The sequence below is a fragment of the Variovorax nitratireducens genome (assembly GCF_051216545.1).
Lineage (GTDB): Bacteria > Pseudomonadota > Gammaproteobacteria > Burkholderiales > Burkholderiaceae_C > Variovorax.
Genome location: NZ_JBPJZO010000006.1, coordinates 1 through 111,203, shown reverse-complemented (window position 1 = coordinate 111,203; position 111,203 = coordinate 1). Strand labels below are relative to the sequence as shown.

General features: G+C 66.9%; 106 protein-coding genes, 4 tRNA genes and 1 pseudogene (1 of these 111 running past the window's edge). 64 read left to right on the top strand and 47 right to left on the bottom strand.

Annotation, left to right across the window (positions count from 1 at the left end):
* Nucleotides 1-118, top strand: partial view of an A/G-specific adenine glycosylase gene (gene mutY / locus ACSFA8_RS16500; RefSeq protein WP_435480581.1) — the 3' end only. 950 nt of this gene lie to the left of the window's left edge; 118 of the gene's 1,068 nt are visible here — the last part of the coding sequence; its start codon lies beyond the left edge, outside the window; its stop codon occupies nt 116-118.
* A gap of 2 nt (nt 119-120) precedes the next feature.
* Here mutY and rapZ read toward each other — a convergent pair whose 3' ends face one another.
* Genes rapZ through ACSFA8_RS16485 form a run of 3 tightly spaced genes read right to left on the bottom strand, consistent with a single transcriptional unit; the run spans nt 121 to nt 3,555 of the window.
* Entirely contained in the window at nt 121-996 is an 876-nt protein-coding gene (gene rapZ / locus ACSFA8_RS16495; protein ID WP_435480580.1) for an RNase adapter RapZ, read from the bottom strand.
* Complete coding sequence (gene recN, locus ACSFA8_RS16490) at nt 993-2,657, bottom strand: DNA repair protein RecN (protein ID WP_435480579.1); 1,665 nt, start codon at nt 2,655-2,657, stop codon at nt 993-995. Before recN ends, rapZ begins: the two co-directional genes overlap by 4 nt.
* Before the next feature lies 1 nt (nt 2,658).
* Nucleotides 2,659-3,555, bottom strand: a complete 897-nt coding sequence (locus ACSFA8_RS16485; RefSeq protein WP_435480578.1) for an NAD kinase — start codon at nt 3,553-3,555, stop codon at nt 2,659-2,661.
* Between the two features lie 28 nt (nt 3,556-3,583).
* On the opposite strand from ACSFA8_RS16485, the gene hrcA reads away from it, so the two are divergent.
* The 4 genes from hrcA (at nt 3,584) to greB (ending at nt 5,450) form a co-directional block, all read left to right on the top strand.
* Complete coding sequence (hrcA, locus tag ACSFA8_RS16480; protein ID WP_286539212.1) at nt 3,584-4,588, top strand: heat-inducible transcriptional repressor HrcA; 1,005 nt, start codon at nt 3,584-3,586, stop codon at nt 4,586-4,588.
* 31 nt (nt 4,589-4,619) lie between these two features.
* Nucleotides 4,620-4,696 (top strand) — tRNA-Ile (locus ACSFA8_RS16475).
* 36 nt (nt 4,697-4,732) lie between these two features.
* A tRNA-Arg gene (locus ACSFA8_RS16470) sits at nt 4,733-4,809 on the top strand.
* 59 nt (nt 4,810-4,868) lie between these two features.
* Entirely contained in the window at nt 4,869-5,450 is a 582-nt protein-coding gene (gene greB, locus ACSFA8_RS16465) for a transcription elongation factor GreB (RefSeq protein ID WP_435480577.1), read from the top strand.
* On the opposite strand, the gene ACSFA8_RS16460 is transcribed toward greB, so the two are convergent.
* The 4 genes from ACSFA8_RS16460 to ACSFA8_RS16445 form a co-directional block, all read right to left on the bottom strand.
* Nucleotides 5,417-7,702 carry a RelA/SpoT family protein gene (locus tag ACSFA8_RS16460; protein WP_435480576.1) on the bottom strand — a complete coding sequence of 762 codons (2,286 nt, stop codon included), beginning with the start codon at nt 7,700-7,702 and terminating at the stop codon, nt 5,417-5,419. The genes greB and ACSFA8_RS16460 overlap by 34 nt on opposite strands.
* Before the next feature lie 95 nt (nt 7,703-7,797).
* The gene (gene rpoZ, locus ACSFA8_RS16455) at nt 7,798-8,001 is read right to left on the bottom strand and encodes a DNA-directed RNA polymerase subunit omega (RefSeq protein WP_015867100.1); all 204 of its coding nucleotides are present in this window, start codon (nt 7,999-8,001) and stop codon (nt 7,798-7,800) included.
* A 23-nt stretch (nt 8,002-8,024) separates the two neighbouring features.
* Nucleotides 8,025-8,645, bottom strand: a complete 621-nt coding sequence (gene gmk / locus ACSFA8_RS16450; RefSeq protein ID WP_286539208.1) for a guanylate kinase — start codon at nt 8,643-8,645, stop codon at nt 8,025-8,027.
* Between the two features lie 14 nt (nt 8,646-8,659).
* Nucleotides 8,660-9,574: a YicC/YloC family endoribonuclease gene (locus ACSFA8_RS16445; protein ID WP_435480575.1), complete on the bottom strand. Its 915-nt coding sequence runs from the start codon at nt 9,572-9,574 to the stop codon at nt 8,660-8,662.
* A gap of 91 nt (nt 9,575-9,665) precedes the next feature.
* On the opposite strand from ACSFA8_RS16445, the gene ACSFA8_RS16440 reads away from it, so the two are divergent.
* From ACSFA8_RS16440 to ACSFA8_RS16410, 7 genes are all read left to right on the top strand, one after another.
* Nucleotides 9,666-10,673, top strand: coding sequence for a serine/threonine protein kinase (locus tag ACSFA8_RS16440; protein ID WP_286539205.1), 1,008 nt, complete (start codon nt 9,666-9,668; stop codon nt 10,671-10,673).
* On the top strand, nt 10,670-11,572 hold the full coding sequence (locus ACSFA8_RS16435; RefSeq protein ID WP_435480574.1) for a PP2C family protein-serine/threonine phosphatase: 903 nt from the start codon (nt 10,670-10,672) through the stop codon (nt 11,570-11,572). Before ACSFA8_RS16440 ends, ACSFA8_RS16435 begins: the two co-directional genes overlap by 4 nt.
* Nucleotides 11,573-11,720: 148 nt before the next feature.
* Nucleotides 11,721-12,449 carry a ribonuclease PH gene (rph, locus tag ACSFA8_RS16430; protein ID WP_435480573.1) on the top strand — a complete coding sequence of 243 codons (729 nt, stop codon included), beginning with the start codon at nt 11,721-11,723 and terminating at the stop codon, nt 12,447-12,449.
* Between the two features lie 46 nt (nt 12,450-12,495).
* Nucleotides 12,496-13,098 (top strand): RdgB/HAM1 family non-canonical purine NTP pyrophosphatase, encoded by a 603-nt coding sequence (gene rdgB / locus ACSFA8_RS16425; protein WP_435480572.1) that lies wholly within the window; start codon nt 12,496-12,498, stop codon nt 13,096-13,098.
* Nucleotides 13,095-14,342, top strand: a complete 1,248-nt coding sequence (gene hemW / locus ACSFA8_RS16420) for a radical SAM family heme chaperone HemW (protein WP_435480571.1) — start codon at nt 13,095-13,097, stop codon at nt 14,340-14,342. Before rdgB ends, hemW begins: the two co-directional genes overlap by 4 nt.
* Nucleotides 14,339-15,085 (top strand): TetR/AcrR family transcriptional regulator, encoded by a 747-nt coding sequence (locus ACSFA8_RS16415; RefSeq protein ID WP_435480570.1) that lies wholly within the window; start codon nt 14,339-14,341, stop codon nt 15,083-15,085. The genes hemW and ACSFA8_RS16415 overlap by 4 nt, the downstream gene beginning before the upstream one ends.
* Nucleotides 15,086-15,097: 12 nt before the next feature.
* Nucleotides 15,098-15,185: transfer RNA gene (locus ACSFA8_RS16410), tRNA-Ser, on the top strand.
* A 131-nt stretch (nt 15,186-15,316) separates the two neighbouring features.
* Here the strand turns inward: ACSFA8_RS16410 and ureG are convergent.
* The 7 genes from ureG to ACSFA8_RS16375 form a co-directional block, all read right to left on the bottom strand.
* Nucleotides 15,317-15,967, bottom strand: a complete 651-nt coding sequence (gene ureG / locus ACSFA8_RS16405) for an urease accessory protein UreG (protein ID WP_435480569.1) — start codon at nt 15,965-15,967, stop codon at nt 15,317-15,319.
* Nucleotides 15,968-15,974: 7 nt separating this feature from the next.
* A complete protein-coding gene (locus tag ACSFA8_RS16400; RefSeq protein WP_435480568.1) occupies nt 15,975-16,664 on the bottom strand; it encodes an urease accessory protein UreF in 690 nt (229 codons plus the stop codon).
* Between the two features lie 6 nt (nt 16,665-16,670).
* Entirely contained in the window at nt 16,671-17,273 is a 603-nt protein-coding gene (gene ureE / locus ACSFA8_RS16395; RefSeq protein ID WP_435480567.1) for an urease accessory protein UreE, read from the bottom strand.
* A gap of 91 nt (nt 17,274-17,364) precedes the next feature.
* Complete coding sequence (gene ureC, locus ACSFA8_RS16390) at nt 17,365-19,083, bottom strand: urease subunit alpha (protein ID WP_435480566.1); 1,719 nt, start codon at nt 19,081-19,083, stop codon at nt 17,365-17,367.
* Nucleotides 19,084-19,205: 122 nt separating this feature from the next.
* On the bottom strand, nt 19,206-19,511 hold the full coding sequence (locus ACSFA8_RS16385; protein ID WP_435480565.1) for an urease subunit beta: 306 nt from the start codon (nt 19,509-19,511) through the stop codon (nt 19,206-19,208).
* Between the two features lie 2 nt (nt 19,512-19,513).
* Complete coding sequence (locus ACSFA8_RS16380) at nt 19,514-20,122, bottom strand: HupE/UreJ family protein (RefSeq protein WP_435480564.1); 609 nt, start codon at nt 20,120-20,122, stop codon at nt 19,514-19,516.
* Nucleotides 20,123-20,265: 143 nt separating this feature from the next.
* A complete protein-coding gene (locus tag ACSFA8_RS16375; RefSeq protein ID WP_435480563.1) occupies nt 20,266-20,568 on the bottom strand; it encodes an urease subunit gamma in 303 nt (100 codons plus the stop codon).
* Nucleotides 20,569-20,663: 95 nt separating this feature from the next.
* Here ACSFA8_RS16375 and ACSFA8_RS16370 point away from each other — a divergent pair, with 95 nt between their 5' ends.
* From ACSFA8_RS16370 to ACSFA8_RS16360, 3 genes are all read left to right on the top strand, one after another.
* On the top strand, nt 20,664-24,278 hold the full coding sequence (locus tag ACSFA8_RS16370) for a hybrid sensor histidine kinase/response regulator (RefSeq protein ID WP_435480562.1): 3,615 nt from the start codon (nt 20,664-20,666) through the stop codon (nt 24,276-24,278).
* Nucleotides 24,275-25,261, top strand: a complete 987-nt coding sequence (locus tag ACSFA8_RS16365) for a response regulator (protein ID WP_435480561.1) — start codon at nt 24,275-24,277, stop codon at nt 25,259-25,261. The genes ACSFA8_RS16370 and ACSFA8_RS16365 overlap by 4 nt, the downstream gene beginning before the upstream one ends.
* A gap of 97 nt (nt 25,262-25,358) precedes the next feature.
* Entirely contained in the window at nt 25,359-26,021 is a 663-nt protein-coding gene (locus ACSFA8_RS16360) for a hypothetical protein (protein WP_435480560.1), read from the top strand.
* An 80-nt stretch (nt 26,022-26,101) separates the two neighbouring features.
* On the opposite strand, the gene recJ is transcribed toward ACSFA8_RS16360, so the two are convergent.
* Both recJ and ACSFA8_RS16350 read right to left on the bottom strand, forming a co-directional pair.
* Nucleotides 26,102-27,901 (bottom strand): single-stranded-DNA-specific exonuclease RecJ, encoded by a 1,800-nt coding sequence (gene recJ, locus ACSFA8_RS16355; protein ID WP_435480559.1) that lies wholly within the window; start codon nt 27,899-27,901, stop codon nt 26,102-26,104.
* Nucleotides 27,898-28,866, bottom strand: coding sequence for a hypothetical protein (locus ACSFA8_RS16350; RefSeq protein ID WP_435480558.1), 969 nt, complete (start codon nt 28,864-28,866; stop codon nt 27,898-27,900). The genes recJ and ACSFA8_RS16350 overlap by 4 nt, the downstream gene beginning before the upstream one ends.
* Nucleotides 28,867-28,919: 53 nt before the next feature.
* Here ACSFA8_RS16350 and ACSFA8_RS16345 point away from each other — a divergent pair, with 53 nt between their 5' ends.
* Nucleotides 28,920-30,176, top strand: a complete 1,257-nt coding sequence (locus ACSFA8_RS16345) for a lipoprotein-releasing ABC transporter permease subunit (RefSeq protein ID WP_435480557.1) — start codon at nt 28,920-28,922, stop codon at nt 30,174-30,176.
* On the top strand, nt 30,169-30,927 hold the full coding sequence (gene lolD / locus ACSFA8_RS16340) for a lipoprotein-releasing ABC transporter ATP-binding protein LolD (RefSeq protein ID WP_435480556.1): 759 nt from the start codon (nt 30,169-30,171) through the stop codon (nt 30,925-30,927). The genes ACSFA8_RS16345 and lolD overlap by 8 nt, the downstream gene beginning before the upstream one ends.
* Here the strand turns inward: lolD and ACSFA8_RS16335 are convergent.
* Both ACSFA8_RS16335 and ACSFA8_RS16330 read right to left on the bottom strand, forming a co-directional pair.
* Nucleotides 30,908-31,459: a methyltransferase family protein gene (locus tag ACSFA8_RS16335; RefSeq protein ID WP_435480555.1), complete on the bottom strand. Its 552-nt coding sequence runs from the start codon at nt 31,457-31,459 to the stop codon at nt 30,908-30,910. The two genes, lolD and ACSFA8_RS16335, sit on opposite strands and share 20 nt — an antisense overlap.
* A gap of 52 nt (nt 31,460-31,511) precedes the next feature.
* Nucleotides 31,512-31,901 carry a RidA family protein gene (locus tag ACSFA8_RS16330; RefSeq protein ID WP_435480554.1) on the bottom strand — a complete coding sequence of 130 codons (390 nt, stop codon included), beginning with the start codon at nt 31,899-31,901 and terminating at the stop codon, nt 31,512-31,514.
* 151 nt (nt 31,902-32,052) lie between these two features.
* On the opposite strand from ACSFA8_RS16330, the gene ACSFA8_RS16325 reads away from it, so the two are divergent.
* From ACSFA8_RS16325 to ACSFA8_RS16290, 8 genes are all read left to right on the top strand, one after another.
* A complete protein-coding gene (locus ACSFA8_RS16325) occupies nt 32,053-33,594 on the top strand; it encodes an ABC transporter substrate-binding protein (RefSeq protein ID WP_435480553.1) in 1,542 nt (513 codons plus the stop codon).
* A 122-nt stretch (nt 33,595-33,716) separates the two neighbouring features.
* The gene (locus ACSFA8_RS16320) at nt 33,717-34,658 is read left to right on the top strand and encodes an ABC transporter permease (RefSeq protein ID WP_435480552.1); all 942 of its coding nucleotides are present in this window, start codon (nt 33,717-33,719) and stop codon (nt 34,656-34,658) included.
* A 2-nt stretch (nt 34,659-34,660) separates the two neighbouring features.
* A complete protein-coding gene (locus tag ACSFA8_RS16315; RefSeq protein WP_435480551.1) occupies nt 34,661-35,500 on the top strand; it encodes an ABC transporter permease in 840 nt (279 codons plus the stop codon).
* A gap of 350 nt (nt 35,501-35,850) precedes the next feature.
* Nucleotides 35,851-36,888: an ABC transporter ATP-binding protein gene (locus ACSFA8_RS16310; RefSeq protein WP_435480550.1), complete on the top strand. Its 1,038-nt coding sequence runs from the start codon at nt 35,851-35,853 to the stop codon at nt 36,886-36,888.
* Entirely contained in the window at nt 36,885-37,868 is a 984-nt protein-coding gene (locus tag ACSFA8_RS16305) for an ABC transporter ATP-binding protein (protein WP_435480549.1), read from the top strand. The genes ACSFA8_RS16310 and ACSFA8_RS16305 overlap by 4 nt, the downstream gene beginning before the upstream one ends.
* A 5-nt stretch (nt 37,869-37,873) precedes the next feature.
* Nucleotides 37,874-39,175 carry an amino acid deaminase gene (locus ACSFA8_RS16300; RefSeq protein WP_435480548.1) on the top strand — a complete coding sequence of 434 codons (1,302 nt, stop codon included), beginning with the start codon at nt 37,874-37,876 and terminating at the stop codon, nt 39,173-39,175.
* 8 nt (nt 39,176-39,183) lie between these two features.
* Entirely contained in the window at nt 39,184-40,089 is a 906-nt protein-coding gene (locus ACSFA8_RS16295) for a MurR/RpiR family transcriptional regulator (RefSeq protein WP_435480547.1), read from the top strand.
* On the top strand, nt 40,086-41,549 hold the full coding sequence (locus tag ACSFA8_RS16290) for an N-acyl-D-amino-acid deacylase family protein (RefSeq protein WP_435480546.1): 1,464 nt from the start codon (nt 40,086-40,088) through the stop codon (nt 41,547-41,549). Before ACSFA8_RS16295 ends, ACSFA8_RS16290 begins: the two co-directional genes overlap by 4 nt.
* On the opposite strand, the gene ACSFA8_RS16285 is transcribed toward ACSFA8_RS16290, so the two are convergent.
* The 5 genes from ACSFA8_RS16285 to ACSFA8_RS16265 are packed head-to-tail and all read right to left on the bottom strand — an operon-like array spanning nt 41,550 to nt 46,355.
* The gene (locus ACSFA8_RS16285; RefSeq protein WP_435480545.1) at nt 41,550-42,308 is read right to left on the bottom strand and encodes an SDR family NAD(P)-dependent oxidoreductase; all 759 of its coding nucleotides are present in this window, start codon (nt 42,306-42,308) and stop codon (nt 41,550-41,552) included.
* 24 nt (nt 42,309-42,332) lie between these two features.
* On the bottom strand, nt 42,333-43,373 hold the full coding sequence (locus ACSFA8_RS16280; RefSeq protein ID WP_435480544.1) for a VWA domain-containing protein: 1,041 nt from the start codon (nt 43,371-43,373) through the stop codon (nt 42,333-42,335).
* Nucleotides 43,370-44,359 (bottom strand): DUF58 domain-containing protein, encoded by a 990-nt coding sequence (locus ACSFA8_RS16275; protein ID WP_435480543.1) that lies wholly within the window; start codon nt 44,357-44,359, stop codon nt 43,370-43,372. The genes ACSFA8_RS16280 and ACSFA8_RS16275 overlap by 4 nt, the downstream gene beginning before the upstream one ends.
* Nucleotides 44,340-45,347: an AAA family ATPase gene (locus tag ACSFA8_RS16270; RefSeq protein WP_435480542.1), complete on the bottom strand. Its 1,008-nt coding sequence runs from the start codon at nt 45,345-45,347 to the stop codon at nt 44,340-44,342. Before ACSFA8_RS16270 ends, ACSFA8_RS16275 begins: the two co-directional genes overlap by 20 nt.
* A 33-nt stretch (nt 45,348-45,380) precedes the next feature.
* Complete coding sequence (locus ACSFA8_RS16265; RefSeq protein ID WP_435480541.1) at nt 45,381-46,355, bottom strand: S1C family serine protease; 975 nt, start codon at nt 46,353-46,355, stop codon at nt 45,381-45,383.
* An 89-nt stretch (nt 46,356-46,444) separates the two neighbouring features.
* On the opposite strand from ACSFA8_RS16265, the gene ACSFA8_RS16260 reads away from it, so the two are divergent.
* The 7 genes from ACSFA8_RS16260 to ACSFA8_RS16230 all read left to right on the top strand — a co-directional run bounded on the left by ACSFA8_RS16260 (nt 46,445) and on the right by ACSFA8_RS16230 (nt 53,184).
* Complete coding sequence (locus tag ACSFA8_RS16260; protein ID WP_435480540.1) at nt 46,445-47,305, top strand: TatD family hydrolase; 861 nt, start codon at nt 46,445-46,447, stop codon at nt 47,303-47,305.
* A 125-nt stretch (nt 47,306-47,430) separates the two neighbouring features.
* Nucleotides 47,431-47,850 (top strand): hypothetical protein, encoded by a 420-nt coding sequence (locus ACSFA8_RS16255; RefSeq protein ID WP_435480539.1) that lies wholly within the window; start codon nt 47,431-47,433, stop codon nt 47,848-47,850.
* Nucleotides 47,851-47,976: 126 nt separating this feature from the next.
* Nucleotides 47,977-48,522, top strand: coding sequence for a DNA-deoxyinosine glycosylase (locus tag ACSFA8_RS16250; protein WP_435480538.1), 546 nt, complete (start codon nt 47,977-47,979; stop codon nt 48,520-48,522).
* Nucleotides 48,522-49,277, top strand: coding sequence for a class I SAM-dependent methyltransferase (locus ACSFA8_RS16245; protein WP_435480537.1), 756 nt, complete (start codon nt 48,522-48,524; stop codon nt 49,275-49,277). The genes ACSFA8_RS16250 and ACSFA8_RS16245 overlap by 1 nt, the downstream gene beginning before the upstream one ends.
* A complete protein-coding gene (gene tfpB, locus ACSFA8_RS16240) occupies nt 49,274-51,061 on the top strand; it encodes a type IV pilus assembly ATPase TfpB (protein WP_435480536.1) in 1,788 nt (595 codons plus the stop codon). The genes ACSFA8_RS16245 and tfpB overlap by 4 nt, the downstream gene beginning before the upstream one ends.
* A 103-nt stretch (nt 51,062-51,164) precedes the next feature.
* Nucleotides 51,165-51,653 carry a tripartite tricarboxylate transporter TctB family protein gene (locus ACSFA8_RS16235; protein WP_435480535.1) on the top strand — a complete coding sequence of 163 codons (489 nt, stop codon included), beginning with the start codon at nt 51,165-51,167 and terminating at the stop codon, nt 51,651-51,653.
* A 13-nt stretch (nt 51,654-51,666) separates the two neighbouring features.
* Nucleotides 51,667-53,184, top strand: coding sequence for a tripartite tricarboxylate transporter permease (locus ACSFA8_RS16230; protein ID WP_435480534.1), 1,518 nt, complete (start codon nt 51,667-51,669; stop codon nt 53,182-53,184).
* A 44-nt stretch (nt 53,185-53,228) separates the two neighbouring features.
* Here ACSFA8_RS16230 and ACSFA8_RS16225 read toward each other — a convergent pair whose 3' ends face one another.
* Complete coding sequence (locus ACSFA8_RS16225; RefSeq protein WP_435480533.1) at nt 53,229-54,131, bottom strand: LysR family transcriptional regulator; 903 nt, start codon at nt 54,129-54,131, stop codon at nt 53,229-53,231.
* A gap of 133 nt (nt 54,132-54,264) precedes the next feature.
* Between ACSFA8_RS16225 and ACSFA8_RS16220 the strand changes: the two genes are divergently transcribed.
* The 4 genes from ACSFA8_RS16220 (at nt 54,265) to ACSFA8_RS16205 (ending at nt 58,807) form a co-directional block, all read left to right on the top strand.
* Entirely contained in the window at nt 54,265-55,224 is a 960-nt protein-coding gene (locus ACSFA8_RS16220; RefSeq protein WP_435480532.1) for a Bug family tripartite tricarboxylate transporter substrate binding protein, read from the top strand.
* A 138-nt stretch (nt 55,225-55,362) separates the two neighbouring features.
* Complete coding sequence (locus ACSFA8_RS16215) at nt 55,363-56,976, top strand: gamma-glutamyltransferase family protein (protein WP_435480531.1); 1,614 nt, start codon at nt 55,363-55,365, stop codon at nt 56,974-56,976.
* Nucleotides 56,977-57,094: 118 nt separating this feature from the next.
* Nucleotides 57,095-57,985, top strand: a complete 891-nt coding sequence (locus ACSFA8_RS16210) for a DMT family transporter (protein ID WP_435480706.1) — start codon at nt 57,095-57,097, stop codon at nt 57,983-57,985.
* A gap of 18 nt (nt 57,986-58,003) precedes the next feature.
* Nucleotides 58,004-58,807 (top strand): SDR family oxidoreductase, encoded by an 804-nt coding sequence (locus tag ACSFA8_RS16205; protein ID WP_435480530.1) that lies wholly within the window; start codon nt 58,004-58,006, stop codon nt 58,805-58,807.
* Nucleotides 58,808-58,831: 24 nt separating this feature from the next.
* Here ACSFA8_RS16205 and ACSFA8_RS16200 read toward each other — a convergent pair.
* Nucleotides 58,832-58,924, bottom strand: a pseudogene (locus tag ACSFA8_RS16200) (EamA family transporter); the annotation flags it as partial.
* A gap of 94 nt (nt 58,925-59,018) precedes the next feature.
* Here ACSFA8_RS16200 and ACSFA8_RS16195 point away from each other — a divergent pair.
* The 3 genes from ACSFA8_RS16195 to ACSFA8_RS16185 all read left to right on the top strand — a co-directional run bounded on the left by ACSFA8_RS16195 (nt 59,019) and on the right by ACSFA8_RS16185 (nt 61,578).
* On the top strand, nt 59,019-60,005 hold the full coding sequence (locus ACSFA8_RS16195; protein WP_435480529.1) for a quinone oxidoreductase family protein: 987 nt from the start codon (nt 59,019-59,021) through the stop codon (nt 60,003-60,005).
* Nucleotides 60,006-60,100: 95 nt separating this feature from the next.
* Entirely contained in the window at nt 60,101-60,493 is a 393-nt protein-coding gene (locus ACSFA8_RS16190) for a response regulator (protein ID WP_435480528.1), read from the top strand.
* A gap of 71 nt (nt 60,494-60,564) precedes the next feature.
* Nucleotides 60,565-61,578 carry a bile acid:sodium symporter family protein gene (locus tag ACSFA8_RS16185; protein WP_435480527.1) on the top strand — a complete coding sequence of 338 codons (1,014 nt, stop codon included), beginning with the start codon at nt 60,565-60,567 and terminating at the stop codon, nt 61,576-61,578.
* 19 nt (nt 61,579-61,597) lie between these two features.
* Here ACSFA8_RS16185 and ACSFA8_RS16180 read toward each other — a convergent pair whose 3' ends face one another.
* The 10 genes from ACSFA8_RS16180 to ACSFA8_RS16135 all read right to left on the bottom strand — a co-directional run bounded on the left by ACSFA8_RS16180 (nt 61,598) and on the right by ACSFA8_RS16135 (nt 73,608).
* Nucleotides 61,598-63,262 carry a Na/Pi cotransporter family protein gene (locus ACSFA8_RS16180; RefSeq protein ID WP_435480526.1) on the bottom strand — a complete coding sequence of 555 codons (1,665 nt, stop codon included), beginning with the start codon at nt 63,260-63,262 and terminating at the stop codon, nt 61,598-61,600.
* An 87-nt stretch (nt 63,263-63,349) separates the two neighbouring features.
* On the bottom strand, nt 63,350-64,174 hold the full coding sequence (locus ACSFA8_RS16175) for a phosphodiesterase (protein WP_435480525.1): 825 nt from the start codon (nt 64,172-64,174) through the stop codon (nt 63,350-63,352).
* Nucleotides 64,171-65,235, bottom strand: coding sequence for an ABC transporter ATP-binding protein (locus ACSFA8_RS16170; RefSeq protein ID WP_435480524.1), 1,065 nt, complete (start codon nt 65,233-65,235; stop codon nt 64,171-64,173). Before ACSFA8_RS16170 ends, ACSFA8_RS16175 begins: the two co-directional genes overlap by 4 nt.
* Nucleotides 65,225-66,025 (bottom strand): ABC transporter permease, encoded by an 801-nt coding sequence (locus tag ACSFA8_RS16165; protein WP_435480523.1) that lies wholly within the window; start codon nt 66,023-66,025, stop codon nt 65,225-65,227. Before ACSFA8_RS16165 ends, ACSFA8_RS16170 begins: the two co-directional genes overlap by 11 nt.
* Nucleotides 66,026-66,036: 11 nt before the next feature.
* A complete protein-coding gene (locus ACSFA8_RS16160) occupies nt 66,037-66,846 on the bottom strand; it encodes an ABC transporter permease (protein WP_435480522.1) in 810 nt (269 codons plus the stop codon).
* Complete coding sequence (locus ACSFA8_RS16155; RefSeq protein WP_435480521.1) at nt 66,843-67,853, bottom strand: ABC transporter substrate-binding protein; 1,011 nt, start codon at nt 67,851-67,853, stop codon at nt 66,843-66,845. The genes ACSFA8_RS16160 and ACSFA8_RS16155 overlap by 4 nt, the downstream gene beginning before the upstream one ends.
* A 58-nt stretch (nt 67,854-67,911) precedes the next feature.
* Nucleotides 67,912-68,919 (bottom strand): LacI family DNA-binding transcriptional regulator, encoded by a 1,008-nt coding sequence (locus ACSFA8_RS16150; protein WP_435480520.1) that lies wholly within the window; start codon nt 68,917-68,919, stop codon nt 67,912-67,914.
* Between the two features lie 133 nt (nt 68,920-69,052).
* Nucleotides 69,053-69,562, bottom strand: coding sequence for a signal peptidase II (gene lspA, locus ACSFA8_RS16145; protein ID WP_435480519.1), 510 nt, complete (start codon nt 69,560-69,562; stop codon nt 69,053-69,055).
* Nucleotides 69,562-72,414: an isoleucine--tRNA ligase gene (gene ileS, locus ACSFA8_RS16140; RefSeq protein WP_435480518.1), complete on the bottom strand. Its 2,853-nt coding sequence runs from the start codon at nt 72,412-72,414 to the stop codon at nt 69,562-69,564. The genes lspA and ileS overlap by 1 nt, the downstream gene beginning before the upstream one ends.
* Nucleotides 72,415-72,582: 168 nt before the next feature.
* On the bottom strand, nt 72,583-73,608 hold the full coding sequence (locus ACSFA8_RS16135) for a bifunctional riboflavin kinase/FAD synthetase (RefSeq protein WP_435480517.1): 1,026 nt from the start codon (nt 73,606-73,608) through the stop codon (nt 72,583-72,585).
* Between the two features lie 168 nt (nt 73,609-73,776).
* Between ACSFA8_RS16135 and ACSFA8_RS16130 the strand changes: the two genes are divergently transcribed.
* A complete protein-coding gene (locus tag ACSFA8_RS16130; RefSeq protein ID WP_286539086.1) occupies nt 73,777-74,334 on the top strand; it encodes an HNH endonuclease in 558 nt (185 codons plus the stop codon).
* Nucleotides 74,335-74,343: 9 nt separating this feature from the next.
* Here the strand turns inward: ACSFA8_RS16130 and ACSFA8_RS16125 are convergent, their stop codons facing one another.
* From ACSFA8_RS16125 to ACSFA8_RS16115, 3 genes are all read right to left on the bottom strand, one after another.
* On the bottom strand, nt 74,344-75,723 hold the full coding sequence (locus ACSFA8_RS16125) for an alpha/beta fold hydrolase (RefSeq protein ID WP_435480516.1): 1,380 nt from the start codon (nt 75,721-75,723) through the stop codon (nt 74,344-74,346).
* 82 nt (nt 75,724-75,805) lie between these two features.
* Nucleotides 75,806-76,921: an acyl-CoA dehydrogenase family protein gene (locus tag ACSFA8_RS16120; RefSeq protein WP_435480515.1), complete on the bottom strand. Its 1,116-nt coding sequence runs from the start codon at nt 76,919-76,921 to the stop codon at nt 75,806-75,808.
* Nucleotides 76,922-77,015: 94 nt separating this feature from the next.
* On the bottom strand, nt 77,016-78,197 hold the full coding sequence (locus tag ACSFA8_RS16115; protein ID WP_435480514.1) for an acyl-CoA dehydrogenase family protein: 1,182 nt from the start codon (nt 78,195-78,197) through the stop codon (nt 77,016-77,018).
* 130 nt (nt 78,198-78,327) lie between these two features.
* Here ACSFA8_RS16115 and purN point away from each other — a divergent pair, with 130 nt between their 5' ends.
* Entirely contained in the window at nt 78,328-78,912 is a 585-nt protein-coding gene (purN, locus tag ACSFA8_RS16110) for a phosphoribosylglycinamide formyltransferase (RefSeq protein WP_435480513.1), read from the top strand.
* Between the two features lie 115 nt (nt 78,913-79,027).
* Here purN and ACSFA8_RS16105 read toward each other — a convergent pair whose 3' ends face one another.
* Complete coding sequence (locus ACSFA8_RS16105; RefSeq protein ID WP_435480512.1) at nt 79,028-79,264, bottom strand: DUF1653 domain-containing protein; 237 nt, start codon at nt 79,262-79,264, stop codon at nt 79,028-79,030.
* 36 nt (nt 79,265-79,300) lie between these two features.
* Here ACSFA8_RS16105 and ACSFA8_RS16100 point away from each other — a divergent pair, with 36 nt between their 5' ends.
* From ACSFA8_RS16100 to ACSFA8_RS16090, 3 genes are all read left to right on the top strand, one after another.
* Nucleotides 79,301-81,157: a M48 family metalloprotease gene (locus ACSFA8_RS16100; protein ID WP_435480511.1), complete on the top strand. Its 1,857-nt coding sequence runs from the start codon at nt 79,301-79,303 to the stop codon at nt 81,155-81,157.
* Nucleotides 81,158-81,195: 38 nt separating this feature from the next.
* Complete coding sequence (locus tag ACSFA8_RS16095; RefSeq protein WP_435480510.1) at nt 81,196-82,467, top strand: RsmB/NOP family class I SAM-dependent RNA methyltransferase; 1,272 nt, start codon at nt 81,196-81,198, stop codon at nt 82,465-82,467.
* Between the two features lie 130 nt (nt 82,468-82,597).
* Complete coding sequence (locus tag ACSFA8_RS16090) at nt 82,598-83,812, top strand: DesA family fatty acid desaturase (RefSeq protein ID WP_435480509.1); 1,215 nt, start codon at nt 82,598-82,600, stop codon at nt 83,810-83,812.
* A 177-nt stretch (nt 83,813-83,989) separates the two neighbouring features.
* Here ACSFA8_RS16090 and rpmG read toward each other — a convergent pair whose 3' ends face one another.
* The 3 genes from rpmG to trxB form a co-directional block, all read right to left on the bottom strand.
* Nucleotides 83,990-84,163: a 50S ribosomal protein L33 gene (gene rpmG, locus ACSFA8_RS16085; protein ID WP_007830291.1), complete on the bottom strand. Its 174-nt coding sequence runs from the start codon at nt 84,161-84,163 to the stop codon at nt 83,990-83,992.
* A gap of 11 nt (nt 84,164-84,174) precedes the next feature.
* Entirely contained in the window at nt 84,175-84,408 is a 234-nt protein-coding gene (gene rpmB / locus ACSFA8_RS16080) for a 50S ribosomal protein L28 (RefSeq protein ID WP_028251282.1), read from the bottom strand.
* Between the two features lie 166 nt (nt 84,409-84,574).
* Nucleotides 84,575-85,525, bottom strand: a complete 951-nt coding sequence (trxB, locus tag ACSFA8_RS16075; RefSeq protein ID WP_435480508.1) for a thioredoxin-disulfide reductase — start codon at nt 85,523-85,525, stop codon at nt 84,575-84,577.
* Nucleotides 85,526-85,686: 161 nt separating this feature from the next.
* Between trxB and ACSFA8_RS16070 the strand changes: the two genes are divergently transcribed.
* From ACSFA8_RS16070 to ACSFA8_RS16035, 8 genes are all read left to right on the top strand, one after another.
* Entirely contained in the window at nt 85,687-86,361 is a 675-nt protein-coding gene (locus ACSFA8_RS16070) for a Crp/Fnr family transcriptional regulator (RefSeq protein WP_435480507.1), read from the top strand.
* Between the two features lie 130 nt (nt 86,362-86,491).
* Nucleotides 86,492-88,882 (top strand): DNA translocase FtsK, encoded by a 2,391-nt coding sequence (locus tag ACSFA8_RS16065; RefSeq protein ID WP_435480506.1) that lies wholly within the window; start codon nt 86,492-86,494, stop codon nt 88,880-88,882.
* Between the two features lie 17 nt (nt 88,883-88,899).
* Complete coding sequence (gene lolA, locus ACSFA8_RS16060) at nt 88,900-89,535, top strand: outer membrane lipoprotein periplasmic chaperone LolA (protein ID WP_435480505.1); 636 nt, start codon at nt 88,900-88,902, stop codon at nt 89,533-89,535.
* An 86-nt stretch (nt 89,536-89,621) separates the two neighbouring features.
* The gene (locus ACSFA8_RS16055; protein WP_435480504.1) at nt 89,622-90,914 is read left to right on the top strand and encodes a replication-associated recombination protein A; all 1,293 of its coding nucleotides are present in this window, start codon (nt 89,622-89,624) and stop codon (nt 90,912-90,914) included.
* A gap of 242 nt (nt 90,915-91,156) precedes the next feature.
* Nucleotides 91,157-92,086, top strand: coding sequence for a branched-chain amino acid ABC transporter permease (locus ACSFA8_RS16050; protein WP_286539070.1), 930 nt, complete (start codon nt 91,157-91,159; stop codon nt 92,084-92,086).
* Nucleotides 92,087-92,099: 13 nt separating this feature from the next.
* Nucleotides 92,100-93,257, top strand: a complete 1,158-nt coding sequence (locus ACSFA8_RS16045; RefSeq protein ID WP_435480503.1) for a branched-chain amino acid ABC transporter permease — start codon at nt 92,100-92,102, stop codon at nt 93,255-93,257.
* 21 nt (nt 93,258-93,278) lie between these two features.
* A complete protein-coding gene (locus ACSFA8_RS16040) occupies nt 93,279-94,049 on the top strand; it encodes an ABC transporter ATP-binding protein (RefSeq protein WP_435480502.1) in 771 nt (256 codons plus the stop codon).
* A gap of 1 nt (nt 94,050) precedes the next feature.
* Nucleotides 94,051-94,815 (top strand): ABC transporter ATP-binding protein, encoded by a 765-nt coding sequence (locus ACSFA8_RS16035; RefSeq protein WP_435480501.1) that lies wholly within the window; start codon nt 94,051-94,053, stop codon nt 94,813-94,815.
* A gap of 140 nt (nt 94,816-94,955) precedes the next feature.
* On the opposite strand, the gene ACSFA8_RS16030 is transcribed toward ACSFA8_RS16035, so the two are convergent.
* On the bottom strand, nt 94,956-95,930 hold the full coding sequence (locus ACSFA8_RS16030; protein ID WP_435480500.1) for a Bug family tripartite tricarboxylate transporter substrate binding protein: 975 nt from the start codon (nt 95,928-95,930) through the stop codon (nt 94,956-94,958).
* Between the two features lie 10 nt (nt 95,931-95,940).
* Nucleotides 95,941-97,005, bottom strand: a complete 1,065-nt coding sequence (locus ACSFA8_RS16025) for a CDP-6-deoxy-delta-3,4-glucoseen reductase (RefSeq protein ID WP_435480499.1) — start codon at nt 97,003-97,005, stop codon at nt 95,941-95,943.
* A gap of 34 nt (nt 97,006-97,039) precedes the next feature.
* Between ACSFA8_RS16025 and ACSFA8_RS16020 the strand changes: the two genes are divergently transcribed.
* Nucleotides 97,040-97,969 (top strand): NAD-dependent epimerase/dehydratase family protein, encoded by a 930-nt coding sequence (locus ACSFA8_RS16020; protein WP_435480498.1) that lies wholly within the window; start codon nt 97,040-97,042, stop codon nt 97,967-97,969.
* A gap of 136 nt (nt 97,970-98,105) precedes the next feature.
* On the opposite strand, the gene ACSFA8_RS16015 is transcribed toward ACSFA8_RS16020, so the two are convergent.
* Nucleotides 98,106-98,190: transfer RNA gene (locus ACSFA8_RS16015), tRNA-Leu, on the bottom strand.
* Between the two features lie 42 nt (nt 98,191-98,232).
* Here ACSFA8_RS16015 and cysM point away from each other — a divergent pair.
* The 4 genes from cysM (at nt 98,233) to ACSFA8_RS15995 (ending at nt 101,064) form a co-directional block, all read left to right on the top strand.
* The gene (cysM, locus tag ACSFA8_RS16010) at nt 98,233-99,135 is read left to right on the top strand and encodes a cysteine synthase CysM (protein WP_435480497.1); all 903 of its coding nucleotides are present in this window, start codon (nt 98,233-98,235) and stop codon (nt 99,133-99,135) included.
* A gap of 22 nt (nt 99,136-99,157) precedes the next feature.
* Entirely contained in the window at nt 99,158-99,700 is a 543-nt protein-coding gene (locus ACSFA8_RS16005) for an NUDIX domain-containing protein (protein ID WP_435480496.1), read from the top strand.
* Nucleotides 99,701-99,726: 26 nt separating this feature from the next.
* Entirely contained in the window at nt 99,727-99,954 is a 228-nt protein-coding gene (locus ACSFA8_RS16000; RefSeq protein ID WP_435480495.1) for a sulfurtransferase TusA family protein, read from the top strand.
* A 93-nt stretch (nt 99,955-100,047) separates the two neighbouring features.
* Nucleotides 100,048-101,064 (top strand): SGNH/GDSL hydrolase family protein, encoded by a 1,017-nt coding sequence (locus ACSFA8_RS15995; RefSeq protein WP_435480494.1) that lies wholly within the window; start codon nt 100,048-100,050, stop codon nt 101,062-101,064.
* On the opposite strand, the gene galU is transcribed toward ACSFA8_RS15995, so the two are convergent.
* Nucleotides 101,045-101,932, bottom strand: a complete 888-nt coding sequence (galU, locus tag ACSFA8_RS15990) for a UTP--glucose-1-phosphate uridylyltransferase GalU (RefSeq protein WP_435480493.1) — start codon at nt 101,930-101,932, stop codon at nt 101,045-101,047. The genes ACSFA8_RS15995 and galU overlap by 20 nt on opposite strands.
* Nucleotides 101,933-101,995: 63 nt before the next feature.
* On the bottom strand, nt 101,996-104,878 hold the full coding sequence (locus ACSFA8_RS15985; RefSeq protein ID WP_435480492.1) for a valine--tRNA ligase: 2,883 nt from the start codon (nt 104,876-104,878) through the stop codon (nt 101,996-101,998).
* Nucleotides 104,879-105,004: 126 nt separating this feature from the next.
* On the opposite strand from ACSFA8_RS15985, the gene yaaA reads away from it, so the two are divergent.
* The 7 genes from yaaA (at nt 105,005) to ACSFA8_RS15950 (ending at nt 110,970) form a co-directional block, all read left to right on the top strand.
* Nucleotides 105,005-105,787, top strand: a complete 783-nt coding sequence (yaaA, locus tag ACSFA8_RS15980; RefSeq protein ID WP_435480491.1) for a peroxide stress protein YaaA — start codon at nt 105,005-105,007, stop codon at nt 105,785-105,787.
* Nucleotides 105,784-106,626: a 2OG-Fe(II) oxygenase gene (locus ACSFA8_RS15975; protein ID WP_435480490.1), complete on the top strand. Its 843-nt coding sequence runs from the start codon at nt 105,784-105,786 to the stop codon at nt 106,624-106,626. The genes yaaA and ACSFA8_RS15975 overlap by 4 nt, the downstream gene beginning before the upstream one ends.
* 7 nt (nt 106,627-106,633) lie before the next feature.
* Nucleotides 106,634-107,539: an alpha/beta fold hydrolase gene (locus ACSFA8_RS15970; protein ID WP_435480489.1), complete on the top strand. Its 906-nt coding sequence runs from the start codon at nt 106,634-106,636 to the stop codon at nt 107,537-107,539.
* An 11-nt stretch (nt 107,540-107,550) separates the two neighbouring features.
* Nucleotides 107,551-108,399 (top strand): NADPH-dependent 7-cyano-7-deazaguanine reductase QueF, encoded by an 849-nt coding sequence (queF, locus tag ACSFA8_RS15965; RefSeq protein WP_435480705.1) that lies wholly within the window; start codon nt 107,551-107,553, stop codon nt 108,397-108,399.
* Nucleotides 108,400-108,481: 82 nt separating this feature from the next.
* Entirely contained in the window at nt 108,482-108,847 is a 366-nt protein-coding gene (locus tag ACSFA8_RS15960) for a response regulator (protein ID WP_435480704.1), read from the top strand.
* On the top strand, nt 108,844-109,524 hold the full coding sequence (locus tag ACSFA8_RS15955) for a hypothetical protein (RefSeq protein WP_435480488.1): 681 nt from the start codon (nt 108,844-108,846) through the stop codon (nt 109,522-109,524). The genes ACSFA8_RS15960 and ACSFA8_RS15955 overlap by 4 nt, the downstream gene beginning before the upstream one ends.
* A gap of 153 nt (nt 109,525-109,677) precedes the next feature.
* A complete protein-coding gene (locus ACSFA8_RS15950; RefSeq protein ID WP_435480487.1) occupies nt 109,678-110,970 on the top strand; it encodes an aspartate carbamoyltransferase in 1,293 nt (430 codons plus the stop codon).
* Nucleotides 110,971-111,203 lie beyond the last annotated feature (233 nt).

Sequence of the window (111,203 nt, the reverse complement as noted above, 5' to 3'; positions counted from 1 at the left end):
GGTGCTTGCGAGCGGTGACACCAAATCGGTGATGCCCGGAGCGGGGCAGTGGTTTGCACCGGATACATGGGAAGGCCTGGGCCTGCCGGCGCCGGTGCGCAAGCTGCTTTCAGCCTGAGATCAGGCGCCGTCCAGCTCGCGATGCCGCTTGAGCGCGGCCCAGCGCGTGCCGAAGCCGCGCGCCAGCTGCTCCACCAGGAACACCGAGCGATGTTGCCCGCCGGTGCAGCCGATCGCCACGGTCACGTAGCTGCGGTGATCCTGCGCCAGCGCGTCGAGCCAGCGGCCCAGGAACTGTTCGATGTCGCCATACATGCGCGCCACGTCGTCGTGCTGTCGCAGCCAGTCGATCACCGGCGCGTCGCGCCCGGTCAACGCACGCAGGGCCGGCACGTAGTGCGGATTGGGCAGCATGCGCACGTCGAACACGTAGTCGGCATCGAGTGGCACGCCGCGCTTGAAGGCGAAGGATTCGAACACCAGCGTGAGCGCGCTTTGCGGCGCCGAGATCAGCGCCTTGACGTAGCTCTGGAGTTGCGCCGGCCGGATGATGCTGGTGTCGATTACGTCGGCACCGTCGCGCAGGTCGGCCAGCAATTCGCGTTCGAGCTCGATCGCCTGCACCAGCACGCGCTGTGTTTCGGGCGCGTCGGTGTGGCTCTCTTGGCGCGACAGCGGGTGGCGCCGACGGGTTTCGGAGTAGCGGCGCACCAAGGCGTCGGTGGTCGAGTCGAGGAACAGCGAACGCAATGCCACGCCACCGCGCCGCAGCGCCTCGAGCTCCTGCGGCACCATCGGCAGCGAGACGCCGCTGCGCACATCCATCGCAATCGCCACGCGCTCGCTGCGCTGCTCGTGCTGCAGCGCGATGAAAGGCATCAGCAGTTCGGGCGGCAGGTTGTCGACGCAGTAGTAGCCGGCGTCTTCCAGCGCATGCAATGCGACCGACTTGCCCGAGCCGGACATGCCGGTGATCAGCACCAGCTCAAGACTCATGCGCCAACCTCCGAGGTTGGCTTGCCGAGCATTTCGCGCGCATGTGCGAGCGATGTCTGCGACACCTTTTCGCCACCGAGCATGCGGGCAATTTCCTTTTCGCGCGCCGCGCCGTCGAGCGGCGTGACGCCGCTTTCGGTGCGGCCCCCGGTCTGGCGCTTGGCCACCACGAGGTGATGGTCGGCGCAGGCGGCGACCTGCGGCAGGTGCGTGACGGCCAGCACCTGCCGGTCGCGGCCCAGTTGCTTCATGAGGCGACCGACGGTTTCGGCCACGGCGCCGCCGACGCCCGCATCGACCTCGTCGAAGATCAACGTCTGCGCCGTGCCGAGTTCGCTGGTCGTGACCGCGATCGCCAGCGCGATGCGGGACAGCTCACCCCCCGAGGCGACCTTTCCGATCGGGCGCGGCGTGCTGCCCGGATGGCCGCTCACCAGGAAGCTGATGTCTTCGAGGCCCGCGCGGCCCGGCTGCGCGAGCGCCTGCAGCTTCACTTCGAAGCTGCCGCCCTGCATGCCGAGCCCCTGCATCGCGAGCGTGACCGCCTGGGCGAGCCTAGGTGCGGCTTGCTTGCGTGCCTTGCCGAGGGCCTTGGCTTCCTTCATGTAGTTCTGCTGCGCTGCCTGTTCGGCGCGCTCCAATGCTTCGAGGTCGCTCGCGGCGTCGAGCGCCTTCAGGTCGGTTTGCCAGCCGGCCAGCAGGCCGGGCAAATCGGCCGGGCCGCGCTTGTAGCGGCGCGCGAGCGACATCCAGAGCCCCATGCGTTCGTCGAGTTCGGCCAAGCGTTGCGGATCGGTGTCGGCATGGCGCAGATAGCCATGAAGGGTGTGCGCCGCGTCTGACGCCTGCGCTACGCTGGAGGCCAGCACCTCGCCGAGCACCCTGAATTTGGGCTCGATGTGCTCGCTGCTTTGCAACAGCGCGGCCGCTCTGGAGAGGGCGGCCAGCGCACCGCCGTCATCGCCCTCCAATGCCTCGCGTGCGCCCTCGGCGGCTTCGATCAGCGCCTGCGCGTTGGAGATGCGCGTGTGGTTGGTCGAGAGTTCTTCCCATTCGTCGACGCCCGGTGCGAGCTTCATCACTTCGGCAATCTGCCACTGCAGGCGCTCGCGTTCGCGCTGCAATGAGTCCTGCGCCGAGCGGGCGGTATCGAGCGCGGACTGTGCTTGCCGCCAGGCGTGCCAACATGCATCGAGCGCATCGGTGCGCACGCCGGCGTAGGCATCGAGCAGACCCCGCACCGCATCGGGACGGGTCAGGCTTTGCCAGGCGTGCTGGCCGTGAATGTCGAGCAGGCGGTCGCCGAGTTCACGCAGTTGCGTGGCGGTGGCAGGGCTGCCGTTGATCCAGCCGCGACTCCGGCCCTGCAGGTCGACCGTGCGCCGCAACAGCAGCGCGTCGCCAGCCTCGAAGCCGCCTTCGTCGAGCCAGCCGGCCAGGGCTGCGTCTGCATCGAATTCGGCCGACACGTCGAGCCGTTCGGCCCCTTCGCGCACCGCGCCCGCGTCGGCCCGGTTGCCAAGCGCGAGTTGCAGCGCATCGACAAGGATCGACTTGCCGGCGCCGGTCTCGCCGGTCAGCACGGTGAAGCCGCCCGACAAATCGAGTTCGAGTTCGCGCACGATCACGAAGTCGCGCAGGACAATGCGTCGAAGAGCCACTTCAGGAACCTCCTTCGTTCCAGTGCAGTTTCTTTCGCAGCGTGTCGAAATAGCTCCAGCCCTTGGGGTGCAGGAAGCGCACGCGGTAGTCGGAGCGACGCACCACGATGCGGTCGCCATGCACCAGCGAGGCGAGCGACTGCATGTCAAAATTGGCGCTGGCGTCGCGGCCGGCCACGAGTTCGATCGTGATCTCGTCGGCATCGGGCAAAAGGATTGGCCGGTTCGACAAGGTGTGCGGCGCAATCGGCACCAGCACCCAGCCGGGAATAGCGGGATGCAGCAGCGGCCCGCCGGCCGAGAGTGCATAGGCGGTGGAGCCTGTCGGCGAGGCGATGATCAATCCGTCGGCACGCTGGTTGGCGACGAAATGCCGGCCGACCGACACCCGCAGTTCCACCATGCCCGATGTGGCGCCGCGGTTCACCACCACGTCGTTCATCGCGAAGGCGTCGAACACCACCTCGTCTTCGCGCACCACCTGGGCATGCATCAGGCTGCGATGGTCTTCCTCGTACTCGCCCGCGAGCATCGGGATCAGGGTGGCCTGGTAGTTGTCGAGCGGAATGTCGGTGACGAAGCCGAGCCGGCCGCGGTTGATGCCGATCAGCGGCAAACCGTAGCGGGCCAGCTGCCGGCCGATGCCGAGCATGGTGCCGTCGCCGCCGACCACGAGGCCGAGATCGCATTGCTCCCCGATCTGCTCGACCGTGAGCGCGCGGTAGCGGCTGCTTTCGGGTTCATCGCCGGTGGATTGCTCGACCGCCACCTCGCAGCCCTGGCTTTCGAGAAAGGCGCCGATCTCGCACATCACGCCGTCGAGCGCGCCGGCCTGGGCTCGCGCGCCGGACGCCTGGTATTTGCCGATCAGGGCGACGTGCCGGAAGCAGGAGGTCATGTACAAATTACAACATTAAAATCACTCGATGTTGGACGACCGCGCCAAGCTGCTGCTCAAGACTCTGGTCGAACGCTATATCGCGGACGGGCAGCCGGTCGGCTCGCGCACGCTCTCGCGCACGGCGGGCCTCGAGCTTTCACCGGCCACCATCCGCAACGTGATGTCCGACCTCGAAGAGGCCGGCCTGATCGCCAGCCCGCACACCTCGGCCGGGCGCATCCCCACCTCCCGCGGCTACCGTCTGTTCGTCGACACGATGTTGACGAGCCGGCGTGAAGCTTTTGCGACACCGCCGTTGTCGCCCGACCAGCCGCAGAAGGTGATCGCCAACGCGGCGCAGCTGTTGTCGAACCTTTCGCATTTCGTCGGCGTCGTGATGGCGCCGCGCCGGCCCTCGGTGTTCCGGCACCTGGAGTTCATGCGGCTGTCGGACCGGCGGCTGCTGGTGATCATCGTCTCCCCCGACGGCGACGTGCAGAACCGCGTGATCTTTCCCGAAGCCGACTACACCCAGTCGCAGCTGGTCGAGGCATCGAACTACATCAACGCCCACTATGCGGGCCTGTCGATCGAGCAGGTGCGCGATCGGCTGCAGTCCGAGGTGGAAAAGCTGCGCGGCGAGATTGCGGCGCTGATGCAGGCCGCGGTGGCCGTCAGCAGCGAGGTGCTGACCGAGGCACGCGAGGAGGTCGTGGTGTCGGGTGAGCGCAACCTGCTCGCCGTGAGCGATTTCTCCAGCGACATGGGCCAGTTGCGCCGCGCGTTCGACCTGTTCGAGCAGAAGGCGCAACTGATGCGTCTGCTCGACGTGTCGAGCCAGGCCGAGGGCGTGCGCATCTTCATCGGCGGCGAAAGCAAGGTGGTGCCGATCGACGAACTGTCGGTCGTCAGCGCCAACTACGAGGTCGACGGGCAGGTGGTGGGCACGCTCGGCGTGATCGGCCCGACGCGCATGCCCTACGAACGCATGATCCAGATCGTCGACATCACCTCGCGGCTGGTGAGCAATGCGCTCAGCGGCCGCAAGTAGCGAACAACGCGACGACTAGAATCCGCCGGCCGGGCCGTTAGCTCAGTTGGTTAGAGCAGAGGACTCATAATCCTTTGGTCGTTGGTTCAAGTCCAACACGGCCTACCAGCGTCCCCGAAAGTGGATGCTATAATCGCAAGCTGTGCGGCTGTAGCTCAGTTGGATAGAGTACTTGGCTACGAACCAAGGGGTCGTGGGTTCAATTCCTGCCAGCCGCACCACTCTTTAAAAGCCCGCAACGCGAGTTGCGGGCTTTTTCTTTTTGGAGCAGCGTTGCGCAATGAGCAAAGCATTCACCAAAGAATCCGACGCGGACGAAGACGGTGACGACGGCGCGGGCGGGTCGCTCCCGCCGTTGCCCGCGGGCGGCAAGAACTACATCACGCCGCAGGGCTACGCGCGCCTGCGCACCGAATTGCTCGAACTGATGGACGTCGAGCGGCCGAAGGTGGTCGAGGCCGTGCACTGGGCCGCAAAGAACGGCGACCGCTCGGAAAACGGCGACTACCTCTACGGCAAGAAGCGGCTGCGCGAGATCGACCGGCGCATTCGCTTTCTGACCAAGCGGCTCGAGATCGCCGAGGTCACCGACCCTTCGGTGCACCATGGCAGCGACCAGATCTTTTTCGGCGCCACCGTGCGCTATGCCGACGAGGCGGGCGAGGAGCGCAGCGTGACGATCCTCGGCATCGACGAGGCCGAGAGCCAGAACGCGCAGGTCAGCTGGATCTCGCCGATCGCCCGTGCGCTGCTGAAGGCTCGCGAAGGCGACGTGGTCAAGCTCGTCACGCCGGGCGGCGCACACGAGGTCGAGGTGCTCTCGGTGCGCTACCCCGAGCCGGGCGCCGGGTCGGCCGAGTAGGGCGCCGGCACCACGCGGGCAGCGGCCAACACCGAGGCCGTACGTCGGGCGGCGCGCAGTACCGCGTCGAGATGGGTGCGGTCGCGCACGGCGATCACGAAGCGCAGGTCGGTCGAGTCCTGCGGGCTTTCGTCGGCCATTTCGACGTGCGTGATGTCGGCTTCGGCATCGGCCAGCGTCGCGGCCACGCGGGCCAGCACGCCCTTGTCGTTGCGCACCGTGACGACCACGCCGGTTTCGAAGGCTCGCACCGCGTCTTCGGCCCACTCGACCGCAAAGAAGCGTTCGCTGTCGCGGTGCCGCAGCCGTTGCCCGACGCCGCAATCGTTGGTGTGAACGACAAGGCCCTCGCCGTGGCCGAGGTAGCCGACGATCGGGTCGCCCGGGATCGGGCGGCAACAAAGCGCGAACCGTACCGCCGAGTTCTCGCTGCCGTCGAGCGTGACTCCGCCCTGTGAAACCGTTTCGTGCGCCGTGAAGCGCTCGCGCGTGAGCAGCAAGGCATCGGGCTTTTCACCGCGCTCAGCGAGCAGGAACATCAGGCGTTTGGCGACGATGCTCGCGATGCGGCGGCCAAGGCCGATGTCGGTCAGCAGCTCGGAGCGCGATCGGTTGGCCGTGAAGCGCAACAACTTCTCCCAGATGAGCTGGTTCTCGGCATCGTCGGGCGGCAACTTGCTGCGGCCTTCGGCGCGCAACGCCTGGGCGAGCAGCTTTTCACCCAGCCCTTCGGACTCGGCGTGCGCCAGTGTCTTGAGATAGTGGCGGATCTTGGAGCGCGCGCGCCCGGTGCGAACGAAGCCGAGCCAGGCCGGATTCGGGGTCGAAACCGGTGCGGTGATGACCTCGACCACGTCGCCGTTCTTGAGTTCGGTGCGCAGCGGCACCTGGTCGCCGTTGATGCGGGCGGCCGAGGTGTGGTCACCGATGTTGCTGTGGATGGCATAGGCGAAGTCGACCACCGTGGCGCCGCGCGGCAGCGCCATGATCTGGCTCTTGGGCGTGAACACGTAGACCGCGTCGGGAAACAGGTCGACCTTGACGTGATCCCAGAACTCGGCCGCGTCGCGTGTTTCGTCCTGGATGTCGAGCAGCGACTGCAGCCACTTGGCGCCGAGCCGCTCGCGCGAGGCGGCGTTGTTGTCGGAGGCCTTGTAGAGCCAATGCGCCGCCACACCCGATTCGGCTACCACGTGCATGGCTTCGGTGCGCAACTGGAACTCGACGTTGACGCCCGAGGGGCCGACCAGCGTGGTGTGCAGCGACTGGTAGCCGTTGAGCTTGGCGATCGCGATGTGATCCTTGAACTTGCCCGGCAGCGGCTTGTACATCTGGTGCAGGATGCCAAGGCTGGTGTAGCAGGCGATCACGCTCGGCACGATCAGGCGAAAGCCGTAGATGTCGGTCACCTGGGCAAAGCTCAGGTGCTTCTCGTCCATCTTGCGGTAGATCGAAAAGAGTGTTTTCTCGCGCCCGGCGATGCGAACGTTGATGCCGGCGGCCGCAAAGGCGGTTTCGAGCTCGCGCTGCACCTTCTGGATCAGGTCGCGCCGCCGGCTGCGCGCCTTGGACACGGCCTTGGCCAGGATCGCGTAGCGCCACGGGCGCAGGTGCCGGAACGAGAGTTCCTGCAGTTCGCGGTAGGTCTGGTTCAGACCCAGGCGGTGCGCGATCGGCGCGTAGATCTCGAGCGTTTCGCCCGCGATGCGGCCCCATTTTTCGCGCGGCGCATCGTCCAGCGTGCGCATGTTGTGGGTGCGGTCGGCCAGCTTGATCAGGATCACGCGCACGTCGCGCGCCATCGCGAGCAGCATCTTGCGGAAAGACTCGGCCTGGTTTTCCTCGCGCGTGTTGAACTGCAGCTTGTCGAGCTTGGTGAGGCCGTCGACCAGTTCGGCCACCGGCGCGCCGAAGCGTTCGATCAGCTCCGGCTTGGTGACGCCGCAGTCCTCGATCGCGTCGTGCAGCAGCGCGGCCATCAGGGCCTGTGCGTCAAGCTTCCACTCGGCGCACTGGGCCGCGACCGCGATCGGGTGCGTGATGTAGGGCTCGCCGCTGTTTCGCAACTGGCCGAGGTGCGCCTCGTCGGCGAAGCGGTAGGCACGGCGCACCAGTTCGGTGTCTTCGGCGTTCAGGTAGTCGAGCCGGGCGGTCAGGGCCGCGAAACTTGCGGCAGCCGCGTTCAGCGCGGCCGGGCTCGGTCGTGCTGCACCCCGCGGGGTGTTGGGCTCAGGTTTGACGACCGCACTCATGGATGCCACTTTAGCGTGCGCGCCGCCGCGAGGCGGTTGCCCACAAAAAAGGCACCGCAAGCGGTGCCCTATTCAGGATGCGGGGGGCCAACGGGTCAGCCGGGCACCTTCTTCAGCATTTCGAGGCCGATCTTGCCTTCGGCGATTTCGCGCAGCGCGGTCACGGCCGGCTTGTTCTTGCTCTCGATCTTGGGCGCGTGGCCCTGGCTCAGCATGCGGGCGCGGTAGGTAGCGGCCAGAACGAGCTGAAAGCGGTTCGGGATCTGAAGCAGGCAGTCTTCGACGGTGATGCGGGCCATGAGGAGCTTTCGGTGGTCGGGTGTCAGGGAATGTTCAGTGCGGCGAAGGTATCGGCCCGCGCGCGTCGCTGGGCGGAATAACGCAGCCGCTGGGCGTGAACAATGGCTTTCAGGTCGAAAAGCGCACGCTCGAACAACTCATTGATTATAACGAAGTCGAATTCATTGGCCCGGGCCATCTCCTCGGCGGCATTGCGCAGGCGTAGCGCGATCACCTCGGCGCTGTCTTCGCCACGCCGCTCCAGCCGCGAGCGCAGCTCTTCCCAGCTCGGCGGCAGGATGAAGATCAGCACCGCGTTGGCGAAGGTCTTGCGGATCTGGATCGCACCCTGAAAGTCGATCTCGAGGATCACGTCGGCGCCCTGCGCCACCCGTTCCTCGATCGCCCGCTTCGACGTGCCATAGCGCTGCTCGTGCACGTGCGCCCATTCGACAAACGCGTCAGCCGCCACCATCGCGTCGAACTCCGGGTTGGACGCGAAGAAGTATTCGCGGCCGTGCTTCTCCTGGCCGCGCGGCGGCCGCGTGGTGTGCGACACCGACGGCTGCACGGCCGAATCCAGTTCCATCAGCGCCTTGACCAGGCTCGACTTGCCGGCGCCGCTCGGCGCCGCCACCACAAAAATATTGCCGGGGTAATCCATCGGGCGTTCGCTTCTTATTCGATGTTCTGCACCTGCTCGCGCATCTGCTCGATCAGCACTTTCATGTCGACCCCGATGCGGGTGAGCTCCAGCGCCGCCGACTTGGAGCCGAGCGTGTTGGCCTCGCGGTGCAGCTCCTGGATCAGGAAATCGAGCCGCTTGCCGATCTCGCCGCCCTTGGCCACGAGGCGTTCGATCTCCTCGAGGTGCGAACTGAGGCGCGTGAGCTCTTCGGCCACGTCGATGCGGATCGCAAACGCCGTGGCTTCGGTCAGCGCACGGTCTTGCGCCGCTTCGGGCAGGGTGCCGCCGACCAGGCCCATCGCCTCCTGCCAGCGTTCCAGAAAGCGGGTGCGCTGCTGTTCCACCAGCTTCGGCACCAGCGGGCCGGCCTGGGCGGCCAGCTTGCGCAGTTCGCCGAGGTGCTCGTTCAGCATCGACGCCAGCCGGGCGCCTTCGCGGGCCCGGGCTTCCATCATCGCGGCAAGCGTCTTGCCGGTGACTTCGACCAGGTCGGGGCCCCAGTCGCCGCGTGCGCTGCCATCGCCGCTGGCCAGGCGCAGCACGTCGGCCACGCTGAGTTCGCGCGCGCTCGGCAGCCAGGCCTTGATGCCGTCCTGCACGCCGTTGAGCCGCTGCAGCAGCTTGACCGAAGGCTCGACCACCCCCGAAGCAGCGTTGTTCTCGAAGTTGGCGCGCACCTCGACCTTGCCGCGCTTGAGGCTGCGCGTGAGCAGCTCGCGCAGGGCCGGTTCGTGCTGGCGCAGTTCTTCGGGGAGCTTGAAGGTCAGGTCGAGAAACCGGCTGTTGACCGAGCGGATTTCGACGCCGAGACGGCCTGCCACAGCAGGGCGCGCGTCGGCTTCGGCGTGGCTACCCCCGGGGGTGTTTTGGCCACTGGCATAGCCGGTCATGCTGTAAACTGGCATTGCGCCTCACTGTGTATTTGTTTGCTCGCACCGAGGCAACGGCACAGCGTTCGCTTGCTGCCCCATCGCCTTCGGGCGAAACTCCCGGATTATGTCAAAGGTCAAACCTTCGCCTCTGTTGCCCGATACGGTAATCGGTGGATACCGTGTGATACGGCGGCTCTCGGCCGGTGGTTTCGGCGTGGTCTATCTGGCGGTCGACCATTCCGGCCAGCAGGTCGCGATCAAGGAATACCTGCCGTCTTCGCTTGCCACCCGCGGTGTCGGCGAACTGGCGCCGCAGGTCGCACCCGAAAAGCTGTCGCTCTACCGGCTTGGACTCAAGAGCTTCTTTGAAGAAGGCCGCTCGCTCGCCCAGATCTCGCATGCCTCGGTGGTCAGCGTGCTCAACTTCTTCCGCGAGAACGAAACCGTCTACATGGTGATGAACCACCTGGAGGGCGCGACCCTGCAGGATTTCATCGTCACCGCGCGCGACCTGAAGAAGCAGAAAGTCTTCCGCGAGTCGACCATCCGCTCGCTGTTCGACGAGATCCTGCGCGGCCTGCGCATCGTGCACCAGCACAAGATGCTGCACCTGGACATCAAGCCCGCCAACATCTTCGTGACCGACGACGACCGCGCCGTGATGATCGACTTCGGCGCCGCGCGCGAAGTGCTTTCCAAGGAAGGCAACTTCATCCGCCCGATGTACACGCCCGGCTTTGCTGCCCCCGAGATGTACCGTCGCGACTCGTCGATGGGCCCTTGGACCGACATCTACGCGATCGGCGCCTGCATCTACGCCTGCATGCAGGGCTATCCGCCCAGCGACGCGCCGCAGCGCATCGAGAAAGACCGGCTGGGCCTGTCGCTTTCGCGGCTGCGCGGCATCTACTCCGACAACATGATCGAGGTGGTCGAGTGGTGCATGTCGCTCGATCCGCTCTCGCGCCCGCAGTCGGTGTTTGCATTGCAAAAAGAGTTGAGCCGTGAGGGCGAGCGCCACTACACCAAGCTCACCGTAGGGGAGAAGGTGCGTCTGTCGATCGATAACATGCGCTCATTCGAAAAGAAGGGGCTGCCCAAGGCGGCCGCACCCACCACACGACCCGCATGAAGTTCTCAGTTTTCCAGGTCAGCCGCAAGGGCGGGCGTCTCAAGAACGAAGACCGCATGGGCTACTGCTACACGCGGGAGTCCGGCCTGTTCGTTCTGGCCGACGGCATGGGCGGCCATCCCGAGGGCGAGGTGGCGGCGCAGATGGCGCTGCAGACCATTGCCGCGCTCTACCAGCGCGAAGCCCGGCCGGTGGTGAAGGACGTGCGCGCCTTCCTCACCTCGTCGGCACTCTCGGCGCACCAGCAGATCATGCGCTACGCCGGCAACAAGGCAATGCTCGACACGCCGCGCACCACGCTCGTGGCCGCGGTGCTGCAGGGCACGACGGCCACCTGGCTCCATTGCGGCGACTCGCGGCTCTACGTGGTGCGCGACGGGCAGTTGCTGACCCGCACGCGCGACCACTCGCATGCCGAGCGCCCGCGGCTCGACCAGGGTGCCGAGCCGGTCAACCGCAACCTGCTGCTGACCTGCCTCGGCTCGCCGACCACGCCCACGCTCGATGTCTCGGCCCCGCTCAACTTGCAGCAGGGCGACCGCATCATGCTGTGCTCCGACGGCGTCTGGGGCGTGCTCGACGACGACCACATTGTGCGGACGCTGAGCAACCGCCCGGTGTCGGACGCCGCACCCGAGCTGGCCGAATCCGCGCTGCGCAGCGGCGGCTCGCACAGCGACAACGTGACCTTGATCGCGCTCGAATGGGAAACCCCGGACGCGCCGGGCAAGGATCGCGGCGTTTCCACCGAGACCATCAGCGAAGGCGTTTTCGCCTCGACCATCCAGGCCGGCATGCCCTCCGACAACGAAGGCGACGACCTTGACGAGGACGCCATCGAGCGCTCGATCGCCGAGATCAACGAAGCCATCCGCCGCTCGGCCGCAAGGAAGAGCTAACCCCCAGTCTTCGCGCACTTCGTGTCGCTGCGCCAACCCCCTTTCAGGGGGCAACACCGGCGGCCCGGCGGAGCCGGTTCCGCGGTGTTCCACGAATGGGGGCGACGGCCGAGGCTCTTTGTTTTCTTGTTTACCTGCTCTGGACCAAATGACTGCTTTCACACGAAGCGGCGGCCGTGCCGCCGACCAGCTGCGCCCCGTTTGCATCACGCGCGGCTTCACCATCCATGCCGAGGGCTCGGTGCTGATCGAGTTCGGCCAGACCCGCGTGCTCTGCACCGCCTCGGTCGAAGAGAAGGTGCCGCCGCACAAGCGCGGCAGCGGCGAGGGCTGGGTCACGGCCGAATACGGCATGCTGCCGCGCGCCACCCACACCCGCAGCGACCGCGAGGCCGCGCGCGGCAAGCAGAGCGGCCGCACCCAGGAAATCCAGCGCCTGATCGGCCGCTCGATGCGCGCCGTGTTCGATCTGAAGGCGCTCGGCGAGCGCACCATCCACCTCGACTGCGACGTGCTGCAGGCCGACGGCGGCACCCGCACGGCCGCCATCACCGGCGCTTTCGTGGCGGCGCAGGATGCGGTCAACAAGTTGCTGGCAGCCGGCAAGATCGCGGCCACGCCGATCCGCGGGCCGGTGGCGGCCATTTCTGTCGGCATCGTGCAGGGCACGCCGCTGCTCGACCTGGAATACACCGAAGACTCGGCCTGCGACACCGACATGAACGTCGTGATGACCGGGGCGGGCCACTTCGTCGAAGTGCAGGGCACGGCCGAAGGCGCCGCTTTCACCCGCGCCGAGATGGACGCGCTGCTCGGGCTGGCCGACAAGGGCATTCAGGAACTCGTCCTGCTGCAACAGCAATCGCTATCAAAATAAGAGCTTCCGGTGTCCACCCAAAGGGCGCCGAAGCTCTTTTCCGGACATGAAACTGGTTCTCGCTTCCAACAATGCCGGCAAACTGGCGGAACTCCAGCAGCTGCTGGCGCCGCTCGACGTGAGGCTGGTGCGCCAGGCCGAGTTCGGCGTGGGCGAGGCCGAGGAGCCGTTTCGCACCTTTGTCGAGAACGCGCTGGCCAAGGCGCGGCATGCCGCGGCCGCCACCGGGCTGCCCGCCATCGCCGACGACGCCGGGCTCTGCGTGGAGGCGTTTGGCGGCCTGCCGGGCGTGGACACGGCCTTCTATGCCACGCAGTTCGGCTACGCCAAGGGCGACGACAACAACGTGCGTGCCCTGCTCGAGCAGATGGCCGAAGTGCAAGACCGGCGCGCCGCGCTGGTCAGCACGCTGGTGGCCTTGCGCAGTGCCGAAGATCCCGAGCCGCTGATTGCGGTCGGCCGCGTTGCCGGCGAGATCACGCGTGTGCCGGTCGGCGACAACGGCTTCGGCTTCGACCCCGTGATGTTCCTGCCCGCCTTCGGCCAGACCTTTGCGCAGCTGCCTCCCGAGGTCAAGAATGCCAACAGCCACCGCGGCCAGGCGGCCCGCGCCATGCTGGCGCTGATGCGCGAGCGCTGGTCGCGATGAGCACGGTCGTCCCGATCGCGGCTGCCCTGCAAGGCGGCGCCCCGGACGCCAACAACGTGCTGCACCTGATGCGGCCCGGCCCGCTGCAACTGGCCGCGCTGCCGCCCCTGTCGCTCTATGTGCACCTGCCCTGGTGCCTGCGCAAATGCCCCTACTGCGATTTCAATTCGCACGAGTGGTCGACCGGGCAGGGCGGGGTGCCGGAGCAGCGCTACCTCGACGCTCTTGTGGCCGACCTAGACGCGGCGCTGCCCCTCATCTGGGGCCGTACGGTGCACACCGTGTTCATCGGTGGCGGCACGCCCAGCCTGTTTTCGCCCGAGGCGATCGATCGCCTCATCGGCGACCTGCGCGCCCGCCTCAAGCTCGCACCCGATTGCGAGATCTCCCTCGAAGCCAATCCCGGCACCTTCGAGCGCGACCGCTTCCGTGCCTACCGCGCTGCCGGCGTCACGCGGCTGTCGGTCGGGGTGCAGAGCTTCAACGACGAGCACCTCCAGGCGCTCGGCCGGGTGCACGACCGGGCCCAGGCCATTGCCGCCGTGGAAGAGGCGGCCAGCGCGTTCGACACCTTCAACCTCGACCTGATGTATGCGCTGCCGGGCCAGACCGCCGAGCAGTTCGAGGCCGACCTCGACCAGGCGCTGGCCCTGGCGCCACCGCATCTCTCGGTCTACCACCTCACGATCGAACCCAATACCTACTTCGCCAAATTCCCGCCGAAGGTCCCCGAGGACGACGACGCCTATGCAATGCTCGACCGCATCGTCGAGCGTGCGAACGCTGCTGGGTTGAATCGATACGAGGTCTCGGCCTACGCGCGAGAAGGCCACACCTGTGCTCACAATCTCAACTACTGGCAGTTTGGCGATTACCTCGGTATTGGCGCTGGCGCCCACAGCAAATTGAGCTTCGCGCACCGCATCGTGCGACAGGTTCGCTTTCGGGAACCCCAGCGCTACATGGATCAGGCGCTGGCCGGGACCGCAGTGGCGCAAAGCGAAGACGTGGCCGTGGCCGAGCTGCCGTTCGAATTCATGCTCAACGCCTTGAGACTGAAGGACGGTTTTTCCCTGCAGCAGTTCTGCGAACGCACCGGGCTGGCAATAACCGCCATTCAACGCGGGCTCAGTCAAGCCGAGAAAGATGGCTTGCTGGCGCGCGATCTCCGTCATGTTTGGCCGACGGAGCGGGGTCTCGATTTCTTGAGTGACTTACAGACCTTGTTCTTGCCCGACGCATGACCACCAGCCCGCCTACTACGCCCCCGACGGAAGAACTGCTTCAACAAGGCCAAGCCGAAGCCCAGCCCCAGCGCAGATCACGTGGGCGGCCCAGCGTGGTGCAGGCGAACGAGTTGCGCGAGGCATTTCTGGAAGCAGCGACGCAATCCTTTCTGGACAAGGGTTACGCCTCCACCAGTATCGAAGCAGTCGCGCGCGACGCCGGCGTCGCCAAGATCACCATCTACCGCCAATTCGAAAACAAGCATGCCTTGTTTCGCGAGGTCATCCATCGGTCGCTCGACCATGCGCGCGCCAGCATGCACGCGGCGCTGAAGGGCGACAAGACCGACACCGAGGAGCGCCTGCTCGAATTGATCGAGGGCATCTACCTGGGCGCCAGCGAGCCCCGCACGATGGGGCTGCTGCGGCTGGCGATCGCCGAGGCGACACGCTTCCCCGAATTGGCCAGGATGGTCTACACCGAGAACAGCCAGCTACTGGATCCGCTGGTTCACTACCTGGCCGAAGCCCATCGTGCCGGCAAGCTGCACGTGCCGGAGCCCGAACTCACGGCGGTGCAGTTGTCGACGCTGGCGTACGGCGGCATCCGCTTTTTCATCGCCAACCCGCTCGCCGGGCCGACCGAACGCCGCACATGGGCCCGAGGCGTTCTGGATCTGGTGCTGCACGGCCTGCAGCCGCGCCATTCATCCGCGGCTGAAAAACAGGAAGCGTCACGCCAGCAAGGCAGCACCGTCTAAAATCGCCGGCTCGGAGAGTTGGGTGAGTGGTTTAAACCAGCAGTCTTGAAAACTGCCGACGGGCAACCGTCCGTGAGTTCGAATCTCACACTCTCCGCCAGAAGGCCACGCGAAAACCAGCCGGTGACGGCTTCGATGCCACTCGTTCAGATGGCGTCTGAACTGTGCAGTTGAGCAGATCCTCGTTGACGCAAGCGGTCGACCATCATGAGCTTGCGCCGTCGGCGTCCCTTACGCCTCCAGCAGCATCCCGCGCTCTTCGATGAACGCGACCACTTCGGCCAGGCCGGTGTTGGTCTTGAGGTTGGTCATCACGTAGGGGCGCTGCTTGCGCATGCGCTTCGTGTCGGCTTCCATCACGTTCAGGTCGGCGCCGACGTAGGGCGCCAGGTCGGTCTTGTTGATGACAAACAGGTCGCTCTTGGTGATGCCGGGGCCGCCCTTGCGCGGGATCTTCTCGCCGGCCGCCACGTCGATCACGTAGATCGTGAGGTCGCTCAGTTCGGGGCTGAAGGTGGCGGCCAGGTTGTCGCCTCCGGATTCGACGAACACCACGTCCGCGTCCGGAAAGTCGGCCAGCATGCGGTCGATCGCCTCGAGGTTGATCGATGCGTCTTCGCGGATCGCGGTGTGCGGGCAGCCGCCGGTTTCCACGCCCATGATGCGTTCGGCCGGCAGCGCGCCGGCGACCGTCAGCAGGCGCTGGTCTTCCTTGGTGTAGATGTCGTTGGTGATGGCGATCAGGTCGTACTTGTCGCGCATCGCCTTGCAAAGCATCTCGAGCAGCGTGGTCTTGCCGGAGCCGACCGGCCCGCCGATGCCCACGCGCAGCGGCGGCAGTTTCTTGGTGCGGTTGGCGATGTGGTGCAGGGCGGAGGACATGGTGTGGTCAGCTTCGGAACAGGCGGGAATATTGGGTTTCGTGTCGGGCCGAGTACACGGCGAGCATCGGTGAAAAAGCCTGGCGCTCGTCATCGGACAGTGTGACCGCCCGATCGACTGCTGCGGGAATTTCTTCGGCCAGCCGGCCCAGCATGCGCTGGCCCGCACTCTGGCCCAGCGGCACGGATTTGACAGCCGCGCCGACCATGTTCTCGGCCCAGCCGAAAGCGAAGGCGAGGCAGCCGTCGCGCAGACTCGCCTGCGTGCGACTCGCGGCGAAAGCGAATGCCACGGGGTAGGTGACGGGCAGGCCCTCGAAAGACGACGCCACGTCGTCATGGTGCAGCTTGAGCCATTCGACGAAGGAGCGGCCCATCTGCTCGGTCTGCAGCAGGAATTCGGCCGATTCGCGCGTCTGCAGCACCCAGGCGTTGAGCGTGCGGATGCGGTCCGCGTCGCCGTCACGCCAGGCCGCGATCGACTGCGCGACCACCGGCAGGTCGCCGCGCGCCAGGCTCAGGTGCAACTGATCGGCGATCCAGTTGGCGGCCTGCGCCTCGGTGGCGAGGCCGGCCCACTCGACGCCGGCCTCGAGCCCTTCGGAATACGAGAAACCGCCGATCGGCAGCGCCGGCGAGGCGAGCCAGATCAACTGCAGCAGGCTGGCCGCGGGCAGGGCACCGGCAGGGTCAGGCATCGTCAGTCAGTGCGAATGGCTGTGGCCGTGATGGTCATGGCCGTGATCATGATCATGATCGTGCGGTTGGGCGTATGCGTCGGGGTGCAGCACCGGACCGACCGGCGCCTTTGCGCCGCCGCCGTGCGAATGCCCGTGGTCGTGTCCGGCGCCATGTGCGCCATAGGCGCCGCCCTCGGGCTCGAAGGCTTCCTCGGCCTCGCGCACGATCAGGTGCATCGAGCGCAGCATCGCGGCCAGCACATGGTCGGGCTCGATCTTCAGGTGGTCGGGCTTCAGTTCGATCGGCACATGCCGGTTGCCCAGGTGATAGGCGGCACGCGTCAGGTCGAACGGCGTGCCGTGCGCAGTGCAGTGCGTGATCACCAGCACCGGCTGCGGCGCGGCAATGACGCGCACCAGCGAGCCGTCTTCGGCCACCAGCACATCGCCGCCGCGCACGGCAGTGCCGCGCGCCAGGAACACGCCAATCTGGCGGCCCTGGGAATCGGTCGCGTCAAAGCGGCTTTTCTGGCGAACGTCCCAATCGAGTTCGAGGGTGGCGGCTCGCTTGAGCAGCACGGGCGCAAGGCCGCGGCCCTGGGGCATGAGTTTGTTGGCGGTGAGCATGGCAGGCTGACGCGGAACGCATCCGGCAAAGAAAGAAGTCCTTGGAGAATACCCAGCCTGTCAAGACATCGGTGCCCGCACGTCTTGCGCCTTAGAACAAAAAGTACCGCTGCGTCAACGGCTGCGAGGTCGCCGGCTCGCAGGTCAGCAGGATGCCGTCGGCGCGCACCGCATAGGTTTGCGCATCGATCTCCATCTTCGGCACATAGCCGTTGTGGATCATGTGCTGCTTGCGCAGGCCGCGGATGTTCTTCACCGCGCTCAGGGTCTTGGCCAGGCCGTAGCGCTGGCCCACGCCTGCGGCCAGGCCGGCCTGCGAGACGAAGGTGAGCGAGCTGCGCGCCAGCGAGCCGCCGTAGGCGCCGAACATCGGCCGGTAGTGCACCGGCTGCGGCGTCGGAATCGACGCATTCGGATCGCCCATGGCCGCCATCGCGATGGTGCCGCCCTTGAGGATGGTGAAGGGCTTCACGCCGAAGAAGGCCGGCTTCCACACCACCAGGTCGGCCCACTTGCCGACCTCGATGCTGCCGACCTCGTGCGCGATGCCGTGCGAGAGGGCAGGGTTGATCGTGTATTTGGCGATGTAGCGCTTGGCGCGGAAGTTGTCGTGGCGCGGGCCGTCTTCCGGCAGCTTGCCGCGCTGCGCCTTCATCTTGTGCGCCGTCTGCCAGGTGCGGATGATGACCTCGCCGACACGGCCCATGGCCTGGCTGTCGCTGCTCATCATGCTGATGGCGCCCAGGTCGTGCAGGATGTCTTCGGCCGCGATGGTTTCCTTGCGGATGCGCGACTCGGCGAAGGCCAGGTCTTCGGCAATGCCGGCATCGAGGTGGTGGCACACCATCAGCATGTCGACATGTTCGTCGAGCGTGTTCACGGTGTAGGGCATGGTCGGGTTGGTGGAGGACGGCAGGAAGTTGTCCTCGCCCACCACGCGCAGGATGTCGGGCGCATGGCCGCCGCCCGCGCCTTCGGTGTGGAACGCGCAGATCGCACGGCCCTTTACGGCGGCGATGGTGTTCTCGACAAAGCCCGATTCGTTCAGCGTGTCGGAGTGGATCGCGACCTGCGTGTCGGTCAGGTCGGCCACGTCGAGGCAGTTGCTGATTGCCGAGGGCGTGGTGCCCCAGTCTTCGTGCAGCTTGAGGCCGATCACGCCCGCATCGATCTGCTCGTGCAGCGCGGCCGGCAGGCTGGCGTTGCCCTTGCCCAGAAAGCCGAGGTTCATCGGGAACGCATCGGCCGCCTGCAACATGCGCTCGATGTGCCAGGGGCCCGGCGTGGCGGTGGTCGCAAAGGTGCCGGTGGCCGGGCCGGTGCCGCCGCCGAGCATGGTGGTGACGCCGGAAGACAGCGCCTCCTCGATCTGCTGCGGGCAGATGAAATGGATGTGGCTGTCGATGCCGCCGGCAGTGACGATGTTGCCTTCGCAGCTGATGATCTCGGTGCCCGGGCCGATCACGATGTCGACGCCCGGCTGCACGTCGGGGTTGCCGGCCTTGCCGATCGCGACGATGCGCCCGCCCTTCAGGCCGATGTCGGCCTTGACGATGCCCCAGTGGTCGAGGATCAGCGCGTTGGTCATGACCGTGTCGACCGCGCCGTCGGCGCGCGTGCGCTGGCTTTGCGCCATGCCGTCGCGGATCGTCTTGCCGCCGCCGAACTTCACTTCCTCGCCATAGCCGCCGGCGCGCAGGGTGTAGTCGGCCTCGACCTCGATCACGAGGTCGGTGTCGGCCAGCCGCACGCGGTCGCCCACCGTGGGCCCGAAGATTTCAGCGTAGGCACGCCGTCCGATGGTGGCCATCTCAGCTTTCCTCTTGTCGTGGGATGCCGCGGAACCGGCTTTGCCGGGCCGCTGGCGTCGCCCCCTTGCAGGGGGTTGGCGAAGCGACACGAAGTGCGCGAAGACTGGGGGTGGGCCTCATTTCAGAGCTTCCCCTGGATAAGGCCGCGAAAGCCGTAAACGATGCGGTCGCCCGCGAAATCGCACAGTTCCACGGTGCGCTGCTGGCCCGGCTCGAAGCGCACGGCCGTGCCGGATGCGATGTTCAGGCGCATGCCGCGCGCCGCGTCGCGGTCGAAGCCGAGCGCTCCGTTGGTCTCGGCAAAGTGGTAGTGCGAGCCGACCTGGATCGGTCGGTCGGCCGTGTTCTGCACCACCAGCGTGATGGTGCGGCGGCCGGGGTTGAGCGTGTGCTCGCCCTCGTCGGTGATCAGTTCGCCCGGGATCATCGTCAGACCACCTGCGTGAGCAATGCAACGCCGAACAGTGCGACGGCACCGCCGGCCACGCGCGGCAGCAGCGTGCCGCGTTGGCGCAGCGTCCAGCCGATCGCGATGCCGGCCAGGTGCAGCAGCGCGGTGGCGAGCACCATGCCGGCCACCGCCGCGGCGGCACCGCTGTCGCCCGAGATCTCGTAGCCGTGCGCCACGCCGTGGAAAACCGCAAAGGCGCCGACCACCGCGGCTGCGACCGGCCCCGGCAGCCGCAGCCGCGTGGCCACGAGCAGGCCGACCACCAGCAGCGACGCCGCGATCATCGGCTCCACCGCCGGCACCTGCGCCCCCGCGAGGCCGAGCAGCGCGCCGGCCAGCAGCATCGCGGCAAAGCCGAGCGGCGCCCAGAACAGGTCGCGCGCGCCGCGGGCCGCCAGCGCACTCCACAAGCCCACGCCAACCATCGCGGCCAAGTGGTCGAGGCCGGTGAACGGATGCAGAAAACCCTGCATGAAACCGGCCGAATGATGGGCCGCTCCGTCGACCCCCACGTGGGCCGATGCCGCCAGCGGCAAGGCGGCAGTAGCCGCCATCAGGGTCGCATAGGCAATTCGTCGAGCGCGCATCTTGAAACTCTCCGGAGTGTGATGGTGTGGGGTCAAGTTCATTCCAGGAACACCGCGGAACCGGCTCTGCCGGGCCGCCGGTGTTGCCCCCGGCGAGGGGGTTGGCGAAGCGACACGAAGTGCGCGCAGCCTGGGGGTGGTACTCATACTATCGGCTGGTGCACGGTGACCAGCTTGGTGCCGTCCGGGAAGGTGGCCTCGATCTGGATGTCCGGAAGCATCTCGGCAATGCCGTCCATCACGTCGGCCCGGGTCAGCACGCTGCGCCCGGCGCTCATGAGTTCGGCCACGCTCTTGCCATCGCGCGCCCCTTCCATCACGGCGGCGGAGATCAGTGCCACCGCTTCGGGGTAGTTGAGCTTGAGGCCGCGGGCCTGGCGGCGCTCGGCCAGCAGCGCCGCGGTGAAGATCAGCAGCTTGTCTTTTTCGCGCGGAGTCAGTTCCATGTGGCGGATCGGTTGGCGTTGGGAGGGGCCATTATGGGCAGCCTGAAGCCTTTGCAACAGTCGTGCCGGTGGCATGAAAGCTGCACCAAAGCGGTGTGAGTTCCGTCCTGCCCCCTCCCGCCTCCGACGACGACGCGCCCCAGCGCATCGTCAAGGTTCGGCGCGACTACAACAGCTGGGTGGCGAGCGAGACGCTGGAAGACTACGCGTTGCGCTACACGCCGCAACGCTTTCGCAAGTGGTCGGAATGGCGCGTGGCCAACACCGCCTTCGGCGCGGCCTCGTTCCTGATCCTCGAAGCAGTCGGCGCCACCCTGCTCGTGCAGTACGGCTTCGCCAACGCGTTCTGGGCCATCCTCACCACCGGCCTCATCATCTTCCTGGCCGGCCTGCCGATCAGCGTCTACGCGGCCCGCTACGGCGTCGACATGGATCTGCTCACGCGCGGCGCCGGCTTCGGCTACATCGGCTCGACCATCACCTCGCTGATCTACGCCAGCTTCACCTTCATCTTCTTCGCGCTCGAAGCGGCCGTGATGGCCTATGCGCTCGAGCTGGCGCTGGGCATTCCGCCGGTGTGGGGCTACCTGGTGTGTGCGCTGGTCGTGATTCCGCTGGTGACGCACGGCGTGTCTGCCATCAGCCGGCTGCAACTGTGGACGCAGCCGATCTGGCTGGTGATGCTGGTCGTGCCCTTTGTGTTCGTGCTGGTGCGCGATCCCGGTGCGTTTGCTGGAATCACGCACTATGCCGGTGAGAAAGGCATCGGCGGCGGCTTCAACATGCACCTGTTCGGTGCCGCCCTGACTGTCGGCATCGCGCTCATCACCCAGATGGGCGAGCAGGCGGATTACCTGCGCTTCATGCCCGTGCGCACCGCCGCAACTCGCGGGCGCTGGTGGGGGGCGGTGCTGGCCGGCGGCCCGGGCTGGGTGATTCTGGGCGTCATCAAGATGCTCGGCGGCGCGCTGCTGGCCTACCTGGCGATCACGCACATGGTGCCTGTGGAGCGTGCGGTCGACCCCAACCAGATGTACCTGGCGGCCTACGAATACGTGTTCCCGAACTACGGCTGGGCGGTGGCCGCGACTGCGCTGTTCGTGGTGATCTCGCAGCTCAAGATCAACGTCACCAACGCCTATGCCGGGTCGCTGGCCTGGAGCAATTTTTTCTCGCGCGTCACGCACAGCCACCCGGGCCGCGTGGTGTGGGTGGTGTTCAACGCGCTGATCGCCTTCATGCTGATGGAGATGAACGTGTTCGAGGCGCTCGGCGACGTGCTCGGCCTCTACGCCAACATCGCCATCGCCTGGATGATGGCGGTGGTGGCCGACCTGGTCATCAACAAGCCGCTCGGCCTGTCGCCGCCTGGCATCGAGTTCAAGCGTGCGCACCTCTGGGACATCAACCCGGTCGGCGTCGGCGCAATGGCGCTGGCGTCAGGGCTGTCGATCACGGCGCACCTCGGCGTGTTCGGGCCGCTGGCGCAGGCGTTCTCCGCGCTGATCGCACTGGGCACGGCGCTCGTCGCTTCACCGGTGCTGGCCTGGGCCACGCGCGGCAAGTACTACCTGGCGCGCGGGCCGATGCATGCGGCGCGCAGCCACGTGCTGTGGGCCCGCGTCGAGACGCCGTCGGATGTGGACGCCGGCAGCTACCAGCGGCTGACGCTGCAGCGCTGCGTGATCTGCGAGCGCGAATACGAAGGCCCCGACATGGCTCATTGCCCGGCCTACCAGGGCGCGATCTGCTCGCTCTGCTGCACGCTCGACGCGCGTTGCGGCGACCTGTGCAAGCCCCAGGCAAGCCTGTCGGCGCAATGGTCCGCGGTTCTCCGCTGGCTGCTGCCCAAGCGCAGCTGGCGTTACCTCGACACCGGGCTCGGCCACTTCCTGCTGTTGATGCTGATCGTCGTGCCGCTGCTGGCGGGGGTGTTCGGCGTGCTCTACCAGCAGGAGCTCCGCGCGCTCGCCGAGAGCGACGTCATCGGCGCCGGCTCGAGCTCGTTGCGCGGCGGCTTCCTCAAGGCCTACATGGCGCTGCTGGTGATCGCCGGCATCGTCGCCTGGTGGCTGGTGCTGGCGCACCAGAGCCGCAAGGTGGCGCAGGAAGAATCGAACCGGCAGACCCACCTGCTGGTGCGCGAGATCGCACTGCATCGCGAAACCGACCGTGCATTGCAGGCCGCCACGCTGACGGCCGAGCAAGCCCGCGGCACCGCCGAGCAGGCCAAGCTCGCGGCCGACCAGGCCAACCAGGCCAAGAGCCGCTACATCAGCGCCATCAGCCACGAGCTGCGCACGCCGCTCAACAGCATCCTGGGCTATGCGCAACTGATGGGCGAAGACGCTTCGGTGCCGCCGCACCGGCGCCAGGCGGTGGCCGTGATCAAGCGCGGCGGCGAGCATCTGCTGTCGCTGATCGAAGGCACGCTCGACATTGCGCACATCGAGGCCGGCAAGCTCACGCTGAACGCGCGGCCGATGGCCTTTGCAGAAGTCATGCAGGAGCTGGCCGACATGTTCGAGCTGCAGGCCTCCGAGAAGGGCCTGGCCTTCCGTTTCGAGCCGAGCGGCGAACTGCCGGCGCTGGTGCGCGCTGACGAAAAACGCGTGCGGCAGATTCTCATCAACCTGCTCGGCAACGCGATCAAGTTCACCAGCACTGGCCAGGTCACGCTGCGGCTGCGCTACGCGCGCGAGTTCGCCGCGGTTGAAATCGAAGACACCGGGCCTGGCATGCCGGCGGCCGACCTCGACATGATCTTCGAGCCCTTCGCCCGCGGCACCACGGGCGCGCCGGGCGCCGGGCTCGGGCTGACCATGGCGAAGATGCTCACCGACCTGATGGGTGGCGAGATGAAGGTGCACAGCACGCCCGGCCGCGGCTCGGTGTTCCGGTTGCGGCTGTTCCTGCCGCGCGTGCACGAGGCGCCGGCGCACGCCGCACCCGTGCTGCTGCCGGTGCAGCGCGCGCGGCGCGGCTACGAAGGCGCGCGCCGCCGTCTGCTGGTGGTCGACAACGAGGAGGCCGACCGCGAACTGCTGAGCCAGGTGCTCACGCCGCTGGGCTTCGAACTGCGCACAGCGGCCAGCGGCCACGATGCACTCGACCTGATCGCCGCGGGCTACCAGCCCGATGCGATGTTCGTGGACCTCGCGATGCCCGGCATCGACGGCTGGGAAACGATTCGCCGCGCCCAGCGCGTCGGCCTGCCAGGAACGGCGGTGGCGATCGTTTCGGCCAACGCGTTCGACAAGCGGCTCGACAACGACGTGGGCATCACGCCGGAAGACTTTTTCGTGAAGCCGGTGCGCCACTCCGAGCTGCTGGACTGGCTGGAGCGCCGGCTCGCGCTGCGCTGGACGGATCGTGCCGTGGTAGCGGCTCCGCCACCATCGGCCCTCCCGATGGTGCGGCCTTCCACCGCACGGCTGCTGGCGCTGCAGGAGGCCATCGGGCTGGGCTACTTTCGCGGCGTCATGAACCAGCTCGACGAAATCGATGCAGCCGAGCCCGACTGCGCCGCCTGGACGGAGGTGCAGCGTGCGCTTGCGCGGCAGTTCCAGTTCGAAAGGATCGATTGCTCCCCCCCAGGCTCCGCACTTCGTGACTCCGCCTACCCCCTGCCGGGGGCGAGCCGGCCGCTCCGGGCGGCCGAGCGCGGCGGCTCCCGCGAAGAGACATCTTTGCCAGCGGAGCCGATGTGAACAGCCTGGTCAGAAACATCGCAGGGAACAGCGACCTGGTGCTGATCGTCGACGACGTGCCCGACAACCTCGCCGTGCTGCACGACGCGCTTGACGAATCAGGCTACACCGTGCTGGTCGCCACCAGCGGCGAGCAGGCGCTGCAACGGGCGGCCCAGGCGCGGCCCGACATCGTTCTGCTCGACGCCATGATGCCGGGCATCGACGGCTTCGAAGTCGCGCGCCGGCTCAAGGCAGATCCGGCCACGGCGCACATCCCGATCGTGTTCATGACGGGCCTCACCGAGACCGAGCACCTGGTGGCTGCGCTGGAAGCCGGCGGCGTCGACTACGTCACCAAACCGATCAAGCCGAAAGAGGTGCTGGCACGCATGAACGTGCACCTGCAGGGCGCGCGCCAGGCACGGCAGTCGGCGCGCCAGGCCGGCCAGGCCCGCAATGCGCTCGATGCTTTCGGCTATGCCAGCATCACGGTGCGCATGCCCGAAGGCCGCCTGATCTGGCAGACCTCGCTGGCGCGCGCACTGCTGCAGCGCTACTGCGGCACCAGCGCGCCGGAAACGCCTGCCGCCGTGCTCGACTGGCTGCGCCAGCACCTGCCGGGCACGGCCGAGCACATCGAACCGCCGGTGCTTGCCATCGAGCAGGGCGCGAGCCGCCTCAACCTCCGGCTGCACCAGCAGACCGGCCACGACGACGACGGCGCCGAGTGGATGATCATCATGCGCGAGGTGTCCGACACCGGCGTGATCGAGGCCATGAGCCTGAGCCTCAAGCTCACGACGCGCGAGGCCGAGGTGCTGTACTGGGTGGTCAAGGGCAAGACCAACCGCGACATCGGCGAGATCCTCGGCAGCAGCCCGGCCACTGCCAAGAAGCACCTCGAGCGCGTTTACGTGAAGCTCGGCGTCGAAACCCGCACCGCCGCTGCCGGCGTGGCCATGAAGCGCATCCGCGAACTGCAGCCGCAATTCGAAATCTAGGGTTCACTGGATCGCCATCTGCCCCTCCTAGAATGCCCCGAAACGGGAAGGCAGGGCGATGAAGAACAACTGCACGAAAACACTACGCGGATGGTTGGTGGCAACGGCCGCAATGCTGGCTGCGGGCGTGCAGGCCGGCGGGCACTTCGACGTCGATGACGCCGGCACGCTCGACCCAGGCCAATGCCAGTACGAAGCCTGGGTCAGTCGCGCCGGCAGCAATCCCGCCACCCACGGGCTGCACCTGGGCCCGGCCTGCCGCGTCGGGCCGGTCGAGCTGGGGCTCAATGTCGACCGCTTCTCCACGTCCGGCGAGCGGGCAACCACCTACGTCGGCCCCCAACTCAAGTGGACGTTCTACGGCCAGGGCGCCGACGCAACGGTTTCAGCCGCAGTGTCGGCCGGCGCGACCTTCGATGTGACGCGCGGCGGCCGCGCCGGCGGTCAACTCCTATTGCCGGTGACCTGGCGCGCGCTCGACAGCCTGCAGCTGCACGCCAACCTCGGCACCGACTGGGCCACCGGCACCGGCGAGCGCACCGGCCGCGGCGGCGTGCAGGCCGAATGGGCGATCAACGACACCGTCTCGCTGATCGCCGAACGCAACCGCGCCTACGGCCTCTGGACCTCACGCATCGGCGCGCGCTTCAGCCTGACGCCGCTGATCAGCATCGACGTCAGCGCCGCGCGCACCGGCAGCGGTAGCGATCGCGTCAAGAGCCTGGTGATCGGGCTGAACCACGAGTTCAGTTTGCGTTGACGGCACCCCGGAGCGCATCGAGGATGGCCGGGTTCCTGCAGTTGGGCGACTGAACCTCTCTTCCGCGCGAAGCCCGGGGCTCAGACCAGCTCCGCACCTTCGACCAGAAAACGCACGCGCCGAACGCCTTGCCATTCGTCGGCGTCGAGCCGGAATGCGAGTTTCACGCGCGCCGGCAGCGGCTCGGTATGGCCGAACCAGATGCCGTCGACGGGCTGGCCCTGGTGCTTGAGCTTGAGGGCCAGGTGCTTTTCGCCGACCAGGCGTTGTGACACCACCTCGACCTCTTCGCTGAAGGTCGGCGGCGCAAAACCCTGGCCCCAGACTTCGCGATGCAGGGTGTCGACCAGATCGACGCGCATGTACTCGCGCGCCAGCGGCCCGTCGGTCTCGATCTGCCGCGTGAGCGCTGCGGCGGCCAGCCACTCCTGCGCAACCTGGGCCATCGCCTGCTCGAAGGTGTCGAAGTGCGCTTGGGCCACGGTGCAGCCGGCCGCCATGGCATGGCCACCGAAGCGCAGCAGCACGCCCGGATGGCGCTTGGCCACGAGGTCGAGCGCATCGCGCAGGTGAAAGCCCGGGATCGAGCGGCCCGAACCCTTGAGCTCATGTTCCTTGCCCGGCGCGGCGCTGGCAGCGAACACGAAGGTGGGGCGGTGAAAGCGGTCCTTGATGCGCGAGGCGACGATGCCGACCACGCCTTCGTGGAACTCGGCGTCGAACACGCTGATGGCGGCCGGCGGCGCTTCGTTCTCGTCGAACAGCGACTCGGCCAGCAGCAGCGCCTGGTCGCGCATGCCGCCTTCGATGTCGCGCCGCTCGCGGTTGATGCCGTCGAGCGTGCGCGCCAGTTCGTCGGCACGGGCGGGATCGTCGGTCAAAAGGCATTCGATGCCGAGCGTCATGTCGGCCAGGCGGCCGGCCGCATTGATGCGCGGGCCGAGTGCAAAACCGAAGTCGAAGGTCGTGGCCACGGCTGCGGTACGGCCGGCGGCCTTGAACAGCGCTGCGATGCCGGCCGGCATCTGGCCGGCCCGGATGCGGCGCAGGCCCTGCGCGACCAGGCGCCGGTTGTTGGCATCGAGCCTGACCACATCGGCCACGGTGCCCAAAGCCACCAGCGGCAGCAGCACGTCGAGCTTAGGTTGTGGACTCGATGCCTCCCGGCTTGCCACCTCGTGTGCTTCGCCACCCCCCGCGGGGGAGGCTCGCCCGCCTTGGGGCGGCCCGGCGCCAGGCGCGGCATCGAACACGCCGCGCTTGCGCAGTTCGGCGCGCAAGGCCAGCAGCACATAGAACATCACGCCGACGCCCGCGATGCTCTTGCTCTCGAAATCGCAGCCGGGTTGGTTCGGGTTCACCAGCACGTCGGCGGCCGGCAGTTCGGGGCCGGGCAGGTGGTGGTCGGTCACCAGCACCGCGAGGCCGCGCGCCTTGGCAGTGGCCACGCCCTCAACACTCGCGATGCCGTTGTCGACCGTGATCAGCATGTCGGCGCCTTTCGCGGCCACGCGCTCGGCGATCGGCGGCGTGAGGCCGTAGCCGTCGACCACGCGATCGGGCACCAGATAGCTCACCTGCCTGGCGCCGAGCAGCTTGAGGCCGCGTACTGCGACCGCGCAGGCGGTTGCGCCATCGCAGTCGTAGTCGGCCACGATGCACAGGTGCTTGTCGTCGCGGATCGCATCGGCCAGCAGCACGGCGGCCTGGGCCGTACCCCGCAGCGTGGCGGGCGCCAGCAGGCGCGCCAGCCCGTCGTCGAGTTCGTCCTTGCCCAGCACCCCGCGCGCGGCGTAGAGGCGGGCCAGCAAAGGGTGGACGCCGGCCTGTTCGAGCGCCCACACGCTGCGGGGCGGAATGTCGCGCGCGATGATCTTCACAGCGTCCCCAGCACGGTGGCCGCGCGCGAGCGGTTGAACAGGCGCTTGACCCAGCCCGACAGGCCACGCGGCCCGCCGGCGAAGCGCTGCGCATCCAGGTCGCCGCAGAGCGTGAGCATCACATCGGCGCCGCGCTCGCAGTCGGCCAGCAGTTCGGCGACCGGGCCGGCATCGGCCGCGGCCCAGGCCGCGGCCCAGCCCGCGCCATCGTCGTGCAACGCCGGCACGCGCAGCAGCTCGACCACCGTCGGCGCTGCACCTTCGGGCGGTATCGCGGCGGGCAACGCGCCGGTGCCGCTGAGCCAGAACGAGTTGATCGGCGGCAGGCCTCGCGCCGTACGGTCGTCGTTCACGCGCTCGGTGTAGAGCAGCATCTGGATCTCGTTCTGCAGGCGGCGCAGCGGCCGGCCCGCATCGGTGACCGGCGACCACTGCGAAATGGAGTTGCCGATGGCCCGGTCCAGCGAGGCGGTGGGCAGGCCGCGGAACAGTTCGCCGCTCGCCAGCCAGCGGCCGGGCAGCGCGCCGCCGTGCAGCCGGATGCCGTCGTCCTCGAACAGCGGTTGCGCCGCATCGCGCAGGCTTTGCGATTCGGCCGCGCTGAGCTGGGTTTGCGCTGGTTCGCCCAGCACTACGTCGCGGAGGTCGACCTGCCAGTGGCACAGGTCGAGCCAGCCCCAGGCCATGTCGCCTTCGCTGCCGGGCAGGCCGAGCGCGCGCGCTTCGCGGGCGGCCCAGGGGATGCAGCCATCGGGCGCAGCGAGGCCGAGCGCCGCGGCCAGTGCGCGCTCGTGCGGCGGCGAGAAGGTGCTGTCGTCCTGCGCGTCGGTGGCGGCGGGCGCCAGCCGGGCGAGCAGGGCTTCAAGCTTCGGCAACTGCAGCCCGGGCGTCGCGGCACGGCAGGCGGGGGAACCCCGGCCGGCAAAGGGGATCAGTAGATGACGGGCTGGAGAGGTTTCGGCCATGGTTCCATTGTCCCGGAAGCCCATCGCGACCGGGATGCCACAATTCCGCCCCTATGCGACTTCCCTACGAACTGCAACTCGGCTGGCGCTACACGCGCGCCGGCCGGGCCACGCGGCGCAACGGCTTCATCTCCTTCATCTCCGGTGTCTCGATGCTCGGCATCGCGCTGGGCGTGGCGGCGCTGATCATCGTGCTCTCGGTCATGAACGGCTTCCAGAAAGAGGTGCGCGACCGCATGCTCGGCGTGGTGTCGCACATCGAGATCCTCTCGCGCGACGGCCAGGCGCTGCAGGAGCTCGGCCCGATCATGGAGGCCGCGCGCAAGAACCCTGAGGTGATCGGCGTGGCGCCCTTCATTGCCACCCAGGCCCTGATCGCGCGTGGCGAAGACATGAAGGGCACGCTGGTGCGCGGCATCGAGCCGCAACTGGAGCCGCAGGTGACCGACATCGCCACCACCGCGCAGAAGGGCGCGCTGGCCCGCCTGGTGCCGGGCGAGTTCGGCATCGTGCTCGGCGGCGAACTGGCGCGCTCGCTGTTCGTGCGCGAGGGCGACCAGGTCACGCTGGTGGCGCCCGGTGGCCAGGTCACGCCGGCCGGCGTGGTGCCGCGGCTCAAGCAGTTCACCGTGATCGGCACCTTCGACTCGGGCCACTACGAATACGACTCGGCGCTGGCCATGATCCACGAGCAGGACGCGGCACGCGTGTTCCGCCTGGAAGGCCCGACCGGCATCCGCATCAAGCTCAAGGATCTGAACCTGGCACGCGAAGTGGCCGACCAGCTCGCCGCCACGCTGCCCGGCCAGTTCCTGATCCGCGACTGGACGCGCCAGAACAAGACCTGGTTCGCCGCGGTGCAGGTCGAGAAACGCATGATGTTCATCATCCTCACGCTGATCGTCGCGGTGGCGGCGTTCAACCTGGTGTCGACGCTGGTGATGACCGTGACAGACAAGCGCGCCGACATCGCGATCCTGCGCACGCTGGGCTCCAGCCCGCGCAGCATCATGGGCATCTTCGTGGTGCAGGGCGCGATGGTCGGCATGATCGGCACCGTGGCCGGCCTGCTGCTGGGCCTGGGCATCGCCTACAACATCGACGTGATCGTGCCCTTTCTGGAGCAGTTGTTCCACGCGAGCTTCCTGCCGAAGGACATCTACCTGATCAGCAAGATGCCGAGCGACCCGCAACGCAGCGACATCATGCCGATCACCATCATCTCGTTGATCCTGGCGTTCGCGGCGACGCTGTACCCGAGCTGGCGCGCGAGCCGCGTCAACCCTGCCGAGGCGCTGCGCTATGAGTGAGACGAAGACCTTCCAGTCGGGCACGGCCCAGCCCTACATCCGCCCGGTGCTGAAAGTCCGTGGCCTTACCAAGCGCTTCCACGAAGGCCGCATCGACCTCACCGTGCTGCACGGCGTCGACCTCGACGTGCGCGCGGGCGAAACGCTGGCCATCGTCGGTGCTTCGGGTTCGGGCAAGAGCACGCTGCTGCATCTGATGGGCGGGCTCGACGCGCCGACCGCCGGCAGCGTCGAGCTGCACGGCAAGAACATCGCCGGAGTCGATGCGGCCGAGCAGGGCCGCCTGCGCAACCTGCATCTCGGCTTCGTCTACCAGTTCCACCACCTGCTGCCGGAGTTCAGCGCGCTCGACAACGTGGGCATGCCGCTCAGGATCCGGCGCGCGCCCCCGGCCGAGGCGACCGACGCCGCGCACAAGATGCTGGCCGCCGTGGGGCTGGGCGAGCGCGTGCACCATCGGCCCGCGGAGCTTTCGGGTGGCGAACGCCAGCGCGTGGCGATTGCGCGTGCGCTGGTCACCCGGCCCGACTGTGTGCTGGCCGACGAACCCACCGGCAACCTCGACCGCAGCACCGCCGACACCGTCTTCGCGCTGATGCTCGACCTCGCGCGCCGGCACGGCACCGCCTTCGTGATGGTCACGCACGACGAAACGCTGGCGGCGCGCTGCGACCGGGTGCTGCGGCTCACGGCCGGCCGGCTCACCAACGGCCCGGCCACGCTCGCCGGCGCTACAGCACGAACGGAATGAAGCGCCGCGTGCCGCGCATGTAGGCGCGGTACGCATCGCCGAAGTGCTGCAGGCACTCGCGCTCGTCGCGCAGCGCGGTGACGAACAGCAGTACGGTCGCGGCCAGCACCAGGCCAAGGCCGAGCCATGAGAACTGCTTGAGGAACGCGCCCCAGGCCAACAGCATCAGTGCCGTGTACATCGGGTGGCGGATGTAGCGAAAGGCGCCACTGGTCACCAGCGACGAGGTTTTCTCGAAGCCGTAGAGCGCCGCATCCGCACGTTCCTGCGTGGGTTTGCCGAGTCGCTTGAGCAAGCGCACTGCATGGATTGGCAGCCAGGCCGACGCGATCAGCAGCGCCCACGACAGAAGTTGGTGCGGCGCGAGCGGATCGCGATCCCATACCGGCAGGTTGAGCAGCACCAGCGCCAGGATGCACTCCCACGCAAAGAAGCGGTAGAAGCCGTGCGAGTCCGGCTGCCGCAGCGCACCACGCGACACATAGACCAGAACCGCGGAAAGAAGGACAAAGGCCAGCGCATGAAACAGCATGGAGGCCGAATCTACACGGCCGCCTGCCGGCGCTCCGCCGGTTCTCCGTCGGCTATGCCTTCGGCTTGTAGGCCACCACGTCGATCTCGACCTTGGCGTCGACCATCAGGCGTGCCTCGGTGGTCGAGCGGGCGGGGCGGTTGGCACCGAAGTAGCCCATGTAGATGCGGTTGAACGCACCGAAGTCGCGCGCATCCTGCAGCCAGACCGTGGTCTTGCACACATCGTCGAGCGTGGCGCCGGCCAGAGCGAGCACGGTCTTCAGGTTTTCCATCACCTGGCGCGTCTGCGCCTCGATGCCGCCGACCACGATCTCGCCCTCGGCATTGGCAGGCACCTGGCCCGACACATAGACGAAGTCGCCGGCCCGCACGGCCGGGGAGAACGGGCGCACCTGGCGATCCGATGCGTTGGGCGAACCACCCAGAAATTCGAGAGACATGAAGACTCCTTGGAAGAGAGAATGAAATTCTATTTCACAAAATTACGCGGAATACCGGGTAAATACCCATGTTTTGGCATGAATGATGCTTCAAAGTCCGCTCATTGTGAAAGTGTTTTTCAAACTGACGGCCCCACGAAGGAGTTTCTTCATGCTCGCAGCACCCTCCAAGCGCGCTTTCCTCGGCGCATCCCTGCTCGCCGCGCTCTGCGCTGCAGCGCCGGCCCAGGCCCAGGCGCCACGCAATTTCGCGACGCTGGCGATGGTGGCCGAGCCGCAGACGCTCGACCCGATGGCGTCGACCGCCGACCTGGTCGGAACGATCATGCAGCACGTCTACGAAACCCTCTACACCTTCGACGCCAAATGGAACGTGGTGCCGATGCTGGCCGAATCGCTCCCCAAGGTGTCGGCCGACGGCAAGACCTATGCGATCACCTTGCGCCGCGGCGTGATGCTGCACAACGGGCGCGAGCTCAATGCCGACGATGTGGTCGCCAGCCTGCAGCGCTGGATGGAGCAGTCGCCGCGCGGCAAGGCCGTGGGCAAGGTGGTCGACAACCTCCAGGCCAAGGGCCCGCTGGCGCTCGAGATCGTGCTGAAGGAACCCTATGCACCGCTGCTGTCGCAGCTCGCGCTGCCGAGCGGCATGGCGGCCATCATGGCGAAGGATTCGATCGCGCAGCCGCTGAAAGACTTCGTCGGCACCGGCCCCTACAAGTTCAAGGAACGCAAGCCCGACCAGTACGTGCTGCTCACGCGCTTCGACAAATACAGCGCGCGCAAGGAGCCGGCCAGCGGCTACGGCGGCAAGCGCGAAGCGGCGATCGAAGAGCTGCGCTTCGTGCCGGTGCCAAACGCCAGCACGCGCGTTGAAGGCTCGCTCGCCGGCCAGTACGACTTTGCCGACCTGCTGCCGACCGAGGCACTGTCGCGGCTTGAGAAGGCGGCCGGCAAGACGGTGCCGATCATGACGCCGGCCTTCGGCTTTCCCTACCTCGTGTTGAACACCAAGGAAGGCGTGGCCGCCAACCAGGCCGTGCGCCAGGCGATCCAGATCGCGCTGGGCGAGGGCGAGATGCTGGCCGCGGGTTTCGGCGACACGCGCTTCTTCGTGGCCGAAGGCAACCACTTCCCGAAGGGCTCGCCGTACTACGCGACCGGCGGCACCGAGCAGTACAACCAGCGCAACGCGCCGAAGGCCAAGGAGGCCGCCGCCAAGGCCGGCTACATGGGCGAGACCATCCGCGTGCTCACCAGCCGCCAGTACGATTTCCACTACAACATGGCGCTGCTGATGGCCGAGCAGCTCAAGCGCGCCGGCTTCAAGGTCGAGCTGAACGTGGTCGACTGGGCCACGCTGGTGCAGCGCCGCAACGACTCGAAGCTGTGGGACATCTACATCACGCACTCGGGCCAGTTCCCGGAACCGATGCTCTCGCCGCCGCAACTCGGCGACGGCGCGCCCGGCTGGTGGGACACACCGGCCAAGAAGGCCGCGCTGCAGGCTTTCAACGTCGAAAGCAACCCGGCCAAGCGCGGCGCGCTGTGGAGCAAGGTGCAGGAGGTTGTCTACACCGAGGTGCCGTACGTGAACGTGGGCAAGTTCAACGGTCTCTCGGCCAGGAGCCCGGCGCTCGACAACTACCAGCCCGCCACCTGGCCGTTCTTCTGGAACGCAAAAATCAAGTAACCCCCCAAGGCTTGCCCACTTCGTGTGGCCGCCCACCCCCCTGCTGGGGGCAATACCAGCGGCCCGGCGAAGCCGGTTCCGCGGTATTCCTGGAATGAGTCCGCACGCCTCGGAGACCTGACATGATTCGCTATCTTTCCTCCCGCCTGGCCGGCATGCTGGTGGTGCTTGCGCTGGTGGCGGTGCTGGTCTTCGTGCTCACGCGCGCGGCCTCGGGCGACCCGGTGTCGGTGCTGCTCGGCGACCAGGCCACAGCGGTCGACATCGCCCGCGTGCAGAAGGAGTACGGCCTGGACAAGCCCCTGCCGGTGCAGTTCGGCTACTGGCTGCGCGAGGTGCTCCAGGGCAACCTGGGTCAGTCGATCTTTCTGCAGCGGCCGGTGACGCAGGCACTGTGGGAGCGGGCCGAGCCGACCACGCTGCTGTCGCTGATGGCGGTGGCCATCGCCGCACTGATCGGCCTGCCGTGCGGCATCGTCTCGGCGGTGTTCCGCGGCAGCTGGATCGACCAGCTCTTTACCGGCATCGCGATGCTCGGCGCCAGCATTCCGAGCTTCTGGTTCGGCATCGTGCTGATCCAGCTTTTCGCGGTGTCGCTCGGCTGGTTTCCGGTGTCGGGCTACGGCGCACCCGATGCGGCACTGGCCGAACGCATCCACGCGCTGATCCTGCCCGCCACGGTGCTCGGCATCCTGAACTCGGCGCTCATCATCCGCTTCACGCGGGCGTCGATGCTCGACGTGCTGGGCGAAGACTATGTGCGCACCGCGCGCTCCAAGGGCCTGTCTGAAACCGTGGTGGTGCTCAAGCACGCGTTGCGCAACGCGCTGGTGCCGATCGTCACCGTGCTGGGCCTCACGGCCGCATTGATGATCGGCGGCGCGGTCGTCACCGAAACCGTGTTCGGCCTCCCGGGCGTCGGCAGCCTGGTGGTCAACGCCGTGCTGCGGCGCGACTACCCCGTGATCCAGGGCGCGCTGCTCGTCATCGCAGCGATCTACGTGCTCATCAACTTCTCGATCGACCTGCTCTACGCCGTCGTCGACCCCCGTGTGAAAGTCTGACCATGCAAATGCCCCGAATGTTGCGGCAACTGATGCACCGGCGCATCGTGATGGTCTCGGCGCTGGTGCTGCTGGTCATCGCCGTGCTGGCGATCGGCGCGCCCTGGTTCGCATCGGCCGACCCGAACGACACGGCCGTGCTGGACCGTCTCAAGGCACCGAGCGCCCAACACCTGATGGGCACCGACGAGCTCGGGCGCGACATGTACGCGCGCATCGTGCACGGCGCACGCTACTCGCTCGCCATCGCGGCGCTCACGGCGCTCGGCTCGGTGGTGTTCGGCACGTTGATCGGGCTGGTGGCCGGCTTCTTCCGCCGGCTCGACGCGCCACTGATGCGCGTGGTCGACGCGATGATGTCCTTCCCCGACATCCTGCTGGCGATCGCGCTGGTCGCGATCCTCGGTGCCTCGCTCGGCAACGTGGTGCTGGCACTGGTGTTGGTCTACACGCCGCGCGTGGCCCGCGTGGTGCGGGCCTCCACGCTGGTGGTGCGCGAGCTGCTGTTCGTCGAGGCGGTGCGTGCGCTGGGCGTGCGCACCTCGCGCATCCTGTGGCGCCACATCCTGCCGAACCTGATGTCGCCGATCCTGGTGCAGGTGTCGTTCATCTTCGCCTACGCGATCCTGGCGGAGGCGGGGCTGTCGTTCCTCGGCGTCGGCGTGCCGCCCGAGATCCCGACCTGGGGCACGATGGTCGCGGGCAGCCAGCAGTACGCGGATCGCGCCTTCTGGGTCGTGCTGTTTCCGGGGCTTGCGATCATCCTGACGGCGCTGTCGCTGCAACTGCTCGGGGACGGCGTGCGTGACCTCCTTGACCCCAAGTTGAAGAAGGCGGCCTAGGATGTCTCTTCTTTGTCGATTCACCGGTGGCCGTTCAGGGCGGGATCACGCCGACGGCGTACCCTGCTCCGCGAATGTCCCCCGGCCTGCGGGCTTCCGCCCCTCCTCCTTTGTTTCGCTGCGCAGGGCACACCATCGGCGTGATCCGTCGGAGCCGTGGTTCATCGCCGCAACTGGCGCAGCGTGTCCCGCGCCGAGGGCATCGGGTGCTCCCCGCAGCGAAATAAAGGAGGAGCCGAAGGCGGGGGACATTCGCGGAGGGGAGTACCCGGTGTCCTCGGCACACGCCCCGAACAGTCGACCGCAATGCAACCACCCGGCAACTCAACACGCGCGCCGGAGCCGCTGAAATGACGACCACCCCCCGCCTCATCGTCAACAACCTGAGCACCAGCTTCCCGACCGAAGACGGCCTCGTCCGCTCGGTCGCCGATGTGAGCTTCTCGATCATGCCCGGCAAGACCACCGCCATCGTCGGCGAATCGGGCTCGGGCAAGTCGGTCACCAGCCTCACGCTGATGCGCCTGCTCCCGAAAACGGCCAATGCACAGGTTCGTGGCGAAACGGCTTTCGTCACGCGCGAAGGAAAGACCGTCGACCTGCTGACACTGGGCGCGCGCGAGATGCGCTCGCTGCGCGGCAACCAGCTCTCGATGATTTTCCAGGAGCCCATGACCAGCCTGAACCCTGTCTTCAAGATCGGCGAGCAGATCGCCGAGAGCGTGCGGCTGCACAAGGGGCTGGACCACAAGGCCGCTCTGGCCCACGCGCTGCGCATGCTCGACCTGGTCGAGATCCCGGCAGCAGCGCAGCGCCTGCACGAATACCCGCACCAGCTCTCGGGCGGCATGCGCCAGCGCGTGATGATCGCGCTCGCCATGGCCTGCGACCCGACCCTGTTGATCGCCGACGAGCCCACCACCGCACTCGACGTGACGATCCAGGCCCAGATCCTTGCGCTGATGCGCCGGCTGCAAGCCGAAACCGGCATGAGCATCCTCTTCATCACGCACAACCTCGGCGTGGTCGCCCACCATGCCGACGACGTGGTCGTGATGTATGCCGGCCGCGTGGTCGAGCATGCGCCGGTGCGGCCGCTGTTCGCGCAGCCCGAACACCCCTACACGCAGGGCCTGCTGGCCTGCCTGCCAGGCAAGGCGGCGCGTGCCGGCCAGCCGCGGCCCAGGCGCCTGTTCGCGATCCGCGGCCAGGTTTCGAGCCCGCTCGCGCCGCCGCCGGGTTGCGCCTTCGAGCCGCGCTGCGACCTGGCCATCTCGGCCTGCCGCGAGTTGATGCCACCGCTGCTCTCCCTGCACCCGGGCCGTGAAGCACGCTGCATCCGCGTGGCCGAATCCCTCAACCTGGCCGAACTGGCGAAGGCCGCATGACCGACCCGACTGCAATCCCCCTGATCGAGGTGCGCCGCCTCAAGAAGTACTTCGGTTCCGGCACGCGTCCGGTGCGTGCGGTGGACGACGTGTCGTTCGCGATCCGCGCCGGCGAAACGCTGGGCCTGGTCGGCGAATCGGGCTCGGGCAAGAGCACCATCGGCCGCACCGTTCTGCGGCTGGTGGAGCGCACCGACGGCGAGGTGTTCTACCGCGGCGAAGACATCGGCAAGTTCGCCGACGAACGCATGCGCAAGCTGCGCAGCAAGCTGCAGATCATCTTTCAGGATCCGTACGCGAGCCTGAACCCGAAGATGCGCGTCCGCGCGATCCTGGCCGAAGCGCTCTCCACGCACGGGCTGCACAAGGGCGCCGCTGCGCGCGACAAGCGCATCGCCGAGCTGCTCGAAACCGTGGGCCTGCGGCCCGAGCATGCGAGCCGCTTCCCGCACGAGTTTTCGGGCGGGCAGCGCCAGCGCATCGGCGTGGCACGCGCGCTCGCGGTGGAGCCCGAATTCATCGTGGCCGACGAGCCGCTGTCGGCGCTCGACGTCTCGATCCAGGCGCAGGTCATCAACCTGCTGGCCGACCTGCGCGAGCGCCTGTCGCTCACCATGCTCTTCATCTCGCACGACCTCGACGTGGTCGAGTACCTGTGCGACCGCGTCGTGGTGCTGTACCTCGGCAAGGTGATGGAGGTGGCGGCCACTGCCGCGCTGTTCGAGCGCCCGACGCATCCCTACACGCAGGCGCTGCTGGCCGCGAGCCCCAAGCCCGATCCGCTGCAGCCGACCGGGCACGTGGCGCTCCAGGGCGACATCCCGAGCCCGATCGCGCCGCCCTCGGGCTGCGTGTTCCGAACGCGTTGCCCGCACGCCATCGAAGCCTGCGCGCAGACTGTGCCGCCGCTGGTCGAAATCGCGCCGGGGCATCATCGCGCCTGCATCCGCACCGATCTCCTGGCGCATACCGCCACATGACATCCATGACCGAACCGAATACGCAAGACTTTCTCGACCCGCTGCTGGACAACGGCTACAAGGGCTACCCGCGCACCCAGCCGGCACGCCGGCGCAGCGACATCGGCGCCGCCGGCTGGAACATGCTGGCCGGCGACCTGCCGCTGCCGCTGGCGGTGCTCAAGCGCGAGGCGCTCGAGCACAACCTGGCCTGGATGCAGGCGCGCGTGCGCGAGTGGGGCGTGGACTTCGCGCCGCACGGCAAGACCACGATGTCGCCGCAGCTCTTTCGCCGCCAGCTCGATGCCGGCGCCTGGGGCATCACCTTCGCCACGGTCACCCAGCTCGCGGTTGGCGTGGCCGCCGGTGCGCGCCACACGCTCATCGCCAACCAGGTGGTGAGCGACGAAGACCTCGGCGGCATCCAGCGGCTGCTGAGCGTCAACGAAGGCCTGCGCATCGTGTTCCTGATCGACTCGCCGGCGCAGCTGGCGCTGATCGACGACTGGGCCGCGCGCCATCCGGAAAGCGTGCCCTTCGAGGTGATGCTGGAGATGGGCATCGAAGGGGCGCGCACCGGCTGCCGCACGCATGCGCAGGCCGTGCAACTGGCCCGCTGCGCGCGCGAGAGCAGTGCGGTGCGGCTGGTCGGCATCGAGTGCTACGAAGGGCAGGGCGCCACCGGCGACAGCGCGGCCGATCGTGCCTACACCGACACGCTGATGGATCGCGTCGACGCCGTTGCACGCGAAGCCGTGGCCAACGGCTGGTTCGAGTGCGACGAGGTGCTGGTGTCGGCCGGTGGCTCCGCCATCTACGACATCGTCTCGACCCGCCTCACGCCTGCACTCGGCAAGCCGGTGCGCGGTCTGCTGCGCTCGGGCTGCTACGTCACGCACGACCATGGCACCTACCAGCGCTACCAGGTGGCCATCGATGCGCGCCTGGGCTGCGACTGCGGCGACAGCCTGCGCGCGGCGATGGAGGTGTGGGCCACGGTGCAGTCGCGGCCCGAGCCGGGGCTCGCGATCGTCGCGATGGGCAAGCGCGACGTGTCCTTCGACCTGTCGATGCCGGTGCCGATCGCACGCGCGGCCCGCGGCGCGACGGCGACCTCGGCCGTGCCACCGGGCTGGCACATCAGCGCGCTGAACGACCAGCACGGCTACCTGCGCTGGAATGCGGGCGAGGAAGCGCTGGCGCCGGTGGTCGGCGAACGCGTCGGCTTCGGCATTTCGCACCCCTGCACCACCTTCGACAAATGGCACTGGATGCCGGTGGTCGAAGACGACTACCGCGTGACAGACGCGGTGTCGATGCACTTCTGATGGCGACCATGACCCTCTCCCTGCTTCAGCGCGTGGCCGAGATCCGCAGCAGTGCGCCGGCGACGCGACGGGCGATCCTCGACCTGATCCTCGAAGACCCGGATCGCGTGCTCGAAGAGAACTTCGAAATGCTGGCCGAACGTTCGCGCAGTTCGGTGCCCACCATCATGCGCACCTGCCGCGACCTCGGCTTTGCCGGCCTGCGCGAGTTCAAGCTCGCGCTCGCGCAGGAACTCGCACTCGGCGGCTCGCCGCTGCACCGCCGCGTCAACATCGAGGACGCGGCCGGCGACGTGGTCGCCAAGATCGTGCGCAGCGCAGCTGCCTCGGTGTCCGGCGTGCGCAACCAGCTCGACATGGCTGTGCTCGACGGCGCCGTGGCGGCCATCGCCGCCGCGCCGCATGTCGACCTGTACGGCGCCGGCGCCACCTCCTGGTTCATGGCGAGCGACCTGCAGGCGCGCCTGTTCCGGCTCGGCCTGTCGGCCAACGCCTGGTCGGACTACCACCTGCAGCAGGTGGCGGGTGCGGCGCAGCGCCCCGGTGGCGTGGTTATCGCCATCTCGCACGTCGGCGGCATGCCGTCGCTGCTCGACGCCATCGACATCGCGCGCGGCCAGGGCGCCAAGGTGGTCGCGCTCACGCGGCCCGGCACGGCGCTGGCCGCGAAGGCCGACTTCCTGCTCGGGCTTTCGGTGCCCGACGACGCTGTGATGCATGTCGGCATCGACGCCTACCTTGCGCACCTCACCGTGATCGAAATCCTCACCGTGCTGGTGGCGCAGCGCCGCGGCGCCCCGGCCGTGCAGCGGCTGCAGCGCGCGCGCGAAGCCTTCCAGCGCCACGGCATCGATGCGAGCACCCATCCGCTGCAGAGCTGGGATGGCGGCGGCATCGGGAGGGAGGCGTCATGAGCATGCCCGTGCTGCTCGAAGCGGGACTGGTGGTCGACGGTTCCGGCGGCCCGGCCTGGCCGGGCGACGTGCTACTGGCCGGCGACCGCATCGTGGCGCTCGGCGAGGGCCTGCGCGCGCGGCTGCCCGAAGGCATGGCCGCGCAAGACATCGACGTCGTCGACTGTCGCGGCAAGGTCATCGCACCCGGCTTCATCGACGTCCACACGCACGACGACGCGATCGTGCTGCGCGACCCGCTGTGCCTGCCGAAGGTGTCGCAGGGCATCACGACCGTGGTCACCGGCAACTGCGGCATCTCGCTCGCGCCCTACCGCACGCCGCAATCGAAGCCACCGCTCACGCTGCTCGGCGCCGATTCATTCCGGCATGCGTCGATGGCGTCGTACCGCGCCGCGGTCGATGCGGCCCGGCCTGCGCTCAACGTGGCGGCGCTGGTCGGCCACACCACGCTGCGCTTCGCGGCGATGGCGGCGCTCGACCGGCCCGCCAACCCCGACGAGGCCGCGCACATGGCCGCGCTGCTCGATGCCTGCATGGCCGAGGGCGCGCATGGGCTTTCTTCGGGCCTGTTCTACGAAGAGGCGTTCCAGGCACCGGCCGAGGAGGTCACGGCGCTCGCGCGCATCGTCGCGCGCCACGGCGGCGTCTATGCGACGCACCTGCGCAGCGAGATGGCGGCCATCGTCGAGGCGCTGCATGAGGCCGGCGACACGGCGTTCGGCGCCGGCGTGCCGCTCGTCATCTCGCACCACAAATGCGCCGGCCCGGCCAACTGGGGTCGCACGAAAGAGACGCTGCCGCTGATCGAGGCGCTGGCGCAGCGCCAGCCCATCTCGATGGACGTCTATCCCTATGTGGCCGGCTCGACCGTGCTGCGCGAAGACCTGGTCGACGGCGTGATCGATGTGCTGCTCACCTGGTCGGATCCGCACCCGGGCATGACCGGTCGCCTGCTGTCCGACATCGCCGCCGAATGGAGCGTCGACCAGAAGGAGGCCTGCCGGCGCCTGCAACCGGGCGGCGCCTGCTACTTCCAGATGCAGGAGGAAGACGTGGAGCGCGTCATCGCGCATCCGCTCACGATGATCGGCAGCGATGGCCTGCCGCACGACCGGCATCCGCATCCGCGCCTGTGGGGCGCGTTCCCGCGCGTGCTGGCGCGCTACTGGCGCGAGCGCCGCCTGTTCACGCTGGAGCAGGCCATCCACAAAATGACCGGCATGACCGCGCGCAACCTGCGCATCGCCGACCGGGGCCTGCTGCGCGTCGGCGCCATGGCCGATGTGGTGGTGTTCGACCCGGAGACGGTGCGCGACACCGCTACCTACGACCAGCCGCACGGCGTCAGCGAAGGCATCGTGCAGGTGTTCGTCAACGGAGCCTGCGCCTATCGCGGCGGCGAAGCGCGCGTGCTGGCGCGGGCCGGGCGCATGCTCACGCGCGCCGGCGCGGCCTGATCAGCCTGCGATCGAATAGCCGCCGTCGACAGGTATCGCGGTGCCGGTCAGAAAGTCCGACGCCGCACTGGCGAGGAACACCGCGACGCCGGCCAGATCCTTCGGCTGGCCCCAGCGGCCGGCCGCGGTGCGCGCGATCACGCGTTCGTGGAGGCCGGGCACCTGGGTGCGGGCGTTGTCGGTCAGGGCGGTCTGGATCCAGCCCGGCAGCACCGCGTTGACCTGGATGTTGTCGACGGCCCAGGCGGCCGCCATCGACTTGGTGAGCTGCACGATGCCGCCCTTGCTGGCGCCGTAGACCGGCGCGAACGACGCGCCGAAGATCGACATCATCGAGCCGATATTGATGATCTTGCCGCCGCCCGCAGCCTTGAGTTGCGGGTACGCGGCGCGGCAGCACAGGAAGGCACTGGTGAGGTTGGTGTCCATCACCTGATGCCACTCGGCCAGAGAGAGCTGGTCTGGCGGCTTGCGTACATTGATGCCGGCGTTGTTGATAAGGATGTCGAGTCGGCCGCACCGCTCGGCCATTTGCGCGAACAGCGCCGTGACCGCAGCCTCGTCCGTCAGGTCCGCCGCGAGCGCGAACGCATCACTGCCGAGCGCTTTGAGCGCTTCGACCGCCGCCGCCGACTTCTGCGCATTGCGCGCCGCGATCACCACGCGCGCCCCGGCTTGCGCCAGACCTTCTGCCATGCCAAGGCCGATGCCCCCGTTGCCGCCCGTGACCAGCGCGACCTTGCCTTCAAGATTGAACATGGGTGCGTGCAGCCTGGAGGCGCCCTACAGAATTCTGTTGAACCAGAACAGCGAGAGCCCGGCCGACAGCAGCACCAGGACCGCGGCGCCGAGAGCAAACAGCGCCGAGACCTCGGTTTCCTTCTTCTCGACGGTCAGGCGGGAGCTCAGCGTGGTATAGACCTTCTTGAGGTCGTCCGCCGACCCAGCGTAGTAATACTCGGCCTGGGTCTTGTTGGCCACTGCCTTGAGCGCTTCTTCGTCGAGACGCACGCGCATCGACCAGCCTTCGAAGCCGATGGTCTCGCCATCGACCGTGCCGATGCCGACCGTGTAGACGCGCACGCCGCGGTCGGCGGCCGCCTTGGCCGCATCAAGCGGGTCGACGCCGGTGGTGCGCTGGCCGTCGGTCAGCATGATGATCGCGGCCGAGGTGTAGGAGCCTGGTGCCACCGGAGTGAACTCCTTGGGGCCGCCTTTGCCGGCCTGCTCGATCGCCACGCCGCGCTGGCGGCTTTGCGGGCCGAATTGCGAAACGTCGATGCCGGCGTCCGGGAACAGGGCCGCGAGCGACACCACGATCGCGTTGCCGGTGGCGGTGGCGCGCTGCAGCTGGAACGCGTCGATGGCGGTCACCAGGTCGTCGCGGTTCACCGTCGGCAACTGCGCCACGGTGGCGCTGCCGGCAAAGGCGACGATGCCGACCTTCACGTTGCGCGGCAAGTCCTTGATGAAGCCCTTGGCCGCTTCCTGCGCCGCCACCAGGCGGTTCGGCAGCACGTCGGTCGCGCGCATGCTGCCCGACACGTCCATCGCCAGGATGATGGTCTGCTGGTTGGTCGGCAGCAGCACCACGGCCATGGGCCGCGCGGCTGCGACGAGCAGCGCAGCCATGGCAAGGAGGAAGAGCAAGGGCGGAATGTGGCGCCGAACGCTCTGGCCGGCGCCCATGGCTTCGCGCACGATCGACAGGCTGGCGTAGCGCAGCGCCAGCTTTTTCTTGCGCCGCATGAGCCAGACATACATCAGCACCAGCAGCGGCAGCGCGAGCAGGAGCCAGAGGAACTGGGGCCAGAGAAAGTTCATGCTGCCACCGCTTTCAGGTTGGCCGCGCTGCCGGCGCGCACGCGGCGCTTGCGCATGTCGGCAAAACGCACGATCGATTCGACCAGGTCGTCCGCGGTCGAGAGTTCCAGCGCATCGACACCGGCCTTGGCCAGCGCAGCGCGCAAGGTGGCTTCGCGCTCGGCTGCCAGGCGCACGAAGCGCTTGCGGAAGCCGGCGTCGTGCGTGTCGACCCAGAGCTGTTCGCCGGTTTCGGCATCGGTCAGCGGCACCAGGCCGAGGTCGGGCAGTTCAAGTTCAAGCGGGTCGTACAGTCGCACCGCCACCACCTCGTGCCGCTGCGCCAAGAGGCCCAGCGGCTTCTCCCAGCCGGGCTCGCTCAGAAAGTCGGACACCACGAAAACGGTGGAACGGCGCTGCATCAGCATGGCCGCCGACTGCAACAGGTCGGCCAGCCGCGTCATGCCCTGGCCAGGACGCAGTGCGGCCGCGCGGCGCTCCATCGAGTGCAGCAGGTGGAGTACATGGCGACGCCCGCTGCGCGGCGGAATCACCGCTTCGAGGTCGTTGCCGTAGACCAGCGCGCCGACGCGGTTGCCATGCCGCGTGAGCAGCCGGGCCAGCACGCCGACGAAGCCGGCCGAGATCTCGCGCTTGGCCCTGAGGCCGGAGCCGAAGTCGACCGAACGGCTCAAGTCGAGCACGAACCATGCGGCCATCTCGCGGTCTTCGGTGAACACGCGCACATGCGGCACCTGCAGCCGCGCGGTGACGTTCCAGTCGATGTGCCGGACGTCGTCATGGTGCTGGTATTCGCGCAGGTCGGCCAGATCCAGCCCGGTGCCGCGCATCAGCGTGCGGTAGTCGCCCTGCAGCAGGCCGTCGAGCCGGCGGATGACCGTCCACTCGAGCCGGCGCAGCGCGCGCTCGGCGCCCATCGGCGGCAACGCATCGTTGGCCGCGACATCGGCTGCGGAAGGAGTTTGCCTACGCCACCAGCTTTTCATGGTCGAGCGGCTTGGGTGGCGCGGGCACCGCCCGCATGATCTTGTCGATCAGGCCGTCTGGCGTGAGGCCTTCCGACAGGCCTTCGTAGGACAGCGTGACACGGTGCCGCAGCACATCCGGCACCAGTGCCGTCATGTCTTCGGGCAATGCATAGCTGCGACCGCGCAGCAGCGCCAGCGCGCGCGCGCCTTCGGTCAGGTTGATGCTGGCGCGCGGGCTGGCGCCGAAGGTGATGAAGCGGCGCATGTCCTTCAGGCCGTGCTTCTCGGGATTGCGCGTGGCCGACACCAGCTTGACCGCGTACTGGATCAGCGACGGGTCGACGTAGATGCGCCGCGCTTCGGCCTGCAGCATGCCAAGCTGTTCAGTGGTGGCGACCGGGCTGGCCGTGACCGGCGGGCCGATCACGCGTTGGACGATCACGAACTCTTCCTCGTCGCTCGGGTAGTCGACCAGCACCTTCATCATGAAGCGGTCGACCTGCGCTTCTGGCAGCGGGTAGGTGCCTTCGGTTTCGATCGGGTTCTGCGTCGCCATCACCAGAAACGGCCGCGGCACCTTGTGCGTTTCACCGGCGATGGTCACCTGGCGCTCCTGCATCACCTCGAGCAGCGCGCTCTGCACCTTGGCCGGCGCACGATTGATTTCATCGGCCAGCAGCAGGTTGGCGAACACCGGGCCGAGCGCGGTGCTGAAGTCGCCGGTTTTCTGGTTGTAGATGCGCGTGCCCACCAGATCGGCCGGCACGAGGTCGGGCGTGAACTGGATGCGCTTGAACTGGCCCTGCACGATATCGGCCAGCGTCTTGATGGTGAGGGTCTTGGCCAGGCCCGGAACGCCTTCCACCAGCAGATGGCCTCCGGCCAGCATCGCGACCATCACGCGCTCCAGAAAGCGGTCTTGCCCCACCACCACGCGCTTGACCTGGTAGAGGATCTGTTCCATCAATTCGGCGGTGGCCGCGGCGGACGCGTTCTCTGTGCTCATGCTGCTGGTCTTTCGGTGGGTTCGAGACGTGGTTCAGAAGGGCGGCGTGCCGACGGCCGAAGCCGCGTTCTCGATCGGCACTGCAAAACCTATGCCGATGAAGGTGCGCGCCTGCGTCGGGTTCAGGATGGCGGTCACGATGCCGAGCACCTCGCCGTCCATGTTGACCAGCGGGCCGCCCGAGTTTCCGGGGTTGGCCGCGGCGTCGAACTGGATCAGGTTGCTCAACTCCTGCTTGCCTTCAGGCGAGCGGAATGCGCGCTTGAGGCCCGACACCACGCCCGACGACACCGACGGGCCGATGCCAAATGGAAAGCCGACCGCCACCACCTGGTCGCCCGATTGCAGGCCGTCGGTGGAGCGCATGCTGGCCGCGATCAGGTCGTCCGGAATCTTCTTCGCTTGCAGCACGGCCAGATCGTTTTCGGGCTGCACGTTGATGATGGTGGCGTCCGCTTCCAGGCCGTCGGAGAACGTGACCTTGATCTTCTCGGCGCCGGCCACGACGTGCAGGTTGGTGAGGATCACGCCCTTGTCGATGATGACCACGCCGGTGCCGACGCCGCGTTCCACCTCGCCGGGTGGCGCGGGCGTTTCGGGCGGCTTGCCCTTGGCCAGATTGCGGCCGCGCTTTTCAGTATTGGCTTCGGGCGTGGCCTTTTCGGGGCCGTAGCCGACCACCCGCACGATTGACGGCCGGATGATCTCGGCCGCCTTGGCGGCTGCAGAGGGCAGGGTGTTGGTTTGCAGCGTGCGCAGCACCGCCGCGTCGATGTCTTTTTGGGTCAGCGAGAGGCCGCCGTGACGCGAACCGTAGAAAAACGTGCCGCCGATCAGGCCGGCGCTTGCCAGCAGCAGCAGCGCAAAGCTGCGTCGCCCAGGTTGCCAGCGCCGTGGGGGTGCTGCGAGCGCTGGCGGCGCAATGTCACCGGCTGCATCGGCTGCAGGCAGGTCGTCCGCGGGTGGCGCCGCGCGGGGCGAGCTGCTGTAGAGGGCGGGCCTGCGCATCGGTACACCTCCGGCAAAAGATGACGTGTGGAAGAAGTCACGGTAGCACGCTTTTTACCCTCGTGCATGCCTTCGGGCATCATGCGCCGATGGCTGCCTACATCGACACCCACTGCCACCTCGATGCGCCCGAATTCGGTGCCGAAATGCCCGATGTGCGAGCCCGCGCTGCACGCGCGAACGTAGCGATTTGTGTCATCCCGGCCGTGGCCGCCTCCAACTTCGACACCGTGCGCGAGCTTGCGCACCGCCAGCACGATGCCTATGCGCTCGGCATCCACCCGTTGTGCACCGGCGAGGCGACCGAAGCCGATCTGCAGACGCTCGCGGCCGAACTCGAAATGCGGCGCGGCGACCCGCGGCTGGTGGCGGTCGGCGAGATCGGGCTCGACTTCTTCGTGCCCGGCCTCGACGCCGAGAAGCAGGCGCATTTCTTTCACGCCCAGCTGCAGTTGGCACACCAACACCGCCTGCCGGTCGTCATCCATGTGCGGCGCTCGGTCGACCAGGTGCTGAAGCATCTGCGCCAGGTCGGCGGCAGCACGGCCTGGCACGGCATCGCGCATGCGTTCAACGGCAGCGAGCAGCAGGCCGGTGCCTGTCTGCAACTCGGCCTCAAGCTCGGCTTTGGCGGCGCGGTGACCTTCGAACGCGCGTTGCAATTGCGCCGGCTTGCCGCGAGCCTGCCCGACGATGCGATCGTGCTGGAGACCGACGCGCCCGACATTCCGCCGCATTGGCTCTACCGCACGCAGCAGGAGCGTGCGGCCGGCCAGCCGCAGGGCCGCAACGAGCCGGGCGAACTGCCGCGCATCGCCGGCGTGCTGGCCGCATTGCGGGGGGTCGATGTCGACGCACTCGCGCGCACGACGACACTCAATGCGCTCGCTGCGCTGCCGCGGCTCGCCGCGCTGGTTGACATGTCGGAGAGCTTCCCCGCACCCGCGTAGGCGAACTGCCCGACCTGCCGCGGCGCGGCGGCAGCGCCCCGGTTTGGTGTCATCCTTTCGGCATGGCGACCCGTTGCCTGTCCAGTGGCAACTCCGTCACTCCAACTCTTACAGGAGCTTTCCTCATGACCGTCAAGTTCATCCGTACCGTCCCTGCCGTGCTCGCGCTAGCCTTTGCCTCGATCGGCCTGTCGGCCACCGCCCAAACCACCGCAACGCAGCCCGCCACCGCACCGCAGCCCACCACAGTGCAGCCCACCACCACCGAAAAGGTGAAGGAAGCCGGCAAGGATGCCGTCACCGCCACCGAGACCGGCACCAAGAAGGCTTACACGGCCACCAAGAAGACCACGAAGAAGGCCTACAACGCGACCAAGAGCGGCACCAAGAAGGCCGTGGCAGCCACCAAGAGCGGCGTGAGCAAGGCGGCGACGGCCACCGAAAACACGGCCACCAAGGCGGCCGACGGAACCCGCGCCCTGGGCGACAAGATCGGCGAGAAGATCCCCGGCACCGCACAGAACGAAGCCGCCAAGAAGCCCTGAGCTTCTTCAAGCCAGCCATGAAAAAACCCGCTTCGGCGGGTTTTTTCATGGCGCGGGCCCGGGTCTCGGTCCGGGCCCAGAATCCAGCCTTGCATGCTCAAAAATGTCCGGACGACTTCGGTATTCATGGCTTCCTTTTCCGCTCCCTCTTCCGCTTCCGCTTCCAAATTGCCGGCCGACCTGCTCATGGGCCTGGCGCCGATCGTCTCGCCCGACACCGCCGTGCTGGTGCTCGGCAGCTTCCCGGGAGCGCGCTCGCTCGCCGAGCGGCAGTACTATGCGCACCCGCAGAACCACTTCTGGAAAATCTTGCAAGCCATTTGGCCCACCGACCCGCTACCCGCGGGCGCAGATAGCTATCAAAAACGTAGCAAATGGCTGCTCGAGCGCGGGCTCGGCCTGTGGGACGTGTACGCCGCCTGCCGGCGCGAGGGCAGCCTCGACACCGCCATTCGCGACGCTGTGGTGAACGATATCGCAGGCCTCGCGCTGCCGAAGCTCGCCGCCATTGCGCACAACGGCGGCGAAAGCTTTCGCCATGCCGGGCACACCAGCGGGCTCGGCGTGCCGGTCTACAAGCTGCCGTCGACCAGCCCGGCCAATGCGAGCTGGGGTTTCGAGCGAAAGCTCGAAGCCTGGCGCGAAGTGTTCGTGCGCCACGGGATCGCCTGATGGCCGGCAAGACGATTTCCCTGCCCGAAGTCAATTTCTCCGATTGGGGCGACATCCGCTACCTGCACCTCGGCACCGAGTGGGTGCAGGGCTCGATGAAGCTCGATGCGCCGTTCGAGATCGAACTCGAATACGTGCAGCGCATGATGGCCTGGCTGCTGTTCGTCGACCCGGCCAGCGTGGCGAGTCGCCATGCGATGCAACTCGGCCTCGGCGCGGCGACGCTCACCAAGTTCAGCCGCAAGACGCTGCGCATGCGCACCACCGCGATCGAACTCAACCCGCAGGTGGTGGCCGCCTGCCGCGGCTGGTTCAAGCTGCCGGCCGACGATCTCAAGCTGAAGGTGGTGATTGCCGATGCCGGTGCCGAAATCCGCAAACCGCAGTGGCATGGCACGGTCGATGCGCTGCAGGTCGACCTGTACGACCATGAAGCGGCCGCGCCGGTGCTCGACAGCGAGGCGTTCTATGCCGACTGCCGCGCGCTGCTCACCGACGAGGGCGCGATGACGGTCAACCTGTTCGGCCGCTCGTCGAGCTATGCGCGCAGCCTCGAGAAGATCGTGCAGGCGTTCGGCGCCGATGCGGTCTGGGCCTTCAAGCCCACGCGCGAGGGCAACACCGTGGTGCTCGCGCAGCGCACGCCGCAACATCCGAAGCGCCCGGTGCTTGCCGACCGGGCCCAAACCATCCAGACTCGCTGGGATCTGCCTGCGCCCAAGTGGCTGCGCGTTTTCAAAGCACACACACCATGAGCGCTGTTTCACCGATTGCCCCCGCATCCGCCCGCCATGAAGGGCCGCTCGAACTGCGGCAGGTGATCGAATGGCTGGCCAAGGACGGGCTCATCTCTCGCGAGGAAGCCAAGCGCACCATCGCGCGCTGCGCCCAGGCCGAAAGCCGGCAGGCGCCGCTGGTGCGGCTTGCCAACGTCGCGATGACCCGGGAGACCGACGGCAAGCCGCTAGACCTCGAAATGCTCACGCAGTGGCTGGCCGGTCGCGCCAGCCTCACTTACCTGCGCATCGACCCGCTCAAGGTCGACGTGGGCAAGGTCGCCGACACCATGAGCGCTGCCTATGCCGAGCGGCATAAGGTGCTGCCGGTGCAGGTAACGCCGACCGAGGTGGTGGTCGCCACGGCCGAGCCGTTCGTGACCGACTGGATTTCCGAGGTCGAGCGCCAGTCGCGCCGCACGGTGCGCCGCGTGGTGGCCAATCCCACCGACATCCAGCGCTACCGGGCCGAGTTCTTCGCTCTCGCCAAATCGGTGCGGGCGGCGCAGAAGGCCGGCGGCGGTGCGGCCAGCACCAGCTTCGAACAACTGGTCGAGCTCGGCAAGAGCAACAAGCAACTCGATGCCAACGACCAGAGCGTGGTGCAGGTGGTCGACTGGCTCTGGCAGTACGCGTTCGACCAGCGCGCGAGCGACATTCACCTGGAGCCACGCCGCGAGCAAGGCGTGATCCGCTTCCGCATCGACGGTGTGCTGCATCCCGCCTACCAGATGCCGATGGGCGTGATGAACGCGATGGTGGCCCGCATCAAGCTGCTGGGCCGCATGGACGTGGTCGAAAAGCGCAGGCCGCTCGACGGCCGCATCAAGACCCGGAACATGCGCGGCGACGAGGTCGAAATGCGGCTTTCCACCTTGCCGACCGCGTTCGGCGAGAAGATGGTGATGCGGATCTTCGACCCCGACACCGCGGTGAAGGATCTCGACGCGCTGGGCTTCGCGCAGCACGACGCGCAGCGCTGGGAAGCGCTGGTCACGCGGCCGCACGGCATCATCCTGGTGACCGGCCCGACCGGTTCCGGCAAGACCACCACGCTCTACTCCACGCTCAAGCGCGTGGCGACCGAGGAGGTCAACGTCAGCACCATCGAAGACCCGATCGAAATGATCGAGCCCTCGTTCAACCAGACCCAGGTGCAGCCGCAGCTCGACTTCGGTTTCACCGAAGGCCTGCGTGCCCTGATGCGGCAGGATCCGGACATCATCATGGTCGGCGAAATCCGCGACCTGGCCACCGCCGACATGGCGGTGCAGGCCGCGCTCACCGGCCACCTGGTGTTCAGCACGCTGCACACCAACGACGCGCCGAGCGCGATCACGCGGCTGATGGAACTCGGCGTGCCCAACTACCTGATCAACGCGGTGATGCTCGGCGTGCTGGCGCAGCGCCTGGTGCGCACGCTGTGCCCGCAGTGCAAGCAGCCCGACGAGTCGGTCACGCGCGAGAAGCTGGCCGATTTCGTCAAGCCCTGGCAGATCAGCGGCTCGGTGCGGGCCTACAAACCGGTCGGCTGCGTCGACTGCCGCATGACCGGCTACATGGGCCGAATGGGTCTGTACGAACTGCTGTCGGTCAGCGAAACGCTCAAGGGGCTCGTGACCAAGGAGCCGAACCTGACCGGCCTGCGACGCCAGGCCGTGGCCGACGGCATGCGCCCGCTGCGCCTGGCCGGTGCACTGCGCGTGGCCGAGGGCGTGACGACCATCGAGGAAGTGCTGAGTGCTACGCCACCGCTCGAATGAGCGGGCCGGGGTTATCCCTAATCTTTCGCTAGGTGGAATCCACATCGACCTGACCAATGCCTGACCGGACAATCGCGCATCGATTCATTCGAGGAGATCGTTCGTGAAAATCAAGAGTCAGAGAGACTTTTTTGCGGGGCTGATGTTCGCCGTTGTCGGCGGCGCATTTGCCTGGGGGGCCAGTACCTACAACGTGGGCAACGGTGCCCGCATGGGGCCGGGTTACTTCCCGCTGATGCTGGGCATCCTGATGAGCCTGATCGGCCTCGCCATCATGTTCACCAGCATGACGGCGGAAACCGAAGACGGTGAACCCATCGGCAAGTGGGCCTGGAAGCAGATCGTCTTCATCATCGGCGCCAACCTCGCGTTCGGCGTGCTGCTCGGCGGTTTGCCGGGCATGGGCATACCCGCCATGGGCCTGATCATCGGGATCTATGCGCTGGTGTTGATCTCCAGCCTGGCGGGTAGCGAGTTCAAACTGAAGCAAGTGCTGATTCTCGCCACCGTGCTGGCGGTCGGCAGCTACATCGCATTCATCTGGGCGCTCAAGCTCCAGCTTCAGGTCTGGCCGACCTTCATCACGGGTTGAAGGGAAAACGACCATGGATCTGATTACCAATCTATCGCTCGGCTTCGGCGTTGCGTTCACCTTCACCAACCTGCTGTACTGCCTCGGCGGTTGCATCCTGGGCACGCTGATCGGCGTGCTGCCGGGCATCGGCCCGGTTGCGACGATCGCGATGCTGCTGCCTGCCACCTATGCACTGCCGCCCGTGTCGGCGCTGATCATGCTGGCCGGCATCTACTACGGCGCGCAGTACGGCGGCTCCACCACCGCCATCCTTGTCAACCTGCCTGGCGAATCCTCGTCCGTGGTGACGGTGATCGACGGCTACCAGATGGCGCGCAAGGGGCGCGCGGGGCCTGCCCTCGCGGCGGCCGGCCTGGGCTCGTTCTTTGCCGGTTGCGTCGGCACCTTGATCCTGGCTGCGTTCGCGCCGCCGCTCACGGAACTGGCCTTCAAGTTCGGCCCGGCCGAGTACTTCTCTCTGATGATCCTGGGCCTGATCGGCGCCGTGGTGCTGGCGTCGGGCTCGCTGCTCAAGGCAATCGCCATGATCGTGCTGGGCCTGTGCATGGGCCTGGTCGGTACCGACGTGAATTCGGGTGTCGCGCGCTTCAGCTTCGACATTCCTGAACTCACCGACGGCATCGGCTTCGTGACCATCGCCATGGGTGTGTTCGGCTACGGCGAAATCATCGCCAACCTGTCGCGTCCCGAGCACGAGCGTGAAGTGTTCACCGCCAAGGTCTCCGGCCTGATGCCCACGGCCGAGGACTTCAAGCGCATGACCCCGGCCGTGCTGCGCGGCACCGCGCTGGGTGCCGCGCTCGGCATCCTGCCCGGCGGTGGTGCTTTGCTGGCGGCTTTTGCGGCTTACACCCTCGAAAAGAAGACGAAGCTGAAGCCGGGCGAAGTGCCATTCGGCAAGGGCAACATCCGCGGCGTGGCCGCGCCCGAGGCCGCCAACAACGCCGGTGCGCAGACCTCGTTCATCCCGCTGCTGACGCTCGGCATTCCGCCCAACGCCGTGATGGCGCTGATGGTGGGTGCCATGACCATCCACAACATCCAGCCCGGCCCGCAGGTCATGACCAGCAACCCGGAGCTGTTCTGGGGCCTGATCGCCTCGATGTGGATCGGCAATGCGATGCTGGTGATCCTGAACCTGCCTCTCATCGGCATGTGGATCAAGCTGCTGTCGGTGCCCTACAAGTTCCTGTTTCCGGCGATCGTGCTGTTCTGCGCGATCGGCGTGTACTCCACCAACAACAACACCTTCGACATCTGGATGGTGGGTATCTTCGGTTTCATCGGCTACCTGTTCTTCAAGCTCGGTTGCGAGCCGGCGCCGCTGCTGCTGGGCTTCATCCTCGGGCCGATGATGGAAGAGAACCTGCGCCGCGCGCTGCTGCTGTCGCGCGGCGACTGGAGCGTTTTCATCACGCGACCAATCTCGGCCGTATTGCTGGGCGCTGCGCTGCTGCTGCTGGTGATCGTGCTGCTGCCTGCAGTCAAGTCCAAGCGCGAGGAAGCTTTCCACGAAGAAGAAGCCTGACACCTGTCAGGCGCTCCAACCACGGCACCTTCGGGTGCCGTTTTTCATGGGACCGGATGAATCGACGCGGTGGTCTGCCGGATCAGTTGCCAGACCCGCTGCGCCAGCGGTGCCGGCGCGCGGTTGCGTCGGTGCACCAGCATCACGGCGCGCTCCACGCGCGGCACTAGCGGCCGCACCACCAGGCTGCGCAGGCCCGCCGGCGGCACGGCGAGCGCGGGCATCACGCTGATGCCCAGGCCGGCCTCTACCATGCGAAATGCCGTGGTCGGGTGGCCGACCTGCTGCTGCACGATGCAATGCGCGCCGTGCCGCGCCAGCGCCTGGTCGATCAGGCGCCGGCTGCCGGAAGCGTGGTCGAGTAACACCACCGCCTCGCCGTCGAGCGTCGACCAGCGTACCTGCTTGCGCCCGGCCAGGCGGTGCCCGGGCGGCAGCACCAGGCAGAACGGGTCTTCGAGGATGGTTTCGCACTGCAGGTCGTCCTGCGAGGCCGGTTCGATGACCACGCCGAAATCAACTTCGCCGGCCCGCACGCTGTCGAGCACGTCCTGCTGGATGCGGTCGAGCAGCACCAGCTCGATGTTGGGTTCTTCGCGGGCGCAGGCGGCAATGCAGGCCGGCATCAGGTTGGCCGACAGCGTCGGGCTGCTGGCCACGCGCACCTTGCCGCGCCGGGCGCTGGCCATCCCCTGCACGTCGAGCAGGGTCTGCTCCAGTTCGTCGAGCAGGCGATCGAGCCGCGCTGCGAGCGACTGGCCGGCCTCGGTGAGCGCGACCTCGCGCGTGGTGCGATCCAGCAGCTTGAGCCCGAGCTGCGCTTCCAGCTCGAAGATCGACCGGCTCACCGCGGGCTGGGTGAGCCCGATCTGGTCGCCCGCCCGGCTGAAGTTGCGGCTCTCGGCCACTGCACGGAACACGCGAAGCTGGCGCAAGGTCACATTCATGCGGAATGATCATATATCTATCAGATAAATCCATTTCCTCTTTGAATGCGGGGCGCGTCCAATCGAGCCGGCGGCTCGTGCCAGAGGGCGACGGGCGCCGCAGCTCCGTGACGACCATGAAAGAATGAACACCATGAAACGCAGAAGCTTCGCGCTGGTGGCCTCGCTGCTGGCGGCACTGCCGGCCTGGGCCCAGACCTATCCGGCCAAGCCGATCCGCCTGATCGTGCCGTTTCCGGCCGCCGGTGCCACCGACCTGTTCGCACGCACGCTGTCGCAGAAGATGGGCGAGAAGCTCGGCACGCAACTGGTGATCGACAACAAGCCCGGCGCCGGCGGCTCGATCGGCTCCGATCTCGCGGCCAAGGCGCCGGCCGATGGCTACACGCTGCTACTGGCCACCACCAGCACGCACTCGATCGGCCCGGCGCTGAGCGGCAAGCTGCCCTACGACGCGGTGCGCGACTTCACGCCGATCGCGCACGTGGGCGATGCGCCGAGCATCATGCTGGTGCCCAACACATCGCCGGCCAGGACCGTGCGCGAATGGATCGCCTACGCAAAGGCGAATCCCGGCAAGCTCAACTACGCGTCGAGCGGCAACGGCACCATCGTGCAGCTCACGGCGGAGCTGTTCAAGTCGCAGGCCGGCGTGTTCGTCACGCACATTCCGTACAAGGGCACGGCGCTGGCGATGCCCGACCTCATGAGCGGCAAGATCGACGTGCTGTTCGATTCGTTGCCGACCGGGCTGCCGTTCGTGCGCGACGGCCGGCTGCGTGCGCTGGCCGTCACCTCGCAGAAGCGCAGTCCGCTCGCGCCCGACCTGCCGACCGTGGCCGACACCTTGCCCGGTTTCGAGTCCAACACCTGGTTCGGCCTGTACGGCCCCAAGGGCCTGCCGGCCGAGCTGGTGGCGCGCATCAACGCCGCGGCCAACCAGGCGCTGGCCGATCCCGAGGTGAAAGACAAACTCTCGCGCCTGGGCATCGAGCCGGTCATCAGCACGCCGCAGCAGCAGGCCGCGATGGTCGCGGTCGATGCTGCGAAATGGAAAAAGATCGTCATCGATCGCAAGATCACGAATGAATAGGCTCGCCCCCAGGCTGCGCGCACTTCGTGTCGCTCCTCCCACCCCCTACCGGGGGCAACACCAGCGGCCCGGCAGAGCCGGTTCCGCGGTGTTCCCCGATGGGCCCGATGTACCGCGCCCGCTGTTGAAAGTATTTCCATGAAGTTCGACTACGCCAATCCTTACCCTTCCACCCGCATCCCTGTGTTCGCGCGCAACGTGGTGTCGACCTCGCACCCGCTCGCGGCGCAGGCCGGCCTGCGCATCCTGCAGCAGGGGGGCAACGCGGTCGACGCGGCCATTGCCGCAGCCGCGGTCATGACGCTGGTCGAGCCGGTGAGCAACGGTCTCGGCAGCGATGCCTTTGCGATCCTGTGGGACGGCCAGCAACTGCACGGCCTCAATGCCTCGGGCCCGGCGCCGAAGGCCTGGACGCCCGACTACTTCCTGCGCAAGTACGGCGCCGACTCGGCCACGCCGCCGCAGCGCGGCATCGATTCGGTGACGGTGCCCGGCGCGGTGCGCGGCTGGGTCGCGCTGAGCGATCGCTTCGGCAAGCTGCCTTTCGCCGACCTCATGGCGCCGGCGATCGACACGGCCGAGCGCGGCTACCTGATGCCGCCGGTGGTGCAGGGCAAGTGGGCCGCTGCCACGCCGCTGCTGCAGTCGCAGCCGGGCTTTGCGCAGGCCTTCCTGCCCTGGGGCCGCGCGCCGGAGGTCGGCGAGCTGTTCCGCTTTGCGGCGGCGGGGCGTGCGCTCAAGGCCATTGCCCGCACCAAGGGGGAAGCCTTCTACACCGGCGAGATCGCCGAAGCCCTTGCGAAGTTTTCGGCAGAGCAGGGCGGCGCCCTCACCGGCGCCGATTTCGCGGCCTACCAGCCCGAGTGGGTCACACCGATCTCGCGCGACTACCGCGGCCATACGCTGCACGAGATTCCGCCGAACGGGCAGGGCATCGCGGCGCTGATCGCGTTGGGCATCCTCGAGAAGTTCGACATCGCCTCGCTGCCGGTCGACTCGGTGGCTTCGCAGCATCTGCAGATCGAGGCCATGAAGCTGGCCTTCGCCGACGTCTACCGCTACGTGTCGGAGCCATCGTCGATGACGGTGACCCCCGCGCAAATGCTCGATGACGCGTACCTTGCCTCGCGTGCCAAACTGATCGACTTGAAAAAGGCACAGGACTTCAAGGCCGGCAACCCGGTTAAAGGCGGCACCATCTACCTCACGGCAGCGGACGAGAGCGGCATGATGGTGAGCTTCATCCAGAGCAACTACATGGGCTTCGGCTCGGGCTGCGTGGAGCCGGAGTTCGGCATCAGCCTGCAGAACCGCGGTCACGGCTTCAGCCTCAAGGCCGACAGCCCGAATGTAGTGGCACCGGGCAAGCGCCCGTTCCACACCATCATCCCGGCCTTCCTGACGAAGGACGGCCAACCGGTGATGAGCTTCGGCGTGATGGGCGGCAACATGCAGCCGCAGGGCCACATGCAGACGCTGGTGCGCATGCTCGACTACAAGCAGAACCTCCAGGCCGCCTGCGATGCGCCGCGCTGGCGCTTCAATGCCGGGCTCGAGATCAATGTCGAAGCAGCCATGAAGGCCGAAACGATAGAGGGCTTGGGCGCGCTCGGCCACCAGATGGATGTCATCAACGACTCCTACCAGGACTTCGGCGCCGGACAGTTCATCTGGCGCGCGGGCGACCCGGCCGTCGAGGGCTACGTCGCCGCCAGCGATCCGCGCCGCGACGGCCTGGCAGCGGGGTACTGATCCACCCCCGGTCTTCGCGCACTTCGTGTCGCTTCGCCAACCCCCTTCGAGGGGGCGACACCAGTGGCCCGGCGAAGCCGGTTCCACGGTGTCTCCCGAACAGATCCCCTCCAAAAGCATCGTGTCTGGCCTTGTGCTGGCGACGGTGGGGGCGATCGCGTTCAGCGGCAAGGCGATCATTGTCAAGCTTGCCTATCGGTACGGCGTCGATGCGGTCACGCTCATCATGCTGCGCATGCTGTTCGCGCTGCCGCTGTTCGCTGTCATGGCCTGGTGGGCCGGCCGCGGCAAGCCGGGGCTGACCCTGCGCGACTGGCTTGGTGTGATCGGGCTCGGCTTCTCGGGCTACTACCTCGCAAGCTTTCTGGACTTCGCCGGGCTGGCCTACATCAGCGCCGGCTTCGAGCGGCTCATCCTGTACCTCAACCCCACCCTGGTGCTGCTGTTCGGCTGGCTGCTGTACCGGCGCCGCGCTTCGCGCCCACAGGTGATTGGCATGGTCGTCAGCTACGCCGGCGTGGCGCTGGTGTTCGGGCACGAGATCTGGAGCGGCGGCGGTGGGGCCGGCGGGGGGCTGGCCGCCTGGGGCGCCTTCCTCTGCTTCCTGAGCGCGGTGAGCTACGCGGGCTACCTCGTGTACAGCGGCGAGTTCGTCAAGCGGCTTGGGTCGCTGCGGCTCGTCGGGCTCGCCACCAGCGTGGCCTGCCTGCTCTGCATCGCGCAGTTTGCGCTGCTGCGACCGTTGAGCGCCGCGCTGACCGTGGCGCCCGAGGTGATTTGGCTGTCGGTGCTCAACGCCACGCTGTGCACCGCGGTGCCGGTGCTCATGGTCATGATGGCGATCGAGCGCATCGGCGCCGCGGTGGCTGCGCAAACCGGTATGGTCGGGCCGTTGTCGACCATCCTGATGGGCGTGGTCATTCTCGGCGAGCCCTTCACGGTATGGATCGCAGCAGGTACCGTGCTGGTCATCGCAGGCATCTTTGTATTTACACGAACAGGGCGCTAACCAGCCCCGGAGAACATCATGGACTTGGGTATTGCAGGCAAGACGGCATTGGTGTGCGGCGCGAGCAAGGGCCTCGGCCTCGGCTGCGCGGAGGCGCTGGTGCGCGAAGGCGTCAACGTGGTGATCGTCGCGCGCGGCGAAGAGGCACTGCAGGCGGCGGCCGCTCGATTGACCGCTGCGCGCGCAGGCGGGACGGGCACCGCAGCCCCCTTCGTCAAATACGCGGCGGCCGACATCACCACGCCGGAAGGCCGCGCGGCCGCCTTCGCGGTGCATGCCGACTACGACATCGTGGTCACCAATGCCGGCGGCCCGCCGCCCGGCGACTTTCGCGACTGGGATCGCGAAGCGTGGATCAAGGCGGTCGACGCCAACATGCTGACGCCGATCGAACTCATCAAGGCCACGGTCGACGGCATGGCCGCGCGCGGCTATGGCCGCATCGTCAACATCACATCGAGCTCGGTGAAGTCGCCGATCGACATCCTCGGCCTTTCCAACGGCGCACGCAGCGGCCTCACCGGCTTCGTGGCCGGCGTCGCGCGCACGTCGATCGCGGCGAAGGGCGTGACCATCAACAATCTGCTGCCGGGGGCGTTCGACACCGACCGGTTGAAGGGCACGTTCGCAAGCTCGGCCAAGAAGACCGGCCAGGATGTCGAGACGCTGCGTGCCGCACGCCAGAAGGGCATTCCTGCCGGCCGCTTCGGCAACGCCGAAGAGTTCGGCGCGGTCTGCGCCTTTCTCTGCAGCATGCAGGCCGGCTACATCACGGGGCAGAACGTGCTGACCGACGGCGGTGCCTACCCCGGCACCTACTGAGCGCAGCGCGCGGCGGCGCCGGCATCAGCGCCGCGACGACACCAGGATGCCGCCCACGATCAGTGCGAACGCCGCTCCGTGGTACCAGTGCGGCAGTTCACCCAGAAACGCCGCTGACTTGTCTCATCGTGCTGGACTGTAACGACGCCGATCTGCGAATCGTGGCACGATCCACACCCCGCCGAGACACATGCTGCAAGGATCCAAGTCAATGAAGAGCAAAGCCGTTCGCATCGACCGCTATGGCGGCCCTGAGGAACTGAAGATCGTCGAGGTCGAAGTCGGCGAGCCCGGCCCGGGCGAGATCCGCATCCGCCACGAGGCGGTGGGGCTCAATTTCATCGACACCTACCAGCGCAGCGGCCTTTATCCGCTCGCGCTCCCGCTGCAGCTGGGCATGGAAGCGGCCGGTGTGGTCGAGGCCGTGGGCGAAGGCGTCACGCACCTCCAGGCCGGCGACCGTGCGGCCTACGCGAGCCAGCCGCCCGGCGCTTATTGCGAGTTGCGCGTGATGCCCGCCAAGTGCGTCTGCAAGCTGCCCGATGCGATCTCGTTCGAGACCGGTGCCGCCATGATGCTGAAGGGCCTGACCGCGCAGTACCTGCTGCGCAAGACACTGCCAGTCGAGGGGTTGCAGCCGGGCGACTTCGTCGTGTTCCATGCGGCCGCCGGCGGCGTGGGCCTGATCGCCTGCCAGTGGGCCAAAGCGCTCGGACTGCAACTCATCGGCACCGCCGGCTCGGAGGCCAAGTGCAAGCTTGCGCTGGCCCATGGCGCGGCCCATGCCATCAACTACAGCACCGAAAATTTCGCGGCGCGCGTGAAGGAGATCACCGGTGGCAAGGGCGTGAAAGTGGTGTACGACTCGGTCGGCAAGGACACCTTCGAAGGCTCGATCGATTGCCTGCGCCCGTTTGGCTTGCTGGCGGTGTTCGGCAACGGCTCGGGGCCTGTGCCGCCGATCAACCTGGGAACGCTCGCGTCCAAGGGTTCTCTTTATGTGTCAAGGCCGACCCTTTTCACGCACATCGCCACGCGCGAGGCGACGCAGGCAATGGCGGACGACCTGTTCGCAGTGGTGCTGAGCGGCGCCGTGAAGATCCCGATCGACCAACGTTATCCGCTTGCCGACACCCGGCAGGCGCACCGTGATCTGGAGGCGCGCAAGACGACCGGTTGCACCGTCCTGACCCTCTGAGGCATGCGCGCAGGCGCTTTCCTACCCGTTGCGGTGCAGCGGGCCTGCGCAGTGCCACGGAAGGCCGGCTTACCCTTTGATCCAAAGGTGGCCTCATGTTTGCAGTCAGAGCATTTATCGTCGAAGACAACCCCACGATCCTCGTGAACCTGGTGGACACCTTGCGTGAAGTGGCCCATATCGAGCCGGTCGGCATGGCCGATTCCGAGGCTGACGGCGTGGAGTGGCTGGCCACCCACACCGGCCAATGGGATCTGGCGATCGTCGACCTGTTCCTCAAGCACGGCAGCGGCCTGCGCATCCTCGAAGCCTGCCGTGACCGCAATCCCGCGCAGAAGATGGTGGTGCTCAGCAATCACGCGACGCCCGATGTGCGCTTCCGATGCGCGCAGCTCGGCGCCGACGCGGTGTTCGACAAGGCCACTGAAATCGATGACCTGATCGATTTCTGCCTGCGGCGCCGGACGGATACGCTGAACGCGCATTGATGCGGCAAATTTATATATCTATCAGATAAATCCATTTCACTTTTGAATGGCCGGGGCGTCCAATCCGCGCCATGGCACGTTCACGCTACCTCCCCGACAACTTCACACTCGCGCTGGTCGCGACCGTCACGCTCGCCAGCCTGCTGCCGGCCAGCGGCCGCACCGCCCATTTCTTCGAAGGGCTGACCACGGTCGCGATCGGTCTGCTGTTCTTCCTGCATGGCGCCAAGCTGCCGCGCGAGGCGATCCTCGCCGGGATCACCCACTGGCGGCTGCATCTGCTGGTGTTCGGCTGCACTTTCGCCCTGTTCCCGTTGCTCGGCTTTGCACTCAAGCCGGTGCTGTCGCCGCTGGTCACGCCGCAGCTCTACACCGGCGTGCTGTTTCTCTGCGTGCTGCCGGCCACGGTGCAGTCGGCCATAGCCTTCACGTCGATGGCGCGCGGCAACATCCCGGCCGCGGTCTGCAGTGCGTCGGCCTCGACCCTGCTCGGCGTGTTCGTCACGCCGATCCTGGTGAATCTGCTGGTGGTGCCGCACGGCGGCGGCGGCGCGGGTGGCGCGGTTGACGCGATCGGGCGCATCCTGCTGCAGCTGATGCTGCCGTTCGTGGCCGGGCACCTGCTGCGGCCCTGGATCGGCGGCTGGATCAAGCAGCGTGCCGGCGTGCTCAGGTTCGTCGACCAGGGCTCGATCCTGCTTGTGGTCTACACCGCGTTCAGTGCGGCCGTCATCGAGGGGCTCTGGAAGCAGTTGCCGCTGTCGGCGCTGCTCGGTCTGGTGCTGGTGTGCGGCGTGTTGCTGGCGCTGGCGCTGGCTAGCACCACGTGGATAGCGCGCAAGCTCGGCTTCAGCAAGGAAGACGAGATCACGATCGTGTTCTGCGGCTCCAAGAAGAGCCTGGCCAGCGGCATCCCGATGGCCAAGGTGCTGTTCGCTTCGCACGCGGTCGGCGCCATCGTGTTGCCGCTGATGCTGTTTCACCAGATGCAGCTGATGGTGTGCGCCGTGCTGGCGCGGCGCTATGCGATGCGGGCCGAACCAATGCCGGCCGCCGCGCCGGAGCCGCTCAAGCGAGCCAGCTGACGATCCGGGCTCGGGGGGCTCAGGATTTTTCGAGCTCGCCCAGCCGTGATGCGCGCAGCCGGCTCGGTGCAAGCACGCCGGCCGAATCCAGGATCGGGTAGGCGATCGAGCAGATGTGCGAGTTGATGCGCTTCAGGTCGCTGATCAGATCGATGTGCAGCGAACTGGTTTCGATGCTCAGCGCAGTCTGGTCGGACAGCCGATCCAGGTGGGTGCCCGCATAGGCGCGCTCGAGATTGCGAAAGCGCACTTTTTCTTCGAGCAGCTTCTGGGCATCGCGCACGTTGCCGTTCAGGAACACGCTCATTCCAAGGCGCAGGTTGGCCACCAGGCGCTGGTGCAGCTCGACGATCTCGCCCATGCCGGCTTCCGAGAAGTTGCGCTGCGGCTTGATCTTCTTGTCCTCGATGTCGATGATCACGCGCTCGATGATGTCGCCGATCTGCTCCATGTTGATCGTGAAGCTGATGATGTCGGTCCAGCGCTGGCTCTCGTCCTCGCCAAGGGCTTCGCGCGAGATCCTGGTCATGTAGTACTTGATGGCCGAGTACAGCTCGTCGACCGTGTCGTCGAGCTTGCGCAGTTCCTGTGCGAGCGGCAGGTCGTTGTGGCGGATCACGTTGAGCATGCCGATCAGCATGGTCTCCACGATGTCGGCCTGGTGCAGCGCCTCGCGCGCGGCATTGGAAATGGCCAGGCTGGGCGTCGACAGCGCGGAAGGATCCAGATGCATCTGCCGCCGCGCTGCGGTCGACTCCACCGGCACCGGCAGAAAGCGCGTCACCACGGCCGCGATGCGGTGCGTGAGGCCGATGAAGCCGATGCTTACCACCACATTGAACGCCAGGTGGTAGAGCACGACCAGCGAGGTCGCGTCGGATATGTAGGGCCGCATGTACTTCAGATAGAGGCCCACGAGCGGGGCCGCGATCGCGACCCCCAGCAGCTTGAACACCAGGTTGCCGACCGTCACCTGCCGCACCGGGATCGTCGACTTGGCGGTAGTCAGTACCGCCAGGATGCCGCTGCCGAGGTTGGCGCCCAGCACCAGGCCGAGCGCCACGTCGAGCGGAACCACGTTCGAGCTCGCCATCGCCGCCACCAGCAGTACCACCGCGAGGCTGGAGTAGGCCAGCACGGCGAACGCGGCGCCGATGGTGATTTCGAGCAGCACGTCGCTGCTGAGCGAGGCCAGCAGCGCGCGCATCGCGGGCGATTCGAACAGCGGGCCGGTCGCTTCCACCACCAGTTGCAGCGCCAGCAGCATCAGGCCCAGGCCGATCAGCACGCGGCCGATGCGGCCGGCCGCGCTGGCCGACCGGGTGATGAAGAGCACCACGCCGACGAAGATGAAGAGCGGCGACAGCCAGGACAGGTCGGTCGAGAACAGCACCGACATCAACGCCGTGCCCACGTCGGCCCCCCGCATCACGGCCAGCGCGGCCGGCAGCGTGACCAGGCCCTGGCCCACGAAGGACGATGTCATCAACGAAGTGGCCGTGCTCGACTGCACCAGCGCCGTGACTGCGATGCCGGACAGGGCCGATGTAAAGCGGTTGCGCATGCTGCGCGCGAGAAACTTGCGCAGGTTGGCGCCGAACACGCGCAAGACGCCGGTGCGAACGAGATGAGTACCCCAAACAAGGAGCGCGACTGCTGCCAGCAGGTTCAGCAGATGTTTCATGAGGGGCTTGCGGCTTTCTTTTCTTCGGTGCGAGCCCTGATTGTCGGCACTGTGGGTGCGGTATGGCGTCCGGTGCGGCGCCTGGGCTCAGTCAATAAGCGCACCATTCTCGTAGAAAGGGTAGGGGCCTTCGAATTCACCCGATGCAGCGAGGTGCGTCACGAGCCGTTCGCCGTCCCACGCGTGGACGCGAAAGCCCGGGGGCTCCAGCACCCAGGCCGAGGGTGCGTCAGGTGCGAGATCGAGGGCCACCTGATGGCCGGGCGCCGGCGAGGTCGATGCGATCGTGCCGCCAAAACGCACGTCGATGGCGCGATGCAGGTGCCCGCAAATGACGCGTTCGACGTTGTGATGACGCGCGACCAGGGCCTCGAGCTCGGCGCCGCCTTCCAGCAGACCGATCTCGTCCATGTGGCCTATCAGCGTTCGGAAGGGCGGATGGTGCATGGCGACGACCACCGGCTCGTCGTGGCAGGCGTCCAGTTGGGCTTCCAGCCAGCCCAGGCGCTCCGCGCAGAGCGTGCCATGGCTTTGGCCGGGCACGCAGGTGTCGAGCGTGAGCAGGCGCAGGCCGCCGACCTTCACGCTGTATTGCACGAAGCCGTCATCGCCCAGGTAGGCGTGCGATGGGAAGCTGCGACGCAGCTGGTCGCGGTCGTCGTGGTTGCCGGGCATCAGGTAGACCGGCATCGTGAGTGGCGCGAGCAGTTCGGCCATGTGCGCGTATTCGGCGGCGCGGCCGAAGTCGCTCAGGTCGCCGGTGATGACGACCGCGTCGGGCGCCTGGCGCAGGCGCAGCACGCTCTGCACGGCGCGCTTCAGGTAGGGCGCGGTGTCTATGCGGCCGTAGGCCAGGCGGCCCGGTTCGCGGATGTGCAGGTCGGTCAGCTGCACCAGGAAGGTCGTGCTCATGCGGTGGCATCCTGTGAGGTCATGAGCCGGTCGGGATGGATCCGGATGCCGATGTGGTCGCCCGCCTGGAACGGTGTGTCGCGCACTGCGGCGGCCAGCCAGCCGGGCTGGTCGGCCACGGCAAGCCGCAACTGTACGCGGTCGCCCAGGAAGGTGCGCTGCTCGACGCGTGCCATGCCCCATCCATCCTGACCGGCGGGGCCGACCTGGATATCTTCGGGGCGAACGAGCAGGGTCTGGTGGCTCATCCAGTCGGGCGGGCATGCAATGGCGGTGCCGCCGAAGCTGGCCATGCCCTGGGCGATGGCCTCGGCGGAGCGCTCGATGCGGTTCACCCGCCCCAGGAATTCGGCCACGAACGGATGGCTGGGCGCGCGGTACAGATCCTCGCCGCGGCCGATCTGCACGATGCGGCCGGCTCGCATCACGGCCAGGCGATCTGCGATCGCCATGGCTTCCTGCTGGTCGTGCGTCACGTGGATGGCCGTGATGTGCAGCCGGCGCAGCAACTCGGCCAGTTCGTCGCGCAACGACTCTTTCAGCTTGGCGTCGAGCGCCGCCAGGGGTTCGTCCAGCAGCAGCACGCGCGGACGCACCGCCACGGCGCGCGCCAGGGCGACGCGCTGGCGCTGGCCGCCGGAGAGCTCGCCGGGGCGCTTGTTCTCCAGACCGGTCAGGCGCGTGAGATCGACCAGCTCGCCGACCACGCGTTTTTCTTCGGCCGCGGCAACGCCGCGGATGCGCAGCCCGTAGCCGATGTTGGCGGCCACGCTCATCTGCGGAAACAGCGCGTAGCTCTGGAACACCATGCCGACGCCGCGCTGCTCGACCGGCTTGTGCGTCACGTCCTGGTCGCCGAAGCGGATGCGGCCGCCCTCGTCGAGCGTCTCGAGCCCGGCGATCAGGCGCAGCAGCGTGGTCTTGCCGCAACCCGAGGGGCCGAGCAGCGCGAGCACTTCGCCGGGCTCGACGTGCAGGCTGGTGGGCTGCAGGCCGCGGGTGCCATCAGCGTAGGTTTTGGAGCAGTCGTCGATGTCGACCGGGATGCTTTCAAGTTCCATAGCGTTTCTGCATGAGACCGGCAAGGGACTGAAGGCCCCACAGCACCGGAAGGATAACGATGAAGAAGACCAGCGTGTAGGCCGATCCGATTTCCAGCCGCATCGAGGCGTAGCTGTCGGCCAGGCCCACGGGCAGCGTGCGGGTGAGCGGCGTGTGCAACATCCAGGTGAGGTTGAATTCGCCGACCGAAAGCGTGAAGACCATCAGGCTGCCAGCCACGATGGCCGGGAGCACCGCCGGCACCAGGATGCCGAGGAAGCGCTGTCGGAAGCTGGCGCCGAGCGTCCGCGCGGCTTCTTCCAGCGCGAGGAGATCGTGCCGCTGGAAGGCCGAGGCCACGGTGCGCACCATGAACGGCAGCGTGAAGACGATGTGGCCGACCAGAATGAAGGCGAAGCTCTGCCGAAAGGCGCTGATCTGGCCGTAGGCCAGGATCAGCGCCAGCGCGGTCGCCAGGCCCGGCACCGCCACCGGCAGCGTGAGCAGCTCCTCGAAGATGCGCGCGGCGCGCGAGTGGCTGCGCGCCAGCGCGTAGGCGCAGGGCACGCCCAGCAGCACGGTGCAGGCGACGCAGATCAGCGCCAACGCGAGCGACCAGCCGACGGTGCCGCCGTAGACCTCCCACACCTCGCCGAACCAGCGCAGCGTGAGGCCGCTCTTGAGTCCCACGCTGTAGTTGTTGACAAGCCCCGCCATCACCGACAGCAGCATCGGCGAGATCATGAACACACTCACGATCGCGGTGACGGCCAGCAGGAAAGGCGCCTGGGGCTGCGTGTTTTTTCGCATCCGTCGTTCCTTTATCGCGCCACCGGGTTGGCGCCGAAATGGCGCGCCACGAAGAGCACGAGCCAGGTCACCACGCCGAGTGCGATCGACAGCGACGCGGCCAGCGCGAAGTTGGCGTAGTTGGTGAACTCGTTGTAGATGGTGATCGGGATCACCTCGAACTTGCTGGCCAGCGTGAAGGCCGTGCCGAAGGCGCCCATCGAGGTCGCGAACAGGATCGCACCGCAGGCCAGCGTGGTCGGCGCCAGTTCGGGCAGCCATACGTCGCGCACCACGCGCAGGCGCGAGGCGCCGAGCGAGCGGGCCGCTTCTTCGAGCTGCGTGTTCATCGATTCGGCGGCCGCTGCGTAGGTGGCGATGGCGCGCGGCAGCGAGAAGTACAAGTACGCCAGGAACAGGCCGAGCAGGCCGTAAGCGAAGGTGATGCGCTCGCCCACCAGCGCATCGGACAGGTCGGCCACCAGCCCCTGGCGTCCACCCAGCAGGATCACGAAGAAGCCGATGATCACGCCGGGAAAGGACAGCGGCAGCGTCAGCAGCGACAGCAGCACGCGCTTGCCGACGAAATCGCGGCGCGCGAGGTAGACGCCGACCGCGCCGCCGAGAATCAGCGTGGCCAGCGTGACGCCGAGCGACAGCAGCACCGTATTGAGCATGCTCGACAGGTAGCGCCCGTTGCTCAGCACCGCGAAGTAGGTCGCCCAGCCTTTGTCGGCCGGCAGCGCCAGCAGGTGCATCACCGGCAGCAGCCAGAACATCAGGAAAAATGCGCCGGCCGGGGCTGCGCAGCCCAGCAGCAGCCAGCGCTGGCGTGACCTCAACGTACGTCCTTCAGATAGCGGTCTGAGAAGGCGCGCTGGCTGGCGGCCATGTGTGCGTAGTCGACCGTCCTGGCGCGTGCGTACTCGGCGGCGGGCAGGAACTGAGCCTCGACGTCCTTCGGCATCGCGCCGGCGCGGACAGGGCGCAGGTAGGCTTTGGCCCAGAGCGCCTGGCCCTCGTCGGACAGCACGAAGTCGAGCACCTTCTTGGCCTCGGCCGCGTGCGGCGCGTTGGCCACCATGCTCATGACGTAGGGCACGACGACGGTGCCTTCGGTCGGGATCACGAAGGCGACGTTGGCCTTGTCCTTGTACTTGGCGCGGTAGGCGTTGAAGTCGTAATCGAGCAGGATCGCGATCTCGCCCGACAGCACGCGTGCATACGAAGTCTGCTTGGGCACGATGGGCTCGTTCTTCTGCAGCGCCTTGAAGTAGTCGATGGCCGGACCGAAGTTGTCGAGCGTGCCGCCACGCGCTGCGTTGACGGCCACTGCGCCGACGTAGCCGACGAAGGCCGATGCCGGGTCGAGGTAGCCGATCAGGCCCTTGTACTCGGGCTTGAGCAGGTCGGCCCACGACTTGGGCACCGGCTTGCCCTTGAGCGCGTCGACGTTGACCATGAAGCCGAGCGTGCCGGAGTGGATGCTGAACCAATGTCCGGCCGGATCTTTCAGGCCATCGGGGATGTCCTTCCAGTTGGCGGGCTGGTAGGAGGTGACCACGCCGTCCTTCTGCGCCTGGATGGCGAAGGTGACGCCGAGGTAAGTCACGTCGGCCACCGGGCTGGCCTTCTCGGCCACCAACTGCGCCAGCGACTGGCCCGAGTTCTTGTTGTCGGCCGGCACGGTGATGCCTGTCTTGGCCTTGATGGCACGCAGCTGCGTGCCCCAATCTGCCCATTCGGTGGGGCAGTTGTAGCAAATGGCCGTCTGGGCCATGGCGCTTGCGGCGGCGAAGCCGGCGGCCAGCACACCGATGCGGGCTATGCGTTGTAGGGTCGATGACATGGGAACTCCTGGAGTGGATGGGAGGTGGGACAGGGGTTGAAAGGATCGAGAACGCAGGTCAGGCGCTGTCGGCAGGTGCCGCGGCGCAGGACTCGCCCTCGCGGAAGGTGTGAGGCAGGCGCAGGCTGGCTTCGGGCGCGAGCGGCGTGCCGGCTTCCAGCGAGCGCAGCAGCCACTCCACGCCATGGCGGCCGATATCGTGGTTGGGCTGCGCCACGGTGCTGAGCGCGGGCGTCAGGTCTTCGCCGAGCGCGATGCCGTCGAAGCCGACGACCGCCAGATCCTGCGGCACCCTCAGCCCGCTCTGGTGGGCGGCACGGATGCTGCGGATGGCGAGCAGGTCGTTCGAGCAGAAGAGGGCGGTGGGCCGCGGCGTCTTTCGCAGGTAGTGGCGCAATGCCTCCACGGCGGTTTCGACGAAGGGCACCTCGAGCAGCGGCGGTGCGCGCAGGCCCGCGTCGGCCATGCCCCGGAGATAGCCGCGGTAGCGCTGCTGCGCGCGATCCGACGCGGCCAGCGTGCCGCTGACCATGGCGATGCGCCGGTGGCCCAGGCGCACCAGGTGGGCGACGACCTCGGCCGACGCGCCTTCGCTGTCGACCGACACGCAAGGGTGCGCCGGATGCATGTTGTAGGCCAGCACGTAGGGCACGGCCGCAGCGTTCAGCCGCTGCAGCGCGGCCGAGTTCGACGGGTTGGAGACGACCAGGATCATGCCGGCGACATTGCCCGCGATCAACTGGTTCACCGCGCGCTCTTCCTGGTCGAGCTCGTACCCTGTGGTGACCGGAACGATGGCGTAGCCGCCTGCCGCGGCGGCCTGCGCAACGCCCTGCAGATATTCGGCGAAGGTCGGGTTCAGCAGGGTGGGCAGCACCACCCCCAGCACCCGGCTGCGCTGGGTGCGGAGCGTGCGCGCGTTCGTGTTCGCCACGTAGCCCAGTTCCTTGGCCACGCGCTCGATCAGCTCGCGGGTGGCCGGCGCCACCTTGTCGGGGAAGTTGAAGGCCCTCGACACCGTGGCGATGGAGACGCCGGCGTGGCGGGCAACGTTTTGAATGTTCATCGATCGGCGCCATGTAAACGTTTACATTGCACCGCGGCGCCATGACGCCGTGATGACGGTCGATAAAAAACCGCACTAACCCTGGCCGGGCCGGTGCGGTTTCAGATCCGAAGCGGGAACAGCGCGCAGGCGCTCAGCGCGCACGGCGCACGCGCCGCAATTCGTCCAGCACCAGGCAGATCGCGCCGAGCGTGATCGCGCTGTCGGCCACGTTGAAGGCCGGAAAGTGCGAGTTTTTCCAGTGGAAGTCCAGGAAGTCGACCACGTAGCCGTGCACCATGCGGTCGATCACGTTGCCGATCGCGCCGCCCAGGATGCAGGCCATCGCGAACGAGAAAAGCTTTTGGCCCGCGTGCGTTTTCAGCATCCAGAAGATGAACGCCGCCGCCGCCACGCCGATGCCGGTGAACAGCCAGCGCTGCCAGCCCGAACTGTCCGCCAGAAACGAGAAGGCCGCGCCGGTGTTGTGGGCCCGCACGATGTTGAAGAAGCTCGTGACCGTGGTGAAGCCGCCGTACTGGTAGTAGCCGACGATCAGCGTCTTGGTGTATTGGTCAATGATCAGAATGACCAGCGCGAGCCCGAGCCAGGGCCAGACGCCGGTGTTCTTGCCGAATGGCGTGGAAGCAGCGGTGCGGGCCATCAGGCAATGCTCCGAGTTTCGCCGGCGCCGTGGAGGTTGCTGGTGCAGCGGCCGCAGATGGTGGGGTGCGCGGCATCGTGGCCCACGTCGGCGCGGTAGTGCCAGCAGCGCTCGCACTTCACATCGGAACTGGCCTTGACGGCGATCGACAGGCTCTCGCCCGCCGTCAATTGAACCGCGGAGGTGATGAACACGAACTTCAGGTCGTCGCCCAGGCTGGCCAGCAGTGCATGGTCGTCCGGGCCGGCCGTGAGCGCGAGGTTCGCCTGCAGCGAGGAGCCGACCTTGCCTTCGGTGCGCACCGTTTCGATTTCCTTGTTGACGCCGTCGCGGAGCTCGCGGATGCGCGTCCACTTGGCCAGCAGCGCGTCGTCAAGCACACCGAACTGGCTGTAGGTCTGCGTGAAGATCGACTCGCCCGGCTGGCCGGTGCCCACCAGCTTCCACGCCTCTTCGGCCGTGAAGCTCAGGAACGGAGCCATCCAGCGCAACATCGCCTGCGTGATGTGCCACAGCGCGGTCTGTGCGCTGCGGCGCGCATGCGAGCCGGGCGCGGTGGTGTAGAGCCGATCCTTCAGGATGTCGAGGTAGAAGGCGCCCAGGTCTTCCGAGCAGTACACCTGCAGCTTGGCCACCACGGGGTGGAACTCGTAGACCTTGTAGTGCGCGAGCACCTCTGCCTGGAACTGCGCCGCACGGGCCAGCGCATACCGGTCGATCTCGAGCAGCTGGTCGAGCGGCACCGCATCCCGGTGGATGTCGAAGTCGCTGGTGTTCGCGAGCAGGAAGCGCAGCGTGTTGCGGATGCGCCGGTAGGCATCGACCACGCGCGCGAGGATCTTGTCGTCGCCCGCGATGTCGCCCGAATAGTCGCTCGCCGCCACCCAGAGGCGGATGATCTCGGCGCCCAGCTTCTTGCTGACCTCCTGCGGGTCGAGGCCGTTGCCGAGCGACTTGCTCATCTTGCGGCCCTGGCTGTCGATGGTGAAGCCGTGCGTCAGCAGGCCCTTGTACGGGGCGCGGCCCTCCAGCGCACAGGCGATCAGCAGCGACGAATGGAACCAGCCGCGGTGTTGGTCGTGGCCTTCGAGGTAGAGGTCGGCTTCAGGGCCGGCCTCGTGGTGCACATGGGAGTGCGTGCCGCGCAGCACGTGCCAGAAGGTCGAGCCCGAGTCGAACCACACCTCGAGGATGTCGGTGCTCTTGGTGTAGCTGGGCGCGTCGGCGGCGCCCAGGATCTCTTCGGTCGTCACGCGGCTCCAGGCCTCGATGCCGCCGCGTTCGACGATTGTTGCCGCCTGGTCGAGGATCTCCATCGTGCGCGGGTGCAGTTCGCCCGAATCCTTGTGCAGGAAGAACGGGATCGGCACGCCCCAACTGCGCTGGCGGCTGATGCACCAGTCGGGCCGGTTGGCGATCATGTCGTGCAGCCGCGCCTTGCCGTTCTCGGGGTAGAAACTGGTTTGTTCGATCGCTTCGAGCGCGGTCTGGCGCAGCGTCTTGGGCGCCTTGTCCTTGGTGAACACGCCTTCGCCCTCGTCCATGCGCACGAACCACTGGGCTGCGGCGCGGTAGATCACTGGCGTCTTGTGGCGCCAGCAGTGCGGGTAGCTGTGGGTGATGGTTTCGGTGGCCAGCAGCCGGTTCGCGTCGCGCAGCGCCTGGAGGATGACTGGCACGGCCTTCCAGATGTTCTGGCCGCCGAACAGGGGGAAGTCGGCCGCGTACGAGCCGTTGCCCTGAACCGGGTTCAGGATGTCATCGATCGCTACGCCGTGTGCGACACAGGAGTTGAAGTCGTCCACGCCGTAGGCGGGCGACGAATGAACCAGGCCGGTGCCGTCGTCGGCGGTCGCGTAGTCGGCCAGGTAGACCGGCGACAGGCGGCGGTAGCCCGCATCTGCGTCGTAGAGCGGATGCTGGAACTCGAGGCCGCCGAGCTTCTCGCCCTTGACCGTGGCCAGCACCTCGCCGTCGAGCGCATAGCGGTTCAGGCACATCTCGACCAGCGAGGCGGCCAGCACCAGCAGGCCGCGCGGGGTGTCGACCAGCGCGTAGTCGAGCTCCGGGTTGAGGTTGATCGCCTGGTTGGCCGGGATGGTCCACGCGGTGGTGGTCCAGATCACGGCGAACGCGTCCTTGGTCAGCGCAGGCAGATCGAAGGCCGCCGCCAGTCGGGCCGGGTCGTGCGCCTTGAACGCCACGTCGAGGGTCTGGCTCTTCTTGTCCGCGTACTCGATCTCGAACTCGGCGAGCGAGGAGCCGCAGTCGAAGCACCAGTACACCGGCTTCAGACCGCGATAGACAAAGCCGCGCTCGATCACGCGCTTGAACGCACGCAGTTCGCCGGCCTCGTTGGCGAAGTCCATCGTCTTGTATGGGTGATCCCATTCGCCGAGCACGCCCAGGCGCTGGAAGTCGACCATCTGCTGCGCGATCTGCTCGGTTGCGTAGGCGCGGCTCTTGGCTTGCATCTCGTCGCGGCTCAGGTTGCGGCCGTACTTCTTTTCGATCGCGTTCTCGATCGGCAGGCCGTGGCAGTCCCAGCCCGGTACGTAGAGCGCGTCGAAACCCTCCAGCTGGCGCGCCTTGGTGATCATGTCCTTCAGGATCTTGTTCACCGCGTGACCCATGTGGATCTGGCCGTTGGCGTACGGCGGGCCGTCGTGCAGGATGAACTTCGGTGCGCCCGCGCGGGCGTCGCGCAGACGCTGGTATCGGCCTTCGTCTTCCCACTCTTTCACCCAGCCCGGTTCACGCTTGGCCATGTCGCCGCGCATCGGGAAGGGGGTGTCGGGCAGGTTGAGGGTGGCGCGGTAGTCGGTGCCAGCGGAAGTGAGTGCGTCAGACATAGGGGCTTGGTTGCTCAACCGGGTGAATGTGGGCGCGACCTGCAGTGCAGGAAACTTTGGGGATCTTTTCAGGAAACACCGTGGAACCGGCTCCGCTGGGCCACCGGTGTTGCCCCCGGTAGGGGGTTGGCGACGCGACACGAAGTGCGCGCCGCCTGGGGGCGAGTGTCAAATTCGGTCGCGCGTGGTCTGGCGATGGGTGGAAGCGAAGAATGCGCGTGCGTCGTCGCCATCCTTCGAGATGCCCGAGGTCAGGGCTTCGAGGCTGGTGTAGCGCAATTCGTCGTGCAGTTTGTGCAGCAGTTCCACGCGCACGATTTTACCGTAGGCCCCTTCGCCGCCGAGCCCGGCCGGCCATTCGAGGCAGTGCGTCTCGAGCAGCACCCGGCCCGCGTTGACATCGTTGGCGTCCAGCGACGGGCGCACGCCGAGGTTGGCGACGCCTTGCAGCGGCCGATCGGCGAGCCCGTGCACCAGCACCGCGAAGATGCCGCTGGCCGCCGGCTTCCAGTGCTTGAAGCGCAGGTTGAGGGTGCGAAAGCCGTCGTCGCGGCCGGGCGCCGAGGCGCCGAGCGCGCGGCCGAGCTTGCGCCCGTGCACCACGTGGCCCGATATGGCGTAGGGCCGGCCCAGCAGCGCCTGGGCGTCCGCCATGCGGCCCTGGCCGAGCGCCTCGCGCACCGCCGAACTCGACACGCGCAGGCCGTGCACTTCGTAGCTGTTCATGCGCGCCACATCGAAGCCGCGGCTGTCGCCGGCCGCGTCCAGCATTGCGTAGTCGCCAGCGCGCTTGGCGCCGAACCGGAAATCGTCGCCCACCAGCACATAGCGGGCGCCGAGCCCGTCGACCAGCACCTGCTGGATGAACCCGTCCGGCGACTGGGCGGCGAGCCGTGCATCGAAGGGCAGCACTACCGCCTGGTCGACGCCACAGGCGGCGAGCGCGGTGAGCTTGTCGCGCAGCGTGCCGATGCGCGCCGGCGCCAGCTCGGGGCGCTTGGCGAGCGCGGCGAAATAGTCGCGTGGATGCGGCTCGAATGTCAGCACGCAGCTCGGCAGCCCGCGCTGGCGCGCCTCGGTTGCCAGCAAGGCCAGCATGGCCTGGTGGCCACGGTGGACGCCGTCGAAATTGCCGATGGTGAGGGCGCACGCCGGCGCGATGCCGGGATGCCGGAACCCGCGGAATACCTGCATGGGTTGTTATCTTTTTGATAGCACCGTGCGCCCGCTGGATGGGCGCCGGAAGGCTATTTGTCATAAAGCCGGTATATTGTGACGCAGTGCAACGACAGCGGCTCCCGCCGCACCGTCCTTGCGCCGGTTCGCTGGTCTTTCCGTGGTTCTTCTTTTTGGAGGCGTGTGGTGAAGGTCTTGAAGCTGTCAGCCCAGGGGTTGCCCCAGTCGTGGATTTCGCTCGAACAGGCGGTGACGCACTACGCTGCGGACGAGGTGCGCTGGGAAGCCGGGGGCGAGATCGCGCTGTTTCGCGGGGGCCACAACGCTGCCACCGGTCTGCAGTCGCAGATCGTGGTCAACAGCATCATCGGCACCAAGGGCGTGCCGCGCATCAACCCCTTCAACCAGCGCCCGGGCCTGACCAACAGCAAGCTGTTCGCCCGCGACCGCAACATCTGCGCGTATTGCGGCGGCCATTTCCACGAAGACGAACTCACGCGCGAGCACATCATTCCGTTCGCCCAGAACGGCATCGACACCTGGATGAACGTGGTCACGGCCTGCAAGCCCTGCAACCATCGCAAGAGCAGCCGCACGCCCGAACAGGCCCACATGCCGCTGCTCTATGCGCCTTATGTGCCCAGCCTGTGGGAAGACTTCATTCTGCGCAACCGCCGCATCCTGGCGGATCAGATGGAGTTCCTGATGGCGCACTTGCCGCACAGCTCACGGCTGCACGGCTAGCGCCACGGCTCAGTAGGTCAGTTCGAGCAGCGCCATGTGGCCCTGCGTGGCCGGCCAGGTCTGGCCGGTGACGCGCTCGCCATTGAATTCGCCGGTGATCGCGCGCTGCGCGTCGCTCGCCAGCTTGATCTTCGAAGTCGACAGCCCCGATCCCTTCGGCGGCACGCCCGGCAAGGCGCGCTGGCCATCGAAGCGCATCGTGTCGCGCTCGGCGTCGAAGTAGCCGCGTGGCCGCGTGAAGATCACGATGGCCTTGGCATCGTTGTCCGCCGGCAGGATGCGATCCGGCCGCAGGTTGACGATGCTGCTGCTGCGCGGGAACGGGCTGCGGTAGATGTGGGTCGTGGCATAGCCCGGAGCAGCGATCTCGAACTCATAGGGCGTGCCCGGCTGCGCGGTGAAGGGGCCCCAGCGTCCGTCGGCAGCGACGGTCTTGCGGTGCACCGCGCCGCCAAGGCGCGCACCGGTGGTCGGGTCGACTGCGTAGACCGCGAGCTGCGCCCCCACCAGCGCGAGGTTGTTGGTGAACTGTCCGCTGGCCGGGTCGGTGCTCGAAAGCCCGAAACCGGTGAGCCGGCCATCGAGCACGATGCGCGCTTCGGGGGTGGCGGTGGTCGTCGCGGGCGCGCTGCCGGTCAGGAACTGCCAGGTGGCGGCGAAGGCCGCGGGCGAGAACGAGGTCTCGCGGTGGTCGGCGCGCGGCAACACCACGTTGGTGGCGCCCTTGAGCGCCGGGCCGTCGTAGCCGATGTGGGTCGGCTTACCCGGCGTGCCGATCCAGACCCCGTCAGGCTGGGCGTACTTGTCGTTGTTGTCGGAGCGCAGCGTGAGCCAGCGCACGCCCGGCGTGACCTCGTCGCCGTTCGGGCCCTTGGGCGCATTGAGCTGTTGCATGAAGCTCGACAAGCCCGAAAACTCGCTCTGCTCGTTGAAGCCCTTCACCGCCCAGATGCCGTGCGCGGGATTGCCGCCGAGCACGACATGGCTCACCTTGCCCGCGCCGTCGCCGTTCTGCACATAGTTGCGGATGGTGTTCCCGCCGCGCGAGTTGCCCAGCAGGATGACCTTGCTCGCGCCGGTCGCCTTCAGCACGCGGTCGACTTCGGCCTGCAGGAACGCCATCGACTCGGCGGTCGAGGTGCGGCCCGGCTGGGCCACCGTGTCGGTGTCGCGCGCGAGCGGCAGCGGCTGGTCAAGCGCAAACAGCCGGTCGCGCGGCCAGCCGTTCGACTCGAAGCGCCAGATCGTGGTTTGCCACAGTGCAGCCGAGTCGCCATTGCCGTGCATGAAGACGATCGGCGGGCGCTCGGAAGACGTGGACATGGTGCTGCAGGCGGCAAGCAAGGACGCGGCCATGCCGGAGAGGAGGAGGTGGCGGCGAGTATGCATAAGGTCTCTTTGAATGGAGCCGCCGCCCCGGCAGGGGGCGGCGAAGCGACACGAAGTGCCCGCAACCTGGGGCGAGCAACAGCTAGGCAAACACGCCGGCAGTGTCGTTCATGCGCGCCGACACTTCGCCGAGGTGATGCAGCGAGTCGCCGAAGGTCATTTCCATCTGCGTCAGCTTGCGGAAATAGTGGCTACCGATGTATTCGTCGGTCACGCCGATACCGCCGTGCAGCTGCACCGAGTTCGCGGCAACGTAGCGCATCGACGTACCCAGTTGGTACTTGGCGCGCGCCATCGCCTGGCGCCGCTCGGCGGCCGGGGCGTTGAGCTTGAGCGTGGCGTAGTAGCTCATCGAACGGGCCAGCTCGAGCTGCATCTTCATGTCGGCCACGCGATGGCGCAGCGCCTGGAACGTCGAGATGGTCACGCCGAACTGCTTGCGCTGGTTCATGTAGTCGACCGTGAGCGCCACTGTCTTGTCCATGACGCCGACCGCTTCGGCGCACAGGGCCGCGATGCCGATGTCGACGGCATGCTCGAGAGCGGCGAGGCCGTCTTTCGTGATCAGGCTGGCGGCCGCCTTGTCGAACACGACCTCGGCGCCGCGGCTGCCGTCCTGCATGCCATAGCCGCGCGCTTCGACGCCGCTGGCCGCGCGCTCGACCAGGAACTGCGCGATCTTGCCGTCAAGCTGTGCCGGCACGATGTAGGCATCGGCTTCGTCGCCGGCTGCCACGATGCTCTTGGTGCCGTTCAGCGCATAGCCGTTGCCGGCTGCAGCCGCCTTCGCTTCACAGTGGTCGAGCTTGTAGCGCGCCTTGCGTTCCTGGTAGGCCAGCACCACGAGCGCCTGGCCGCCGGCAATGCGCGGCAGCCAGTTTTCCTTGATGGCTTCGTCGGCATAGCCTGACAGCACGCCACCCGCGATCAGCGCCTGGGCCAGCGGCTCCAGCACGATGCCACGGCCCAGCTCTTCCATCACGACCATGCCTTCGACCGGGCCCATGCCCATGCCACCGTCGTCTTCCGGGATGTAGAGGCCGGCCAGGCCGAGCTCGGCCAGTTCGTCCCACGCCGCGCGCGAGAAACCGCCTGCCGCTTCGGTGGCACGGCGGCGCTCGAAGTCGTAGCCCTTGTCGACCCACTTGCGCACGGCGTCGCGCAGTTGTTCCTGGTCGTCGGAGAAATTGAAGTCCATTTTTCGTTCCTAGCGAAGCTCTTACTGGAGCCCCCTCATGGAGGGGGTGTGGGGGAGCAGTCCTGTCGCGCCACGCGCGGACCGTTCTACGGCGTCAGCCGAGAACGGTTTGCGCGACGATGTTGCGTTGCACTTCGTTCGAGCCGCCGTAGATGGTGGTCTTGCGCATGTTGAAGAAGGTCGAGGCCAGCGGCGCCAGCGACACCTGGCCGCCCGGGAAGTTGCCCTGCCAGCCGGCTTCCATCGCTTCGCGGATCAGCGGCAGCGCGAACGGGCCGGCCGCCAGCATCATGAGTTCGCTGTAGCGCTGCTGGATCTCGCTGCCACGGATCTTGAGCAGGCCGGCCACATCGAGCGAGTTCTTGCCCGAAACGGCGGCGGAGAGCACGCGCAGCACCATCATCTCGAGCGCGACCACGTCGACCTCGAGCTTGGCCACCTCGTCGCGGAAACGCGGGTCGTCCCAGACGCCTTCGCTCTTTGCAATGCGCTTGAGCCGCTCCAGCTCGCGCTTGGCGCGGTTCACGTCGGCGATGTTGGTGCGTTCGTGGCTGAGCAGGTGCTTGGCGTAGGTCCAGCCCTTGTTCTCTTCGCCGATCAGGTTCTCGGCCGGCACTTCGACGTTGTCGAAGAACACTTCATTCACCTCGTGGCTGCCGTCCATCAGCTTGATCGGCCGCACGGTGACGCCGGGCGACTTCATGTCGAGCAGCAGGAAGCTGATGCCGGTTTGCGGCTTGCCTTCGCTGCTGGTGCGAACCAGGTTGAACATCCAGTCGCCATACTGGCCGAGCGTGGTCCAGGTTTTCTGGCCGTTGACGATGTACTTGTCTCCCTTGCGCTCGGCCTTGGTCTTAACCGACGCCAGGTCGGAGCCCGAGCCCGGCTCGCTGTAGCCCTGGCTCCACCAGACCTCACCGCTCGCGATGCCGGGCAGAAAGCGCTTTTGCTGTTCGGCGTTGCCGAAGGCCTGGATCACCGGTGCCACCATGACGGGGCCGAACGGAATGATGCGGGGCGCGCCGGCCAGCGCGGTTTCTTCTTCGAACAAATGCTTCTGCACGGCGGTCCAGCCGGGGCCGCCGAACTGGGCCGGCCAGCCGTAGCCGAGCCAACCCTTCTTGCCGAGGATCTTGGCCCAGCGTTGCAGATCGTCGCGCGTCAGGTCGAGCGCGTTGTGAACCTTGTTCGAGATGTCCTGGGGCAGGTTTTCCTTGACCCAGGCGCGAATTTCTTCGCGGAACTTCTGTTCTTCGGGCGTGAAGCTCAAATCCATGCGTGCCTCGCTGTGTACTGTGCGGCGCCGCCGAAGGGCGGCTGTCTCCGTGCCAGCTGCGCGTTTTAGCACGATCGTGCGCAAACGGAGTGTCGAGGCCGTGACATGCGGCCTCGATAATCCGCGCCCAATGCACAAGAACATCGTGATCCTGATTTCGGGCGGAGGCTCCAACATGGCCGCCATCGTGCGGGCCGCCGAGCGCGGGCGCTGGGGCGCGCGCTTCGACGCGCGTGTGGCGGCTGTGGTCAGCAACCGACCGGGGGCGGGCGGACTCGAGATCGCCGGAGGGCTCGGCATCGCCACGGCCGTGGTCGACCACCGGGCGTTCGATTCACGCGAGGCCTTCGATGCCGCGTTGTCGGCAGAAATCGATGCGCATGCGCCGGCGCTCGTGGTGCTGGCCGGCTTCATGCGCATCCTCACGCCGGGCTTCGTCGCGCACTACGCGGGCCGGCTGGTCAACATCCATCCTTCGCTGCTGCCGGCTTTCCCGGGCTTGCATACGCACCGGCGCGCGCTCGAGGCCGGCTGCAGAGTGGCCGGCGTCACGGTGCACCAGGTCACGGCCGAGCTCGATCACGGGCCGATCCTGGCCCAGGCGGTGGTGCCAGTGTTGCCTGATGACAACGCCGAAACACTGGCTGCGCGGGTGTTGACGCAGGAGCACCGGATTTATCCGCAGGCGATCGAGGCATGGCTGGCCGGCGTGTGACAAGATGTTTCTTTTGTTTGTAAGATTCCATCAAGTCCCTCCGTTGCTGTCGTTCGTTTTGCTATAAAAATAATAGCTAAGCGTGCCCACTGGGTGAGCTCTGCGACCAAACAACTTATGTGAGTTTGGTGAAGCGCAACTGCGGAGCGCCATTGACGACGACCGACTCGCCAAACATCGTGGCGGGCCGAACCCAGAGGCCCCGCGCGCCATAGAGCGCGCGGTAAAGCGTCATGGGCTCCAGCGTTTCGCTGTGGCGCACGGTGCCGATCACCTCGTACTCGCCGCCCTTGTAGTGGCGGTAGCGGCCGGGTGGGGTTTCGATCAGCGGTGGCAGGTCGGTGTCTTGCATGCAGGGTGTCCTTAAAACGAAGCCATAAGGAGTGGGGTGGATCGGGCAGATTTCATTCATCTGGTGCGACTGAGCGAGCATGCCAGCGCAGACGACAGCGCGCGCTACCGGCGCGGCGTGGCCCTGTTCGCGGCGCTTGGCTACCTCTGGGTGTTTGCATGCCTGTTGCTGGCCCTCGCCGTGATCGTCTGGGGGCTCACGCCGCTGGGGCAGGGGCGGTTTCAGGTTGGCCGCGTCTGGGCGCTGCTGTTCGGGATCGGACTGTTCTGGGTCACGCTGCGGGCGTTGTGGGTGCGTTTCGATGCGCCCGACGGCATGCGGTTGCTGCCCGAAGACGCGCCTGGCCTGTTCAAGGCGCTCGACCGCATTCGCGCGAAGATCGACGGCCCGCCGATCCACGAGGTTTACCTCGACGACCAGTTCAATGCGAGCATCCGGCAGGTGCCGCGCTACGGGTTGTTCGGCGGCGCAGTCAACTGCCTGAGCCTGGGGCTGCCGCTGCTGATGGCGCTGGAGCGGCGCCGCCTGCTGTCGGTGCTGGCGCACGAATACGGTCATCTGCGCGGCAACCACGGCCGGCTCAGTGCCTGGATCTACCGCACTCGCCTGTCGTGGCTTCGGCTCGATGCCAGCCTGCAGCGCAACGAAGGGCCGATGGCGCTGGTGTCGCAAGCCTTCTTCCGCTGGTACTTTCCGCGCTTTGCCGCGCGCACCTTCGCGCTGGCGCGCCAAGACGAGTACGAGGCAGACCGCATCTCGGCCCTGCTGCTCGGCAACGCCGTCGCAGCTGCGGCGCTGACCGAAATCGCAATCAAGGGCAATTGGTACGCGCAGTCCTTCTGGCCCGGCCACTGGGCGCGCGCCGCGCACGAAGGCACGGTGGCCGCGCCGTTCGTCACGCTGCGCGAGCGGTTCCGCGAACCTCCCACGCCCGAGTTCGCACGCGAGGCATTGCGCCGCGCGCTGCGCCAGGTGAGCGATGTCGACGATACCCACCCGGTGCTGCGCGACCGGCTCGAAGCCCTCGACCAGAAGCCGGCGCTGCCGAGCTGGTCCCGCGGCGCGGCGCTCGACCTGCTGGCCGACCCCGAAAAATGGGTCGCGCATTTCGACCAGGAATGGCGCCGGCGCCAGGCCGACGACTGGCGCCAGCATCACGCCTACCTCGGCCGGATGCGCGAGCGCATTGCAGCGCTGGCCGAGAGCGCGGGCCGGCACAACGCCAACGAGATGGTGGAGTGGGCCGACCTTGAGCGCCGTTTCGATGCCCGCGCCGAGGTGCGCGAACGCTACGAGCGCGCGCTGAAGCACACGCCCGACCACGCGGGGGCGCTGCGCGGCCTGGTTCAGACCCTGCCGGTGACCGAGCGCGCGGCCGGTCTGGCGCTGCTGGAGCAACTGCACGCGTCCGACGCGCCGAGCCGCTGGTGGGCAGCCCAGCATGCGGTGGAATCGCTTGAAAACCCCGATGCCGGCAGCTACGACGAGGCCGCCCTCAAGCACTGGCGGGCCCGGCGCAAGGAGGCCGAGGAGGCCGAGCGCCGCGCCTGGGAGGAAATCGTCGACACGCCGTTCTTCAGCCAGATCAGCCGGCACGACCTCAGCGAGTTCGAGCTGGGCGAGTTGCGGGCCGACCTGCTGCGGTGCAAGCCCGCCACACGGGCCTGGCTGGTGCGCAAGAACCTGCGCGAGTTCCGCTGGCGGCGCGCCTATATCGTTTTCATCGAGCTGCCGGAACTGGACGACGAGGAGCGCTACCACCTGTGCCGCGCGCTGGAACGCTCGCTCAGCCTGCCGGGCATCGCGCTGGTGCTGTGGGCCGGCTACTCGCCCACGCTGGAAGAAATCGAACGCCAGACCTTCGGCATCACCTGGGCGCGCGGCAGCGTCTAACCCCGCGGCGGCCGGTGGGCCAATGGGACAATCGGCCGATGCACCCCAAAGCCCTGTTGGAGGCGACCGCCGATCTGGTCGGCCTTGTCCTGAAATTCGATCACCCCGCCGATGCGGTCGTCGCGCGCTTCTTTCGCGAGCACCGCGAGTTCGGCCCGCGCGAGCGCACCACGCTGGCCGAGACCGTCTACGCCGTACTGCGCAAGAAACTGCTGTTCGACCACCTGTCGCCTTCCGGCACGGGCTCGAAGGAGCGCCGCATGGCGATTCTGGGCTTTCCCGGTCCGCGCGATTTCTTGAAGAGCGCGCTCAACGATGTCGAAAAGCGCTGGCTCGACAACTGCGACGCGGTGAACGAGGCCGACCTGCTGGAGCGCCATCGCCACAACCTGCCCGAGTGGCTGGTGACGCCGCTCAAGGCCCAGCTCGGCACCGGCTTCTGGCCGCTGGTCGAAAGCCTGCAGCAGCCGGCACCGCTGGATCTGCGGGTGAACGCGTTGAACGAGAAGCGCGCCGACGTCCAGAAGGAACTCAAGCTGGCGGGCATTCCCGTCAAGGCGACGCCGTTTTCGCCGTGGGGCCTGCGCGTCGACGGCAAGCCGAACCTCAACAAGCTCGACGCATTTGCGCGCGGCGCGGTCGAGGTGCAGGACGAGGGGTCGCAGTTGCTCGCGCTGCTGCTGGATGCCAAGCGCGGCGAGATGGTGGTCGACTTTTGCGCCGGGGCGGGCGGCAAGACGCTGGCCATCGGCGCCAGCATGCGCAACACCGGCCGGCTCTACGCTTTCGACACTTCCGCTCATCGACTCGATGCGCTGAAGCCGCGGCTCGCGCGCAGCAAGCTGTCGAACGTGCATCCGGCCGCCATCGCACACGAGCGCGACGACCGGATCAAGCGGCTGGCCGGCAAGATCGACCGGGTGCTGGTCGACGCGCCCTGCTCAGGCCTGGGTACGCTGCGGCGCAATCCGGATCTCAAATGGCGCCAGTCGCCCCAATCCGTGCAGGAACTGACCGTCACCCAAACGGCAATCCTGCAGAGCGCGGCGCGGCTGGTGAAGCCCGGCGGCCGGCTGGTTTACGCCACCTGCAGCGTATTGCCGGAAGAGAACGAGGCTATCGCCGAGGCCTTTTCGGCCGCCCATCCCGATTTCGTGCCGCAGCAGGCCGGCGAACTGCTGGCCGGCCTCAAGGTCGAGGGTGCGCCGGATCTGTGCGTCGGTGGCGAGGGTGGCGCGCGCTACCTGCGTCTCTGGCCGCACCGACACGCCACCGACGGTTTCTTTGCCGCCATTTGGAACCGTGTGTAGGTGGAAGGCTCCAAAGAACAGGAAAACTTGCGATCTATCAAGGATTTAGCCCCCTTTTCGGGGTCGAACCCTTAAAATTGGAGGTTACCTGAAGGCTGCACCTTCGTGCGGCCATGGAGTACCTGACTCAATGTTTCTTCCTGACTCTACCGTTCTGAATGCGGCCATCGACTGGCTCGGACACGGCTTGTGGGATCTCACCTGGTGGCAGGTCGTGTTGTACACGCTCGTCACCACGCACATCACGATCGCCGCGGTCACGATTTTCCTGCACCGCACGCAAACGCACCGGGCCATGGATCTCGGGGCGATCCCGTCGCATTTCTTCCGCTTCTGGCTGTGGCTCGGCACCGGCATGGTGACCAAGGAATGGGTGGCCATCCACCGCAAGCACCACGCCAAGTGCGAAACCGAAGAAGACCCGCACAGCCCGCAAGTCAAGGGCATCGATGAAGTGCTTTGGCGCGGCGCCGAGCTGTACCGCGCCGAGTCGAAGAACAAGGAAACGATGGAGCGCTACGGGCACGGTACGCCCGACGACTGGATCGAGCGCAACCTGTATACCCGCTACAGCTGGCAAGGCGTGGGCGTGATGCTGGTAATCAACCTGGCCCTGTTCGGCGCACTCGGCATGGCCGTGTGGGCGGTCCAGATGCTCTGGATCCCGATCACGGCTGCCGGCATCATCAACGGCATCGGCCACTACTGGGGCTACCGCAACTTCGAAGCGCCGGATGCGAGCCGCAATGTTTCTCCCTGGGGCCTGATCATTGGCGGTGAAGAGTTGCACAACAACCATCACACCTACCCGACGTCGGCCAAGTTCTCGGTCAAGAAGTACGAGTTCGACATCGGCTGGGTCTACATCCAGATGATGCAGAAAATCGGCTGGGCCAAGGTCAAGAAGGTGCCGCCGAAGATGCAGATGGGCGACATCCAGCCGGTGGCCGACCAGAAAACGCTGGAAGCAGTCATCGCGAACCGCTACGAAGTGATGGCCGGTTACGCGCGCGAAATGCGCCGCACCGCCAAGGGCGAACTGGCGCTGCTCAAGGCAAAGGGTGCCGATCTGTCGGTGCTGAAGTCCGCCAATCGCTGGCTGCACCGCGACGACGACAAGGTGCCTGCGGCTGCCCGTCCGAGCCTGGTTCAGGCTCGCCAGGCCCATCCGGTGCTCGACAAGATGGTCACGATGCGCGAAGAGCTGCGTCAGCTCTGGCTCAACACTTCGCAATCGCGCGAGCAACTGGCTGCCGATCTGGCCGCCTGGTGCCATCGCGCCGAGGCGAGTGGTATCTCGGCGCTGCGCGAATTCTCGATCCGCCTGCGGGCTGCACGAGGCTAATCGCACACAACGCACGCTCGCGCCCAGGTTGCCCGCACTTCGTGTCGGGCGCCCACCCCCTACCCGGGGTAACACCGGCGGTCCGGCGAAGCCGGTTCCGCGGTGTTCCACCAACAAAATCCTCGCCAACAAAAAACCCGCTGGATCGCAGCGGGTTTTTTTATGGATCGCGCTGAATTACTTCAGCTTGATTTCCTTGTATTCGACGTGCTTGCGCGCCTTCGGGTCGAACTTCATGATCGACATCTTTTCAGGCATCGTCTTCTTGTTCTTGCTGGTCGTGTAGAAGTGGCCGGTACCCGCGGTGGATTCCAGCTTGATCTTTTCGCGTCCGCCTTTGCTCGTTGCCATGATTCAGCTCCTTAAGCTTGGCCGCGTGCGCGCAGGTCTGCGAGCACGGCGTCGATGCCGTTCTTGTCGATCAGGCGCAGGGCGGCGCTCGAAACGCGCAGACGCACCCAACGGTTTTCTGTTTCGACCCAGAAACGACGGTATTGCAGGTTCGGCAGGAACCGGCGCTTGGTTTTGTTGTTGGCGTGGGAAACATTGTTCCCGACCATCGGGCCTTTGCCCGTGACTTCACATACGCGTGCCATGTGGACACTTCTTTCATAAACAGCCGGCACCCGATAGGCCCGGAGGCCTTCGCGACAGGAGTGTCGCGGGGTGTTTTGCAGCTTGACCTCGCCAGAAACGGGTGGCGGTACCCCGGCCGAATTCGGCAAAGCCTAGGATTATAGCCCGGGCCGGCCGGGTTGCAGCTTATTCCTGTTCAAGGAAGCGCTGCGCGTCGAGCGCCGCCATGCAGCCGGTGCCCGCGCTGGTGATCGCCTGGCGATAGATGTTGTCCTGCACGTCGCCGGCGGCGAAGACGCCGGGCACGCTGGTCATGGTCGCAAAGCCCTGTAGGCCCGAGCGCGTGATGATGTAGCCGCCCTTCATGTCGAGCTGGCCTTCGAAGATGTCGGTGTTCGGATGGTGGCCGATCGCGATGAAGCAGCCCTTGAGGGCGATGTCTTCGGTGGCGCCGGTCAGCGTGCTCTTCAGCCGGATGCCCGTGACACCCGTGGCGTCGCCCAGAACTTCTTCCAGCGTGTTGTGCACCTTGAGTTCGATCTTGCCTTCGGCCGCTTTCTCGTTGAGCTTGTCGACCAGGATCGGCTCGGCCTTGAACTTGTCGCGCCGGTGCACCAGCGTGACCTTGCGCGCGATGTTCGAGAGATAGAGCGCTTCTTCAACGGCCGTGTTGCCGCCACCGACCACGCAAACTTCCTGGTCGCGGTAGAAAAAGCCATCGCAGGTGGCACAGCCCGAGACCCCGCGGCCCATGAAGGTCTGCTCGGACGGCAGGCCCAGGTATTTGGCCGAGGCGCCGGTCGCGATGATGAGTGCATCGCAGGTGTAGGTGCCGCTGTCGCCGCTCAGTGTGAAGGGGCGCTTGCTGAAGTCGACCTTGTCGATGTGGTCGAACACGATCTGCGTCTTGAAGCGCTCGGCATGTTCCAGAAAACGCTGCATGAGTTCGGGCCCCTGCACGCCTTGCACATCGGCCGGCCAGTTGTCGACTTCGGTCGTCGTCATGAGCTGGCCGCCTTGAGCCATGCCGGTGATGAGAAGGGGTTGGAGGTTGGCGCGGGCCGCGTAGACGGCCGCCGTGTAGCCGGCGGGGCCGGAGCCAAGGATCAAAACCTTGGCGTGTTGGGTCGATGACATGGTAGAAAGCCTATGGGTTGCACCGCCTCAGCGTGTACATTTTCGAGGGTGATAGCAGGAGTATCACCGTTCGGTTCAAACCGGACGTGGTGGTGTTTTCAATGCGCGAGATTGTATGAATCCATTGGTTTTCAACTTCGAGCGACTTCCGGGGATGATGAATGTCAATGCTTTCGAACCTTGAACTGCTGCGGCGCGTGCCGTTGTTCGCCGCACTGACGCCCACGCAGTCGGCGAGTATTGCCGACGCGATCGTCAAGAAGCGCTTCAAGCGCGCCGAAGTCGTGGTCGAACAAGGCAAGAAGTCCGACGCGCTCTACATCATCCTGACCGGGCGCGCACGCGTGATGAGCACCGACAGCCGCGGCCGCGAGGTGATCCTTGCCACGCTGCAGCCGGGCGACTACATCGGCGAGATGAGCCTGATCGACGACGAACCCCACTCGGCAACGGTGCGCACCGAGCTTCAGACCGACGTGCTGACGCTGGGCCGCGAAGCCTTTTCGCGCTGCCTGCCTGAGAACTCGTCGATGGCGCACAACATCATGCGCGGCCTGGTGCAGCGTCTTCGGCACGCGGATCGCAAGATCGAATCGCTCGCGTTGATGGATGTCTACGGCCGCGTTGCGCGCTCGTTGCTCGAATTTGCCGTGGACGATGGCGCCGGCAATCTCAAGGTGCGCGACAAGATCTCGCGCCAGGATCTGGCCAAGATGGTCGGTGCCTCCCGCGAGATGGTGAGCCGGGTCATGAAGGATCTCGAGGAGCGTGGCTTCGTCCAGACGCAGGCCGACGGCTCGATGATCGTCAAGGATCGGCTCTCATCGCTCACCTGATGGTTCGGCCGGCCGCGTCCCCGCGTGCCCGACTGTCTGTCCGCGGCGCTGACAACGCGGCCGCGCCTGTTTCCGTTAATGTGACTGAGCGCTGCCCGCACGTTGGTGCGCGATGGCGGCTTTGCTTTCCATGACCTATTCGCTCAATACCCTCCAATCCTCCACGGTGGCCGACGGCCAGCCTGTGCGCCTGCGGGCAATGCGCTTCGCGCACGAGATCACGCTGATCGCCGGCTTCGCCGTGTTGCTGTTCTGGCTGCTCTCGATGTTCAGCTACACGCCCTCGGACGCCGCATGGTCCACGTCGGGCACGGGTGGCGAAGTCAAGAACTGGGGCGGACGCCTCGGCGCATGGATCGCCGACGGCAGCTATTTCCTGGCCGGCTACTCGGTCTGGTGGTGCTTTGCCGCAGGGGTGCGCGTCTGGCTTTCGTCGCTGGCCGGCTGGCTGCGTGGCGGCGACGCTGCACCGGTCGACGTGCCGCCGCCGGGCCGCTTCAATCGCAGCCGTCTCGCGTTCTGGTTCGGCCTGCTGCTGCTGCTGGCGGCCAGCGCCATGCTCGAATGGTCGCGTCTCTACCGCCTCGAGTTCCGGCTGCCGGGCCACGGCGGCGGCGTGCTTGGGTATTTCGTCGGGCCGCTGAGCGTCAAGTGGATCGGCTTCACCGGCTCGGCGCTGATCGCCATCGCGGCCGGTGTGATTGGCTCGGCGCTGGTGTTCCGTTTTTCTTGGACGCACCTGGCCGAGCGGATCGGCGCACGCGTCTATTCGCTGTTCGAGCTGCGCCGCGAGAAGCGCGAGATCGCCGAAGACATCGCGCTCGGCAAGAAAGCGGTGCGCGAGCGGCGAGAGCTCGCCTCCGACGAGCGCGAATTGCAACCCGATGGCGTCGAGGCGCCCGACGAGGAACTGCGCATCGATCCGCGCCCGAAGCGGCGCCCGGCCTCGCCGCCAGTGCAGATCGAGCCGGCCATGACCGAGGTGCCCAAGAGCGATCGCGTCGCCAAGGAGCGCCAGAAGCCGCTTTTCCGCGAGCTGCCCGACAGCAAGCTGCCGCAGGTCGATTTGCTCGACGCGGCGCAGGTGCGGCAGGAAACCGTGTCGCCCGACACGCTCGAGATGACCTCGCGCATGATCGAGAAGAAGCTCAAGGACTTCGGCGTCGAAGTGCGTGTGGTGCTGGCGTCGCCGGGCCCAGTGATCACGCGCTACGAAATCGAACCCGCCACCGGCGTCAAGGGTTCGCAGATAGTCGGGCTGGCCAAGGATCTGGCGCGCTCGCTCTCGCTGGTGTCGATCCGCGTGGTTGAAACCATCCCCGGCAAGAACTACATGGCGCTCGAACTGCCGAACGCCAAGCGGCAGTCGATCAAGCTGAGCGAGATCCTTGGCTCGCAGGTCTACAACGAGGGCAAGTCGATGCTCACGATGGGCCTGGGCAAGGACATCATCGGCAATCCGATCGTGGCCGACCTGGCCAAGATGCCGCACGTGCTGGTCGCCGGCACCACCGGTTCGGGCAAGTCGGTCGGCATCAACGCGATGATCCTGAGCCTGCTCTACAAGGCCGAGGCGCGCGATGTGCGCCTGCTCATGATCGACCCGAAGATGCTCGAGATGTCGGTCTACGAAGGCATCCCGCACCTGCTGGCACCGGTGGTCACCGACATGCGCCAGGCCGCGCATGGCCTCAACTGGTGCGTGGCCGAAATGGAGCGCCGCTACAAGCTCATGAGCAAGCTCGGCGTGCGCAACCTGGCCGGCTACAACACCAAGATCGACGAAGCCAAGGCGCGCGAAGAGTTTGTCTACAACCCGTTCAGCCTGACGCCCGATTCGCCCGAGCCGCTGCAGCGCGAGCCACATATCGTGGTGGTGATCGACGAACTGGCCGACCTGATGATGGTGGTCGGCAAGAAGATCGAAGAACTGATCGCCCGCCTGGCGCAGAAGGCGCGCGCCGCCGGCATCCACCTGATCCTGGCAACGCAGCGCCCGAGCGTCGATGTGATCACCGGCCTGATCAAGGCCAACATCCCGACCCGTATCGCATTCCAGGTGTCCAGCAAGATCGACTCGCGCACCATCCTCGACCAGATGGGCGCCGAGGCACTGCTCGGCATGGGCGACATGCTTTACATGCCGAGTGGTACAGGGTTGCCAATTCGCGTGCATGGTGCGTTCGTGAGCGACGAGGAAGTGCACCGCGTGGTGGCCTACCTGAAGAGCCAGGGCGCGCCCGACTACATCGACGGTGTGCTGGAAGGCGGAACCGTCGACGGCGAAGGCGATCTGATGGGTGAAGGCGGCAGCGACGCGGAGAAAGACCCGATGTACGACCAGGCGGTCGAAGTCGTGCTCAAGAACCGCAAGGCCAGCATTTCGCTGGTGCAGCGCCACCTGAAGATCGGCTACAACCGCGCCGCGCGGCTGGTCGAAGACATGGAAAAAGCCGGGCTGGTCAGTGCCATGAGTGGCAGCGGCCAGCGCGAGATCCTGGTGCCCGCGCGCGCCGAGTGATCGAAAAGGGAACCTGAATGAAGAAGCAGTTTGTGGTCGCGATGGTGTGGGTGCTGGCAGCCGGCGGCGCCTGGGCCGGCGGCATGGAAAGCCTTGAAGCTTTCGTCAAGAACGTGAAGTCCGGCCGCGCCGATTTCACCCAGACCGTGACCGCGCCTTCGAAGGATGGCCAGCCTTCGCGCGTCAAGACCTCGACCGGCACCTTCGAATTCCAGCGGCCCGGAAAATTCAAGTTCGACTACCAGAAGCCCTTTGCGCAGACCATCGTGGCGGACGGCAAGACGCTGTGGCTCTACGACTCCGACCTGAACCAGGTCACGCAACGGGCCCAGGCACAGGCGCTCGGCTCGACGCCTGCTGCGCTGATCGCGGCGGCGCCCGACCTGCGCGCGTTGCAGGCCGACTTCGCGCTGGAAGGCGCCCCTGCGCGTGACGGCATCGAGTGGGTCAAGGCCACGCCGAAGAACAAGGATGGCCAGTTGCAAAGCGTGCTGGTCGGTTTTCAGGGCGAAGGCCTGGCCGCGCTCGAAATTCTCGACAGCTTCGGCCAGCGCTCCGTGCTCAAGTTCGGCAAGGTCGAGGTCAACCCCGCGCTCGGCGCCAGCACCTTCGTCTTCAAGGCGCCTGCGGGTGCCGACGTGCTCAAGCAGTAAGCACCGCAGGAGCTGTCAGAAAGATAGCTTCTCACGCAGGTGGTACGGGCGCCGCACCCACTTTTGCCTTGTAACTTTTCCGATCGATGGCTTCCACCCCGCACCAGCCGCTTGCCGAACGCCTCCGCCCCCGCACGCTGGGCGAGGTGATCGGGCAGCAGCACCTGCTGGGGCCGGGCATGTCGCTGCGCATTGCATTCGAATCGGGTCAGCCGCATTCCTGCATCCTCTGGGGGCCACCGGGCACCGGCAAGACCACGATCGCGCGGCTCATGGCCGATGCCTTCGACGCGCAGTTCCTCAGCATCAGCGCGGTGCTCGGCGGGGTGAAAGACATCCGCGACGCCGTGGAGCGTGCCACCGCTGCGCGCGACGGCCTGGAGCAGCGCCGCACCATCGTCTTCGTCGATGAAGTGCACCGCTTCAACAAAAGCCAGCAGGACGCGTTCCTGCCGCACGTGGAATCGGGCCTTTTCACCTTCATCGGCGCGACCACCGAGAACCCTTCGTTCGAAGTCAATTCGGCGCTGTTGTCGCGCGCCGCGGTGTATGTGCTGCAGCCGCTCAACGAAGACGACCTCCGGCAGATCGTCACGCGCGCGCAAGGCATCAACGCAGTGCCCGCCATCGCCGGCACGGCGGTCGACCGGCTGGTGGCCTATGCCGACGGCGATGCGCGCCGTCTGCTCAACACGCTCGAAACCCTGGCCGTCGCGGCGTCCGCCGAAAAGCTCGCCGAGATCAACGACGAGTGGCTGCTGCGCGTGCTCGGTGAGCGCATGCGCCGCTACGACAAGGGCGGCGAGCAGTTCTACGACACCATCAGCGCCCTGCACAAATCGGTGCGCGGCAGCGACCCCGACGCGTCGCTCTACTGGTTCGTGCGCATGCTCGATGGCGGCGCCGATCCGCGCTACATGGCGCGCCGGCTGGTGCGCATGGCCAGCGAGGACATCGGCCTGGCCGACCCGCGCGCCCTGCGGCTCGCCCTCGATGCCGCCGAGGTGTACGAGCGGCTCGGCACGCCCGAGGGCGAGCTGGCGCTGGCCGAGTGCGTGATCTACCTTGCGATGGCACCCAAGTCGAACGCGGTCTACAAGGCCTACAACGACGTGCGCGCGCTGATCAAGAAAGACGGCACGCGGCCGGTGCCCATGCACCTGCGCAATGCACCGACGAAGCTCATGAAGGAGCTCGACTACGGCCGTGGCTACCGCTACGCGCACGACGAGGAGGGCGGCTTCGCGGCCGGCGAGCGCTACCTGCCCGACGGGCTGGAAGCGCAGCGCTTCTATGAGCCGGTCGAACGCGGCCTCGAAATCCGCATTGCCGAAAAGCTGCGCGAGCTGCGTCGCCTGAACAAAAAAGACGGCGATTGAATGCCTGGGTGCAGCCCGCGCTCATGCCGTGCATGGGCGCAAGCAAAAACAGCATGAGACAGAACGGGTAAACCCGGGTAAGCGCGCACCGATTCGGTGAAGGCCCGTGACTACAATCCCGCCCACTCATTGGCCAACCCCCTTGGTTGGCTGACTTTTTGCTAGTCAGATGCATGGCACCGGATCGGTGCCGTGGACGGCGAACTGCACCAGCATCGGTGCATCAAACGGGGGATCTCTCTATGGAAATATTGCTGCAGCAGATCATCAACGGTCTGGTTCTCGGCAGCATGTATGCCTTGATAGCCTTGGGCTACACCATGGTGTACGGCATCATCAACCTGATCAACTTTGCACACGGCGAAGTGCTGATGGTGGGCGCTCTGACGAGCTGGACCATCATCGGCCTCATGAAGGAAGGGATGCCCGGCACGCCGGGCTGGCTGATCCTGCTGATCGCGCTGATCATTGCCTGCGTGGTCGCTGCCACGCTCAATTTCGTGATCGAAAAAGTGGCCTACCGGCCGCTGCGCAACAGCCCCAAGCTGGCGCCGCTTATCACGGCCATCGGCATGTCGATCCTGCTGCAGACACTGGCCATGATCATCTGGCGCCCGACCAACAAGGCCTATCCGACCTTGCTGCCGAGCGAATCGATCATCGTCGGCGGCGCCGCGATTTCGCCGACGCAGATCATGATCCTCGTGGTCACCGCCATCTCGCTCGCCATCCTCACCTGGCTGGTCAACTACACCAAGCTCGGCCGCGCGATGCGGGCCACGGCAGAGAACCCGCGCGTCGCCTCGCTCATGGGCATCCGGCCCGACATGGTGATCTCGGCCACCTTCATCATCGGCGCCGTGCTGGCGGCCATCGCCGGCGTGATGTACGCCTCCAACTACGGCATCGCGCAGCACGCGATGGGCTTCGGCCCCGGTCTCAAGGCCTTCACGGCCGCGGTGTTCGGCGGCATCGGCAACCTGGCCGGCGCGGTCGTTGGCGGCATCCTGCTCGGGCTGATCGAAGCGATCGGCGCCGGCTACCTCGGCACCGTCACCGGCGGCGTGCTGGGCAGCCAGCACAGCGACATCTTTGCCTTCGTCATCCTGATCCTCACGCTCACGGTGCGGCCGTCCGGCCTGCTCGGCGAGCGCGTGGCGGACCGTGCCTGAAGGAGCAGCCATCATGAAAAAGAACATCGTCTGGTTCCTGATCGCCGCAGTCGGCCTGCTGGTGCTGCCGCTGCTGCTGCAAACCCAGGGCAATGCCTGGGTTCGCATCGTCGACATCGCGCTGCTCTACGTGCTGCTGTCGCTCGGCCTCAACATCGTGGTCGGCTACGCCGGCCTGCTCGACCTCGGGTATGTGGCCTTCTTTGCGATCGGGGCCTACCTGTTCGCATTGCTCGGCTCGCCGCACCTGACCGACACCTTCCCGGCCATCAAGGCCATGTTCCCGAACGGGCTGCACATCTCGGTGTTCGTAGTGGTGCCGCTGGCGCTGGTGCTGGCCGGGATGTTCGGGGTGCTGCTCGGCGCGCCGACGCTGCGGTTGCGCGGCGACTACCTGGCGATCGTGACGCTCGGCTTCGGTGAAATCATCCGCGTGTTCCTGAACACGCTCGACCACCCGGTCAACGTGACCAACGGCCCCAAGGGCCTCGATGCGATCGACCCCATCCACTTCCTGGGCGTGAACCTCGGCCGGCCCCTGAAGCTGGGCGACTACACCATCTCGTCGGTGTCGCTCTACTACTACCTGTTCCTCGCGCTGGTGATCTTCACGGTGATCATTTCCCATCGCCTGCAGCTGTCGCGCGTCGGGCGCGCCTGGATGGCGATTCGTGAAGACGAGATCGCCGCCAAGGCGATGGGCATCAACACCCGCAACATGAAGCTGCTGGCCTTCGGCATGGGCGCCAGTTTCGGCGGCGTGTCGGGCGCGATGTTCGCGGCCTTCCAGAGCTTCGTGTCGCCCGAGTCCTTCAGCCTGATGGAGTCGGTGATGATCGTCGCGATGGTGGTGCTGGGCGGCATCGGCCACCTGCCGGGCGTGATTCTTGGGGCCGTGCTGCTGTCGGCCTTGCCCGAAGTGCTGCGCTACGTGGCCGGCCCGCTGCAGTCGATGACCGATGGCCGGCTCGACGCCTCGATCCTGCGGCAGTTGTTCATCGCGCTCGCCATGATTGTGATCATGCTGGTGCGTCCGCGCGGCCTCTGGCCTTCGCCGGAGCACGGCAAGGTGCGCAAGGGTGCACCGGCGGCACCGCCGCCTCCCGGGGGCGGAGCACCGGCCGACGCAGTGCCGGGCGAAGCTTCGCGTCCGATGTCGATCAACCCTTGAGCGGCAAAGGAACATCACAAAATGACTGAAACCATTCTCGACGTCCGCGGCATCTCCAAGCGCTTCGGCGGGCTGCAGGCCCTGTCGGACGTCGGCATCACCATCAAGCGCGGCCAGGTGTACGGACTGATCGGCCCGAACGGCGCCGGCAAGACCACTTTCTTCAACGTGATCACCGGGCTCTACACGCCCGACAGCGGCACCTTCGAGCTGGCCGGCAAGCCCTACAAGCCGACGGCCGTGCACGAGGTCGCCAAGGCCGGCATCGCACGCACTTTCCAGAACATCCGCCTGTTCGCCGACATGACGGCGCTCGAGAACGTGATGGTCGGACGCCACATCCGAACCCATTCGGGCGTGATCGGCGCGATCCTGCGCACCAGCAGCTTCAAGGCCGAAGAGGCCGCGATCAAGAAGCGCGCGCAGGAGTTGCTCGACTATGTGGGCGTCGGCAAGTACGCCGACTTCAAGGCCCGCACCCTGAGCTACGGCGACCAGCGTCGGCTCGAAATTGCACGCGCACTGGCCACCGACCCGCAACTCATCGCGCTCGACGAGCCGGCCGCCGGGATGAACGCCACCGAGAAGATGCAGCTGCGCGAGCTGATCAGCCGCATCCGCGCCGACAACCGCACGGTGCTGATCATCGAACACGACGTGAAACTCGTGATGGGCCTGTGCGACCGCCTGACGGTGCTCGACTACGGCAAACAGATTGCCGAAGGCATCCCGGCCGACGTGCAGAAGAACGAAAAAGTGATCGAGGCGTACCTCGGCACTGGAGGACATTGAGATGAGCACCGAAACATTGACTCCCCCGGTAAAGACAGCCAACAGCGCTACCGGCAAGGTGCTGCTCAAGGTCAGCGGCCTCAAGGTCGGCTACGGCGGCATCCAGGCCGTCAAGGGCGTGGACTTCGAAGTGCACGAAGGCGAACTGGTCTCGCTGATCGGCTCCAATGGCGCCGGCAAGACCACCACCATGAAAGCCGTCACCGGCACGCTGCCCTCGTCGGCGGGCGAGGTCGAGTTCATGGGCCGCAGCATCAAGGGGCGCGGTGCCTGGGATCTGGTGGGCGAGGGGCTGGTGATGGTGCCGGAAGGCCGCGGCGTGTTCACGCGCATGACGATCACCGAAAACCTGCAGATCGGCGCCTACATCCGCAACGACAAGGACGAGATCGCGAAGGACATGGAACGCGTCTTCGCGACATTCCCGCGGCTGAAGGAGCGCGCCACGCAGCTGGCGGGCACCATGTCCGGCGGCGAACAGCAAATGCTCGCCATGGGCCGCGCGCTGATGGCGCGCCCCAAGGTGCTGCTGCTGGACGAGCCCACCATGGGCCTGTCGCCGATCATGTGCGACAAGATCTTCGAGGTGGTGCAGACGGTGGCGGCGCAGGGTGTCACCATCCTCTTGGTCGAGCAGAACGCCAACCGCGCGCTGCAACTGGCCGATCGCGGCTACGTGATGGAGTCGGGGCTCATCACGATGAGCGGCGACGCCAAGATCATGCTCAACGACCCGAAGGTGCGCGCGGCGTACCTTGGGGAGTAACCCCCAGTCTTCGCGCACTTCGTGTCGCTTCGCCAACCCCCTTGCAGGGGGCAACACCAGCGGCCCGGCGGAGCCGGTTCCGCGGTGTTTCGCGAAGGGGCCGGGCTTCGCCGGCCTCGGATTCGGATTCGGATTCGGGGTCAGTCCACCTTCGCTCCGGTGGCTTTCACGACCTTTTCGTACTTGGCCAGCTCGCTCTTCATGAACGCGCCGAACTGTTCCGGCGAGTTGCCCACCGGCTCGGCCAGCAGGGTGCCGAAACGGGTCTTCGTTTCAGACGCGTTGAGCGCCGCAACGAAGGCCTGATTCAGCTTCGCCACCACATCGGCCGGCGTGCCGGCCGGGGCAACCAGGCCCCACCAGGTGTCGATCGCAAAGCCCTTGAGCGTGTCGGCCACAGGCGGAACATCCGGCAGTGCATTGCTGCGCTGCGCTGTGGTCACGGCAATCGCTTTCAGTTTGCCGGAGCGGATGTTCGGTGCAGCGGTCGCGAGGTTGTCGAAGTTGAAGTCCACCTGGCCCGACAGCAGCGCAAGCTGCGCCGGGTTGCCGCCGTTGTAGGGAATGTGCAGCGCGAAGATGCCCGCTTCCTTCTTGAACATCTCGCCCGCGAGATGACCGGCGCTGCCGTTGCCGCCGCTGCCGTAGTTGAGCTTGCCAGGGTTTTTCTTCGCGTAGGCGATCAGCTCGGCGACGTTGTGGATCTTGAGGCGTTCGGCGGTTTCGGCGTTCATCACCAGCACGTTCGGCACACGCACCATCTGCGTGATCGGCGCGAAGTCGCTCGCCGCGTTGAACGGCATCCTGCTGTACAGCCACGGGTTCACCGCGTGGGTGGCCGTGGCCGCGATGCCGATGGTCAGGCCGTCGGGCGCGGCCTTGGCCACCGTGTCGGCGCCGATGTTGCCGCCGGCGCCGGGCTTGTTGTCGATGATCACGGTGCCGAGCGAGTCGCGCACGCGCTCGGCCAGCGCGCGCGCGGTGACGTCGATCGGGCCGCCGGCCGCGTAGGGCACGATCAGCCGGATCGGGCGCTGCTGCGCGCTAGCCTGGCCGACAGCCGCCAGCAGTGCAGCGCCGGCAGCCAGCGCGAAGAAGAGGCGTCTCGTTTTCATGGTGCTTGTCTCAGGGCTGGGCCTTGTCGGCCTCTGTGGTGAAGGCGTCTGCAAAGAATTCTTCTTCGGGAAGGCCGGCTGCGGCCACGTAGTCGCGCTTGGCCGAGTCGACGACGATCGGTGCGCCGCAGGCATAGACCTGGTGGCCCGAGAGGTCGGCAATGTCTTCCAGCACCGCGCGGTGCACGAAGCCGGTTCGACCCGTCCAGTTGTCTTCGGGCACGGCGTTGGAGACCACCGGCACATAGCGCAGGTTCGGCAACTCGGCCAGGTGCTCGCGCACCCAGTCGTCCATGTAGAGGTCTTCGGGCCGGCGGCCGCCCCAGTACAGCACGACCGGCCGGTCGATACCCTTGAACTTCATGTGCTCCAGCAGCGCCTTGATCGGCGCGAAGCCGGTGCCCGAGGCGAGCAGCACCACCGGCTTGTCGGAATCCTCGCGCAGGAAGAAGCTGCCATACGGCCCCTCGATGCGAAGGATCTCTTTTTCCTTCATCGCGCCGAACACATGGTCGGTGAACTTGCCGCCGGGTAGATGCCGGATGTGCAGTTCGAGCCCGGTGCCGGGCTCGCCCAGCGTGTGCGGCGCATTGGCCATGGAGTAGCTGCGGCGTGCGCCGTCGCGCAGGATGAACTCCACATACTGGCCGGCATGGAACTGCAGCGGCTCGCCGGCCGGCAGTTGCAGGCGCAGCCGCACCACGTCGTGCGACATCTTCTGCAGCGCCAGCACCCGCGCCGGCATCTTGCGGATCGGGTGCGCACCGGCTTCGGTAACCTGGCGCGATTCGAGCACCACGTCACTCAGGGCGCGGGCGCGGCAGGTCAGGATGAGGCCGTCGAGCTCTTCTGCGGCGCTCAGGGCCTTGCTCTGATGCGGATCCAGCGTGACCTCGCCCGACAGCTTGCGGCACTTGCAGGAGCCGCAGGCGCCGTCCTTGCAGCCATAGGGCAAGCCCACGCCCTGGCGGATGCCGGCCGAGAGAATCGTCTCGTCGCCGACTGACGTGAAATGGCGCCCGCTCGGCTCGACCGTGATGTGAAAGCCCGCTTCGTGCGGGGCTGGGCTTGTCATGGGTATTCTTGGGCTCGCGAAAAGGAACCGAATTTTGCCCTCAAACCAGAGCCCCCTCGGCGCGCTGCCGGCGCGCTTCCGGCGCGAACGCCTGCTGATCGTGGGTTGCGGCGACGTCGGCCTGCGTGCGGCGCACGTGCTGCGCGGGCGCCTGCAGCTGATCGCGCTGACGTCTTCGACCGGCAAGCTGCAGCGCCTGCGCGATGCGGGCGTGACGCCACTGGTCGGCAACCTCGACGCGCCGGCCACCTTGCGGCGGCTGGCCGGCATCGCCACGCGCGTGCTGCATCTGGCACCGCCCGCGCGCGAGGAGGGCGCGCAATGGTGGCGCGATGCGCGCACCACGGCGCTGGTACGCGCACTGGCGCGGCGCAGCCTGCCGGCGGCACTGGTCTACGGCTCCACCAGCGGGGTGTACGGCGACTGCGGCGGCGCGCTGGTCAGCGAAACGCGCCCGGTGCGGCCCGCCACCCCGCGCGCGCACCGTCGCGTCGATGCCGAGCGCGCGGTGCGCTGGTTCGGCCGCCTGGGCCCGGCCGCGCGCGTGCTGCGCATTCCGGGCATCTATGCGCCGGATCGCGAAGGCGGCACGCCGCGCGAGCGCCTCAAGAAAGGCACGCCGGTGCTGCGGCGCGAGGACGACGTCTACACCAACCACATCCATGCCGACGACCTGGCGCGCGCCTGCGTGGCCGCACTGTGGCGCGGCGGCCCGCAGCGCGTGTTTCACGTCAGCGACGACAGCGACATCAAGATGGGCGACTACATCGACCTGGCCGCTGACCTCTACGGCATGGCGCGCCCGCCGAGGCTCGCGCGCGACGATGCGCAGCAACAGTTGCCGCTGCAATTGTTGAGCTTCATGGGCGAATCGCGCCGGCTCGACAACAGCCGCATGAAGCGCGAGTTGCGCGTGCGGCTCGCGCACCCGACGGTGCACACGGGGCTGCGCGAGGAAGCTTGAGCGATCAGGGGAGGGGCCTCTACCGGGGATTCCAGGGATACCGCGGAACCGGCTTCGCCGGTCCGCCGGTATCGCCCCCGGCAGGGGGTTGGCGAAGCGACACGAAGTGCGCGCAGCCTGGGGGCGAGTCAAAGTGTGGTGCCCGGGGCCGGAATCGAACCGGCACACCTTTCGGTGGGGGATTTTGAGTCCCCTGCGTCTACCAATTTCACCACCCGGGCACGGGGGGAAGCCAGCCGGAAATTATGGCACAGTGACCCCCTATGAATTACCCGACGATCGAAGACGCCATAGGCAAGACGCCCCTGGTGGCGCTGCGCCGCATCGAAGCCGCAGAGAACGACAAGCGTGGCAACGTGATCCTCGGCAAGCTCGAAGGCAACAACCCGGCCGGCTCGGTGAAAGATCGGCCCGCGCTTTCCATGATCAAGCGCGCCGAGGAGCGCGGTGAAATCAAGCCCGGCGACACGCTGATCGAAGCCACTTCCGGCAACACCGGCATTGCGCTCGCGATGGCTGCGGCGATCAAGGGCTATCGCATGGTGCTGATCATGCCGGAGGACTTGTCCGTCGAACGCGCCCAGACCATGAAGGCCTTCGGCGCCGAACTCATTCTCACGCCCAAGAGCGGCGGCATGGAGTACGCGCGCGACCTGGCCGACCAGATGGTGGTGCAGGGCAAGGGCCGCGTGCTCGACCAGTTCGCCAACGCCGACAACCCGCGCATCCACTACGAGACCACCGGCCCTGAGATCTGGGACGACACCCAGGGCCGCATCACGCACTTCGTGAGCGCGATGGGCACCACGGGCACCATCACCGGTGTCTCGCACTACCTGAAGGAAAAGAACCCGGCGGTGCGCATCGTCGGCGCGCAGCCCGACGAAGGCTCGCGCATCCCCGGCATCCGCAAATGGCCCGAGGCCTACCTGCCGAAGATCTACGACCCGAGCCGGGTCGACCAGGTCGTCAACGTGAGCCAGGACAACGCGGAGGAGATGTGCCGCCGCCTGGCACGCGAGGAGGGTATTTTCGGGGGCATCTCGGCCGCAGGCGCGCTCTGGGTTGCGTTGGAGATTGCCAGAACGGTGGAGAACGCCACCATCGTGTTCGTCGTTTGCGACCGGGGCGACCGCTATCTGTCGACCGGCGTGTTCCCCGCCTGATCTTTCCGCCCGATTGCACGTCATGTCCGATCCCAAGTTTTGCCAGGTCTGTGCCACCCCGCTCGAATGGATCGAGCTGATGGAAGATGGCGGCGCCAAGGCGCGCCTGCGCTGCCCCGCCTGCGGCCACACGCACTGGAACAACCCGACACCGGTGCTCGCCGCGATCATCGAATACCGCGGCCAGGTGCTGCTGGCGCGCAATGCAGCCTGGTCGCATAAGGCCTATGCGCTGATCACCGGCTTCATGGAGGCCGGCGAAACGCCGCAGGAAGGCATCGCGCGCGAGATCAAGGAAGAAACCAACCTGGAGGCGAGCGAGCTCAACCTGGTCGGCGTCTACGACTTCCAGCGCATGAACCAGATCATCATCGCCTACCACGCGGTGGCCGACGGCGAGGTGCGTCTCTCGCCCGAACTGGTCGACTACAAGCTCTACGACCTGCCGGCGCTCAAGTGCTGGCCGGCCGGCACCGGCTATGCGTTGGCCGACTGGTTGCGCTCGCGCGGCCATGAGCCCAGCTTCATCGAATGGCCGCGCCCGGCGGCGGCACCGGCTGCCTAGAATCGGGCCACCGCCCAAGGACCCCCATGCACATCCACAAAGAGCTCGACACCCGCGGCCTCAACTGCCCGTTGCCGATCCTCAAGGCCAAGAAGGCGCTCAACGAGCTGACCAGCGGCCAGTTGCTCAAGGTGGTGTCTACCGACGCCGGGTCGGTGCGCGACTTCCAGGCCTTTGCCCGCCAGACCGGCAACGACCTGGTCGAGCAGCAAACGCAGGGCACGGACTTCATCCACGTGCTGCGGCGGCGCTGAACGGCCATGCGGCAGCGCGTTGTTGCCGCGCTGGCCGCGGCCGCCCTGTTGGCCTTGGGCGGACTCGCCGCGCTGGTTTTCTGGAGTGACGGGATGCCCCAAGACACCTTGAGCAAACCGGCGCCCGGCGGCACTGTGCCGATCGCCGTGCTTGGCGATTCGCTGAGCCACGCCTACCAGGACAGCATCTTTTTTCCACCGGGCACGCGCGAGCGGGGCGGTGACTTCCACGCCGGCACGCTGCAGTGGACGGAAGCGCTGAGCCGTCTGCGCGGCAATGAAATCGACATGGGCCCGCGGGTCGCCTGGGGCCGGCCGGGCGTGGTGGCGCGCGCGCGCGAACTGGTCGGGTTGCCCCCGGGGCGTGCGCCGAAGAAAGAGGACTACCTCTACAACTTTGCCAACTCCGGTGCCTCCTGCAAGAACCTCAATGGCGGCCGCTTTCGCCAGACGCCCCGCCTGCTGGCGCTAATGAAGCAGGCGCCCGACCGCTGGCAACAAGGCGTGGTGGTGATCCGCATCGGCCTGAACAACTGGACCTGGCTGCTCGACCTGCAGTCGCGCGAGCCCGATGCGCCGCAGGTGCGTGCCGCCGCCGCGTTCTGCGTCGACGAGATCCGGCTGGCGATGGAAGCCATTCTTGCCGAGTACCCGGCGATGCGCATCGTGCTGGTGGGCTACGTCAACGAAGCCGACGACCCGGTCCACTTCGAGAAATGGCGCACGGCCGCAGCGACTGCCAACATCGGGCGCGCACTGGCGATGTTCAACGCCAGGCTGCGCGAACTGGCGGCAAGCACGCCGCAGGCGAGCTTCTTCGACGATTTCGCGTGGTTCCACCAGCGGTGGGGGTCACGCGGCCCGAACGGCGAGCCCGACTACAAGACGGTGACGATCGGCGCGCTGGAGGTGCGCAACACCAAGGGGGACGCGCCCGGCAATGCCCTGCTGGACGACCAGCATCCAGGCCTGGTGTGGAACGTGTTGTGGGCGCAGGCCATGGCGCAGCACCTGCATGGCCTGGGCCTTGCGGTGACGCCGATCGGTGACCAGGAAGTGGCCGACCTGGTCGCGTCACAAATCGCTAAGGTCAAAGCGCCAGGCTCTTGAGGTACGCGCGGAACTCGCCGCCCACCTCGGGGTGCGCCAGCGCGAGTTCGACCGTCGCCTGCAGAAAGCCTTCCTTGCTGCCGCAGTCGTAGCGCGTGCCCTTGTAGGCATAGGCATAGACCGACTCTTTCTTAAGCAACGAAGCGATGCCGTCGGTGAGCTGGATCTCGCCGCCGGCACCGCTGGACTGCTGGCGGATCTCGGCGAACACGGCGGGCGTGAGGATGTAGCGGCCGGCCACGCCGAGGCGCGAGGGCGCGTTCTCGGGGCTGGGCTTCTCGACCATGCGGCTGACTTTGGTCAGGCCGTCCTCGACGGCGTCACCGGCGACGATGCCGTAGCGCTTGACCTGCTCGAGCGGCACTTCCTGCACCGCCAGCACCGAGCTCTGCAGCTTGGCGAATGCGCGAGTCATCTGCGCCAGCACCGGCTCCCCGCCATCGGGCCCTACCATCAGGTCGTCGGCCAGCAGGACGGCGAAGGGCTCGTTGCCGACCAGATGTTCGGCACACAGCACCGCATGGCCCAGGCCCAGCATGCGCGGCTGGCGCACGTAGGAGCAGGTCATGTCGTCGGGCATCACCGAGCGCGCGATGTTCAGCAGCGCGGTCTTGCCGTTGGACTCGAGCTGGCTTTCGAGCTCGTAGGCGGTGTCGTAGTGGTCTTCGATCGCGCGCTTGTTGCGCCCGGTCACGAAGATCATGTCGCGGATGCCCGCGGCATAGGCCTCTTCGACGGCGTACTGGATCAGCGGCTTGTCGACCACCGGCAGCATTTCCTTGGGTTGTGCCTTGGTGGCAGGGAGAAAGCGGGTGCCGAAGCCCGCGACGGGAAACACGGCCTTGCGAATGGTGCTCGTTTGGGACATGGGTCGATGGCAGAAGAAAGTAGCAATTGCGCGATGTTACGTCCCCCGGACCAAAACACCATGTCAGCTGAGGCGCTGAAGCTGATCCTGCAGCCGCACCAGCGTGGCGGAGAAGTCTTCGAGCCGCTTGCGCTCCTGCTCGATCACGGCCGGCGGCGCCTTCGCGACGAAGGCCTCGTTGCCCAGCTTGCCGTGCACCTTGGCGATCTCGCCTTCGATGCGCGCGGTTTCCTTGCCGATGCGGGCCTTCTCCGCGGCCTTGTCGATCTCCATGTGCAGGCAGAAGCGCACCGCGCCGGCCACCGCCACTGGTGCGGCTTCGGCCGCCGCGGCCCACGCCGCCTCGTCGTCGAACAGCTTCACTTCCTTGAGCTTGGCCAGCGCCTGCAGCACCGGGGCCGCGTCGCGCAGGAAGGCCGCGTCGGCCTCGCTGTCGGCCACCGCATAGAGCGGCAGCCGGGTGGCGGGCGACACGTTCATTTCGCCGCGCAGCGTTCGGCAGGCGTCGACCAGCTGCTTGAGCTTTGCCACGTGCGCCTCGGCCGCCTCATCGATCTTTTCCGGCTGGCTCTGCGGATAGGCCGCGATCATGATCGACTCGCCGCCGCGTCCCGCCACCGGCGCGACCTTCTGCCAGAGCCCCTCGGTGATGAAGGGAATCACCGGGTGTGCCAGGCGCAGCAGCGCTTCGAGCGTGCGGATCAGGGTGCGGCGCGTGGCGCGTTTCTGCGCATCGTCGCCGTTCTGCAGTTGCACCTTTGCGATCTCGAGGTACCAGTCGCAGAACTCGTCCCAGGCAAACTGGTAGACCGTGCTCGCGACGTTGTCGAGGCGGTATTCCTCGAAGCCTTTGGCCACCTCCGCCTCCACGCGCTGCAGTTGCGAGACGATCCAGAAGTCGGCACGGCTGAACTTCAGGTAGCCGTGCGCCGGCCCGCCGACTGCGCACTCGGCCTTGGTGTGTTCCTTCAGGCCGCAGTCCTGCCCCTCGCAGTTCATCAGCACGAAGCGCGTCGCGTTCCAGAGCTTGTTGCAGAAGTTGCGATAGCCCTCGCAGCGTTTCGGATCGAAATTGATGCTGCGGCCGAGCGAGGCGAGCGATGCGAAGGTGAAGCGCAGTGCATCGGCGCCGAAGGCCGGAATGCCGTCCGGAAACTCCTTCTGCGTGTTCTTGCGCACGGCCGGCGCGGTCTCGGGCCTGCGTAGGCCCTGCGCGCGCTTGTCGAGCAGCTCGGGCAGTGCGATGCCGTCGATCAGGTCGACCGGATCCAGCACGTTGCCTTCCGACTTGCTCATCTTCTTGCCCTGCGCATCGCGCACCACGCCGTGGATGTACACGTGCCTGAACGGAACGCGGCCGGTGAAGTGCTTCGTCATCATGATCATCCGGGCGACCCAGAAGAAGATGATGTCGTAGCCCGTCACGAGCACCGACGAGGGCAGGTAGAGGTTGTAGTCGGAGGTCGGCGCATCGTCGGCCGCAGGCCAGCCCATGGTCGAGAACGGCACCAGCGCTGCCGAGTACCAGGTGTCGAGCACGTCTTCGTCGCGCGTGAGCGTCTTGCCCGGCGCCTGGGCCTGTGCGGCCGCTTCGTCGCGCGCCACATAGACCTTGCCGTCCTCGTCGTACCAGGCGGGGATCTGGTGGCCCCACCAGAGCTGGCGGCTGATGCACCAGTCCTGGATGTTGTTCATCCACTGGTTGTAGGTGTTGACCCAGTTCTCGGGCACGAAGCGCACCTCGCCCGACTGCACCGCGTCGATCGCCTTCTGCGCGATCGACTGGTCCTTCGCGTCGGGCTTGCTCATCGCCACGAACCATTGGTCGGTCAGCATCGGCTCGATCACGGCGCCGGTGCGCGTGCAGCGCGGCACCATCAGCTTGTGCTTGACGGTGTCGACCAGCACGCCCAGCGCTTCGAGATCCGCCACGATCGCCTTGCGTGCGACGAAGCGGTCGAGGCCGCGGTATTTTTCGGGGGCGTTGTCGTTGACGGTTGCATCCAGCGTCAGCACTCCGATGGTCTGCAGGCCATGGCGCTGGCCGACCGCATAGTCGTTGTAGTCGTGCGCGGGCGTGACCTTCACCACGCCGGTGCCGAAGGTCTTGTCCACATAGTCGTCGGCGATCACCGGGATCAGCCGATCCACCAGCGGCAGCTTCACGCGCTGGCCGATCAGGTGCTTGTAGCGCTCGTCTTCGGGGTGCACCATCAGCGCGGTGTCGCCGAGCATGGTTTCGGGCCGCGTGGTGGCCACCGTCAGCGAGCCCGTACCGTCTTCGAGCGGGTAGGCGATGTGCCACAGAAAACCGTTCTCTTCCTCGCTCTCGACCTCGAGGTCGCTCACCGCTGTTTTCAGCACGGGATCCCAGTTCACGAGACGCTTGCCGCGGTAGATCAGGCCTTCTTCATAGAGCTTGACGAAGGTGTCGGTGACCACCGGCGACAGCTTGTCGTCCATGGTGAAGTACTCGCGGCTCCAGTCGACCGTGTCGCCGAGGCGGCGCATCTGCCGGGTGATGGTGTTGCCCGATTGCTGCTTCCATTCCCACACGCGCGCAACGAAGTTCTTGCGGCCGAGTTCGTGCCGATCCAGCTTCTGCTCCTGCAGCTGGCGTTCCACCACGATCTGGGTGGCGATGCCCGCGTGGTCGGTGCCCGGCACCCACACCGTGTTGTCGCCCTTCATGCGGTGGTAGCGCGCGAGGCTGTCCATGATCGTGTGGTTGAACGCATGGCCCATGTGCAGCGTGCCAGTCACGTTCGGTGGCGGCAGCTGAATCGAGAACGCGGGCGCGTCTTCCTTGGGCTGCTGCGTGCCGCGAAAGCCGGCCTTCGCGTAGCCGCGCTTTTCCCACTCCGGCCCCCAGTGCGCCTCGAGGGCAGCGGGTTCGAACGATTTGGACAGGCTCTCGAGGCCGGGTTGAAGCAGGGTGTCGCTCATGGCGGTGCAAAAACAAACGGCATCCCGCAGGATGCCGTGGGGTGGGGGAACAGCCCGCGATTTTATTCGACCGGGCCCGGCACTCGCGTCCGGGGGTAGATGCCTCGGTCGGCCGATAATTCCGCGATGCTGTTTCTTCTCTCTCCTGCCAAATCGCTGGACTTCGACTCGCCCATCGGCGACCTGCCGGCCACCCAGCCCGTGTTCGAGGGCCCCCGGGGCCCGGCGGCCGAACTGATCAAGCTGCTGCGTACCAAGACGCCGCAAGACATCGCCGAGCTGATGCACCTGTCGGACAAGCTGTCGGCGCTCAATTTCGCCCGCTATGCGGCCTGGGTGTCCAGGGGCACGGCGAAGAACGCCAAGCCGGCCGCGCTGGCCTTCGACGGCGACGTGTACGGCGGGCTCGACGCGAAGTCGCTCACCCCGAAGCAGCTGGGCTGGGCGCAAGACCACGTCTGCATCCTCAGCGGTCTATACGGCGTGCTGCGCCCGCTCGATCTGCTGCAGCCCTACCGCCTCGAAATGGGCACACAGCTCGCCAACCGCCATGGCAAGGATCTCTATGCCTTCTGGGGGCCGCGCATCGCCGAACACCTGAACACGCGCCTGATGGCGGATCGCACGCCGGTGGTGATCAACCTCGCCTCGCAGGAATACTTCAGGTCGGTCGACCTCAAGGTGCTGAAGGCGCGCGTGGTCGAGTGCGTGTTCCAGGAGTGGAAAGGCGACAAGTACAAGATCGTGAGCTTCTTCGCCAAGCGCGCCCGCGGCCTGATGGCGCGCTGGGCGGTGCTGCACAAGGCTGCGACGCCCGGGGCGCTGGAGAAATTCGACCTCGAGGGCTATCGCTTCGATGCCGCGGTGTCGAAGCCCGACCGCCTCGTGTTCCGCAGGAAAGTGCCATGAGCAACGGCCAATTTGTAAGCCCGGAGCTGCGCGAATGGATGGCGGCGCAACTTGCGGCCGGCCATTCGATACCGGCGCTGAGGGCATCGATGCGCGACGCCGGCTGGCATGACGACGTGGCCGATGCGGCGCTGGCCGAGCTCCAGTCGCAGACGGCGAGCGCCGCGCCCGTCGAACCGCAGCGTGCGATGCCGGGGCCCGATCTCGCCGCGGCGCCGCTCGAGATCGAGGCCGTCGACCGCCGCGTACAGGTGCTGCAGACGATGCGCAATCCGCGCGTGGTGGTGTTCGGCAGCCTGTTGTCCGACGAGGAGTGCGACGGTCTCATCGCGGCGGCCCGGGTGCGGCTTGCGCGCTCGCTCACGGTCGAGACACAGACCGGCGGCGAGGTTCTCAATGTCGACCGCACCAGCGACGGCATGTTCTTCGAACGCGGCGAAAACGCCCTCGTCGCGCGGCTCGAAGCCCGCATCGCGGCGCTGCTGCGCTGGCCGATCGAGTTCGGCGAGGGCTTGCAGGTGCTGCGCTACCGGCCCGGCGCCGAGTACCGCCCGCACTACGACTACTTCGATCCGGCCGAGCCCGGCACGCCGACCATCTTGCGCCGCGGTGGCCAGCGTGTCGCCACGCTGGTTATGTACCTCCAGGCGCCCGAACAGGGCGGCGCCACCACCTTTCCCGACGTGGGGCTCGAAGTGGCTCCGGTGCGCGGCACCGGCGTGTTTTTCAGCTACGACCGGCCCGACCCCGCTACCCGCACGCTTCATGGCGGCGCACCGGTGCTGCTGGGCGAAAAATGGGTGGCCACCAAGTGGCTGCGCGAACGCGAATTTTCTTGAACCGGCCATGAAGCTGAGAGCAAACGGCATTCACCTCTACGTCGACGACAGCGGCGCCGACGGCAGCCAGAACGGGCGTCCCGTGGTGCTGCTGATCATGGGTCTGGGCATGCAGTTCATCGGCTGGCCGATGGAGTTCGTGCAGCCGCTGGTCGACGCCGGCTACCGCGTGGTGCGCTACGACAACCGCGACATCGGCCTGAGCGAGGGCTTCGAGCACGCCGGCAAGCGCAACCTCGTCTGGGAAAGCCTGCGCGCCAGGTTCGGCCTGCCCGTGCGCTCGGCCTACACGCTGCAGGACATGGCGAACGACGCGCTCGGCCTGCTCGACGCGCTCGGTATCGCGCAGGCGCACGTGGTCGGCGCCTCGATGGGCGGCATGATCGCGCAGCGCGTGGCGGCCACCGCACCGGAGCGCGTGCTGAGCCTCACCAGCATCATGAGTTCGAGCGGCGCGCGCGGCCTGCCCGGCCCGCGGCCCGAGATTGCGAGCGGGCTGATCCGGCGTCCCCCCGGCCGCAGCGAAGACGCGCTGGTGGACTTCAGCCTCGGCTTCATCAAGCTGATCGCCAGCCCGGACTATCCCCACGAGCCGACGGCGCTCGCGACGCGCGTGCGTACCGGCATCCAGCGCGCCTACCGGCCCGATGGCGTAATGCGGCAGCTGCTTGCGATCGGCGCCGACCGCGACCGCCCCACCATGCTCTCGAAGATCAAGAGCCCGACACTGGTGCTGCACGGCGAGGCCGACAAGCTGGTGCCGATCGCCTGCGGGCAAGACACCGCACGGCGCATTCCGGGCGCCCGGTTCGTGCCGATTCCCGGCATGGGCCACGACCTGCCGCCGCAGGTGTCGGCGCTGCTGACCGGCCACATCATTCCGTTCCTGAAGTCTGCCGGCCGCCCCGCATGACCTTGTCCAATATCAACACTCCGCAGGATTCGCAGCTCGGCCGCCGTTCGGCCTACGTTGACCAGTACGACGCGAGCCTGCTGTTCCCGATCGCACGCGCCACGCAGCGCGAAGCCATGGGCATTGCAGCCGGCGCGCTGCCGTTTTTCGGCGCCGACCTGTGGACCGCGTTCGAGTTGAGCTGGCTCAATGCGCGCGGCAAGCCGCAGTTGGCCATTGCGCATTTCACGGTGCCGTGCGAGACGCCCAACATCATCGAGAGCAAGTCGTTCAAGCTCTACCTCAACAGCTTCAACAGCACGGTGTTCGCGAGCCTCGACGCGGTGCGCGATCGGCTGCGGGCCGATTTGTCCGAGGCGGCCTGGCGCGGCAGCGACCGCAGCGCCAGCATCGGCGTGCGGCTGATCGCGCCCGACGCGTTCGACCAGGAACCGGTGCACGAGCTCGACGGGCTCAACCTCGATCGGCTCGAGATCGAATGCACCCACTACCAGCCGGCCCCCGAACTGCTGAGCGCCCGAATCGACGAGCCGCCGGTGAACGAAACGCTCAGCAGCCGGCTGCTCAAGAGCAACTGCCTGGTGACCGGCCAGCCCGACTGGGGCAGCGTGCAGATCCGCTACAGCGGCCCGCCGATCGACCAGGCCGGTCTGCTGGCGTACATCGTGAGTTTTCGCAACCACAACGAGTTTCACGAGCCCTGCGCCGAACGCATCTTCAACGACATCTGGCTGCGCTGCCGGCCCAACAAGCTGGCCGTGTACGCGCGCTACACGCGGCGCGGCGGGCTCGACATCAACCCGTTCCGCACCAGTTGGCCGCAGGCGCTGCCAGCCAACATCCGCACCGCGCGACAGTAGGGATTCGCTCCTACACCCCGGCGTGCGCTGCCGCGCCGATACTGTGGGATTCTAGAAAAACGCCCCGGAGGAGTTCTTGAACGTGCTCATCGTCGACGACAACGAGGCCGCGGCCGACTTGCTGAAGGAACTGCTTTCGCTGCAGGATCACACGGCACGCTGCTGCTACACCGCTCAGCAGGCGCTCGATGCCTTGGCCCGCGAGCACTACGACGTCGCGCTGGTCGACCTGATGCTGCCCGACATGCCCGGCACCGAAGTGGCGCGCCGCCTGCGCAGCGCTGCCGACAGCCGACCGCCGTTGCTGGTCGCCATTTCGGGCTATTCAACGCAGGACGCAGCGGGCGCCGAAGCGCGCACGCTGTTCGACCATTACCTGCAGAAGCCGATCGACTTCGATGCGCTCGACCGCATCCTGTCCGCGCCCGGCGAGCGGGCTTCCGCATGAAGGTGTCGCCCGGCGCAGGCAGCTGGATCGCGGCCGGCGTGCGCCACGAACTTCTCACGCGCGCGCTGCCGACGCTGCGCCACGACATGGCCGCGCCGGTGTCGGTCATTCGCATGGGGCTGCTGATGCTCAAGCGGCAGGTGGCCGCGTCCGAACTCGACCCGGTCGCCTGTGCCCAGCGCGTTGAACTCATTGACAGCCAGGTCGGCGAACTGACGGCTGGCATCCGCCTGCTGCGTCACTGGGAGCTGGCAACCGAGGACAGCGGCATCACGCGTTCCGGATTGGTCGCGGCCTGCGTCGCGCTGATGCGTGCGGCCTTTGATCTCCAAGGCGTTGCGCTCGAGGTCGATGCGACGCTGGTGCCGGTCGAAGACGAACCCCACTGGCCCCGGGCGGCCGCGCTGCGCTACATGCTGCTCGGTGCCATGGGCCATCTGCACGACAGTGTCGATGCGGTCGGCACTATCGTCATCGCGCCCGATGGCGACAACGCCCTACTGCTCACCGCCTTGCCCGAACCCGGCGCGGGCGCGGGCCCCGACAGCGCCCACGTGCACCGCGCACCACGCGCGCTGGCGATCGACGCGATCGCGCTGCAAAGCCTGGCCGACGACCTCGGCTACGAGGTGAGGCGCGACGGCGACGTGCTGCGCCTGGCCTTCGGCGCGGCCTGAGTCGGCCGCGCCCGGGCCTGCGCGCGCCAGTGCCGCTGCAGGAAAGCGAGCAACCGCGCCTCGGCCGCGTGTTCGGCTGGTTGATGGACAAAGCATATGCGCATTGCGTAAGTTCACCTGGCGAAAGAATACGCATGGCGTATATTTCAGCGCATGAGCCAGCAACAAGACATCCTGCGCGACGCGATGCGCCGCCTCAATCTCACCCGCGACGCGTTTTCGGGGCGGCTGGGCGTGCGCCGCCGCGCGCTCGACACCTGGCTGCTGCCGGCCGATTCGAGCGAGTCGCGTGCCATGCCGGAGATGGTCGGCAAGTTCGTCGCCGAAATCCTGCAGCGCGAGGCGCTCGGCGCCGCCGTCGGCACCGCGGGCGCGGACGACCGCCCGCTCGCGCAACGCATCGGGGCCGAAGGCAAGCCGCAGCTGCTGTCGGTCGCGCAGTTCGACCGCGGCAGCCTCGAAGACCTGTTCCAGGTCGCCGACATCATGCAGCCCATCGCGCGCCGCCAGAAGGTCACGCGCATCCTTGAAGGCGCTGTGCTCGGCAGCCTCTTCTTCGAGGCCAGCACGCGCACGCGCGTGAGCTTCGGCGCTGCCTTCTGCCGGCTCGGCGGCACGGTGTGCGACACCACCGGCTTCACCTTCTCGTCGATGGCCAAGGGCGAGTCGATCTACGACACCAGCCGCGTGATGAGCGGCTATGTCGACGCGCTGGTGGTGCGCCATCCCGAGCAGGGTTCGGTGGCCGAGTTCGCGCGGGCCACCAACATTCCCGTCATCAACGCGGGCGATGGCCCGGGCGAGCATCCAAGCCAGGCAGTCCTCGACCTCTACACGATCCAGCGCGAGTTTTCACGCATGGGCAAGCTGGTGGACGGCACGCACGTCGCGATGGTCGGCGATCTGAAGTACGGCCGCACGGTGCATTCGCTGATCCGGCTGCTCGCGCTCTACCGCGGCCTGAAGTTCACGCTGATTGCGCCGCCGTCGCTCGAGATGCCGGCCTACCTGCTGGAACTGGTGGCGCGCAACGGCCATGTGATCGAGCAGACCACGTCGCTGCAGGAGGGCCTTCGCGGCGCGGACGTGGTCTATGCCACGCGCATCCAGAAGGAGCGCTTCGCGGGCGAGGAGATCGAGGGCTACACGCCCGAGTTCCAGGTGTGCAAGGCGCTGGTGGATGCGGTCTGCAAGCCCGACACCATCCTGATGCACCCGCTGCCGCGCGACGGCCGCCCGGGCGCGAATGACCTGAGCATCGACCTCAACCACGACCCGCGTCTCGCGATCTTCCGCCAGACCGACAACGGCATTCCCGTGCGCATGGCGCTGTTCGCGGTGCTGATGGGCGTCGAGAAGCAGGTCGCGCGCTCGATGCGCGACGCTGGGTGGCGCTCGCCGGCGCACATCGGCCCGGACGACGCGGACTTTGATGGGCTCGACTGATACGGTCGTTGCATTCAAAGATATTGAGCCGGCGTTGATCTTGGCGCTGAGGTTCTGTCCGGGGCGGGCTCAGGGCGGCGGGGCACGCTGCTCCGCGAATGTCCCCCGGCCTGCGGCCTCCTCCTGATATTGTTCCTCCCGCTCCCGAAGCGCTGAAGGGAGCCCGTCCGGTAAACCCTGTGCTCCTCCTTGGGCTTGCCAGCCCGCAATAAAGACTGGGGAAGCGGACGGAT

Excerpts from the sequence above, each read along its gene's own strand:
- ACSFA8_RS16070 (WP_435480507.1), top strand. The coding sequence starts at position 85,687 with ATGTCAATGCTTTCGAACCTTGAACTGCTGCGGCGCGTGCCGTTGTTC.
- ACSFA8_RS16295 (WP_435480547.1), top strand. The coding sequence starts at position 39,184 with ATGACCCTCTCCCTGCTTCAGCGCGTGGCCGAGATCCGCAGCAGTGCG.
- ACSFA8_RS15975 (WP_435480490.1), top strand. The coding sequence starts at position 105,784 with ATGAGCAACGGCCAATTTGTAAGCCCGGAGCTGCGCGAATGGATGGCG.
- ACSFA8_RS16250 (WP_435480538.1), top strand. The coding sequence starts at position 47,977 with ATGGCTTCCTTTTCCGCTCCCTCTTCCGCTTCCGCTTCCAAATTGCCG.
- ACSFA8_RS16185 (WP_435480527.1), top strand. The coding sequence starts at position 60,565 with ATGGCACGTTCACGCTACCTCCCCGACAACTTCACACTCGCGCTGGTC.
- ACSFA8_RS16005 (WP_435480496.1), top strand. The coding sequence starts at position 99,158 with ATGTCCGATCCCAAGTTTTGCCAGGTCTGTGCCACCCCGCTCGAATGG.
- ACSFA8_RS16270 (WP_435480542.1), bottom strand. The coding sequence starts at position 45,347 with ATGAGCACAGAGAACGCGTCCGCCGCGGCCACCGCCGAATTGATGGAA.
- ACSFA8_RS16315 (WP_435480551.1), top strand. The coding sequence starts at position 34,661 with ATGCAAATGCCCCGAATGTTGCGGCAACTGATGCACCGGCGCATCGTG.
- ACSFA8_RS16090 (WP_435480509.1), top strand. The coding sequence starts at position 82,598 with ATGTTTCTTCCTGACTCTACCGTTCTGAATGCGGCCATCGACTGGCTC.
- ACSFA8_RS16125 (WP_435480516.1), bottom strand. The coding sequence starts at position 75,723 with ATGCATACTCGCCGCCACCTCCTCCTCTCCGGCATGGCCGCGTCCTTG.
- ACSFA8_RS16375 (WP_435480563.1), bottom strand. The coding sequence starts at position 20,568 with ATGGAACTGACTCCGCGCGAAAAAGACAAGCTGCTGATCTTCACCGCG.
- ileS (WP_435480518.1), bottom strand. The coding sequence starts at position 72,414 with ATGTCTGACGCACTCACTTCCGCTGGCACCGACTACCGCGCCACCCTC.
- gmk (WP_286539208.1), bottom strand. The coding sequence starts at position 8,645 with ATGGATTACCCCGGCAATATTTTTGTGGTGGCGGCGCCGAGCGGCGCC.
- ACSFA8_RS16175 (WP_435480525.1), bottom strand. The coding sequence starts at position 64,174 with ATGAGCACGACCTTCCTGGTGCAGCTGACCGACCTGCACATCCGCGAA.
- ACSFA8_RS16225 (WP_435480533.1), bottom strand. The coding sequence starts at position 54,131 with ATGAATGTGACCTTGCGCCAGCTTCGCGTGTTCCGTGCAGTGGCCGAG.
- ACSFA8_RS16440 (WP_286539205.1), top strand. The coding sequence starts at position 9,666 with ATGTCAAAGGTCAAACCTTCGCCTCTGTTGCCCGATACGGTAATCGGT.
- ACSFA8_RS16105 (WP_435480512.1), bottom strand. The coding sequence starts at position 79,264 with ATGCAAGACACCGACCTGCCACCGCTGATCGAAACCCCACCCGGCCGC.
- greB (WP_435480577.1), top strand. The coding sequence starts at position 4,869 with ATGAGCAAAGCATTCACCAAAGAATCCGACGCGGACGAAGACGGTGAC.
- ACSFA8_RS16460 (WP_435480576.1), bottom strand. The coding sequence starts at position 7,702 with ATGAGTGCGGTCGTCAAACCTGAGCCCAACACCCCGCGGGGTGCAGCA.
- rpmG (WP_007830291.1), bottom strand. The coding sequence starts at position 84,163 with ATGGCAACGAGCAAAGGCGGACGCGAAAAGATCAAGCTGGAATCCACC.
- ACSFA8_RS16040 (WP_435480502.1), top strand. The coding sequence starts at position 93,279 with ATGACTGAAACCATTCTCGACGTCCGCGGCATCTCCAAGCGCTTCGGC.
- ACSFA8_RS16325 (WP_435480553.1), top strand. The coding sequence starts at position 32,053 with ATGCTCGCAGCACCCTCCAAGCGCGCTTTCCTCGGCGCATCCCTGCTC.
- ACSFA8_RS16135 (WP_435480517.1), bottom strand. The coding sequence starts at position 73,608 with ATGCAGGTATTCCGCGGGTTCCGGCATCCCGGCATCGCGCCGGCGTGC.
- lspA (WP_435480519.1), bottom strand. The coding sequence starts at position 69,562 with ATGGCCCGCACCGCTGCTTCCACGCCATTCGGCAAGAACACCGGCGTC.
- ACSFA8_RS16155 (WP_435480521.1), bottom strand. The coding sequence starts at position 67,853 with ATGTCATCGACCCTACAACGCATAGCCCGCATCGGTGTGCTGGCCGCC.
- trxB (WP_435480508.1), bottom strand. The coding sequence starts at position 85,525 with ATGTCATCGACCCAACACGCCAAGGTTTTGATCCTTGGCTCCGGCCCC.
- ACSFA8_RS16385 (WP_435480565.1), bottom strand. The coding sequence starts at position 19,511 with ATGATCCCGGGCGAACTGATCACCGACGAGGGCGAGCACACGCTCAAC.
- rph (WP_435480573.1), top strand. The coding sequence starts at position 11,721 with ATGACTGCTTTCACACGAAGCGGCGGCCGTGCCGCCGACCAGCTGCGC.
- rapZ (WP_435480580.1), bottom strand. The coding sequence starts at position 996 with ATGAGTCTTGAGCTGGTGCTGATCACCGGCATGTCCGGCTCGGGCAAG.
- rpmB (WP_028251282.1), bottom strand. The coding sequence starts at position 84,408 with ATGGCACGCGTATGTGAAGTCACGGGCAAAGGCCCGATGGTCGGGAAC.
- ACSFA8_RS16345 (WP_435480557.1), top strand. The coding sequence starts at position 28,920 with ATGCGACTTCCCTACGAACTGCAACTCGGCTGGCGCTACACGCGCGCC.
- ureE (WP_435480567.1), bottom strand. The coding sequence starts at position 17,273 with ATGCTCACCGCCAACAAACTCATGCCCCAGGGCCGCGGCCTTGCGCCC.
- ACSFA8_RS15970 (WP_435480489.1), top strand. The coding sequence starts at position 106,634 with ATGAAGCTGAGAGCAAACGGCATTCACCTCTACGTCGACGACAGCGGC.
- tfpB (WP_435480536.1), top strand. The coding sequence starts at position 49,274 with ATGAGCGCTGTTTCACCGATTGCCCCCGCATCCGCCCGCCATGAAGGG.
- cysM (WP_435480497.1), top strand. The coding sequence starts at position 98,233 with ATGAATTACCCGACGATCGAAGACGCCATAGGCAAGACGCCCCTGGTG.
- ACSFA8_RS16255 (WP_435480539.1), top strand. The coding sequence starts at position 47,431 with ATGACCGTCAAGTTCATCCGTACCGTCCCTGCCGTGCTCGCGCTAGCC.
- ACSFA8_RS16205 (WP_435480530.1), top strand. The coding sequence starts at position 58,004 with ATGGACTTGGGTATTGCAGGCAAGACGGCATTGGTGTGCGGCGCGAGC.
- ACSFA8_RS16350 (WP_435480558.1), bottom strand. The coding sequence starts at position 28,866 with ATGGCCGAAACCTCTCCAGCCCGTCATCTACTGATCCCCTTTGCCGGC.
- ACSFA8_RS16065 (WP_435480506.1), top strand. The coding sequence starts at position 86,492 with ATGACCTATTCGCTCAATACCCTCCAATCCTCCACGGTGGCCGACGGC.
- ACSFA8_RS16435 (WP_435480574.1), top strand. The coding sequence starts at position 10,670 with ATGAAGTTCTCAGTTTTCCAGGTCAGCCGCAAGGGCGGGCGTCTCAAG.
- ACSFA8_RS16170 (WP_435480524.1), bottom strand. The coding sequence starts at position 65,235 with ATGGAACTTGAAAGCATCCCGGTCGACATCGACGACTGCTCCAAAACC.
- ACSFA8_RS16265 (WP_435480541.1), bottom strand. The coding sequence starts at position 46,355 with ATGCGCAGGCCCGCCCTCTACAGCAGCTCGCCCCGCGCGGCGCCACCC.
- ACSFA8_RS16115 (WP_435480514.1), bottom strand. The coding sequence starts at position 78,197 with ATGGATTTGAGCTTCACGCCCGAAGAACAGAAGTTCCGCGAAGAAATT.
- ureG (WP_435480569.1), bottom strand. The coding sequence starts at position 15,967 with ATGTCCTCCGCCCTGCACCACATCGCCAACCGCACCAAGAAACTGCCG.
- ACSFA8_RS16030 (WP_435480500.1), bottom strand. The coding sequence starts at position 95,930 with ATGAAAACGAGACGCCTCTTCTTCGCGCTGGCTGCCGGCGCTGCACTG.
- ACSFA8_RS15995 (WP_435480494.1), top strand. The coding sequence starts at position 100,048 with ATGCCCCAAGACACCTTGAGCAAACCGGCGCCCGGCGGCACTGTGCCG.
- ureC (WP_435480566.1), bottom strand. The coding sequence starts at position 19,083 with ATGGCCACCATCGGACGGCGTGCCTACGCTGAAATCTTCGGGCCCACG.
- ACSFA8_RS16220 (WP_435480532.1), top strand. The coding sequence starts at position 54,265 with ATGAAACGCAGAAGCTTCGCGCTGGTGGCCTCGCTGCTGGCGGCACTG.
- ACSFA8_RS16095 (WP_435480510.1), top strand. The coding sequence starts at position 81,196 with ATGCACCCCAAAGCCCTGTTGGAGGCGACCGCCGATCTGGTCGGCCTT.
- ACSFA8_RS16045 (WP_435480503.1), top strand. The coding sequence starts at position 92,100 with ATGAAAAAGAACATCGTCTGGTTCCTGATCGCCGCAGTCGGCCTGCTG.
- rpoZ (WP_015867100.1), bottom strand. The coding sequence starts at position 8,001 with ATGGCCCGCATCACCGTCGAAGACTGCCTGCTTCAGATCCCGAACCGC.
- purN (WP_435480513.1), top strand. The coding sequence starts at position 78,328 with ATGCACAAGAACATCGTGATCCTGATTTCGGGCGGAGGCTCCAACATG.
- ACSFA8_RS16300 (WP_435480548.1), top strand. The coding sequence starts at position 37,874 with ATGACCGAACCGAATACGCAAGACTTTCTCGACCCGCTGCTGGACAAC.
- hrcA (WP_286539212.1), top strand. The coding sequence starts at position 3,584 with ATGTTGGACGACCGCGCCAAGCTGCTGCTCAAGACTCTGGTCGAACGC.
- ACSFA8_RS16445 (WP_435480575.1), bottom strand. The coding sequence starts at position 9,574 with ATGCCAGTTTACAGCATGACCGGCTATGCCAGTGGCCAAAACACCCCC.
- galU (WP_435480493.1), bottom strand. The coding sequence starts at position 101,932 with ATGTCCCAAACGAGCACCATTCGCAAGGCCGTGTTTCCCGTCGCGGGC.
- lolA (WP_435480505.1), top strand. The coding sequence starts at position 88,900 with ATGAAGAAGCAGTTTGTGGTCGCGATGGTGTGGGTGCTGGCAGCCGGC.
- ACSFA8_RS16120 (WP_435480515.1), bottom strand. The coding sequence starts at position 76,921 with ATGGACTTCAATTTCTCCGACGACCAGGAACAACTGCGCGACGCCGTG.
- ACSFA8_RS16310 (WP_435480550.1), top strand. The coding sequence starts at position 35,851 with ATGACGACCACCCCCCGCCTCATCGTCAACAACCTGAGCACCAGCTTC.
- ACSFA8_RS16035 (WP_435480501.1), top strand. The coding sequence starts at position 94,051 with ATGAGCACCGAAACATTGACTCCCCCGGTAAAGACAGCCAACAGCGCT.
- ACSFA8_RS16320 (WP_435480552.1), top strand. The coding sequence starts at position 33,717 with ATGATTCGCTATCTTTCCTCCCGCCTGGCCGGCATGCTGGTGGTGCTT.
- ACSFA8_RS16400 (WP_435480568.1), bottom strand. The coding sequence starts at position 16,664 with ATGCCTGACCCTGCCGGTGCCCTGCCCGCGGCCAGCCTGCTGCAGTTG.
- ACSFA8_RS16150 (WP_435480520.1), bottom strand. The coding sequence starts at position 68,919 with ATGAACATTCAAAACGTTGCCCGCCACGCCGGCGTCTCCATCGCCACG.
- ACSFA8_RS16055 (WP_435480504.1), top strand. The coding sequence starts at position 89,622 with ATGGCTTCCACCCCGCACCAGCCGCTTGCCGAACGCCTCCGCCCCCGC.
- ACSFA8_RS16415 (WP_435480570.1), top strand. The coding sequence starts at position 14,339 with ATGACCACCAGCCCGCCTACTACGCCCCCGACGGAAGAACTGCTTCAA.
- ACSFA8_RS16050 (WP_286539070.1), top strand. The coding sequence starts at position 91,157 with ATGGAAATATTGCTGCAGCAGATCATCAACGGTCTGGTTCTCGGCAGC.
- ACSFA8_RS16000 (WP_435480495.1), top strand. The coding sequence starts at position 99,727 with ATGCACATCCACAAAGAGCTCGACACCCGCGGCCTCAACTGCCCGTTG.
- ACSFA8_RS16260 (WP_435480540.1), top strand. The coding sequence starts at position 46,445 with ATGGCTGCCTACATCGACACCCACTGCCACCTCGATGCGCCCGAATTC.
- ACSFA8_RS16335 (WP_435480555.1), bottom strand. The coding sequence starts at position 31,459 with ATGCTGTTTCATGCGCTGGCCTTTGTCCTTCTTTCCGCGGTTCTGGTC.
- ACSFA8_RS16245 (WP_435480537.1), top strand. The coding sequence starts at position 48,522 with ATGGCCGGCAAGACGATTTCCCTGCCCGAAGTCAATTTCTCCGATTGG.
- ACSFA8_RS16195 (WP_435480529.1), top strand. The coding sequence starts at position 59,019 with ATGAAGAGCAAAGCCGTTCGCATCGACCGCTATGGCGGCCCTGAGGAA.
- ACSFA8_RS16485 (WP_435480578.1), bottom strand. The coding sequence starts at position 3,555 with ATGACCTCCTGCTTCCGGCACGTCGCCCTGATCGGCAAATACCAGGCG.
- lolD (WP_435480556.1), top strand. The coding sequence starts at position 30,169 with ATGAGTGAGACGAAGACCTTCCAGTCGGGCACGGCCCAGCCCTACATC.
- yaaA (WP_435480491.1), top strand. The coding sequence starts at position 105,005 with ATGCTGTTTCTTCTCTCTCCTGCCAAATCGCTGGACTTCGACTCGCCC.
- ACSFA8_RS16025 (WP_435480499.1), bottom strand. The coding sequence starts at position 97,005 with ATGACAAGCCCAGCCCCGCACGAAGCGGGCTTTCACATCACGGTCGAG.
- ACSFA8_RS16275 (WP_435480543.1), bottom strand. The coding sequence starts at position 44,359 with ATGAAAAGCTGGTGGCGTAGGCAAACTCCTTCCGCAGCCGATGTCGCG.
- ACSFA8_RS16305 (WP_435480549.1), top strand. The coding sequence starts at position 36,885 with ATGACCGACCCGACTGCAATCCCCCTGATCGAGGTGCGCCGCCTCAAG.
- ACSFA8_RS15950 (WP_435480487.1), top strand. The coding sequence starts at position 109,678 with ATGAGCCAGCAACAAGACATCCTGCGCGACGCGATGCGCCGCCTCAAT.
- ACSFA8_RS15985 (WP_435480492.1), bottom strand. The coding sequence starts at position 104,878 with ATGAGCGACACCCTGCTTCAACCCGGCCTCGAGAGCCTGTCCAAATCG.
- ACSFA8_RS16285 (WP_435480545.1), bottom strand. The coding sequence starts at position 42,308 with ATGTTCAATCTTGAAGGCAAGGTCGCGCTGGTCACGGGCGGCAACGGG.
- ACSFA8_RS15955 (WP_435480488.1), top strand. The coding sequence starts at position 108,844 with ATGAAGGTGTCGCCCGGCGCAGGCAGCTGGATCGCGGCCGGCGTGCGC.
- ACSFA8_RS16230 (WP_435480534.1), top strand. The coding sequence starts at position 51,667 with ATGGATCTGATTACCAATCTATCGCTCGGCTTCGGCGTTGCGTTCACC.
- ACSFA8_RS16380 (WP_435480564.1), bottom strand. The coding sequence starts at position 20,122 with ATGCGCGCTCGACGAATTGCCTATGCGACCCTGATGGCGGCTACTGCC.
- ACSFA8_RS16215 (WP_435480531.1), top strand. The coding sequence starts at position 55,363 with ATGAAGTTCGACTACGCCAATCCTTACCCTTCCACCCGCATCCCTGTG.
- ACSFA8_RS16180 (WP_435480526.1), bottom strand. The coding sequence starts at position 63,262 with ATGAAACATCTGCTGAACCTGCTGGCAGCAGTCGCGCTCCTTGTTTGG.
- ACSFA8_RS16290 (WP_435480546.1), top strand. The coding sequence starts at position 40,086 with ATGAGCATGCCCGTGCTGCTCGAAGCGGGACTGGTGGTCGACGGTTCC.
- ACSFA8_RS16190 (WP_435480528.1), top strand. The coding sequence starts at position 60,101 with ATGTTTGCAGTCAGAGCATTTATCGTCGAAGACAACCCCACGATCCTC.
- rdgB (WP_435480572.1), top strand. The coding sequence starts at position 12,496 with ATGAAACTGGTTCTCGCTTCCAACAATGCCGGCAAACTGGCGGAACTC.
- ACSFA8_RS16280 (WP_435480544.1), bottom strand. The coding sequence starts at position 43,373 with ATGAACTTTCTCTGGCCCCAGTTCCTCTGGCTCCTGCTCGCGCTGCCG.
- hemW (WP_435480571.1), top strand. The coding sequence starts at position 13,095 with ATGAGCACGGTCGTCCCGATCGCGGCTGCCCTGCAAGGCGGCGCCCCG.
- ACSFA8_RS16165 (WP_435480523.1), bottom strand. The coding sequence starts at position 66,025 with ATGCGAAAAAACACGCAGCCCCAGGCGCCTTTCCTGCTGGCCGTCACC.
- ACSFA8_RS16330 (WP_435480554.1), bottom strand. The coding sequence starts at position 31,901 with ATGTCTCTCGAATTTCTGGGTGGTTCGCCCAACGCATCGGATCGCCAG.